Here is a 115,343-nt window from a genome sequence, read left to right as displayed (position 1 = left end):
CCTGGTCCTGGTGGGGCAACGCCGATACGGGCAGCTCCCAGAAACCGGACCAGGTGAGCCTGGGCTTCGGTAATGTCTCCTACGCCCCCGGAGACACGGCGGAGCTGCGGGTCACCCCGCCCCAGGACGGCATGGCCCTGGTGACCGTGGAGAGTTCTGAAAAGGCTCTGTATACCGCCTACGTCCCTGTGAAATCAGAAGGCACGGTGGTGCCCATCCCCACGGATGCCTCCTGGAACCGCCACGATCTCTACGCTTCGGTGATGGTTATCCGTCCGGGGGACATGAAGACCACCCCCGTGCCCTCCCGTGCCTTCGGCATGGTCCACCTGCCCCTAAAGCGCAAGGGGACCCATCTGGATGTCGCCATTGACGCGCCGCAGCGCACCCAGCCCAACAAGACCGTGAAGGCCTCCATTGCCGTTACAGCAGGGGGTGATCCCCTGCCGGCCAACACCCGCGTGGTGGTGGCCCTGGTGGACGTGGGGATCCTGAACATCACCCGTTACGCCACCCCGGATGCGGAAGGCTACTTTTTCGGCGCCCGACGCTACGTTGTGGACCTTTTCGACAACTACGGCGAGATCATCGACAACTTAGGTCCCGTGACGGCCCGTCAGCGGTTCGGCGGCGGCTTTGCCGAGTCCGATGCCGAGCTCTCCCGCGGCGGGAACAAGCCCAAATCCGACGTACGCATGGTCTCGTTCTTTTCCGAGCCCCTGGCCGTGGACGACACCGGCCATGTTACCGCCGAGTTTGATCTGCCCGATTTCAACGGTCAGCTTCGCTGGATGGTCCTGGCCTATGCCGATGAGCAGTTCGGCAAGGCGGAGACGGACACCACCGTGGCCGACAAGATCGTCACCCAGGTGGCCATGCCCCGGTTCCTCGCCATGGGGGACGCCTCCACCCTGGCCCTTGACCTGCGCAACATGAGCGGCGAGCCCCAGGAACTCTCCGTTGCCATGACCATCAGCGGGGCCTTTGCACCGGCCACCGAGACCCTCACCGTCTCCCTGGCGGACAAGGAGAAGACCACCCTTCGCTTTCCCCTCACGGCGGAAAAGAGCACCGGCCAGGGCGTGGTCTCCATGCACCTCACCGGATCCGGCGGTGACTCCCGGGAGGCCATTGATATTGCCCGCACCTGGCGGCTGGGCGTTCGCTCGCCTTATCCTTCGGTCTCCAGGAAAGTCGTGGCCACCATCGAGCCCGACACCCAGTGGGCCCCGGCTCTTAAAACAGACGACCTGGTGCCCGCTTCCGTGCGGTTCCAGATGAACCTGTCCGATCGTCCCCCCATCGATTTTGCGGGGCATTTTGAGTACCTGCTCCACTACCCGTACGGTTGCCTGGAGCAGTCCATCAGCTCCGGGTACCCCTGGGTCCTGGCCACCCCCGAGGGCCTGGCCGAAATGGGGCTGGCCAACCGGGTGGAGGCGCAGTTCAAGCGTCCCTATGATGAAGCGTTCCGAAGGGCCCAGGTGGAAAAGGCCGTGACCCGGGTGCTGGACTGCCAGAAGTCCAACGGGAGCTTCGGCCTGTGGTCTTCGGACAGCCACGAAGACGAGTGGCTGACGGTCTACGCCACCGAGTTTTTGCATGATGCCAAAAAGATGGGGATCCCTGTGGGGTCCAAGGCCCTTCAGAAAGCCGACAAAAGGCTGCGAACCTATTTGAAAGGCAACAACGGCTCCGGCAGCAGGCACTGGAGCGAAGACCCCGACCACTATCGGTTTGCCTACCGAAGCTACGCCGGGTACATCCTTGCCCGTAGCGGGGCGGCTCGCCTGAGCGACCTGCGCCGCCTCTATTCCCACTACGATGGAAAGACCAGTGACGACGGACTCAGCTGGATGTATCTGTCCACCGCCTTTAAATTTACCGGGGATGAACGGCACGGGGAGGCTGCCCATGAAAAGGCCCTGGCCGAGCGTGAACGTTCCGGGTCCAGGTATTACGGTGATTACGGCTCGCCCGTGAGAGATTTGAGCCGGATGACCGAGCTCTCCATGGCCTACGGTTTTGACGGCCTCGGCGATCTGGTGGAGGGCTTGTCCGACGCCGTCAGGGACCGCAGGTGGCTCAGTACCCAGGAGCGTGTCTGCCTGTTTCGCACCGCCACCAAGGTGCTTTCCGGCAATGGTGCCGGTAACGGAAACAACTGGCATGCCGTGCTCATGGGCAAAAACGGCAACCAGACCCTTTCCCGCAGCAGGGATTTTTCCTCCCTGTTTGACCTGGCTCAGTACCAGGGGCTTACGGCCATCAAGGCCGGTAAAAAGACCCTCTACGCCAACATCAGCCTCACCGGCGAGCGGAAAAACGCCCCGGAGTCGGTCTCAAACGAGATGACCATTACCCGGGACTTCTATAACGTGGACGGTGCGGAGATCTCGCCCACCACCCTGAAGTCCGGTTCCCTGATGGTGGTGAAGCTGAGTGTCTCTGCCACCCGACGCACCCCGGACGGGCTGGTGGTGGACCTTCTCCCCGCAGGGGTGGAGATCGAGAACCAGAACCTGGGGCTCTCAAGCATCCGCCTGGATGAAATCCGCATCGAGGGCAAGCCCGTCGGCGAGCTGTGGAGCAAAAGCGCCGTGACCCACGAAGAGTTCCGGGACGACCGCTACGTGGCCGCCGTCTCCGTGGGCGAAGACCGCACCATCACCCTGTTTTATCTGGTGCGCGCCGTCACCCCCGGTGTCTACCGCATGCCCGGCAGCTACGCCGAAGACATGTACCGGCCCTATCGCCATGCCATTGGCGGGACCTTTGAGACCCTGACCGTGACGGAGTAATTTAGCTTCTGTCCCATGAAAAGGGTGCGCAAGTGCACCCTTTTCATGGGAAACGTTTTTTGCGGAGCTTTTTTTCAAAAAAGCGACCCGCCGGAGGCAGCCCGGTTGAAAATGCGTCCGGCGGCCCTGCCAGGGGCCAACCTTTTGAAACGTATGATAAACAGATTTTACCTGGGTATTGCGGAAGCCTTCGCGAATCATCTTACCCCGAGGAACGAGGGGTGAGATGATTCGTATCCTGGGGTCCAGGGGATCATCCCCTGGCCGCCGGAGGCATGCTTTTCCTGCCCACTTTAACCATTTTCATCATAGAAGGCTTGATTGAAACACATGCTTTTCAACCGCAGCGCGGTTGCGCAGAGGATAAAGGCCCTGGGGGCGAGGTTTCCCAAGGCCTTTTTCATTTTGGGCCTTTTTATGGCCTCTTTCTTGTCAGCGGCGCTGGTGCTGGACCACCTCTACCCGGTGGACCTGGCACCCCGAACCCGGACCTGCGTGGTCCTGGCCGGGGACGGCACGCCCTTGCGTGCATTTGCGGACCCAAACGGGGTGTGGCGCTATCCTGTGACCCCGGAGCAGGTCTCCCCTTTGTATGTGGAGGCCCTTCTGGGGTACGAGGACAGGTGGTTTTATGCCCATCCCGGCATCAACCCCGTTGCCATGGTGCGGGCAGCGTGGCAGTGGGCGGCAAGCGGTCGCATTGTCTCCGGGGGCTCCACCCTGACCATGCAGGTGGCCCGTCTCCGCCGACCGGTGCCCAGGACCCTTGTCGGTAAATGCCTCCAGATGGCAACCGCCCTGCAGCTGGAGTGGCACTTTACCAAACCTGAGATTCTCACCTATTATTTGAATCACGCCCCCTTCGGCGGAACCTTTGAAGGGGTGCAGGCGGCCAGCCATGCCTACCTCGGTCACGGGGCGGACGATCTTACCCGGGCCGAGGCCGCCCTTCTGGCGGTGATGCCCCAGGCTCCCAGCCGGTTTCGTCCGGACCGGTATCCCGAGGCCGCGGAAAAGGCCAGGAACAAGTGCCTGGATCGGCTCCGGGGCTTTGGGACCTGGAGCCCCCTGGAGGTGGCCGAGGCCAAGGAGGAGAAGGTCGTGCCCTGGCCCGTGGAGGCCAGCATGGCGGCCCCGCTTCTGGCCCGTCGTCTTCATGCCCGCGCTTCAGGCGGCACGGCGCGGGTGGAGACCCTCATCGATTTTTCGTTGCAGGAGGCCATGGAGCAATTGGTGAGGGATTACGCGGCCGGGCTGCCCCCCCATGTGTCGGTGGCGGTCCTTGCCATGGAAAACGCCACCGGGGCGGTGAAGGCCTATGTGGGATCTTCGGATTTTTTCAACGAGGAGCGGTTCGGTCACGTGGACATGGTGCGGGCCCTTCGGTCCCCGGGCTCCACGGTAAAGCCCTTTGTCTTCGGCATGGCCCTGGATCAGGGGCTGATCTGTTCCCAGAGCCTGCTCATGGATGTCCCCATTCATTTCGGCGATTACCAGCCGGTGAACTTTCACCGCAGTTTCAGCGGACCGGTGAGCAGCGCATCGGCCCTTTTCCACTCCCTGAACCTTCCTGCCGTGCAGCTCATGGATCATGTGGGGCCGCGGTTTTTTTACGCGGGGATGGTCAACAGCGGGTTTCACATCAAGCTGCCGGCAGGTGCCGTGCCCAACCTCTCCATGGCCTTGGGGGGCTTTGCCACGAGTCTGGAGGACCTGGTGCTGGCCTTTTCAAGCCTTGGCCGTGGGGGCAAAACCATCAAGCCCCGCCTGGTCCGAGGCGCTCCCGTGGAGGAGGCCGAGCTTCTCTCCGAAGGGGCCGCTTGGATTATCCAGGATATGCTGATTCCGCCGCGGGCGCGTCAGATTCGGGACACTGGGGCTCTGTTTGCCGTGAAGACCGGTACCAGCTACGGGTTCCGGGATGCCTGGTCCCTGGGTGTGGACCGGGACTACACCGTGGGGGTCTGGGTGGGGCGTCCCGACGGCGCTCCGGTGCCGGGTCATTACGGTGCCCAGACCGCCACCCCGTTGCTGAAACTCGCCTTTCAGCTCCTGCCCCGGCACACCGGCCTGGTATCGCGCCCGGATTCTGTCACCGAAGCCGCCATCTGCTGGCCCGAGGGAAAGGCCGTCGCTTCGGGTGAGAGCTGCGACCAGCCACGCACCGCCTGGCTCCTGGACAGGACCGCCCCGCCCACCCTCACCGCCACCCGGGAGACCCCCGGGCCTGCCGTGACCACCCTGGAACTTCCCGTCACCCCGGACGGGCGGTATCGCATCCCCGCCGGTTGCGTCTCCGGCGAGCCTGTCGTGCGGAAACGGTTCACCCTCTGGCCCGTGGCCCTGGAGAGCTGGCTGGAGCCGTCCAGGCGGCGAAGCGGGATCATTCCTCCCCGGCTGCCCGCATGTGCCGGTATAACAGACAGCGTTATTGACGAGCCTGTTCGCATCAAGGGCATTGAAGACGGGGAAATCATCATGAGAAAAGACACCGAGAGGGGCTACCCCTCCTTTGACCTGAGGGTGGAAGGGGGCAACGGGCCCTGGTACTGGTTTGAAAACTCCGTACCGGCAGGGCAGGGGGCCACATGGTCCTTTCGGCCGACCCATGGCGGTCGGTACCAGGTCCTTGTGGTGGATCAGAGCGGTGCCGTGGACCAGATAGCCGTGGAGGTGTATTGACACCATCGGTGTTCCTTGTCTGCCGGTGCCGCCCCCGCGCATGTCGCGGTCGGGACAATAAAAAAGACCCCATCCTTCATTGCTGAAAGATGGGGCCTTTATGTCTAGGGCTGAAAAAGCCTGAACCGGTACGGTGCGGCGAAGGAGAACTCTCCCCCCCGGATGAGTTCTCACAAGGCCATATCGACAGATTCGATGCTTGCCCTATACACCTGTATCAGGACTCCTGCACCACAGGAACCGTGACAGGCAACAAGGCAGGCTGTCTTCCGGGCGCGATGCGTCAGCGTATGGAAAGCTGGAACGCTCCGGCCGACAGCAGGTCCTCTGGTGTTGCATCGGATCCATGCGTGAGCCCCTGAGTTGGGTACGTCGTTTTATACTGAAAATTACCTGGGATGCTTCTATCAAGGGAGAAGAAAAACAAGACCGCTGTCTGCTGAGGGCCGCCGTGTATGTACGATACAGCCCAATGCGTGTTCAATGTTTTTTTGATAGTTCCCTTGTTTTGCTTGAGGCTGAGTAAAACCTCTGTGGTCACCAAACCAAGGCAACCATATAAAAAGAGGAGTTACATTTCGGTTACGAATCCGGGGGTTGTGCCGTTGTGGTGTGAAAGTGGTAGTGGTATGTGTCTGTATATCAAGTGTTTATGGATGCGTTTTATGTGCGGGTAAATCTGTTGACATGCCATTCTCATGGTCCCACAGCCTGTCGAGTTCCTCATTTACCTCCTCTTCGGTGTATCCGGTCCGGATAAGGGCGTCCCGGTAAGCAAGGGTGAGATCGCGGATTTTACCCGTGTTTCCGGCGGCAGTGTGGAGATCGAACAGGTTTTTCAACATGTCGGCGGTGCCGGCACCTCGGGAGACCGATCGCTCAATAAGCTCCAGGTCTTCACGGGACGGATCGCCGTGTGTGGCGATGAGGGCGCTCCAGCTGGTTGCGGCGTTGCTCAGTGTGTTCAAGAAAAAGCGGTCGTTGAACTCCCCGGCGGCATCGTCGTAGGCGATGCTCTGAAGAAAGGGGCCTTTCCAGAGGGAGAGGGCGTACCGGAAGGAGTTGCAAGCCTGCCAGTGTTGATGGTTCCGGCATTGAGCGGTCCCCCGTGAGGCGGCATCCAGAAAGTCATGGGCGTCAATGCGGCAGTGGGCCAGGAAGAGCTGCCTGTTTTTATGCTGGAGGTAGTCCTGAAAATCAAAGTCGGGGTGGCGGGCCGGGTGAGAGATTTTTTTCCTGAGCCTGAAGAGCATGACTTTCAGGGCTTTCAGTGCTTTTTCCTCGTCGGAGTCCGGCCATATCATATGAAACATGGCGTGGATCCCGATGCTGCGCGAGGGGGAGCAGATGATGGCGGCGAGAAGACGCTGCTCGTTGTGGCTCAGCCGGGTGCCGTCCAGGAGTTCATGGCCTTCCACGTACAGGCCAAAGCGCCCCAGGGTGGTGATCTCAAGCAGGGGCAGGATCCTGCTTTGCGCGTCAAAGGAGATGTTTAACCGGTCCTCGGCCAGGGCCAGTGCAACATCGGGCATGATGCCCCTGGCATGGGCGAATTGCAGCACGGGGAGCATGACCCGGGGCGTCCAGGTATCAAAGTGCACGTACCGCTCTTTTTCCATGAGGGAGAGCAGGTTTCGGGTGTCCTCAAAGGCCTCCGTGGTCCGTTGACGCTTGAGGTTCAGGAGGGCGCGGTGGGCAAGGGCGCCGCATCGGATGAACCGCTCTCCCGAGCCCCTGCTTTTTTCGATGGCCCGGCCCAGGAAGGCTTCGGCCTCTTCCGGCCTGTCGAGCTGAACGTACATGGCCCCCAACACCATGGCCTGGAGGGTGACAAAGTAAGGGACCGTGGCCTGATCCCGAAGGGCAAGGGAGACCGAGGCTGCCTGCAACGCTTTTTCCGGTTCGTTTTTTAATCCGTAGATGTAGGCCTGGTAATGGCGGAGCTGGCTCTGTAAATGGGCGTTGTGTGGGGCTTTGTCCGAGGCAAGGGCGTTATCGATGAGCTGCAGGGCCTGGTCCGGGTCACCCGTCGCAAGGGCCTGGCAGGTCTCCCAGAGGGGCGAGATGCCCTGGAACACCGTGTGCCGAAGCAGGTCATGGCGCGTCTGGCGGTGGAGGATGGGCTTCAAGTGGTTGTAGTTGAAAAAATCGCCTGTGATTTCAAGCTGGTTGAGCTGGGCCAGCCCGGCACGCAGCCTGGCGGATGCCTTTGTCCCCGGGTGGGAGAGATGAACGAACTGCGCGTCGAGTTCTTCTGCGGACTTGAAGAATCTGCCTCGTCCCATGCGGTTGAAGCAGGACGCCGTGTACGCCTCCACAAGAAGGGTCTGCATGCCATGCTCACGGGCCGTTGCCTTGGCAAGGGAGGCGCAGGCCTCCGAGGCGTTGGTGTCTCCGGAAAAAAAGAGGTGGCAGGTCCCTAAGGCCGTGGCGGCCCGTGTCAGGCAGAAGGGGGAGAGGCTGGGGCGAAGGCGGTTGAACAGCTCCGTGGCCCTGTCAAAAAGGGGGATTGCCACGCTGATATGGGCGTCCATGAGGATGTGGCTGATGCAGATCTCTGTGGTGGCCAGGAATTCCCCGGAAAGATTCTCCCCGGTAACAAAGAGGGTGCGGGAGAGGTGGAGGAACCCCAAAGCAGAGGCCGGGTCCGCTTCAAGGGCCAGGAGTCCTGAAAAATAGAGAGTCCAGCCCCTGGTTTCGGACTCGCAGCCGGGGATCCGTCGCAGGAGATCGTAGACCGCATGGGGCTCTTCTGTCCGGTAGATAGAGACCCCGTGTCGTTCCAGAAGGGCTTCAACGGCATCGGCGTTTTGGGTTTGGACATAGCAGGAGAGGGCGTTGAGGAAGGCATGGGACTTTTCGTACCATTTTCCCGCCATGTCCAGAAATTGGGCAATCTCATGGGGCGGGCACTGCTCCCTGCATTTTGTCCCCAGAAAATCCCTGAAGAGGGGGTGAAAGGCGTAGGTGTCGTCGTTGGCTTCTCCCCGGGAGAGAAAAAAGTGGTTGCGGCACAGGTAAGCCAGGGTCTCGCACAGGCTTTTTTCATCTTCTGCCTGCCGGGCAAGGGGCAGAGGGATCTCCTCCAACAGGGCCAGTTTGAGCAGGGCGTTCGAGACATGGGCTGCCATGGCCGGGTAGACCTCTTCGTCAAAATAGCACACATCGAGCGTCGCGTTTCCGTCTAAGGGAACGGACCTGGCGCTGGTCATTCCAAGGCACCTGGATTTAATCCCCATGATCCAGCCGCAGGTGTCCCGATGGAGGCGGTGGAGCTGCTCGCGGGAGAGCGGGATCTCCAGGCATCGGTGCACAAACTCCCGGGTCTCTTCCCGGCTGAAGGCCAGGGTCCGGCTGTCCAGGTACACGCACTGGCCGGACTGGAACAGGGCCCGGACTTGTCGTGGGATGCGGCGCCTTGAGATGAGAATAAAGTAGAGACCTTGGTTGGGTTGCGACAAAAAGCCCGTGAGGAATTTGAGTGCGGCCGGTGAATTTTCAATGTGATGCAGGTCGTCAAAGACAATAAACAGGTCGGTCTTAAGGGCTTTTTTGAGATCGGCACGGAGGACCTTCGCGATTTTTCCCATGCCCTGGTAGGAGATGTCGCCCCTGGCGAGCCTGGTGGCCACCAGGCGGGAGGCAAAGGGCTTGATCGAGCTTTTCAGAAGGCTGTAAAGCCTTGCGATGAGGTGGGCGGCATCGGTGTCCCCGGGTTCAAGGCAGCACCAGAGGCCCCGGGTGGTTACATGGTCCAGGTATTGCCGGGCAAAGGTGGTTTTCCCCTGGCCGGCCTGGGCTTCCATGAGCAGGGACCGTTTTTTGCCAAAGGCGCGCTGAGAGATGGCTTGCAGCACCGAGGTGCGGAGGCAGTGGCGATCCCCTGGCGTTTCAGCATCGGGGGCGTGACCGGGTGTCGGGACCCGAGCGATGTCCCGGCGGGCAAGGGGCTCGGAAGGGGTGCAGTATGCAGGCATGGATGTCGGCCGTTTTGTTTAGTGATGCGTATGTAAATCCTTTGGTACGAAAGGTTCCGCAGGTTCCAGTTCTGTCGCTGCTCCGATGGCCCCCGGCAGGAACGCCGGAGGCTCTGCCGGGCTGAGCGATTTTTTTTACCGTTTGTACAATACTACCACTCCCCGAGGGGAGGTGCAAAGGGGGAAAACCCATGGCTACCGGGGATTGTCTTCCCGGGCTGCCTGGGCCTGGATGGCCGTGATGGCCACGGTGTTGACGATGTCGGCCACGGTGCAGCCCCGGCTGAGGTCGTTCACCGGGTAGCGGAGGCCTTGGAGGATGGGCCCCACAGCCACGGCGTCGGCGGAGCGCTGCACCGCTTTGTAGGTGTTGTTGCCGGTGTTTAAGTCCGGGAAGATAAAGACCGTTGCCTTGCCGGCCACCTCGCTGTCGGGGAGCTTGGTGCGGGCCACAGCCGAATCCACGGCGGCGTCGTACTGGATGGGCCCTTCGATCTTAAGGGTGAGCTTTTGGTTTTCGGCCATCTCTTTGGCAAGGCGCGTGGCCTCGCGGACCTTCTCCACATCGGCGCCGCTGCCGGAGCCGCCGGTGGAGTAGGAGAGGAGGGCCACCGTGGGCTCGATGTGAAAGGTGCGTGCGGTTTCAGCCGAGCTGATGGCGATTTCGGCAAGCTGGGCGGCATCGGGGTCGGGGTTCACCGCGCAGTCTCCGTAGACGAGGACCCGGTCTTCCAGGCACATGAGAAAGACGCTGGAGACCAGGGAGACCCCGGGTTTGGTGCGGATGATCTGCAGGGCGGGCCGGATGGTGTCCGCCGTGCTGTGAACCGCCCCGGAGACCATGGCATCGGCGTCGCCCTGGCGGACCATCATGGTGGCAAAGAAATTCCGCCCCTTGACCACGTCCCAAGCGTTCTCTTCGGTGATGCCCTTGTGCTTGCGAAGCTCGTAATAGGTCCGGGCATAGGACTCAAGGAGGGGGGAGGTGTCGGGATCGATGATCCGGGCTTTGGTCAGCCGCAAACCCAGGCGGGTGATCTTTTCCTGGATGTGCTCGGTGTTGCCCAGCAGGGTGATGTCGGCAACCTCCCGCTGGAGGAGGAGTTCGGCTGCCCGCAGGATTCTCTCCTCGTCCCCTTCGGGCAGAACGATGTGCTGTTTTTTCTTTTTTGCCCGCTGGATGAGGTTGTACTCAAACATCTTCGGGGTGACGATGGCCGCCCGGGTGGTGACAAGGGCCCGCTCCAGTTCGACTGTATCCACATGGTTCTCGAAGAGGGCGAGGAGCTGGGTGATCTTCCGGTCGTCGTCCGGGGAGATTTTGGTGTGGAGGCGGCTGACCCGGCTGGTGACGGGAAAGGTGTCTTCCTGAACGCTGAGGACCGGAAAACTTCGGGGGGAGGTGGTGAGCAGGTCCATGATGGTGTCGTCGGGTCTCAATCCCCCTGTGAGGATCATGCCCGCGATGGTCTGGCGGGAGGTGGAAGCCCCGGCCGCCAGGCAGGCCACGATGACGTCGGTTCGGTCCCCTGCGGTGATGACCAGGGTTCCCCGTTGGACTCGCTTCAAGAGGTTCTGGATCTGCATGGCGCCGATGGTGAAGCTGCTGACATGGAAGCCGAGCCATTTTTCCCCGCAGAGGACCTCGGCCTCCAGGATCCGGGCCACCTCCCCCACGGTGGGGCGCGCCAGGGCCGGATTCTCCGGGATGCCGTAGATGAGCAGGGAGGCCGCCTGGGGGTTGGTTCGGAGGCGATGGACGATCTCTTCGGTCTGCTCCGGCGCCGTGCGGTTGATGACAGCCCCTATGGTCTGGCATTTTTTGTCCTGAAGGGACTCTAAGGCCACCTCCATGGATCGCACGGTTTCCCGGGTGGATTTCCCGTGGCCGTTGGCCACCAGCAGCACCGGGCAGGAGAGGTTTTTGCTGATCTCCGCGTTGATGTCGAACTCGAAGGCGGCCGTGGAAGTTGCGTAGTTGGTGCCGTCGCAGACGATGAAATCGCAGGTCTCCTTGAGTTCGTTGTATTTTTTGATGATGCCCTCAATCACCTCCATGGGCCTGCCGTCGGCGGCCAGGTCCGTGGCCTCCTTGGCCGAGAAACCGTACATTTTTTCGTACGGGGTCTCCAGGCCGAAATGGGTGGCGATGAGGTGGGTGTTGCTGTCCCGCTCTTCAAGGCCTGAAATGATGGGGCGGAAAAAACCCACCCGGCCGATCTTGCGGTGCAACAGCTCCATAACCCCCAGTACAATGGCTGATTTCCCGCTTCTCGCCTCTGTTCCCGCAATGTACAGACTGTCGGACATCTCTTCCTCCCTCGTCACCCGTGGAAAGACCCGGCCCTGTGGCCGTCGTGACCCCTGTGGTGGCGATTCATCGCCGGGCCTGTCGTCATGTATTCGCGTTATGTCAATGGTTGTGGGATCGCTGCCCGCAGGCCTTCGCAGGCTGTAAGTGGTTGTTGATAATACCTCATTTTTGTCTCAGAGATCATCGGTTACGTCAAGCTTCATCTCTCGGAGGGGCGGGCGCTTTTTTTTACGTGTGGCCCGGTGGGTGAGGTCGTGTCGGGTGCCAGCCGAAGGGGGCGGCCCCTGGCGCTCGGAGGGGCGCAGGATGTGGGAAATATATTGTGCTGTAATTAATTTGGTGGGGTTTTAAGGGCTTTTTTTGAAGATATTATGGAGAAAACTCGCCGGGCGCGGATGAAACTTATATTGAGTTCAAAATAATTTCGTGGTAAATCTGGATCATTGTTCTTTATGCGTAAACGAATGGCGAAGGGGAATGTCCCTTTGCTGTTGTGGCAGAAACGACACCTGGGTAGGAGATTATGGACGAGGTAGACAGTCAGCTTGAACACGTGGATTGCACCAAGCTTTTTTTTACGGACCTCAACGGCAGGCTCATGAATCTGTCGGTGAACAAGCACAAAATCGGCGATATTTTTGAAAACGGCGTGGGGTTTGACGGCAGCTCCATTGCCGGATTCGCCAACGTGGAGCACAGCGATCGCATCCTGATGCCGGACGCGGACAGCCTCTGGCAGATTCCCTTTGAAGAGGAGAAGGTGGGGTTTTTCATCGCCAATGTGCTCAACGAGCAGGGGGCACCGGCCGCCGTGGATCCGCGAACCATCCTTCAGGAGGTGGTCCGGGGCGCCGAAGAGGAGTTCGGGTTCCGGTTCCTGGTGGGCCCCGAGCACGAATTTTTCCTTCTTAACGGCGATGAATTCGCCCTGACGGCAAAGCGGGGGTTTCCCTCGGACGTGCACACCGACCGGGCCGGGTACTTTCACTCCACCCCCCACGACAAGGGCCAGGCCATCCGCCAGCAGATCACCGATGTCCTGGAGCGCTGCGGCATCGTTTACGAAAAATCCCACCACGAAGTCACCCCGTCCCAGCATGAGATCAACCTGGAGTGCACCGACCCCGTCAGCGCCGCCGACCGCACCCTCTTATTCACCTACGTGGCCCAGCGGGTGGCCCAGGAGAACGGGTTTTACGCCAGTTTCATGCCCAAGCCCTTTAAAGAACACAACCGCAACGCCTTTCACATGCACCTGTCCATTCAGGACAGCGAGGGGACCAATCTCTTCTACGATGAGGGCGCAGACCAGAACTTAAGCATCGTGGCCCGTCAGTTCATTGCCGGGATTATCAAGTACGCTCGGGAAACCTCCGTGGTCATGGCCTCCACCGTGAATTCCTACAAAGCGTATGTGGTGGAGAAAGAGGCCCCCATCGTCCGTGGCTGGGGCTTTCGAAACCGCAGCTCCATGGTGCGGGTCCCCTACACCACCAGCCCTTCGGCCACCCGCATCGAGCTGCGCAACCCGGATCCGGCCGGCAATGTCTACCTTCAGATGGCAACCCTTATCGCCATGGGGCTTCAGGGCATCCGGGAGAAACTCGCCAACGGCATCCCCGACAAGGGCAGTACCTATGACCGGGATTACAAGATGAAGGTCTGGGACGAACGCTTCTTGCCTCGAACATTCTATGAAGCCCTGGTGGAGGCGGAGCGCAGTGATTTTCTCAAGGGGTTCCTGGGGGACAAACTCTATGACAACTTCATGACTCTGAAAATCCAGGAGTGGGAAGACGACCGGGTGCATATCTCGGGTCGGGAGCAGCGGCAGTATCTCTCCATATAAGTGCACAAAAGCAAGGGGCTGAAGCCCAGCTTCGCCATTGAGGTTTTTTTTTAACCGTTTTCGTCCGTGCCGAAAGGTACGCGTATTACGGTGTATTCAGTGGTGAAGACAGCGCGTGTCTTTTTGGGGTTTATTCGGATTAACTCCGGTGGCCCGGGAGATTTTGAGCCAGGTTTCGCCGGCCTTGGGCCCCTATGGTCCACGCAGCAAGTAATGCGTGTTTATCAAATTTTTTAGTAACTATTCAGCTCAAAAAAAAGTCTCTGGTGGAAAGCAGGTTGCGGATGCGTTTTGCCCCTGGTAGGGCCGCCGGATGCATTTCTTATCCATATTACAAAGAAACCCGACAGACGTCCGTCTGTCGGGTTTCTTTGTTTCTTGTGGGAGAGTGTTTTCTGATTTTAGCCTTCTTTTAACTTTTTTTTCGTTTTGAAATAACAGTATAGTTATTAGTGTGTTGATGAATGTGTATTTGTAAGGGGTTGATTTTATGATTTTTTAATGTGTTTTTGATGGTTTGGAATATCAAAAAAATGGTGGTTGAGGAATACGATTTATGACATCCCCTTCGCGCGTGTTGGTTATCGGATGGGATGCGGCGGACTGGAAGGTCATCACGCCTTTGATGGACAGCGGGAAGATGCCCAACCTGGAAACGTTGGTGAATAGCGGGGTAAGGGGCAACCTGGCCTCTCTCTACCCCGGGCTCTCCCCCATGCTCTGGACCTCCATTGCCACAGGAAAGCGGCCCTTCAAACACGGCATTTTAGGGTTTACCGAACCCGACCCCCACACAGATGGGATTCGACCCATCTCCAACCTCTCCCGAAAGACCAAAGCGATCTGGAACATTCTCGGGCAGCACGGCATGAAGTCCAATGTGATCGGCTGGTGGCCCTCCCACCCGGCCGAGCCCATCAACGGGGTGATGGTCTCCAACCATTACCCCCGGGCCGTCGCTCCTTTTGGCCAGCCCTGGCCCATGGCGCCGGGGACGGTGCACCCCGGGCGGCTGAGTCCGAGTTTCCGTGACCTGCGACTTCACCCCCAGGAGCTCGATGCCTCCGTGATCCGGAATTTTGTCCCGAGCCTCGCCGAGGTGGATCAAGAAAAGGATCGCCGCATCGAGTCCCTGGCCAAAATCATCGGTGACTGCACCAATATCTGCAACGCCGCGGTGGCGTCCATGCGCTACGAGCCCTGGGATTTGACGGCCGTCTATTTCGACGCCATCGATCATTTCTGCCATGGCTTCATGCGTTACCACCCACCCCGCCTTGAGTGGGTGGATGAGGCAGATTTTAACCGCTACCATCGGGTGGTGGAGAGCGGGTACGTCTATCACGACCGAATGCTCGGGCGCCTCCTTGCCGAGGCGGGAGAGGAGACCACGGTGATCCTCATCTCGGATCACGGCTTCCATTCGGACCACCTGCGGCTCCGGGGGATCCCGGACGAACCGGCGGGCCCGGCGGCGGAACATCGCCACTACGGCGTTGTCGCCATGAAGGGGCCAGGCATCAAACAAGACGAGTTGGTCTTCGGGGCCACCCTCCTGGATATCTGTCCCACAATTTTGACCCTTTTTGGCCTGCCTGTCGGCGAGGACATGGATGGGAAACCACTTCTGAACGCCTTTCAAACGGCGCCGGCCCTCGAAACGATCCCAAGCTGGGATCAGGTGCTCGGGGAGGACGGCAGCCATCCTGCGGATCGACGAATGGACTCCGTCGAGGCCGCGGAAGCGATCCGGCAGCTGGTGGACTTAGGCTATATCGCCTCTCCGGACGCGGACCGGGAAAAGGCGGTGGCCGATACCGTGCGCGAGCTAAAATACAACCTCGCCTGCTCGTACATGGACGCCTCCCGGTACGCGGACGCTGTGGCCGTTTTAACTGAGTTGCATGGGGCGGTGCCGGGGGCTTACCGTTACGGGGTTCAGCGGGTGACTTGCCTGCAGATGCTCGGTCAGATCGAGGAGGCCCGTCGGGTGTTGACGGCTCTGGTTGCCCAAAGGAAACAGGGTGCGGAAGAGGCCGCCCGGCAGCTTGAGGGATACCGGGCCCGGCTGGAGGCGTCCGAGCCGTTAAGCGAAAACGACGGGGCACTGCTTCGTAAACGGGTCAACGAAGCCCGTCCCACGCCCTATGCCATGGAGTTTCTCCTGGGCGTTCAGCATGTTGCGGAAGAGAACATGGAGCAGGCCCTGGTTCACCTGAAAAACGCAGAAAAGGCGGACACCGGGCAGCCCAGCCTCTATCTCAAGCTGGGGGATGTGTACCTGAAGATGCGGTGCTGGACCGATGCGGAGACGAATTTTAAGCGGGTGCTCACCCTTGACCCGGACAACGCCGAGGCCTTCCTGGGGTTGAGCCGGTGCGCCATGGTCCTGCGACGGTATCTTGAGGCCGCCGAGGGGGCGCTGACCTCCGTGGGACTTCGGTATTACAACCCCATGGGTCATTTTCTCCTTGGAAAGGCCCTGGTTCATATGGGGCTCTCCGACAAGGCGAAGGACGCCCTGAAGATGGCGGTTTCTCAAAGCCCCGATTTTCCGGCGCCTCACCGGTTGCTGGCCCATGTGTATAAATTCTTTATCAAAGACGATGCCGCGGCCGAGCGCCACCGGGCGTTGGCCCGGGAGGCACGCCGGCGTATCGACGGCCTGAAAACCGGGGATATCGTGCCGATGGCGGAATCCGAGGCGCTCGCATGCCGTCAAATCACGGGGTCACGGGGTACCGAAGGGGACGCCCCGCAAGTGGAGGCGCAGGCCGCGGAGATCGCCGACACGGTGGTCATTGTCTCGGGCCTGCCTCGTTCCGGCACCTCCATGATGATGCAGATGCTCAAAGCTGGCGGTATGTTACCTTATACCGATCATGTGCGCCGTCCGGACGACGACAACCCCAAGGGGTATTTCGAATGCGAAAAGGCAAAAGGACTTGCCTCTGACGCCTCCTGGCTGCCGGAGGCCAAAGGAAAGACGGTCAAGATTGTGGCCCAGCTTCTTGGGCACCTCCCCCGGGGCATGGCTTTGCCGTTTCGGGTGATTTTCATGGAGCGGCACATGGAGGAGGTGATTCGATCACAGGACCGGATGTTGGAGCGTTCGGGAAAACGAGGGGCGGATCTTTCCCCAGGGCAGCTTGGCGCTGTGTATTTGCGGCAGGTGGGGCGGATCAAGGCGATGCTCGGCAATCGCGGGATTCCGATCCTCTTCATCGATTACAACGCCTCCCTGGCCGAAGCGGCTGAGACGGCGAAACGGGTCAATGCCTTTTTGGGCGGCGGTCTTGATGAGGGCCGCATGGCAGGCGCTGTGGACCCGCGACTCTACCGAAAGAGGGCGGCACCGGATGGGGGGCCGGCCTGAGTCGGGCTGGGTGAGGACGAAGCAAACCTGGTACCCGGTGTACGGGTTCCTGGGCGGGGATGGGATGAAACCAATGGGGTGCTTGAAAGAGAGCCATGAAAAATAAAAATCGTTTAGATGAAAACCAAACGCAGGGATTCAACAGGGCATTGTCCGAGTACTCTCAAGGGGTGCGGGCCACCGTTTCTCTTGAAGAGAAGAAAACATGGGGGCTGGCGGGGTTGGCCCTCTCTGTGGGCATGGCCGGGATGGTGGCACCGCCGGTGGCCTTGGCGGAGATTTATACCAAGGCCTTGCCCAACTCGACTGTCAGTGTGGGTGGGGATACCTATTTACGCATGGTTATTTCAGGCTATGGAAACCTTATCGCTACGGCCAGTGGTAGTGTTATGTTGGGATGCTACAAGTCTCCCACTATTGCCTTTCAAGGGGTTGCACGATCGATCAGTAAAAATGAAGTGTGTCTCTTTCAGGAGGACGCCATCATTTCCAATGAGTGCGGTCCTGGTTCTGCAGATTGGTTCGACAGCTACGGGACATTTGTTGACAAACATTCAACCGGCTACCTTGGGCTGAAGTTTAACGGCGGAGACGAAGACACGGCCAACGATCGATACGGCTGGATGCAGGTCGAGGTGTTCAGCAATAAAAAGGTCCAGTTCATCGCCTGGGGCTTTGAGGACTCCGGGGCCAGCATCAAGGCGGGGGACACGGGGGCCCCGTCCGTTGAACAGCATCCCTTGACCGTGGCGGTCCAGCCCGTCGGTGCGGGTACCGTGGCCAGCAGTCCAGACGGCATCACCTGTGGCGGTGACTGCACGGAAGAGCTGGATGAGGGCATCGAGGTGACCTTGACGGCCAGCCCTGCGGAGGGGTACCGGTTTGCGGGGTGGTCCGGCGTGGCGTGCTCGGGCACCGGGCCCTGTACCGTCACCATGGATGCTGCCAGGAATGTCACCGCCCGGTTTGTGGCGGAAGAGGCTCGTTCGGACCTTGGAGTGGCCCTTGGCGTTGATGCGGTCTCCCCGGAGCTGGGGGATCGGGTAACCCTCTCCCTGACGGTTCGGAACAATGGCCCGGACGATGCCACGGGTGTGCGGGTGTTTGCCTTGCTGCCCATGGGGTTGGACCGTGTGGAGGATGACGGCAAAGGGGCGTACGATTCAGACCTGGGTACCTGGAATGCCGGGTCCCTGACCGCCGGCGAGGAGAAAAAACTGCATGTGTCGGCCCGGGTATCCGCCAAAGGCAAGCTTCACCTCGGGGCCAGGATCATGGACGTGGACCAGAAGGATCCGGATGTCTCAGATGATGAGGCACGCTTGAACTTGACCGCCCGTCTTCCGGTGGGGACCTTTCCTTGGATTGTCGGTGCCAATGTCGCAGACGGCGATACGGATATTCCTGCGAACATCGCCCCCAAGGCGTTTTTTGGCGAAGCCATGGACCCCGGCTCCCTCTCCCCGGAAACCGTGACCCTTCTGTGCAAGGGCGAAGCGGTCCCCTTTGGGGTGACCTACAATCCCGATGAGTTCTCTTTAACCCTTGTGCCGACGAAAGCGCTTTCTTCCGGAAGTGCCTGTGTCTGGACGATCTCCAAGGAGGTCATGGCGATTTCGGGAGCTTCCCCGTCTGCCGACCGGGTGATCCGGTTCACCACGGTGGTGGAAGGCGAAGATCAGGACAGCGACGGGGTCCCTGATAATCTGGAGGCGTACCCCGGAGACAGCCGCCGCGTGACGGTTCGGGCCGCCACCAACACAGGGGCCTTTGAGCTGGACGCGAGCTCCCTGGAGGGCAGTGCCTCCTTTGCCGAGGTGAAAACCCTCTCGGACTGCGACCCCACCTGGCCGGAGGAGGGCAAACCCGATGGCCTGGTTTTTCCCGACGGTCTGCTGGCGTACAAAGTGGTGAAGATGACCCCCGGAACGACCCTGGAGGTGCCCGTGCACATCCCGTCGGGCATTCCTTCGGACGCCCGGGTATACAAGGTTCAAAAAGGCAAGGCGTATGTGGATATCACTGACCTGTGTCGGATGGAAGGGGACACCCTGTATCTCCGGATTACCGACGGCGGCCGCGGCGATGAGGATGGCCTGGTCAACGGTGAGGTGAAAGATCCCTTTGGGGTGGCGGTGCTTCCCGCCGCGCCGGATGTGGACAACGACAGCGGAGGCTCGTGTTTTATCGGTGCGACGCAAAACCGTGGGCTGAAAAGTCGGACCGTTTCTTTTGGACTTCTGGTCCTGGCTGTCCTTGGGGGGGGCTGGAGTCGGCTTCGCCGGGGGCTGTTCTTCGGCCTCCTGTTCCTGGCCTGCAGCCTGCCGTTGAAAACGATTGCAGTGGCCGGACCCCTTTCCCTTGCCGTGGGAGGCGGTTTTGCAACCGGTGGCAGTGAGACGAGTGTGTCGTACAAAGCCCAGGAGAGTGAGTTTACCGTTCGGTACGCACTTTACCCGGTGTTGCGTCTGAATTATGCGGTGAGCGACCATTTCTCCCTGGAACTGGGCGCCCGTTACGACAGGTATCGATGGGACGTGAAACCCTCGTTGAACCGAAATGTGGACTCCGACCTCTTCGGGGTCACCGTGGGCCTGGGGCCGGTGTGGTATTTCGACCCCGTCAAACACGGCGACGGCGAAAACGGCCGTTTTTTTGTGCAGGGGGGCGTGATCTGGCGATACCTTGATGCCGACCTGGACTATCCCGTGGGTTCCTACAAGTCCGCCCCGGGGCTGGAATTTGCCGGTGGCTTTCAGACCACCGACCACTGGGAGTGGCGCTTCGGTGCCTCCTGGTCCCGTCATGAGAGCGAAGAGATCCTGCCGGGCACCCTGGGAACAGAGGACCTGGAGCTTATGATTTGTTTTTTCGATCTTGCGTATCGGTTCGGGCTGTAGGCGATTAAAGCATGATTTCATCCACCTGGGGCGGGGTGATGGTGACGACGTCGATGATGGCCTCTTCGGTGATGAGCTGGAAATGGTGCAGGGGGTGCTTCATGGTGGAGGCTGCGTAGGTTTCGGCCCGGACGTAGTCGAGGAAGGGGGAGGCCTTGTAGGTTCTCAGGAGGGTACCGGTGTATGTGCCGGCATCGGCCTCCCGGGAGTAGCTGGCGTTAAGGTTTGAAAGGGCCATGATTTCGCCGGGGAAGGCAATGTGGAAGAGGCGGGGGGGCCTTCTGCGGGATGTGGTGCCGTCGTTTTTTGACTCTTCCGCCCAGATTTGCAGGGTGCCGGCAACCTCCATGCGCATCAGGACAAGGGCTTCGGCGTCGTTGATCTGCTTGTAATCCATGGGACCATCCGTTTTTTTGGTTGACGAGACATACCTTTAGTTTAATTCGGTGCCCGGTGAAGATCAAGGGCTCCTTTGCAGGAGGCCGAGGGGGCAATCTTGTTCTGGTCCTGGGCGGTGTTTCTGGTATAGATTGCCAACAGGCAATGGTTTTTTATCGGCAACATCTCGGGCAGGGCATCCTTTTCATGGCAGATATCCTTCACTCCAAACTTCTTCCGCCTCACCAGCAGGGCCTCCTCGACCGGGGGAGGTTGCATGCCTGCTTCGGTGACTTGTCCCGCACAAAAATCACAACGGTGGTGGCCGGTGCCGGGTACGGCAAGAGCACCCTGGTGGCCCGGGCCCTCCGGCAGCTCGGGGCGAGATCCCTCTGGTACCGGCTGGATGCCTTTGACCAGGACTTTTCGGTGTTCATGGGGTATCTCATCAGCGCTTTTGAGGCCCTGGACCCCGGACTCCCGGGGACGTTTCCGGCGCTACCGGAAAGGGCTTCGGTGTCCCGCCAGGAGCGGGAGGCCTTTCTCCTGGTCTTTGTGAAACGTCTTGAAGCAATTGTCACTTCAGAGACCGTCGTTGTCCTGGACGATTACCACCTGGTCCGGGAGAGTGCAGAGATCAACGAGTCCCTGGATTTCCTCCTGGAGCGCCTGCCACGTCTTTTGCATTTCATCCTCATCAGCCGCACGGCACCCCTTGTGCGCCTTTCGCGGTTGCGCGTCATGGGGGAGACCCGGGAGATCGGGGAGCAGGAGCTTGCCTTTACCAAAGAGGAGATTGGCGCTCTTTTTTCCAAGGTGTTCGGGATTTCCATTTCAAGGGACGCCCTGGGCGATCTCCATGAAAAAAGCGGCGGGTGGGCCGCCAGCCTGATGCTGTTTCGGTGTTCCCTTCAAGGGACGGGGGACCGGGGGGTGGAGAACCGGCTGTGTGAGCTCAAAGGCTCCCGGGGCTATGTGTTTTCGTATTTGGAAGAAAATGTCTTTGAAACACTGAGCCCCCACGAGCAGGACTTTTTGTTGAGGAGTTCCCTGTTGCCGACCCTGGAGTTCGGGCTTTGCGATTCTGTCCTCGGCATGGACGACTCCCTGGAGCGTCTCCGGGACCTGGAAGAGCGGCACCTGCTCACCTTTTCTTTAGATGCGGATCGCCGGTCTTTCCAGTACCACCATTTGCTCCGGGATTTCCTGCGGGAAAAGCTCACCGAGCGGGTGCCCCGTGAAGAGATCCGAGCCCTTCACCTCGCCGTGGGGGCCGCCATGGAGAAGGACAACGCCCTGGAGGCCCTGAACCATTACCTCGACGGGCAGTGGTACGATGACGCCAGGCGTCTCGTGGAGGGCCTTGAAGCCCGGTTTATCATCCAGGGCAAGGTCCGTTCTTTAAGGGCTTGCCTGGACGCTTTTCCCGCTGCATACCGGAACCGGACTCCCCAGCTCCTCACGATAGAGGCCAAGTTGCGGTCCTGCGCGGGCATGCCCCGGGAGGCCATTGACCTGTTGACACGGGCCCTGACCCTGTTTCGCGGGGCCCGGGATGAGGCCAGCGAGATGAAGTGCCTGTCGAACCTGGGGTTTCTCTACTACTATACCGGCAACGTGCGTGAGGCCAGGCTCCTTCTGGAGCAGATCGTCGGCGGCCAGGCCCGGGGCTCCGACACCTACGCCCTCACCATGACCTTTCTTATTTTTTTTGCCGCGGTGCTGGGGGATATGGAGGCCTCGGATGCTTACACCCAGGAGGCCATGGAGGCCGTCTCCCTCCTGACCGGGGCCGACCGGGAGGCAAAACTTACCCTGGTGGAGACCTCTCTTGCCTACCGGCTCTACTACGCCGGGGATTTTGCCGCCTCCATGGACGTGTGCCGCCGGAGCCTTGAAAGGGCCAGGCAGCACGGGTTGGACTTCTGCCTGCCCCTGACCTATTACCAGCTTTCCGTGAACTGTTTTTTTCTGGGCGAGTTTGACGCGGGGTGCGTCTATGCGGAGCAGGGTATCAAAGCTTCCGAGGCCATCGACCTTAAAGACAGCCAGAAAGGGTGGGTGTATGTGGCCTGGGCCCAGAACTGTTTTGGGCTCGGGGACCTGGACAGGGCCGAGGCCTTTGCGCGGAAGGGGCTTGTCATTTTTGAGTGTCCGGGGAACCGGTGGGGCATGGCCTGCACCCACGACCTGTTCCATGACATCAGCCTGGCGCGGGGCGATGCCGCGGCTGCCCGGGTCTGTCTCGACACCGCAACCGGGCTCATCCATGGCTACGGCCTCACCGTTACCGAAGGGATCCTGGGAATCAGCAGGGCAGGCCTGGCCCTAAGGGACGGTGATCCGGAAAAGGCCCTTGGCCTTTTAAAAGAGAGCCGGGACAAGGTACGGCCCGCCGCCCATCATCTTTTGGCCAATTACCTTCTGGAGGTCCGGTGTCACCTCATGGCCTCCCGCCATGAAGAGGCCCAAGCCGTGTTTGAACAGGCCCTGTGCCTGGCCGAGAACACGGGCCTGGCACACCGGGTGGCCGGGGAGCCGGATCAGCTGGTCCCCCTTCTTGCCCGGTGCCATGGGACGGGACATCACCTGTTTTTGGTGGAGCGCATCCTCAAGGCCATGGGGACGCCCGCCATGGATTGCCTCGGCGCCCTTGCAAAATCTGGAAAACCCCTTGCCAAACGCGGCGCGGAAGTACTTTTGTCCCGCATGCCTCCCCTTGCCGTGCCGCCGCTGACCCTTACCCTCCTGGGCCCCTTCACCGCAACCGTGGGGGACCGGGATATTCCCCCCGAGGCCTGGACCAGCTCCAAGGCCCTGACGATTTTTCTTTACCTTGCGGCAAAGCGGCGCACCGGGTTCGTTCACCGGGAGACCCTTATCGAGCTGCTCTGGCCAGAGGAAAACGCGGAAAAGACCGCCAAACGGTTCAACGTGGCCATGAGCGCCCTGCGCGCCACCTTGGAGCCCCATCGCACTGCCAAAGGGGCCTCCTCCTACCTTGTCAGGCAGCAGGATGCCTATCGGCTCGACCTGGGCGACGGCGGTCGCATCGATGTGGAGGTGTTTGCAGACAACCTGGACGCCCTGGGCAAAGAGGAGGACGCCCCCCTTGAACATCTCCTTGCCGCCGAAGCCTGCTGGAAAGGGCCCTTCCTGGAAGAGTACCCCTTTGACGCCTGGTGCCAGCCGGAGCGCGAGGGCTTAACCGCCCGGTACCTCGCCCTGCTCACCCGGATCATGGCCCATTCCGATATGGCGGAGGACCCCGCCAAAGCCCTTGCCTATGCCGAAACCTACCTGAGTCTCGATCCCCATGCCGAACCCGTTTACCGCTCCGTTATGCGCCTGCATGCCCGCATGGGAAACAACGCCGGTGTGGTGACCACCTACACGGCCTGCCGCACCCACATGGAGGCCCTGGGCTGCCCCCTGCACGAAAAAACCACGGCGTTGTACGAACAGCTTATCGGCTGAAACCCAGGGCACAGGAAACGCCTCCGGCGGCAAGGTGGGGGCACCTTGAAACCCTGTGGCGAATGCATGGAGGCTGCCGTTATGCCCGTGCTTTTGGAGGATTCGCGTGATGTGTGACATTCGGCAACCGTCTACGCAAGAGAGACTGGTTTAACAAACAGGTCTTAAAAATTATTCTTAATAATGAATTTTGGTAACTATTCAGCTTGCCTCCGGCGGGTCGCTTTTTTGAAAAAAAGCTCCGCAAAAAACGTTTCTAATGTGAAAAAGTGGAAATTATTTCGGCGGAGCCTGGAAAGGCTTTCTTAAGACCTGTTTGTCAAACTTTTTAAACGTTTGGCCCCCGGCAGGGCCGCCGGAGGCTTGGTTTTTTATTGCCGTTTTATTCCCGCTTAACTTGCGGTCTGTATACTCCGCCCCGATAGGTTTCTGTTGGTTAGGCTTTGGATTTTTTCTATGCGGAGGGCGTATGCTTGAGTTGGCGATAAAAGGCGGAAAAGGTTATTGGGCGTGGATTGGGGGGCTTCTTGCGGTGCTGGTGCTGGGGGCATTGTGTTATGGGCAGCAGTTGGAGCACGGGCTCATGGTTACGGGCCAGAGCCGGGATGTCTCCTGGGGATTTTATACGGCCCAGATGACCTTTCTGGTGGGGGTGGCGGCAGGGGGCGTGATGCTGGTGCTGCCGTATTACCTGCACGACTACAAGGCCTTCGGGCGGATCACGGTGCTGGGGGAGTTCCTGGCCGTGGCCTCCATTGTGATGTGCTTTCTCTACCTGCTCATTCATCTGGGGCAGCCTTTTCGGGCCCTGAACATCTTCCTTAACGCCACGCCTTCGTCCATGCTGTTCTGGGACGGCAACGTGCTCATGGCCTATCTGCTCATGAATATCGTCATCGGCTGGAACGTCCTTGAGGCCGAGCGTAACGGGGTGCCGCCGGCCCCCTGGGTCAAGGGGCTGGTGTACCTGTCCATCCCCATGGCCTTTGCCATTCACACCATGACGGCCTTTATCTACTGCGGCCTTCCCGGCCGGGGCTTCTGGCTGACGGCCATTCTCGCTCCCCGGTTCCTTGCCTCGGCCTTTGCGGCGGGACCGGCCCTTCTGATCCTGCTCTGCTTTATCATTCGAAAGGTCTCGGATTTCGATCCCGGCCAGAAGGCCATCAAGACCCTTGCCGTCATCACCGCCTACGGCATGGTGGCCAATCTCTTTTTTCTGGGGTGTGAGGTGTTCGTGGCGTTTTACTCCCGGATCCCGGAGCACATGGATCATTTGAAGTACCTCTACGTGGGACTCCACGGCCACGGGGTTCTCGTCCCCTGGATGCGGATCTCCCTGCTTCTCATGGGAGCGGCCGCGCTCCTGCTTGTTCCCCCAGTTACCCGCAACAACGAGGCGGTCCTTATGGCCGCCTGCCTCTGCGCTTTTGTCGGCATCTGGATCGACAAGGGCCTTGGCATGATCGCCGGCGGCTTCATTCCGTCTCCCCTCCATCATGTCACGGAGTATGTGCCCTCCTTCATGGAACTGATGATCTCGGCGGGCATAACGGCCATCGGTCTTCTGGTCCTTACCGTGCTCTACAAAATAACCCTGGGTGTGAAACAGGGCGGTTGAACGTCTCACCTGTTCCTCCGACGGCCCTGGCGGGGGCGAAACGTTTGCCAAGTTTCCATGGGCTGGCTTTGACAAACAGCTATCAGCCAAGATTTTCCCAATATACCCTGAATAAAAGGCGAAAGCTCTTTTCCCCGAGGAACGAGGGGAAAAGAGCTTTCGCAACCTGCTTTCAAGGTGGCACACCTTGCCGCCGGAGGCGAGTTTTTTCCCGCCATGTTACACCCCGTCGAGGATGATGTCACCGGCGGGGATTCCCAGGATCAAGGCGAGGGCATCTTGCAGTTCGTGGAGGCTCGTGAAGCGCCGGTCCGGTGCCAGGTGCTGGGCGAGCTCGTTGCCGGACTCATCCGTTGCCGAGACAACCCGGAAGCTGTCGTAATATCCGTCGTATTCTGCGTATTCCCACTCGATGTCGGCGTAGATGACCATGGCTTACCTTGTGAGCATGAAGCCCGCTCCCACTCGGGTGATTTCGCGGTTGTAGTCGATGAGGCTGTCTCCGTACCCGTGAAAGGCCTGGACCATGAAGAAGACGCCCCCGTTGGTGACGGGGATGCTCCAGGTGAGGCTTGCGGCCCCTTTGCCCTCCCGCAGGTTGCCCCGGGCCATGAGGTGGATGAGCTGTTCCCATGCAAATTGGTACTTGATGTTGAACTCGCTGTACCCCATGAAATCGGCGATGTCCGGGTTGTTGCTCCCCTTGGATCCGTCGGGGGAGACGTCCTTGCTGTCCTCGGTGATGTACCAGAGTTTCAGCCAGGCAAGGAGGTTGCCGTCGGCATAGAAGGGGGTGACGTAGGCGCGGTTCCAGCTTCGGGAGTCGGGCATGTCCTGGCCGTTGGATTCGTGTTCAAAACCGATGTCGGCCCCCATCTTGTTGATAAATGCCCCGTTGCCCAGCAGGCGGTGAAGGGCGCTGCCCGGCAGGAACCGGTAGAAGATTTCCGGGTTGTAGTTCGTCTCCCGGAAGGGGGAGGATTCATTTTCGTTGTAGGCCTGCCAGAAGGACTTCTGGGTGTAGGCCACGTGAAACCCGGTGTTCATGATCTGCTTCTTGAGGCTGAACTGAAAGACGAGTTCGGTGTGTTCGCTGTGGTAGGCATCGGACCAGGTGGCGGGCATGATCCAGGTGGCCTTGTGCCGGGAGATGCCCTCGGCCATGTCGTTGATGGTGTAGTCGAAGGCGCGGGCGGGTGTTGAGAACACGAGCCCCGCAAGGAGCAGGAGAAGAGCAAAAGCACGTGGGCGCATGGGAATCACCTTTTCAAAGCACGGATGTGTCGTGGGACCTTCGCGCGGAAGGTCCCGGTGAGAAGCTCGCTGCATGTATATCAGCGCCGTACGTTAGCATGAAGAGGGGGGTGTGAAAAGGTCTCACCTGTTGCGGACAATGTTCGGAGTGGGCCATTCGTTGCGCAGACCCGCTGAAGCCATTGCCGGGGTGTTTACCGGGAGAGCATGATGCCCGCGCCCACGCGGGAGATGGAGCGGTTGTAGTCGATGAGGCTGTCCCCGTACCCGTGGAATCCCTGGACCATGAAGAAGGCTCCGCCGTTGGTGATGGGGATGCTCCAGGTGAGGCTGGCGGCCCCTTTTCCCGTTGCCGGGTTGCACCGGCCCATGAGGTGGAAGAGCTGTTCCCCGTAGGTCTGGTACTTCACGCTGAGTTCTCCGTAGCCCATGTAGTCGGCGATGTCCGGGTTGTTGCTGCCGCTTTGGCCGTCTTCGGGGACATCTTTGCTCTCCTCGGTGATGTACCAGAGCTTCAAGGCCACAAGGAGGTTGTTGTTGGCATAGTACGGGGTGAGGTAGGCCCGATTCCAGCTGCGGGACTCGGGCATGGATCGGCCGTTGGATTCGTGCTCGAAGCCGATGTCCATGCCGAGGTTTTCACTGCCCAGGGACCGGAAGAGGTCGTTGCCCGGTTCAAAGCGGTAGAACACTTCGGGGTTGTAGTTGGTTTCCCGAAAGGGGGAGGATTCGTCCGTGTTGTAAGCCTGCCAGAAGGATTTCTGGGTGTAGGCCACGTAGAGACCGGTGTCCATGATCTGCTTTTTGACGCTGATCTGAAAGACCGCCTCGGTTTTGTCTCCGTTGTACTCATTGGACCAGGTGCCGGGCATGATCCAGGTGGGTTTGTGAAGGGAGATCCCTTTGGCCACATGGGTGATGTGATCCCCTGCGGCACCTGCCGGGTGTGTGATAAGAAGGGTGGCCATGAAAAGAGCCAAAGATACAATATATCTGAACGCCATGAATCTGCCTTGCATGAAATAGGGTTGCCGACCGTCCCGGGACCATGCCACACAGCGTGGCGTGGTTGGGGTTGTTCCCGCAAGGGTGCGGAAAGGATGCTTTATCATATAACGGTCAGTGGGGTGTTTCTCTTGAGGGAATAATGTCAGGGGGCGGTGAGCCCCCGAGATGGTTTGTGGGGTGGCGCGGAAGCATGGCTTTGGCGCCTTATTTATTTAACAGGGGCACCGGTGGTTCGGTTTGCGTCAGATCATCACCTCGATCTCCCGGATCCATTTGGTGAGCCGTTTGGCCGAGACCTTCTCCCGGGTCCCGATCTCCTGGGCGTAGATCGAGATCTTGAACTCTTCGATGGACCAGAAGAGGGCCTCGATGGCCTCTTTTTTTTCTTCGGAGGAGTCCGGGTTGAGGGAGGCCACCAGGCTGTTCATGGCTTTGACGAAGGGGGCCACCTCCCGGGCCTTGGTGCGGTCCTTTTCCGGGGCGTCGAAGGCGCGTTTGGCGCGCAGAGCGATGGCTCTGATGTGGCGTTCAAGCTGGATCAGGCGTTTCGGCTCGTACAGGTCGATGAAGTTTTTGGGTACGAGAAGGTCCAGTTCGTTTCGCATCATGCCGGTTAAGAGCTGGCCTGCCGGGGTCTTGGAGCGCCTGAGCTCTTCGGTGTAGATGAGGCTGCTGGTGGCGTGGTACTCGGTGAGGATTGCCTCCACCGCGGTAAGGAGCTTGGTCCCCGTGGCGTAGAGGCTTTTGGACACTTCCTTGACATGGGCCTTAAAGGCATGGCTGCTTCGAAGCCCGGAGGCAAAGAGCAGCTCCGTGGTCTTGGTGGCCAGGGCGGAGGTGAGGGATGCGTCTCCTCCGAAGTAAGCGGCGCGCTTTTTTGCCTCCCCGGTGAGTTTCAAGTCTTTGGAGAGACCCCTGACCTCCTTGGCGAGGTGCAGGGCCGTGAGGGCGGCCACCCCTTTTTTGTGAAGGCGCAGGGCCTCCTGGTCGTGGCGGTGGAGGATGAGGTCCACAGAGCCTTTTCGCACCGTCAGGGCGGGGTAGGCAAAAAGTCCCCCGGGTGCGGGGACGGATTCGGGGATTTCGTCCATGGGCCACTCGGCAAGGCCGTTGCGCTCCCATTTCCGTCTCAGCTTTTGGAGGGCGTCATCCTTGGGGATCACGGCATCGGCGGCCTCGGTGAGGAGCACGGATTTGTCCCGGGACGCGGCCAGCTCCTTGCCCTTGGCTCCGGTGACGGCGATGCGTACCTTGAGGTGATCGGGGACGGCGCCTGCCTGCCAGGCGTTGGGCGGGATGCGCACCCCGAATCGTTTGGCGATGAACGAGCCCAGGGCGGTGATGAGCGGGCGGGTGGGGAAGGCTCCCTGCTTCAGGGTGTTGAGCTCCTCCATTTCCCCGGTGATGATCGAGACGGTATCGGAGACGGGAACCAGCCGTTTTCGATGCTCCTTGGGAAGGCCTTTGATCATGGCCTCGATTTTTTCGGGCATGAGGCCGGGTACCACCCAGTCCAGGGCCTCTTTGGAGAGGGCTTTGGCCGAGTGGGCGGGGACGGTGAGGGTGACCCCGTCTTTTTCTTTTCCCGGTTCAAAGGCGTAGGAGAGGGAAAAGGTGCCGCCCCCCACGGTGATGCCCTTGGGAAAGGCGGCGAGTTCTTCGTCTTCCGGGGTGTACCGGGCGATGGCTTCAGGGTCCATCATGAGGTGGGCGTCTCCCCCGGCCTCCTTGAGGCGCCGGGAAAAGGTGCGGATGTCCCAGACGTTTTTCACCTTGTCGGCGTAGAAGGCAAAAAGATCCTCCTCGCTGATGAGGATATCCCGCCTTCGGATGCGGTCTTCCACCTCCCGGACGTCGTCCACAAGGGAGCGGTTGTGGGCAAGAAAGGAAAAATGCCGGTTTCCTTTCGGCACCTCCAGGTCCCCTTCCACCAGGGCGCTGCGGATAAAAAGGCGGGTGGCTTCTTCGGGGTCGGTGGGGCCGTAAAGGACTTTCCGGTCCGAGACCACGATGAGCCCAAAGAGGGTGACCTGCTCGTCGGCCACCACCGCCCCCATCTTTTTCTCCCAGCGGGGGTTGGAGTAGGAGCGCCTGACGAGGTCTCCCCCCAACTCTTCGAGCCAGCCCGAGTCGATGCGGGCGACGTTCCGGGCAAAGAGCCGGGAGGTCTCCACCATCTCCGAAGCCACGATCCACTGGCCCCCCTTGTTGAAGAGGCCCGATCCGGGGAAGATCATTACTTCGCGCCCCTTGGTGGCGTTGTAACGGTTTTTCTCCTTGCAGGTGGCGATGCTGGAGAGGTAGCCGGCCAGGATGGACTTGTGGATGGCGGTGTACTCGGCCCCGAAGGTCGTTTTTTTGTTCTCGTTGTCGTCGCGGGTCTCCCGGGGTGTCTCTCCCTTGCCAAGGGCAAATTCCTTGGCAATGCGGGAGAGCTGGCCGTGGATGTCGATCCACTCGCGCATGCGCAGAAAGGAGACGTAGTTCTCCTTGCAGAAGGCCTTCATCGGGCCCATTTTATTGGTGCCCCCCATGTGCTCCTTGAACCGTTTCCAGATGTTGAGCAGGGTCACGAAATCGGAGAAGGGGTCTTTAAACGCGGCGTGTTTCTGGTCGGCCTGGGCCTCTTTGCCGTCGGGGCGCTCCCTGGGGTCCCGGATGGTCAGGGCCGCGATGATGACCAGCACGTCGTCGATGCAGCCGTTGGCCGAGGCCTCGATGAGGATGCGGGAGAGCTTGGGGTCCACGGGGATGGCGGCCATGATGCGGCCGGTTTCGGTGAGGGTGTGGCGCACCTCCCCTTCCCGTCCCTTGGTTTCCCGGATGGCCCCGAGCTCCAGAAGGGTCTGAAAGCCGTCGGAGATGCTCTGGGCGGAGGGCGGGTCCACGAAGGGGAAGGTCTCTACCCGGCCCAGACGCAGGGAGAGCATGCGCAGGATGACCTCAGCGAGGTTGGCTCGCAGGATCTCCGGCAGGGTGAACAGGGGGCGGCTTTCCAGGGACGCTTCGTCGTAAAGCCGGATGCAGACCCCGTTTTCTACACGGCCGCAGCGCCCTTTTCGCTGGTCGGCGCTGGACCGGGAGATCTCCATGACCGGCAGGCTGGTGGTGCGGGTGCGCGGAGAGTAGCGCGGGATCCGGGCCACGCCGGTGTCGATGACGTATTTGATGCCGGGGATGGTGATGGAGGTCTCGGCCACGTTGGTGGAGACAATCACCTTGCGGCCGAAGGCCCCCTGGAAGACTTTTTTCTGATCGTGGGCCGACAGGCGGGCATACAGGGGCAGCACGGTCATGGCCTTGTGGCGCCTGCCTTCGATCATGTCGCAGGCCTCTTTGATGTCGGCCTCCGTGGGCATGAAGATAAGGACATCCCCGTAGGGGCCCCGGCACACCAGCTGGTCCAGGGCGTTGACGGCGGCCTCCACGTAGCTGTCGTCTTTGGTCTCTAAGGGCTGGTGGATGACCTCCACGGGGAAGGTGCGGCCGGATACCTCGATGATGGGGGCGCCGGAAAAGGCTTTCGAGAACTTTTCCGTGTCGATGGTGGCTGACGTCACAATGACTTTTAAGTCCCGGCGTTTTTTCACCAGGGTCCGGAGGATGCCCAGGATAAAGTCAATGTTCAGGCTGCGTTCGTGGGCCTCGTCCACGATGATGGTGTCGTAGGTGGAGAGGAAGGGGTCCCCTTGCGCTTCGGCCAAAAGGATCCCGTCGGTCATGAGGCGGATGGTGCCGTTTTTGTCCCCGGTTTCGTGGAAGCGGATCTTGTAGCCCACGCTGTTGCCGGGCTCTTCGCCCATCTCTTCGGCCAGGCGGTTGGCCACGGAGACGGCGGCAATACGCCGGGGCTGGGTCACGGCGATGAGCCCGCCGGTGCCGCGCCCTGCTTCCACGCAGAATTTGGGGATCTGGGTGGTCTTGCCCGAGCCGGTCTCCCCGGAGATGATGACCACCTGGTTTTTTTTGATGGTCTCAACGATCTCTTCGCGTCGGGCGGTGACGGGAAGAGCCTGGTTGTAGTTGAGGGCAGGCGGGTTCTGGCGGCGACGGTTCCTTTCATCCATGGAGGCTGAAAGCCGGGCCTTGAGGTCCCCCAGTTTTTTTGTTGTCTTTTCATCGGGGGTTTTGGTGCGTTCGAGTTTTTTCAAGTCACGCCGCAAGGGGTGGCGGTCCCTTATCATGGTGCGGCCAAGGCTGCGAAGGGCCCGTTCCACCTCTTTTTTAAACGCCTGTGATTCCATGCGTCTCCTGCTCTCAACTGGTGATAAATCATCCGGGCCCTTTACGTGGGCATCCCGGTTTCGGCAGGGACACTTTAATGACAATGCCATGTAAAATCAAGGCCAAGGGCAGCGCCTCACAGGGCGATCACATTTGGATTTTGCCTCCGGCGGCCCTGCCGGGGGCCAAACTTTTAAAAAGTTTGATAAACAGGTCTTGCGAAGTACTCGGTTATTCCGGGAGGCCGTCGACGATCCGCCTGTTTCAAAGTGAGCGATGCAATAGGAACGTTTTTGCGGAGCTTTTTTCAAAAAGCGACCCGCCGGAGGCAACTCATGGCTCAATGCGTTTGCCCTGATGGACCTTGGGAGACGGTATGTGCAGGGGGGGGGGCTTTGGACGGGGGCTCCTTACAGGTGAAACGTGCTGATCATCTCGCTGAGCCGTTCGTTTCGCCGGCGGGCTTCGCCTAAGGCCTCGGGGTTGTGGGTGGCCTTTTCCAGGCTCTCTGCAAGGGCATGGTTCTCAGCCTGAAGGGCCGCCATGTGGTCTTTCAGGTTGTCCAGTACCTCGTTGATCATGTCGGCCTCGTCTTGAAGGTAGTCCTTCTGCCGAAGCTGGATACGCCGCGATAGATCGCCGTCGGCCATGGACTCGAAGGTGTGGGTGAAATTGACCAGGGGGCCGCAGATGCGGTGGGTCATGATGACCAGGTGGGCGAAAAAAAAGAGGAAGAGGACCAGCACGGCGGGTACGAGGCGCTGGGCCAGCAGGAGAAAGGTCTGGGCCGATTCGTATTGTGCATTGGGGTCTGCGGCGTCGAACATGGTGTGGAGAACGGGCAGCAGGGTAAAGGCCAGGGTAACGGCAAGGATGATGGCCATGTACCCCAGGCTGACAAAGATCAGTCGGAGCTGCAGGGATCGATTGATGACGTAGTTTTTCAGCTTGCGCTCATGATCCTGTGGCATGACGGCCCTACCTTTCTATGATTTTATCGGTTGCAAAACTGTACTCATACACCGTGTCCGCGCCTTTGTGCTTGGCCTGCAAGGTGAACGGGTTGCTCTCATTGTACGGGTCCTCGGGAGAACCGGCAACGATGGTGATGGAAACCCCTTTGGAGAGGGTGTAGTTTGGCATGTCGATGGTGGACGGCAGCCCGTCGTTTCGTATGGACTCCCCCTGCTCTCCGATGCAGATGCCGTTCATGGTGAAGTGGAATTTCTGAAAGTCCGCAAAGAGTTGCAGGTCGTGATGGGTGGAGATGTTGAAGGCGGAGGTGCTGGTGACCTTGAGGAAAATGGCCCCCCCGGCAAAAAGGACGGTGGTGAGGATGGCCACGATGCAAAGCTGTGCGGGGGTGACAACGGGCTTTTTCTCACGCTTGCGTGTCGGTTTGACATAAGGGGTCCGTCGGGGTTTTTTCCGAACGCTCATGGCTTCCCTCGTGCGGGGCAGCGGCTCCGGGTGAAGGCATGGGGTACCGCGCGGCTGCTCGTCAAGGAGTGATGGTCTGAGACACAAAGAGTGATCCGGTCGGTTGGGTTCCCGTATGCTGCGGGGGATGAGCAACGTGATGTCTTTGGGGTTCGGGGGTGAAGCGGTGCGTGTCATCATGTGCATCGGGACATCCGGGGGCAGCAGGCATGGGTATCCTGCTCTAATCCTTGGAGTATGCGGCATATTGTGGCGAATCGCAACAGGTAAATACGCGGAGTTCCGATGCTTGAACGGCAGCGCCCTGGCCTGGATAATGATGTGGTCTGCGGCCAGGGCCCTCAGACATAGACTCACCCCCAAAGGACTTCTGCATGGGGCTGTAAGAGCGTTCGCTGCATAACACCGTGCATCGCCGGGGGGCGGTTGCCCCGGCGATGGATTTCTGGGGCTCTATGCTGAGACCCGTCCACTGGATTTCAGGGCGGAGATGACCACCTTCTGGAGGAGCTTTTCTTTGAACTCCGACGGGGCGTTCAGCCCCATGCGGCTCAGGTAGGGCCCGGCGTCATCGGGGACGGACCGGAAGAACTCTCCGGCCAGGGACACGGCAACACCTATTTTGCTTTTGGTGGCCTTTGCCTTGAAGGCCCTCAGGGCCCCGCCGAGGGCCACTTCCTCGTCGGTGAAGTCGGTGCCGAAGGGGAAGACCTCAAAGAGCCCCTCTTTTTTGTAAGGATCCAGGAAGGCCGACACTTTGTCCGGGGTGTTGTGGCGATAGGCTTCGGGGATGGCGTAGTGGGCCGGCACCTTGCCGGCCTTCTTGGCCCGGGCCAGGAGGTCGTCCTGGAAGCGGGAGTCGGCGATCTTGATGAGCTCTAAGATCACATCCTTGTCGGGCAGGCCCCGGACGTCGGCGATGCCGTATTCGGTGACCACGATGTCCCTGAGGTGCTTGGGCACGGAGCAGTGGCCGTAGTTGAACACGATGTTGGACTGTGGGTTCTCGGCGCTGCCGCGGGTACTCCGGACCATCATGATGAGGCGGCCGTCGGGAAGGGCGTGGGCCATGGAGACGAAATTGTACTGCCCCCCGATGCCGCTCACCACCCGTCCGTCGTCCAGGGCGTCTGAGACAACCGAGCCGAAGATGCTGATCATCATGGCGGTGTTGATGAACCGTCCGTCTTTCCTCTGAAGGGCGCGGAGTTTTTCGCCTCCGTAGAGCTGGTTCACTTTGTCCACCCCGGACATGCCGAAGAGTTTTCTCTCCTCTTCGCCCATGGTGTTCAGGGCCTTATAGAAGCTGCGGGGCCCGATGAAAAAGGCCCCCAGAATCACGCTGCCTCCATTGAGCTTTTCGCCGCGGATCGCTTTGATGGCCTGACGGTTTTCCGGCACGGACAGGTCTGGTTCGTAGGCGGTGTCCCCGTGGCAGAGCTTGCCGTCTTTCCACGTCACGCCCTCTTTGACAAGGCCGAAGGCGGTGAGGAATCGGACATCCTTTTCCCTGAGTTTTTCCTGTACCGCCTCCTTTTCGATGAGAAGATCGAATAGATTCTCAGGAAGGGCCTCGCAGTTGAGGCGTTTTTCGTTGATCAGCTCCATGAGGGGCACGTTTTCAAAGACTTTCCGCTTGAGTATCCCGCTTTTGTAAAGCTCCATAAAGGCATCCACAAACATCTCCGAGGAGCCGTAGAGCCCCTCGGCAAAGGGATCGGTGCCCCCCACCTTGTGGATGAGCTCTCCATAGGTGGCCTTGATTCCGGCTTTTTCGATGATGGCGTTGTATCCGGCGTTGTCGGTGTGGCGGAGCTGAAGGCCGGAGACGATGGCGTCTCCCAAAGAGCCGATGCCCACCTGGATGGTGCCACCGTCCTTGACCAGGGTGCTTACGTGGAGACCGATGAGGTGATCCACATCGGAGACCGATTCCTTTGGGGGACCGAAGAGCTCGTAACAGGTCTTGTCGCTTTGCAGGATGAAGTCGTAGTCCGAGGCCGGGACCACAGCGTCTCCGTACATAAAGGGGAGGTTTTCGTTCACTTCTCCGATGACGGCAACCTTTTTTCCTTCGGCCCGCTGTTTTTTCAGGGCCGCGATGCACTCCAGGCTGATGTCGGTGTTGCAGCCCATGGAGTAAAGGGGGCCTGAGCCGTTGCCGTTTCGAACGGCGAGCATCTGGCCGTAGACGTTGATGCCGAATTCGATGCCGTCCCGGATGACATGGGTGTAGTTGGAGTTGAGGTGGTTCTGCTGGGCTTCGGGGCTGCCCATGTACCCCCCTGCCTTGTTGAAGAATTCGTAGAGCTGGATGTTGCCGGGCATGGTTCCGGCCCGGAAGTCCTTCATGTAGTCAAACTCCGGGCACCCGCCGAAGATGCGGTCCACCAGGGGGCCTAAAAGTCGTTTTTCGAGGTCGCTGGCCCCTTCGGGTTTTTCCAGGGCCAGGGCGGTGAGGATGGTGAGCTTGATGTCCGGGTTTCTCTTGGCGTGCCGGTAGAGTTCGTTGGCAAAGAGCGCAGGCTTTCCCAGGGCCAGCGGCATACCGAAGATAATCTCGTTGCCGACGGTGCGGATCACCTCCTCCACACAGGCGGAGGTGTCATCATGGTACGTTGTGTTGATTGTCATAACCCTATCCCCCCTTGTTGTTACAATGTCCTGACGACAGGGCTTTTTCGGGTGGGTACACCGCTAAATAAATGATGGTGGCAGCCGGGCAATACATCCTGAAAAAGATCTGTCGTCATACGATGGTGATGCGCATGAACAAAGTTGCTTTGCGAGAAGCATTGCTGCATTAGGAAACAACGTGGAAGAAATGATACTAAGAACATTGCTCCGGAATGTCAACACAAAGGGGTGCGGGGGCCTGGGCATGCAGGTGTCATGACATGACTAGGGGGGAAGGGAGGCGGTCAGCCAACGGCGATGGTGAGGTAAAGATCGCCCCGGGGGCCGCTGGGGTGGGGGAGCCCCAGGCCTTTGAGCCGAAGCCTTTTGCCTGGCTGGATCCCCGGGGGGACGGTGACCTTGATAAGGCGGCCTTTTCCGAAGCGAAAGACGTTGACCCGCTTGACGGCCCCCCGGCGTGCCTCTTTATCTGTGATGGCAAGGCGCCCGGAGAGGTTAAAGCCCCCTTTGTCCACACGGACATGGATGATCTGGAGGCGCGGGGTTCGGGAGCGCAGGGCCTGGAAGCGCGGAGGAGTGACAGGTGCCCTGCGTGCGCCGGTGGCCAAGATAAAGCCCATGCCGAAGAGGAACCCCCCGATGTGGGCCCACCAGGCAATGGGGCTCATGCTGGCACCGGTGGCGTTGAGAAACTGCATGAGAAACCAGAGGCCGAGAAAGACAAAGGCCGGGATTTCAAAAAAGAGGGGGATGAAAAACAGGGGCACCAGAGTCAGGACCTTCGCCCGGGGATAGAGGAGAAAATAGGCACCCATGACGGCGGCCACGGCGCCGCTGGCCCCGATGGTGGGGACCGTGGAGCCGGGATTGAGCAGCAGGTGGGAGAGTCCGGAGACCATTCCCCCTCCGAGGTAGAAGAGCAGGTAGCGCACATGGCCCAGGCGGTCTTCTACGTTGTCCCCGAAGATGTAGAGACTGAGCATGTTGCCGATAAGGTGCATCCAGCCCCCGTGGAGAAACATGAAAGAGACCAGGGCCGTGAGCTGGCTGACCGCACCGAAATAGTTCCAGGCGGCAAGGGAGGTGTACCGTGCCGGCACCAGTCCGTAGAGCTGGTAGAAATGGGCCGGCTGCGACAGGGTCTGCAGGAAGACCAGGAGGTTGATGGCGATAAGGGTGGTATTCACCACCGGCAGGGTCCGGGAGGTGAGGGTGTCTCGTAAAGGGATCATCGGCGGTCCGTTGGGTTGTCTGGTTTTTCTGTTGAGGCCGTCATGACTTCTATCCTGCCCATTTTGTCGGATGCTTGCAAGGGGAAGGAGGCAGGTCATAGGTCATAGGGGATAGAAGGAGGTGCGGTTGAAAGGAAAAGGAAGAACGTCTTCGCCGCCGGAGTTATTCCGAACAAAGCCCGTCAGCGAATGTGATCAGCCCGAGGAACGAGGGGTGGGAGCATTCGCGAAGCTGGGGTGCAGGGGCTTTATCCCCTGCCCGCCGGAGGCCTTTTATTAAAGCAGCAGAAAGTTTCGGATGCCGGTGAAGATGATCTGGGCGGAGATGGCTGAGATCATGAGGCCCGTGACCTTGGAGAGGATGACGACACCCTGCTTGCCCACGGCTTTCACCACCAGGGGGGCGAAGAAGAGCATGGCACCCACGAAGCTTGAGGCCGTGAGGATGGCCGCCCCGATCTCCAGCTTGGCCGGGAGGGTGGTGGCTTCGGCGCCGAAGAGGAGCAGGACCCCGATGCCCCCGGGGCCCACGGTGATGGGCAGTGCCAAAGGCACGATGGCGATGTCGTTGCCTTCCCCTGCGCTCTTGATGTTGGAGCTTCCCCCCACCATGGAGACCCCCGAGAGAAACAGGATGCTGCCCGCCCCGATGCGGAAGGCATCCAAGGTAATGCCGAAAAGTGCGAAGAGGTATTTTCCGAAGAGAAAGACGCAGAAAGAGATGACGATGATGCCGAAGGTGACGCGCACGGCCAGGCATTTTTTTTCTCTCTCTTCCATCTCCTGGGTCATGGAAATAAAGGCGGAGAGGACGAAAAAGGGGGTGAAGATGAAAAAGATCTTCAGGGCGTCGTTGATGAATAAAGAGAGGTCCACGGGGCTTGCTTCCTTGATTCAAAATAATTCGCATGCACACGCCGTCATCACGGCCCCTGAAGGGGTTTTGGTGTCGGCATGCCGGGCAAAAGGTCCCGTCCTTGGAAAACGGAACATGTTCCATGGACGGGCAGCTTTCTATACACCAAATCAGGGAGGGTTAAAACAGGAATTTGAAAGGATTTTATAAAATCTTGGGAGGGGGCGAAAACAGGGAATAGTGGCCTTCGTCATCGTTTCGGCCACCAGGGTGCTATTGGTGACACCGTCCCAAAAGGCCGACGGCCCGTAGGGTGCACTCTGTGCACCGTGTCCGGGGCACCCAAGATTTCCATTTTACCGAGCCGCTCGGGGCATGACGGGCTTTGATCTTGGTGCACGGAGTGCACCCTGCGAATCGGTTCTTTGCAGGTCGCGGCCCAAACGATGATCAAGGCCGGAATAGGGAATAGGGAATAGGGGACAGGAGACAGGGGCGTTAAAACCGATACCGGTCGGATAACCCCAGCGTATCCGAATTTTTTCGAGGCTCGTGGCACCGCATGTGCCAACCACCAGGCAGCCCGCGGCGAACGCCATAGCATTTTGCCCTGAGGAACGAAGGGCAAAATGCTATGGCAACCTGCTTTCGAGGTGGCTCACCTCGCCGCCGGAGGTTTTTCGCTTGGTTACTTCCCCCGGATGCTGTCCCAGGGGTTGGAGGGGCCGGAAGGTCCTTTGGGGGTACCGCCCGTGGTGCGGGGACGCGTACCCCGGAGCTTGGCCACCCGCTCTTCGATGGGGGGATGGGTGGAGAAGAGGCTGGCTAGAGTGCGGCCCGACAGGGGGTTGGTGATGAACATGTGGGCCGTTGCCGGTTCCGCGTCCATGGGGATGCGGCTGGAGGCGGCCCCCAGTTTTTCCAGGGCACCGGCAAGGCCCTCGGGGTTGCCGGTGAGCTGGGCGGCCGTGGCGTCGGCGAGGTACTCCCGAGACCTGGAGATGGCCATCTGGACGAGCATGGCGGCCATGGGGGCGATGATGCTCATGGCGATGAGGCCGAAGATGCCGGAGCCGCCCTCTTCATCACTGCGCCCGCCGCCGAAGATGGCGGCCCAGCGGGCCATGGACGCAAGGGTCATGATGGCACCGGCCAGGGTGGCGGCCACGGTGCCCACGAGGATGTCGCGGTTCTTGATGTGGCCCAGCTCATGGGCCAGGACGCCTTTGACCTCTTCGGGCCCCATGAGGTCCAGAAGCCCCTGGGTGACGGCCACCACCCCGTGCTCCGGGTTGCGTCCGGTGGCAAAGGCGTTGGGGGCCTGCTGGGGGATGATGCATACCTTGGGCATGGGAAGCCCGGCACGGCCCGCGAGCTCTTCTACCATGGCGTAGAGCTGGGGCGCTTCGGTTCGGCTCACCTCCCTGGCCTTGTACATCTTGAGAACCATTTTGTCCGAGTAGAAGTAGGAGAAGAAGTTCATGCCCCCTGCCAGGACCAGGGCGATGATCATGCCTGCCTGGCCGCCGATGACACGTCCTGCCGTGACAATAAGAAGGGTTAAGACCGTTAAGAGCATGGTGGTTTTGATCTGGTTGCCCATGAAACACTCCTTGATGCGAATGAGGGGTAAGGGGCTCGGAAACAGCGTCGCTTCACCCGCAACGCCAGCCGCGGTGTGGGCTGTGGGGGCGAAAGGCGTTTTTTTTAAATATGGCCCTTGGGCGCTGAAGCGGAGCCTCGAATCGTATGCTTACCAAAATAGTAACTATTCAGCTAAAAAAAGCCTCCGGCGGCAAGGTGTGCCACCTTGAAAGCTGGTTACGAATGCGCTTTGTCCCTCGTTCCTCGGGTCAAACCACATCCGTATTTGTGTCGACGTAAATTTAAAAAAAAGCCTTAAAATCTGTTTGCTCAACTTTTCAAAAGTTTAGCCCCCGGCAGGGTCGCCGGAGGCATAAGCTGGCCTGTTACCCAAAATATAAAGATACATTTTGGTTTGGCAAGGGCCAGGGGGCCCTGAAACATGAAATTCGGAGCCTGCAGGGGCGGTGCTGGATCTGTTTGACGGCGGGCGGGAGCGGGGTGGCGATTTGGGCTATGTTGTCATTGTAGGTCGGTTTGGGTTATTCTTGGTTCGTTTCTTCAAAATGGGTTGACAAGAAATGGATGGGATGGGTAACTCTGAAACGCTGAAATGCATTGTTTCAAGGGGGATGGATGAAAAACAGGGGCAGCGGAAAAGATCTTCTCACCACCAGAGAGGTGGCCGATTTTCTCGGTGTCAACGAGAAGATGGTGTACCAGCTGATTTCAGACAAAGGGCTGCCTGCCTCCAAGGTCACGGGAAAGTGGTTGTTCCCCCGATACCTGGTGGAACAGTGGGTGGAGAACAGCACCATCAACTACCCGGACGCCGCCCATATCAACACCGGCGGCAGCGGACCCCTTGTGGTGGCCGGGAGCAACGACCTGCTTTTGGACCGGGTCCTTTCGCAGTACAACAAGAGCCACCGCGGCGAGCTGGCGGTTTTCGGCAACGTGGGCAGCATGGGCGGCATTCAGGCCCTTAAGAGCGGCATGTGCCATATCGCCTCCAGCCACCTCGTCTCCGCCGACGACCAGGAGTACAACTTTGAGTTTGCTGGCCGGGAGCTGGAGCGGCAGCCGGTGGTGATCAACTTCTGCCATCGGGAGCAGGGCATCGTGTATCGACCCGGGTGGCACGGATTTTCTGGCATTGCCGACCTGGCGGAGCCCGGGGTTCGCGTTGTGAATCGCCCCCTGGGAACGGGCACGCGGCTCCTGTTCGATCGGGAACTCAAGGCGTGTGGCATCGAGGGCGGAAGCCTTGCCGGGTACGGCGACGAGGTGTCCCGTCACATGGATGTGGGGCTGGCGGTCTTGTCCGGCCGAGCCGATGCGGGGCCTGGCATCCGTACCGTGGCGGACCTTCTGGGCCTTGGCTTTTTCCCCCTGCGCCGGGAGCGCTTCGACCTGCTTGTGCTGCGTGAGTTCTATTTTGACCGCCGCGTTCAGGGCGTCCTGGGGTTGCTCCGGGAGAGTTCCCTCAAGGAGCTTTTGAAGGGGCTGGCCGGGTACGATATCGAGGGGAGCGGGTTGATGCGGTTTCCGGACAACCCGTGACATGATCAATCAGAACGTAATTTAGGGATGGGATTTTTTCATGATGAAGAGACGATTTATGACCACGCTGATGGCCCTTGTGGCGGCCATTGCCGTGGCGGGAAGTGTGCAGGCCAAGGCGCTGATGATGGCCACCACCACCAGCACCGACAACACCGGGCTTCTGGATTATCTGGCCCCTGAGTTTACCAAAGACACGGGCATTGAGCTCAAGTGGACCTCCGTGGGAACGGGCAAGGCCCTGAAGCTGGGGATGAACTGTGACGTGGACGTGCTCCTTGTCCATGCGCCCCCTGCCGAGAAGAAGTACATCAAAGACGGTTACGCCGAGTCCCGCAAAGAGATCATGTTCAACGATTTTGTCATCGTCGGCCCCGAAGCCGACCCTGCAAAGGTCAAGGGCATGGCCGTGGAAGAGGCCCTTGCCGCCATCCGCACCAAAGGCAAGACCTTTGTGAGCCGCGGTGACAACTCCGGCACCAACAAGAAAGAGAAGCTGCTCTGGAAAGCGGCGGGCGGCCCCCTGCCTGAAAAGGAAGCCTGGTACGTCCAGACCGGCCAGGGCATGCTTGCCTCCCTTACCATCACCGCCGAGCGCGGCGGCTACACCATGACCGACCGCGGCACCTACATCAAGTACAGCCACAAGAACGGCGGCAACCCGCCCTTGAAGGTTCTTGTGGAAGGCGGCGCGATTTTGAAGAACCAGTACAGCGTGCTGATCTTGAACAGCAGCAACTGCCCCGACGCGCAAAAAGAGCTGGCCGAAGCCTTCTCCGCGTGGATGGCCGGCGACAAGGCCCAGAAGCTCATCGCGGACTTCCGCCTGCTGGGCATGGCACTTTTTACCCCCAACGCCCGATAAGGCCCGAACCAAGGAGGGGCGGTGGATTTTCTCGTTGACGGTTTTTATCGGGCCCTGGTGCTCCTGATCCAGGGAGACCCCCAGACCCTGTCTGCGGTGACCACCACCCTCAAGGCGGCCTTTCTCTCCATGGGCATGTCCCTTTTCATCGGGGTGCCTGCCGGTTTTTTTCTCGGATACTGTGAGTTCCGGGGTAAAAAAACGGCACGCACCATCGTGGATACAATGTTGGCCCTTCCGACAGTCTTCATCGGTCTGCTGGTTTATGCGTTCCTCTCCAATCGGGGACCGTTGGGCGGGTTGGGCCTTCTTTTCACGATTCCCGCCATTTCCGTGGGCCAGACCATTCTGGCCCTTCCCGTCATCACCGCCCTGACCGCAGCCACCCTGGACAACCTGGACAGTGGCTTGCGGCTCACCCTGGTCTCCCTGGGGGCCGACAAGCGCCAGCTTTTTTTCACCACCCTGTGGGAGGTGCGCTACGGCATCGTGGCCGCGGCCATGACGGCCATGGGTCGGGTGATGACCGAGGTGGGGATCTCCATGATGGTGGGGGGAAACATCAAGTGGCACACCCGCACCATCACCACAGCCATTGCCCTGGAAACGGGCAAGGGGATGTTTGCCGAAGGCATTGCCCTGGGGCTGGTGCTTTTAAGCATCGCTTTGGTGGTTAATGTGGGCGTGTCGGTTTTCAGGAGGTAGGCATGCAAGCGCCTTTGTATCAGTTGGAGGGGGTGTCCCGGTGCTATGGAGCCACCCGGGCCCTGGACCGGTGTTCCCTTTCTGTTCCTTCCGGCCGGGTCACGGGCATTGCCGGGCCCAACGGCAGCGGCAAGAGCACCTTGCTGAGCCTCCTGGCCTTTGTGGAGCGGCCCGATGAAGGACGGGTCCTTTTCCAAGGGCAGGAAGAACATCCGTTTTCTCCTGCCGTTCGCCATCGCGTTACCCTCATGCCCCAGACCCCTTTCTTGCTGGACCGCAGCGTTTTCGACAACGTCAGCTACGGCCTTGCCGTGAAAAAAGACCGGACGGACGTGGCCGGAAGGGTGCGCCGGGCCCTTACCCGGGTGGGGCTTGATTTTGACGCCTTTTCCGGGCGCAGGCGAAACGAACTCTCCGGCGGCGAAGCCCAGAGGGTGGCCCTTGCCGCCCGCTTAATTCTGGACCCTGAAGTGCTTATCCTGGATGAGCCCACGGCCAGCGTGGATGCCGCCAGCTCCTTTCTCATTCACCAGGCCATCTTAGCCTTTGCCGCCCTGCCCGGAAAAACCGTGATCTTGACCAGCCACGATGCCGCCTGGCTCGACAGCGTCAGCGACGAGGTCCTCTTCTTCTTCCGGGGCCGACGCGTCACCGAAAAGATGGGGCTCATGCTCTTCGGCCCCTTTGCCAAAGACCCCGCGTCCGGCATGTGGGCCGCAGGCACAGGGCAAGGGACCATTGTCGTCCCTGAACCCCCTTCGGCCGATGCCGTGGCCGCCGTTCCCGAGCGATGCCTTCGCATGGGCCGTGAAGAAGGGGCCCACGAGGCCGGGTTCGACGCCGAGGTGCGCGAAACCGCTCTGCAAAAAGGCCGCACAGGCGCCCGGGTCATCCTCACAGGCGCCGGGTTTCCCCTCACCCTCTCCTGCCCTGCCAACCAACTTCCGGAACCGGGCCGCACCGTCCGGGTCTCCTACCCCCTTGATTCCGTTCAGTGGCTGTAAAAGGTTGCCGGAAAAGTAAAATCACATTCGCTTTTGGTTTTGATTGGTTTTTAAAGCCTGTTTATTAAACTTTTTACAAGTTTAGCTCCCGGCAGGGCCGTCGGAGGCTGTTTTAACTTGGCTGCCTCCGGCGCTGGGGTTTGGCCCTCGTTCCTCGGGTTAAATCCCAGCGGTGTTCTGGCAAGCCATTGTATGATTATCGGGGCCTTGATCCTCGTTAAGGCCACCTTCACGTTAATCGCACCACCCGCATCAGGAAGCCCGGCAGTATCCCATAACCAACATGGGTTCCCGCCTTCGCGGGAAAGACGGTACAGAGTGTGATGCCCTTCGCACCTCCTCGTCTTCCCCGGCTGCCCGGGAAAAAGGGCCGGTTGTACCGTTTTGCTGTCCGGCACCTGCCACCTTTCGTATCGTCAAGTGACCGGGGACCCATGCCCGAAATTACATGTTCCGTCTGTAGTATGGCGGCCAAAGGTAATTCGCGGTTTTTATGGTCCTGGCCGAAACGATGACTACGGCCATTATTTGTTTTTATTATCTGTCGCCACAGATTGCTCCAAAAGGCCAAAAGCCTTCCTCCGGCTGTGAAGCGGCGGTAGCGAAAACATATAGCCCGGATATTTCACGAGTCGAGTGCACCCATATTCAAGGCTCTGATAACGCAGAAAATGGGTGCACTCGGCTCGCCCGAAGGGTGAGAAAATCGAGCAGAAAACCGTGAATTACATTTTGTATTTTTGAAATGCCTAAATTTTTCACGATAACCATCTGTAATAATGTTCTATTATTTCAGGCGGTCCGTTTTCTCATGAAATATCCGGGATAGAAAGCAGGTTACAGGGCTGCGGAGGCATGTCTTAGTCTTTGGGGTGGCGTTTTTTGAGGGCGTTGGCGGTGAAGGAGTCTTCGGTCTTGAGGATCTTGGAGCCCCGGGTGATCTTGCAGAGGCTGATGTTGTGGCGTTTGGCGATGCTTCGCTGGGTCTGTCCCTGATGGAGTTCCACCATGAGTTGCCAGCGCATGGCCAGGTCCGAGCGCTCCTTGGGTGTGAGGATGTCATCAAGGAAGGCGCGCACCTTTTCCAGGTCGGTGGTCTCCGCGAGCACGCTTAAAAATTCGTCGTAGGCCTCTTTCATCATGCAACTCCAAGGGTAAAGTCAAAGGTTCGATTGAGATGGGGTTATATCACAGGGAGGGTGTTTCTGTAAAAAGAAACGTGTTGGGTCGGGGAGAAGGACTGCGGGTGTCCCGCGGCGCACCCTGCGGCGGTATCGTGGATCGGCAGGGTGCGGCGTCGACACAAAGGGTCCCCTGGCGGGGTGGGCTGATGAAAAAAATACATGATACAGCAGCCCTTCGGCACGGTGCCGAAAAGGGGCTGTCCATGTTTTTTCAGCCGGTGCCTTATTTGTAATCGTGGGTCCCGAGGATCACGGGGATCCCGGTTTTTTCCTCGATGATTTTCGCTTTTTCTTCCGGGGTGGAGTAGGGGCAGTCGGGCTTGGCGCCCGCCATACAGCTGCTCAAGAAGATGGCGTCGGGCTTGACACCGGAGAGCTTGATGGTCATGCCGACGTTGGGTGCGGCAGCCCGGCCCGGGCATTCGCATTTGACAAAACCGATGATCTGGGTGGGTTCGTCGAATTTGCCTTCACCCATGGCCCCTGCCTTGAGGCATCGCCACTCACCGGGACATCCGTATCCTGCATCCATATACGAGCCGCATCCTACGACAATTGCTTTTTTCATCGTTTACTCCTTTTAAGATGTTGTAGTTATTGGGCCGAATCATAGGACAGGGTATCAGGGCTGTCAAGGACCCTGGGCGGGGTCATGGCAGAGGGCCATTTTTGAAACGCCCCGGCGTCCCTTATGCATGATTTCGGGACGAGCCGGGGAGAATTCAGTCATCATGCCCGTTGTGATGCGCAGGGGGGTGTCTCCATCAGTGCCAGGCATCTCTCCAGGCGCTGTTCCTTCTGGTAGATGCTCATAAAGGCTGAGGCCACCTCTTCGATGGCCGTGGGTGCGCCGCAGGCCACCTCGCAGATCTTCTGGATCAGTTCCGCGCCGATCTCCCGGCTTGTGGCCTCCCCCCGCATGATGGGGGTGGCGTCGATGTCCTGGTCTTCGGTGATGAGCTCGGGGTTGCCGCTGACGCGAATAACCGGAACCATGGGGTTGTTGAAGCCCGCCCCCCCGCTGGTCCAGAGGATGAGCTGGCAGCCCATGGCGGCAAAATTGACGGCGGAAGCCCCGCAGAGATGGGTGGCCTCGCTGATGTAAAGGCCGGGTTTGCCGGGGTCGGGGCGTTCGATGCCTGCGGGACCGGCCTTAAGGACTCCCACCACTTGGCGGCTGCCGAACTTGGAGATGGCCCCCAGGGTTTTTTCTTCGATGGTGGTGAGCCCGCCCGTGCTGTTGCCCACACTCATGATTTCCACCTCGGCACCGGGGATGTTCCACCGCCTCTCTTCGGCGGCGACCAGTTTCAGGAATTTTTCTTTCACCGCCGGGTCGGCCATGCGCTCGGTGAGGTAGGATTCCCCCCCGATGAGCTCGATGAGCTCGCCTCCGATGACCGTGGCACCCTGATCCACCATGTGGTCCACGGCCACCCCCACCGTGGGGTTGGAAGCCAGGCCCGAAGAGGTGTCCGAACCGCCGCACTTGACGCCAACGACAAGCTGCGAAAGGTCGGCCTCGACCCTCGGGGTGCTTGCAAGGGCCGCTTCAAGGTTTTTTGCCTTTGTTGTGACTGCGGCGATGGCTTTTTTCGAGCCTCCGCAGGCCATGATCTTCAAAGTGTCCGCGGGCTTTCCTGTGGCGCGCACAGGGCCGGCCACCACCTCGGGGTCAATGCTGCCGCAACCCATGGCCACCACGAGCACGGCGCCCACGTTGGGGTTGTTGCCGCAGCCGATGATGTTGGCCAGGAGCTCTTCGTTGCCCGCCATCATGCAGGTGACCACGTTGGTGATGACCACCGCCTCGGGAATGCTTTTGGCGATGGCGCGGCACACGCCGTCGGCGCACTCGTCCACCGCCGCGATGAGCAGCTTGTTTCGGATGCCCACGGACCCGTCGGCTCGTTGGTACCCGTTGAATGTCTCTGTCATGGGTTGCCCCTTTGTTTGAGTCCCATTTGATTCAAGATTTCATCGATGATGCCGTCGGGGATGTCGATGCGATGGCTGCGCACGTTGTGCACATGGACCAGGGTGCCTTCCGCGATGTCGCAGGAAGCATAGCCCACCGCCACCCCGTATTTGATGATGTCCTTTCCCTTGGGGATCGCTTCAAGGGCGATCTTGTTTCCCGCCGGGATTCCCTCGCCAGCCTCCATGGGGGCACGCCTGCCCCCTGTCTTTTCTATCAGTTCCACCCGGCTCCCGGCCGTGACGCTCGAAAGCACCGTGGCCACGTTGTCGGGGTCGGCCATGATCATCGCGTTGGCCATATACCCTCCTGCTGTCCATCTGTTTTTTAAGGGGAAAAAGCGTGCCTCCGGCGGCCCTGCCGGGGGCCAAACTTTTAAAAAGTTTGATAAACAGGTCTTAAAAAAAACGTTTGGATGAATGTCGTTTTAAAGGCGGATGTGATTTGACCCGAGGAACGAGGGGCAAAACGCATCAGCAACCTGCTTTCAAGGTGGCACACCTTGCCGCCGGAGGCTGTTTTTGGAGCTTAATAGTTACGGTTTTTTTTGATCAACCACGGGCTCTGATTTCCTTTTCGGTGAGGTCTGCAAAGTCTTCCCGCAGCCAGGAGATGAAGCCGTAGACCATGTAGCAGATGATAAAGGTCAGGGGCACGGCCGTGACGATGGCGCAGGTTTTGATGGTGTTCAAGGGGGCGTTGATGAACATCATGGCCAGGGGCACGGCGGCCAGCATCACGCACCAGAAGAGGCGGTGCATGGGGGAGGGATCTTCACCGGTCTTGAGCCCGGGCGTGACGGTAGCGGCCATGGTGTAGGCAGCCGAATCCAGGGTGGTGGCGAGAAACAGCACGGAGATCAGGGCGAACATGATGATAAACAGGCTGCTTGCAGGCAGGGTGTTCATGATCTCCACGATGGCGGAATTGCCCTTGCCTGAGGCCACCATCCCGGCCACGTCCACGGCCTTGGTGAGCTGGGTCTTCATGGAGAAGTTGCCGATGATGCCGAAGAAGAACCAGCAGCCCATGCTGCCGCTCACCAGCATGTTGAGGATGACCCCGCGGATGGTGCGCCCCTTGGAGATCTTGGTGATGAACAGGCCCACAAAGGGGGTGTAGGTGATCCAGTAGAGCCAGTAGAAGATGGTCCAGCCTTCGGGAAAGCCGGACTCACCGATGGGATCGGTCCAGAGGCTCATCTTCACAAAGTCCTGGAGCATGGTGCCGATGGCGTTGGTGGTGGACTTGACGATGAACAGGGTGGGCCCGATGAGGAAGATGAGCAGGCAGAACCCGATGGCAAAGTAGGTGTTCATGCTGGAGATGCGCTGCATGCCCTTGGAGATACCCACGTAGGAACTCAGGGAGAAGATCGCGGAGATGCCGAGGATCACGGCCAGGTTGAAGCCGAAGCTTGGCGTCATGCCCAGGATGGAACAGAGGATCTCCGAGACCATGGGAACCGAAACCCCCAGGGTGATGCTGAGGCCGCCGAAGCAGGTGAAGATGAAGATGATGTCGATGATCCGGCAGGTGAGGGCCCAGGCCGGGCCGGTCTCTTTTTTGTTCAGGATGGCCGTGCACACGGCCGAAAGGCTGAGGCCTGCATTTTTCCGCACGTGGAAGTGATATGCCACGGGCAGTGCCGCGATGCAGTACGTGGCCCAGGCGCTGATGCCCCAGTGAAAGAGGTTGTAGGTGGTGGCCACCTCGTAGGCGCCGTCGGTGTGGGCGGCAATGCCCATGGGCGGCGCGTTGAAGTAGTAGGCCCATTCGCAGAAGGCCCAGTAGACGGTGGCAGAGCCCAGGCCCGCGCAGACCATCATGGCCACCCAGTTGAAGGTGGAGTACTCCGGTGTGCCGTCGCCCAGCTTGATGGCGCCGTACTTGCTGAACCCAAGGCCCACCAGAAAGACCACGGCGCCGAAAACGGTGAGGAGAACCGGGGTGCCGAAGAGTTTGGTGAAGAGGCCGAAAATATGGTTTGCGCCTGCCTTGCCCGCCTCCGGAAAGAGGGTGAGCCCTGCCACGATGGCGGTGACGATGGTGATGCTGGTGATCAGAAGGGGCATGTCGAGCCGTTTGGTTTGCATGGTGTTGCTCCTTATTGCTGCGGGACTAAAAGTCCACCCGGTATCTGTTGATGATCTCGTCATTCAAGGTGATTCCAAGGCCCGGTGTGTCCGGGACGGTGACATAGCCATCCTCAAAGGTGATGGGGTTTTCCACCAGGTCGGTGGCCAGGGCGGAGTCGCTCAGGGAGTATTCCATGAGGTCGCCGTGGGGACATGCGGCGAGGAACTGGACCGTGGCCGACAGCAGGATCCCCGTACTGAACCCGTGGGGCACCAGCTGCACGCCGTTGAGGTCGGCCAAGTCGGCGATTTTTTTCATCTCGGAGATGCCGCCGCACCGGGTGATGTCGGGCTGGACGATGTCGGGCTTGCCCTGTTCGATGAAGTCCCGGAATTCATAGCGGGTGGTGAGGATCTCGCCCCCGGAGACCTTCTGGCTGGTGGCCGAGGTAAGGCGGGCGTAGGCGTCTAAGTGGTCGGAGGGCACCGGTTCTTCGATCCAGGAGAGGTTGAAGGGCTCAAGGCGCCTGCTCATGGCCAGGGCGTGGCCGTAGGTGCGCCAGCGGGAGACCATGTCGATCATGAGTTCGATCTCAGGGCCCACGGCCTCGCGGACGGATCGGACCACGGCCACGTCGCCTTCCGGGTTGAGGCCGAAGGAGCCGCCTCCGAATTTTAAGGCGCGAAACCCTTTGCCCACCAGGTCAAGGGCCAGCCGGGCGCACTCTTCGGGGCTGTCGTCGGGGATGAAGGTGCCGTAGGCTTTGATTTTTTTGCGGTACTTGCCGCCGAGGAGGGTGTGGACGGGCACCCCGTAATGCTGGGAGGCGATGTCCCAGAGGGCGATGTCCACGGCGCTCATGGCATGGATGCCCCCGCCCCGCCTGCCCATGTAGGACGAGGCCTCGTACATCTTGTCCCAGAGCCTGCCGATCTCAAGGGGGTTCTCCCCCACGAGGATATCGCGCAGGCCGAAACAGGCCAGGTTGCTGTTGGGGGTCTCGATAAAGGCCTTCACCGCCATGGGCGAGGTGTCGGATTCCCCGATTCCTGTGATGCCCAGGTCGGTGTGAACCCGGACAATGACGGCATCTTCACCCCAGACGCAGGTCGCTTCCCGCGCAGGAATGCGTAGACAAATGACGTCTACATCGGTAATGATCATTCTAATCCTCCTTCTTCAGTCTGGCTTTCGCCGTGTTGATACAAGCACCGCTCTTAGGAGCAAGCGGCGTGCCAGCTGGAAGGAGGATTTTTTTTTGTGGGGAATGCACCGGCCCGTGGTGGTTTGGGGCTTTGTTATGCCGGGGCGGGAACCCTCGGAACAACCCGTGAGCGAGGCGCAAACGACTCGCCTCCGGTCTGAATGGTTTGATATTTCGAGGAATATAGAACCTTGAGTTGATTTTGACTCAAGGGGAGTTGGTTTGAACTCACCTTGTCAGCCCAGGTATTTCCGAATCAGTCGGGAGGCCCGGGTTTGGCTTATTCCCAAGGCCTGGGCCACTTTGCGTGAGCTTTTTTCTTTTTTGAAGGCATCGGAGACAATGCGTTTTTCCAGGGCTTCCACGGCCTCATCCAGGGTGCCCCAGCTTTGGCCGGGGGAAGTGGCCGGGACGAGGCGATAGAGATGTTTGGGCAGGTGGGCCGTGTCGATGATTCCCTCTTCCACGGTGACCACGAGGCGTTCGATGGTGTGGGCCAGCTCCCGGACATTACCCCGCCAGGGGCAGGACTTCATGACCCGAAGGGCCGCCTCGGAGATGCGCTTTTCCCGGTTGTGGCGTTTCCCGAATTCGTTGAGGAAGTGGTAGGCAAGGGGGGCGATGTCCTCGGGCCGGGTCCGCAACGGGGGCAACACCATCTCAAAGACGTTGAGGCGGTAGTAGAGGTCTTCCCGGAACGCCTTGTTTTTGACCATCTCGGGGAGGTTGCGGTTGGTGGCGGTGAGGATGCGCACATCGGCTTTCTGGGGGTGGGGGGAGCCCACTTTCCGGTACTCCCGCTCCTGGACCACATGCAGCAGCTTGGCCTGCAGGGGGAAGGGAAGCTCCGAGATCTCGTCTAAGAAAAGGGTGCCCCCTTCGGCCTTGGCGATGAGCCCCTCTTTGTCTGCATCGGCCCCGGTGAAGGCCCCTTTTTTGTGGCCGAAGAGCTCGCTTTCAAACAGGGAGGCCTGGATGCTGGCGCAGTTGATGTTGACAAAGGGCGCGTCCCTGCGATCCCCGTGGTTGTGGATGTACTGGGCAATGAGGCTTTTGCCGCACCCGGATTCCCCCAAAATGAGACAGGGGGCATCAAGGCTCGCCACCTGCTGGGCCAGCTGGACCACCGACCGCATGGCCTCGCTGCGGTAGATGAGGCCTTTTTCATAGCGCTCCGGCGGGTTTTCCACAATGTTGAGTACATCCACCAGCCGGTTGATGTCGCTCTGCTCGATGTCGTCCCGGACACTCATCACCACATAATCAATGGCACCGGTATCGTCGTGGAGGGGAATGGCGATGGTGTGAATATCCGAGCCGATGTAGGTTTTCTGCTTCTGCCTCAAGGGCTGGTCAAGCTCGCAGACATAGGGAAGGGTGGAGAGGTTCCAGCAGGTGTCCCCGTCATCGATGAAGTCCCAGATGGTCTGGCCGATCATCTCCTCCTGGGTGTAGCCGTAGTGTCGGATACAGGCCTTGTTGATGTAGACAATACGGAAACTGCGATCGTAGATGATGATCTCATCGTGCAGGTTGTCAATGAGACGAGCGAAGGTCGAAAAACTCAACCCGAAATGATCAGATTTCTCCATGATGCTGCGTGTTGCCTCCTTGAATGTTTCGAATAAGGGGAACTTATCACATTATTTTGGAGATTTACAAGGGAGGGGCGGTGGGAGGGAGGCAAGAACAATGTTTCCTGTGTCGTGGGGATACCTTGCAGGGCGGGCGTGCCCCGGCAGGTCGGCCGGGGGCACTCAGGATTCTGCAGGTGCCTGGGCCTATGCGCCCAGGGCGCGGAGCACCCCGCCCATGATGCGGTTGATGGCGTCGAACCGATGGGGGTGGTCCAGCATTTCGGCCTCTTTCTGGACAAAGGGCAGCTCCTCCAGCTCGTGGCGTCCGTTTTCGATGAGCTGGGTCGCGGAGTCCGGTGTGGTCTCTAAGTGGAACTGCAGGGCAAGGATCCGGTCGTCCATGAAAAACCCCTGGTTTTTGCAGGCCTCGCTGGAGCCAACGGGAATGGCCCCTTCAGGTATCCCGAAGGTGTCCCCATGCCAGTGGAAGACCTCGGCTTGCTGGGGAAAGACCTCACCAAGGCGCGTATCGGAAAGAGCCGGGTCCCGGGTGACGGGAAACCAGCCGATCTCCCGGTGGGGGTTGCGCGTCACCTCTGCCCCCAGGGCCTCGGCCAGGAGCTGGGCCCCCAGGCAGATGCCGAGGATTTTTTTCTCCCGGGCAACGGCGGCCTTGATGAAGCGCTTTTCCGGGGCAAGCCAGGGATAGGCGTTTTCATCGGCGACGCCCATGGGACCGCCCATGACGATGAGAAGATCAAAGACCGAAGGGTCCGGCAGGACCTCGCCCCGGTACAGGTGCGTGGCGGTGAGGCTGTGGCCGTCCTCTGTGAGAACGGCTTCCATGCTGCCCAGGCCTTCAAAGGTGACGTGCTGCAGGTGATGCACTCTCATGGTGGCTCCATGTTTTTATCGTCAGGTGAAAAAAAAGAAATGCATAAAAAAAGCAATGCCTCCGGCGGCCAGGGGATGATCCCCTGGATCCCAGGTTGCGAATGGCCTCACCCCTCGTTCCTCGGTGTGAGGCCATTCGCGAGGTTATCTAAAGCACGACTGAAAACCTGCTTGGCAAACCGGAATACTAAAAAATCAGGTAAAGTTTGCCCCCAAGCCCCACGCCAAAATAAATGCACACATCCTGTAACATGCCGCTGTGATTTGTGACGACGTAAACTTAAAATGTAGCCTTAAAGTCTGTTTGTTAAACTTTTCAAAAGTTTAGCCCCCGGCAGGGCCGCCGGAGGCATTTTTTTTCTGTTGCCTTTACAGGAAGAGTTCGGGTTCCCTCCGCTTTCGGCAGTTTTCGTGAAGGACGTCGGCAATGTGATAGATCTTGGGCTGGTTAAAGGCCAGGGCCCCTTTGGGGCAGGATTTGACGCAGGCGCAGCACACCGTGCAGCGTGAGGGGTCGATGGTGACCTCCTTTTCCACGGTGATGGCTCCTGTGGGGCAGCCCTGGGCACAGAGGCCGCACAGGGCACAGGCCGAGGCCTTCCAGTCCGGGGCGATGTTGCCAGGGCCGCCGTAGGGGCCTTCGGGGAGGGTCCCGGGGACGGCAACGGGGGCCATGGTCGACAGGTCCGAAAGGGATTTCAGCTTGTCTGCGACCTCGGCACCGAATGCGCGGGCTGCTTTTTTGTCGTTTTCATCGGGACGGTTCTGCCCAATGGGTTTTTCCGGCGAGGAAAAGGAGTGCTCGCCCACCAGGGCGGCGGCGGCGATGACCGTAAACCCGGAGGCTTCCACCAGGGCTTTCAGCTCGCAGAGGGCATTGTCGTAGTGGCGATTGCCGTAGACGGCCACGATGACGGCCGGGGTGTTGTTTCCGCGGACGGCCGAAAGGCGTTCTGCGGCCACCGGGGCCACGCGGCCTGCGTACACGGGGGCACCGATGATTGCGACCCCTTCCTTGATGGAGAGTTCCGGGGCAGCCGGTTCCGGCGGATGCGTCAGGTCCAGGCTTTTTGTATCGGGCACACCCAGCCCCGTTGCGATGTGCTCAAGGGTGGTGAAGGTGGTGCGGGTGGGGGAGTAGCAGATGAGGTGTGCGTTCTTGATGTTCATTGGGTATCTCCATTTTTTCAAGGCAGGTATTGCGCGTTATTACTCTGACCACTGGGTGTATCATGTTCAGATGGTGATGTCATGGAGATAGGTACCCTGTGAACTGTTGGGCCATGAGACGTTGCTTGTGAATCTTTTCTGAGGAGGGGCTTTGTGTCTGGCTTTATCCGTTGATTCTGTATTTTTTAGGGGATTTTCCGCAGTATTTATTGAAGCAGTTGTAAAAATTGCTCAGGGATCCAAACCCTGATTCCATAGCGATGTCTATAATTTTCATGTCGGTGGTGGTCAGCAATCGTTGTGCTTCATAAATACGCAACATGGCGATATACTGCCCAATACTTTGTCCGCAGCTTTTTTTGAAAACAGTCATGAGGTAGTTGGGGTGCACGCCGGCATTCTCGGCGATGTCTGCAATGCTGATGTCGTCATGGAATTTTTTTGAAATATATTCATAGACCTTAACAAACAGGCTCCTGTTTTCAAACTTGATGGAAGAGTTGATTTCTTTGTCGACCTTGGACTCTATCCCAAAGCGGCGAATTCTCGACTCAATGCCCAACGAGATGATATCCCTGTAGTTTTCATCCCCATTGCAAAAGTCCTCCTTCCAAGTCCGCAAGCTTAAGATATCCAAATCCCGTAGTTTTGTATGGTCTGACTTAAGCATTTTTCCGTTTAAAATTTCGTGGGTAAATGCTTCAGGCAATCCCCAGCCGATGAAAATGTTCAGAGGAATCGTTACCCAATATCTGATGTTGTCCGGGGGGGACGTTACCAACAGATGTGGAATGGCAGACCAAAATAGAACGCACTCATTTTGACGAATCCGGTAGACCTGTCCCCCGAGTTGATATTCGACGGGTCCTTTCTCATAAAAACCAAATTGGATTTCATCGTGCCTGTGGAAGCTATTCCACTTCTTTATGGCTCCGATGACGCATCCATATCCGAAGAACATGTTTTGGACTAAATTTTTATCCATAATCTTATTATCCTGGAAGAAATGTTGGATTTGGAGATGACTCTTTTGATGATTAACCATACTGTAGAATAAAAGTCAAACTTGAAATCACTGAAAAACCGTTGTGTGTAGTGAGCTTTAAGGTCTCATGAACTTGGGGTGTTATCACTGTGGGTGGTGTGTTGTGTTCTGCGGTTTTGTTTTGTGAGTACAATGATTATAGCTAAATTTAAGGGGATATGAGTTATGGTGAAGGTAAGAGTCGAGGTTGATTCGTTAGGGAACATTTCGCTTCCGGATGATGTGTATTACGGCATTCAGACCCAGCGAGCCATAGATAATTTTGATGTTTCCGGAAAGGCAATGGATGAATTTTCCATATTCATTGCTTCTATTGCAGGCATTAAGAAGGCTGCGGCACTGGCGAACAAGGATATTGGCAGGTTGTCGGAAAAGCAGTGTCGCGCGATTTGCAAAGCCGCCGATGAGGTGATTGCCGGAAAGATGGGCCGCCAGTTTCCCGTCGATATCTTTCAGGGTGGCGGAGGAACATCGACGAACATGAATGTGAATGAGGTCATCGCCAACCGAGCCACCGAACTTCTTACCGGACAAAAAGGGTACGACCCGATACACCCCAACACCCATGTAAACATGGGTCAATCCACCAACGATGTCATTCCTGCAGCCATGAAAATGGCCACCTATAAAGAATTGGAGCGTGTCGAAACCAGCCTTGGTTATGCCTTGACGATTTTACAAGAGAAAGAAGCGGCATTTGTTGACGTGATCAAGCTGGGGCGCACCTGCTTGCAAGATGCCCTGCCCATGACCCTTGGCCAGATGTTCAGCGGGTATCGTGCCTCTGTCGAACGCCAGATTGAGACGATTCGTAAGGCCCGGGAATTGATGCTGGAGCTGCCCTTGCCGGCAACCGCCATCGGCACTTGCTTCGGGACGTTTCCCGGCTTTGAGCCTGCACTCTACAAACACCTTGGCGATGTGACAGGGGTCCCTTTTCAGAGAGAGACGAATCTGTGGGATGGGCTTCAAAATGCGGATGTTTGGATTCAGGTGTCTGCGTGTTTGAAATCGGTTGCATCTGTTTTCAATAAGTTGAGCTCTGACTTGCGCCTCATGTCTTCCGGGCCCCGTGCCGGTTTCAATGAAATAAATTTACCCGCCGTACAGCCGGGTTCCTCCATCATGCCGGGAAAAATCAATCCGGTTATGCCCGAAATGATGATGCAGGTGGCGTTTAAGGTGTTCGGCAACGACCTTTCAGTGAGCCTTGCCGCGGATCGAGGTGAGCTGGATCTGAACGTATGGGAAAGCCTGATCCTGAATTGTGTGTCCGAGTCAATCACTTTGCTTGAGAAGGGGATCGTCCTTTTAACGGACAGGTGTCTTAGGGGCATTACGGCCAACAGAGAAAAGTGTGCCGAAGATGCGGGGTCCAGCCTGGCTCTGTCCACGGTACTCGCGACCCTGTTCGATTATCCGGTGGCCAGCGGTATCGCGAAGATGGCGTGCAAAGAGAACACCACCATTAAAGAGATCGTCATACGAGAAGGACTGCTCAGCCAAGAGAGAGCAGAGTTGCTGCTCAATCCGGCGAACCTGATTGATATCAACGTATTTGACCACGTGGTGAAAGGGATGGGAGCAGACAATGGTTGATTCTGTTTTACAGGATGCTGCCGAATTTCTGGCGGATACTCGCTTTGTTGACATCCCCCCAGACGTGGTGGCGCTCTCCAAGCGAGCTCTTATTGATTATTTTGGGTGTGGTATCGCCGGCTGCGGTGAAGCGGTTGTGGATAACACGTATCGGTGGGCGAAGGCTCGCAGCGTGGCAACTGTCTCTTCTGTCATTGGGAAAAAGGGGTGTCTTGATGCCGAGCATGCGGCCATGTGTAATGCCGTTGCCGGCCATGCCCTTGATTTTGACGATACGAGCTGGACGACCATTGGTCACCCCACCGTTGTGGCAGCCCCGGTGGCCCTGGCCCTTGCCGAACAGCACGGTGCCACCGGCAGGGAGGTCTTGAGGGCCTATGCCGCAGGGGTTGAGGTGGGGCACAAAATTGCACAACTCACCATGCCGGAAACCTCTCAGAATGGCTGGCACACCACGGCTGTTTACGGGGTAATTATCGCCGCGGCAACACATGCCTGCCTACTGAAATTGGACAAAGAGACCATCGTCAATGGCCTGGCCATTGCCATGACCCGTGCCGGAGGTCTCCGGAGCAACTTCGGCACCATGACCAAACCCCTTCATGCCGGGCTTGCGGTACTCTCCGGGATGGAGGCCGTGGGGTTGGTCCAAGAGGGCATCACGGCCTCGCACCTGGCCTTTGAAGGAGCCGATGGCTTTTCGTACTGCTTTATGGGCAAAGCAACGGGGGCCAGGGCTCGGTTCGGCCAAGACTGGGACCTGGCAGACAATGGGCTGGCTTTTAAGCTTTATCCCTGTTGCAGCGGTACTCATCCTGCCGTGGACCTCATGTTGAGGTTGATCCATGGGGGGGCTATTTCGGCGAAAACGGTTAAGTCCATCCATGTTGGCAGCAGCTTGCTGGGGCCACTCGAACTGGTGAATCATCGTCCCCAGACCCCTGTTGAAGCACGCTTTTCCATGGAATTTGCACTGGCTTCTGTCCTTATCAAGGGGCAGCTTACCCTGGATGAGTTTACAGAAGCGTTTGTGGCGGGCCGGGATGTTCAAGAGATGATGGGGCGGATTTCCATGGATGTGGATGATGCGTTGGCAAGGCTGGGCTTTATTGGCACCGCACCGGTGAAACTGAAAATCACGTTGACCGATGGGGAGGTGCTCTGTGTGGAAAACAATCTTGCACGGGGCAATCCTGAGAAACCTCTTCAAGACGCGGATATTACCACTAAATTTTTAAACAATGCGCGTCGTGTTGTCCCTGAGGAGAGAGCAGAGGCCCTGCTTGCGTCATTGGTCAACTTGGAAGCGGCGCCGGATATCAGGGCGATTATGGCTGCAACCAGGTAAGCGGGGACGTTCAACGTTTGCGGTCGGTGCTGCAGGAAGAAACCATTAATAGATGAAACAGTAGTTGGTTAGGCGGGTTATCGAAGGAAGAGTGGCTGTACAATTTTATGTAGTGATGATCAGTAAGGCAAAAGGGGAATAAAAATGAATTCTGCATCCAAAAGTCATTTCGAAGACAATGAAAACGGCTTAGAGCAACATCCGTTTTTCATGCTTGCAATGCTCCTTGCCCTCATATGTGTGGCGGCAAACTTTATCCCGAGCGGAGTCTATGAGCGCGTAGCGTTCGAAGGGAGGACCGTTGTGGATCCCTCCTCTTATCAAATTGTCGCAAAGAAATATGTTCAGTTCCAAGACTTCTTTTTGTCCTTTTATTTTGGCTTTAAGAAGGCAAGCGGCTTGATCGCCATGGTGTTGTTTGTCGGGGGTGCGTTTGGGGTTGTCAAAGGCATCGGGCTGATGGAAGCAACCGTCAAAGCCATGGCCATCAAGTTACGGAATGTGTCTTTTATTCCCATGTCACTGGCAATTATGGTGTTGTTTGGTCTGTTCGTCTCTTTTACGGGGGTGTGGGAGCTCAGTTTGGTCATTTTACCGCTGATGATCCCATTGTTCCTCAGGTTGGGCTATGATGTCATGACCGGTGCCGCCGTGATACTCGTGGGGGCTGCAACAGGCTTGGCAGGTGCTGCGGCGAACCCGTTTTTTACGGCCATTGCCCAGAATATCGCCGAGTTGCCGCTGTACTCTGCTCTGAGTTATCGCTTGTTGACCCATGCCATTTTAATGACCGTGGGTTTGGTTTATGTTGCTCTCTACGCAAGAAAAGTGAAATCGGACCCGAGTAAATCTCTTATGGTCGGCATTGCGTCCAAACATGCGGAACTTAGCGACGATGAGTATGCATTCACCCCGAAGCTCATTCGAGCCGGTGTTGTCTTTTTGTCCATTTTGGCTTTTTTGATCTACGGCGCGGTCTGCATGAATTTTTCCTTTGCCGCCATGTCCGGAACGTTCGTCTCAATGGGCATTTTAGTGGGCCTTGCATACGGATTAAGACCCAATGAAATTTGCCACATGTTTTCACGGGGCATGGGCGATTTGATGATCGCTGCGATGGTTATCTTCTTTGCCCGTTCCATCTTGTTTATCATGGAAGAGACCCTGGTAATTGATACCGTGATTCGGTTCCTTGCGAGTATCACGGAAGGGTCCTCTTCGTATCTGGCAGCCTGCCTCATGTATTGGGTTCAGACTGTGATCAACTTTTTTATCCCCTCCGGCAGCGGTCAAGCCGCCATTACAATGCCCATCTTGATTCCTTTGGCCGATTTGAGTGAGATCAATCGCCAGATTGCCTGCTACGCCTCCCAAATGGGGGATGCGTTGTCGAATTTTATCTACCCGACCAATGGTGCCCTCGTCGCGATTCTTTCGATTGCCGGCATTCCTTACAGAAAGTGGGTGCAATTTTTCGGGCCTCTTTTTTTGATCCTCGCCAGTGTGGCCTGTTGTCTTGTCCTGCTTGCTCAATATGTAAACCTTGGGCCGTTTTAAATAACCCGCTGGTTTTTGGCTGAGCGCGCTGCGTGATGTCCCGGGAAATGAGGGCAAAGCGCAGCGTCAAGCCCGCCTTTTGGGGCCGATACAGGCGCACTTCCCTGAATTTTTATGCGAGAAGCTGCCAAGGCCCCCTCCATTTTATTAATCAAGGAATACCGCAATGAATAACAGTTATCGTGATGCTCTTGAGTACCACGGCAGAGGACGTAAAGGGAAAATTGAGGTTGTCACAACAAAACCCTGTACAACAAGTGAAGACCTCGCCCTGGCCTACAGTCCCGGTGTCGCAGGGCCTTGTTTAGAGATCGCTAAAAATTCCGAAGAGGCCTACAAATACACAGCCAAAGGGAATCTGGTGGCGGTGATCTCCAACGGAACCGCCGTGCTGGGGCTTGGTCCCATCGGGGCGCTGGCCGGAAAACCGGTTATGGAGGGAAAGGGGGTCCTCTTCAAGAGATTTGCTGATATTGATGTGTTTGACCTTGAGGTCGACACCGTCGACAGTGATGAATTCATTCGAACGGTCAAGCTTCTTGAACCGACCTTTGGGGGCATCAACTTAGAGGATATCAAGGGACCTGAGTGTTTCTATATCGAAGAGACCCTCAAAGAGATCATGGACATTCCTGTGTTCCACGATGACCAGCATGGCACAGCCATCATTGCTGCTGCCGGAATGCTTAACGCCCTAGAGATTGTGGGTAAAAAAATCGAGGAAGCCCGGGTGGTGGTTTGCGGAGCCGGTGCCGCCGGTATTTCATGCGCAAAGCTTGCGGTTGAGCTTGGCATTCGTAAAGAGAATCTGATCCTTTGTGACCTAAAGGGTGTCATTTACAAAGGCCGTACAGAAGAGATGGACCCCTACAAGGCGTTATTTGCTTCTGACACGACCGCGCGAACCCTGGCAGACGCTGTGGAGGGGGCGGATATTTTTTTCGGGCTTTCTGCCAAAGGTGCCTTGACGGGAGCGATGCTTGAAACCATGGGTAAGGATCCCATTGTCTTTGCCATGGCGAATCCTGATCCGGAAATTTTACCTGAAGAGGCCATGGCGGTGAGGGATGACGTCATTATAGGGACCGGACGCTCAGACTATGACAACCAGATCAACAACGTGCTTTGTTTTCCCTCCCTGTTCCGTGGTGTCCTGGACACCCGGGCCAGTGTCATCAACGATGAAATAAAAATGGCCGCTGTAAAGGCCCTGGCTCACCTTGCCAGGCTGAACGTCCCGGAATCGGTGAGACAGGCATACTCTGGCAAGTCCATAACGTTTGGCCGCTCTTACCTTATTCCCAAGCCATTTGATTCGCGCGTCCTGTTCCATGTTGCCCCGGCGGTTGCTCAGGCGGCGATGGATTCTGGCGTTGCCTGCCGTCCCATTGAGGATATGGCGCTTTACCGTGAGCAACTTAAAACGATTCAGGCCTGATCCCGGAGGGAACACACAGAGGTTGCACAGAAGCTCTTGACGATAACGGGCAGAGCCTTCGGTGGCCCTGCCTGTGGCAGCGAAACGTTTTTGCTGCGCTTTTTTCAAAAAACGACCCGCCGGAAGCGGCATGAATCGTGACGATAAAGTTAGACCATCAGTGATTTTGATCATCCCAAAAGGACCGACTTGCAGGAGTTTCATCCATGCCATCATTTTTTTATCAGACCCCCTTCCCCCTTGGACCAGACGCCCTGCCTTACCGGAAGCTCAGTGATAGCGGCATCGAACGGGGGGAGGCTTTTGGAGAACCGGTCCTTCGTGTAAAGGCATCGGCACTGACGCTTTTGGCCCGTGAAGCGTTTTCCGACGTCTCATTTTTATGCCGGCCAAAACATCTCGAGCAGCTTCGCAGGATTATAGATGATCCTGAGGCATCTCAAAACGATGCCTTTGTGGCTTTGGAGATGCTGAAAAATGCCGTCATCGCCTCTGATAAAATATTTCCCATGTGTCAGGATACCGGAACGGCAACGGTGGTGGGTAAAAAAGGGCATCGTATTTTATCCGGTTTTGGGCTCACCGACGAAGAAGCCCTTTCCAAGGGCATTTTTGAAACCTATACCCAAAAGAATTTGCGCTACTCCCAACTGGCGCCTCTTTCTTTGTTTGAAGAGAAGAACACAGGCTGCAACCTTCCAGCTCAGATCGATATCCAAAATGGCTCAGGCGCAAGCTACGACTTCCTTTTTATCGCCAAAGGCGGGGGATCCGCGAACAAAAGTTTTCTCTTTCAAGAGACCAAGGCGATCCTGAACCGATCTCGGCTTCTTCCCTTTTTGAAAGAGAAAATAACGGGTATCGGGACCTCAGCCTGCCCTCCCTACCACCTGGCCATTGTCATTGGAGGAAGCTCAGCCGAGGCCACACTTAAAACCGTGAAGATGGCATCTGCCGGTTATCTGGACACCTTGCCGAGTCAGGGCAATGCCCATGGCCATGCATTTCGTGATCGGGGATTGGAAGAGGACGTTCTTCAGGTGACCTCAACGATAGGACTCGGGGCACAGTTCGGCGGAAAATATTTCTGCCATGACGTCCGCGTAGTTCGGCTCCCGAGGCATGGGGCGTCCTGTCCTGTGGGGATTGGTGTAAGCTGTAGTGCAGATCGAAACATCAAAGGCAAAATCACCGCAGACGGCGTTTTTTTAGAACAGCTTGAAGAAAATCCGGCGCGGTTTTTACCTCAACCTTCTTTATTCAACAACGACAGCGTTGCCATCGATTTGAACCGCCCCATGGATGAGGTTCTGGCAGAGCTCACAAAGTACCCGGTGGGTACCCGTCTCTCCCTCTCCGGAGATCTCATCGTCGCTCGTGACATTGCCCATGCAAAGCTTGCGGAAGAGGTGGACAAAGGAGGGGATCTACCCGCCTATTTTAAAAACCACATCATCTATTATGCCGGCCCCGCGAAAACACCTGAAGGGTACCCCTCGGGTTCCTTCGGCCCTACAACGGCCGGCCGCATGGATCTTTATGTGGATGCTTTTCAGCAGCTTGGAGGGTCTCGAATCATGCTTGCCAAAGGCAACCGTTCTGCTCAGGTCAAGGCTGCATGTTGTAAAAATGGGGGGTTTTATCTCGGCTCCATGGGCGGACCCGCCGCACGGATCGGGCGTGACTGCATCACCCGCGTGGAGACATTGGCCTACCCGGAACTGGGCATGGAAGCCGTCTATACAATCACCGTCAACGAGTTTCCCGCCTTTATCATTATCGATGACAAGGGACATGACTTCTATCAGGAGGTCATCCAGATGTGATGATCATGGTCAGTATGTTCCGAAGACGCCGCGGTTAGGGTCGCGGGTCGTGCTCGCTTATCCCCCGATGGACGACATCATGTCGTGGACGGCATGGCCGGTGAGGTCGTGGCGTTTTCCCTTGATGCCGGCGGCATGGCGGAAGAGGGTGGCAAGGGTTGCATCGTCGGCGGACCCCCTGACGGCGTCCATGAGGTTGACCTTGGCATCGGAGAGAAGACAGGGGCGCAGGTGGCCGTCGGCGGTTAAGCGCAGGCGGTTGCAGGTGGCGCAGAAGTGGTTGGTCATGGGGCTGATGAGGCCGATTTCCCCCTTGGCGCCTTTGATTTTAAACCGCTGTGCAGGGCCGTCGTGGGCGCTTCTGTGGACAGGGGTGAGGGGGCCCAGGGCTTCCAGGCGCCGGGTGATGGCCGGGGCAAGGAGCTCGCTGTGGGCAGGCCCGGAGCCTTCGCCGATGGGCATGTACTCGATGAACCGGATATGCACAGGGTGGTCAAAGGTGAGGCGGGCGAAGTCTTCCAGCTCGTCGCCGTTGATTCCGTCCAGGAGCACGGTGTTGATCTTGACCGGGTTCAGACCGGTTTTAAGGGCACCTTCGATGGTACGTTTGACCTCGGCAAAGAGATCTTTGCCGGTGATTTTGGCAAAGCGTTCGGGCCTCAGGCTGTCCAGGCTGATGTTGATGCGTGTGAGCCCGGCCTCCTTTAAGTTTTTCATTTCATCTGCAATGAGTGTCCCGTTGGTGGTGACCGCCAGGTCCTCAAGCCCCTCCAGGGCGGACAGCTCCCGGATAAACCCGATGAGCCCTTTGCGGGCAAAGGGTTCCCCTCCCGTCAGCCGCACCTTTCGAATGCCTAAAGAGATCCCCACCCGCACAAGCCGAATCAGCTCTTCATAGGAGAGGATGTCCGTGTGGTTCATGTGGGCAAAGGGGGTGGGGGGGACACAGTAACTGCACCGCAGGTTACACCGGTCCGTGACGGAAATCCGCAGGTAGTCGATGGTTCGGTTATAGCTGTCGGTGAGTGTTTGTGTCATGGCAATGGGCCTTTATGGGGTCATGGCCGAAGGCTGCACATAGAGGCGGCCACGGCGTTGTGTATGGCAAATCCAGAAATTGATTGTAGCAGGAATAATTCAGGTGGCAAGGGGGTGGGAGGTCTTAAAAAAACTTTGTAACTATTCAGATCATACTAACGAAAGCGCCTCCGGCGGCCCTGCCGGGGGCTAAGCTTTTGAAAAGTTTAACAAACAGGTCTTAAAGCCATATTTTAAGTTTTTGCCGGCACAAATACGGATGTGATTTGGCCCGAGGTACGAGGGGCAAAGTGCATCCGTAACCAGCTTTCAAGGTGGCACACCTTGCCGCCGGAGGCACGTTTTTTGGCGCTGCGCCCCGGGGAACGGGGGCGCAGCGCCGCTGTAATCAGCTTTCGAGGTGGCTCACCTCGCCGCCGGAGGCTTTCTTTTATTCGGCAGCTCCGACGATGGTGTCCACGAGGCCGTCGATGGTGAAGGTGTCGGCCACGAGGTGGGGGGTGAGGCCCAGCTCTTTGGCGGTCTCTTCGGTGACGGGGCCGATGCAGGCCACGGTGACGTTTTCCATGAGGGAGAGGTCGCCGTTCGGGATCATGGAGACGAAGTTCTTCACCGTGGAGGAGCTGGTGAAGGTCACCATGTCCACCTCTTTGTTGGTGAGGGCTTCGGCCACTTTTTCGGTGGAGGTGGTATCCATGGTGGTGCGGTAGACGGCCACTTCGTTGACCGTGGCGCCCATCTTGGTGAGCTCCACGGGGATCACGGGCCGGGCTTCTTCGGCCCTGGGGAGCAGGATCTTTGCGCCCTGGATCTCCTGGTCTTTGAAGGCGTCCACCACGGACTCGGCCACGTAGCTGTCCGGAAGGACATCGGTGCCGATGCCGTATTTTTTGAGCTCGGCAGCAGTGGAGGGGCCGATGCAGGCGGTCTTGAGGCCGCCCAGGGCACGGGCGTCCAGGCCTTTGTTGAAGAGCTCGTCAAAAAAGGTAATGACCCCGTTGACGCTGGTGAAGACGATCCAGTCGTAGGCCGTGAGGGTGGTCAGGGCATCGTCCACGGCTGCCGAGTCCGTGATGGGCTGGATTTCAATGGCCGGGGCCTCCAGGCATTCGGCACCCAGCGCCATGAGGCGGCTGGTGAGGCCGCTGGCCTGTTTGCGGGCACGGGTGACCACCACGCGCTTGCCGAAGAGGGGGCGGTTTTCGAACCACTTCATGGTGTCTCGAAGGGAGACCACCTCGCCCACCACGATGATGCTGGGGGATTTGAGGTTGGCTTTCCTGACCTCTTCCACGATGGTGGACAGGGTACCGGCAACGGTCTCCTGGCGGGTGGTGGTGCCCCACCGAACCAGGGCCACGGGGGTATCGGCGGGTTTTCCGCAGGCGCTGAGCTTTTCCACGATGTTGGGCAGGTTGCGCACGCCCATGAAAAAGACAATGGTGCCCGATTTGGAGATGGCGTCCCAGTCGATGTTGGAGTTCTCTTTTTCCGGGTCTTCATGGCCGGTGACCAGGGAGAGGGTGGCGGTGAACTTTCGGTGGGTCAGGGGAATGCCCGCGTAGGCCGGGGCCGCAATGGCGGAGGTGACGCCGGGGATCACTTCCCAGTCGATGCCCTCTGCGATGAGGACTTCGGCCTCTTCGCCGCCGCGCCCGAAGATAAAGGGGTCGCCCCCTTTGAGTCGGGTGACCGTGGCCCCTGTTTTGGCTTTTTCCACCAGAAGGGCGTTGATGCCGTCCTGGCTCAGGGTGTGGTCCCCGCCCTTTTTACCCACGTAGATGATCTCGGCCCCTTTTTTTGCGTGGGCCAGGTGGGAGGGGGCGGCCAGGTAGTCGTAGACCAGGACGTCGGCTTTTTCGATGCACTCCCTGCCCTTGACCGTGATCAGGCCGGGGTCTCCGGGACCGGCGCCCACCAGATAGACTGTTCCGTATGTGTTGCTCATGCTTGATTCTCCAGGAGTCTTGCAAGGATCTCTGCTGCACCGGCCTCTTTGAGGCGTTCTGCCACGGTGATGCCCAGGGCTTCGTTCTGGCCGTTTTCGCCGGTCTCTTTTTCCATGAGGATGCGGGAGCCGTCCACTTCGGCCACGAGGCCGCGGATGGTGATGGCCTTGCCGTCGGTTTCGGCAAAGGCGCCCACGGGGATCTGGCAGCTTCCTTCAAGGGTGTTTAAAAAGGCTCGCTCGGCAAGGACCGTGACCCGGGTGGGAAGGTGGTTCAAGGGGGCAAGGGCCGCGTCGATGCGGTCGTCCTTTTCACGGGACTCGATGCACAGGGCGCCCTGGCCCACGGCGGGGAGCATGAGCTCCGGTGCCAGGCACTCGGTGATGTGCTCGCCGAGCCCTAATCGCTTGAGGCCGGCGGCCGCCAGAATGATGGCGTCCAGGTCCCCTTCCGTGACTTTTTTCAGGCGGGTGTCGATGTTGCCGCGCAGGGTTTCGATCTGAAGGTCGGGGCGTTTGGCCAGGAGCTGGGCCGAACGCCGCAGGCTGCTGGTGCCCACGCGGGCGCCCTTGGGCAGCGCCTCAAAGGTGAGGCCGTTTTTGGAGATGAGGGCATCCCTGGGGTCTTGGCGTTCGGGAATGGCACCGATCTTGAGTCCTTCGGGGAGGTCTGCGGGCATGTCCTTCATGCTGTGAACGGCCAGGTCGATGCGGCCGTCCAACAGGGCCTCTTCGATCTCTTTGACAAAAAGACCCTTGCCCCCCACCTTGGCCAGGGGCACGTCCAGGATCTTGTCTCCTTTGGTCTTGATGACGAGGAGCTCACAGGTGACCCCGGCGTGGAGTCTTTCCAGTTCAGATTTTACCCAGTTGGCCTGCCAGAGGGCCAGCTGGCTCCCCCGGGTACCGATGACGATTTTATTTTCCATCAGGAGCCGCACCCCGCACAACTTGTGGCTGAGCAGCCGGTACAGGACGAGCCGGAAGCCGATGAGGAGGAGATTTCACCTCCGGCTCCCTTGCTGACGAATCCGCAGCGGGACATCTGTTTGGAGACGTTTTTGTCTCCGCATTTGGGGCAGCTCTCCGGATCTTTCCCTCCCATGACGAGGTACTCGAACTCGTGGCTGCACGCACCGCATTTGTATTCAAAAATGGGCATGGTATCACCTCATGGTTTTTCGGGTTCTTTCGGGTTATGGCCCCTCGGGCAGGGCGTTCCGATGCATCGGAGGGCCTGTCTTTCATGTTCAGGGCTTTTCGGGTACGACACACAATAAGCACCCTGGGGCAGGATGGCAAACGCTGTCGTTAAAAATTCTCGGGAAAGAGAATCCGGTCCACCAGGTCACAGAGGATGTGACCCATGAGGATATGACTCTCCTGGATGCGCGCGGTGACTCCCACGGGGACAGTGAGGGCGATCTCCGCCATGTCGGCGGCCTGGCCCCCCTTGCCGGTAAAGGCCACGGTGTGCATACCCACCTTTTCGGCGGCCTTCAGGGCCTTGACCACGTTGGGGGAGTTGCCGCTGGTGCTGATGCCTACGGCCACGTCGTTTTTCCGGCCCAGGGCCGTCACCTGCTTGGAGAAGATCTCTTCAAAGCTGTAATCGTTGCCGATGCTGGTGATGATGGAAGAATCCGTGGTCAGGGCGATGGAGGCCAGGGGCACCCGCTCGGTCTGGAACCGGTTGACGAACTCGGCGGCGATGTGCTGGGCATCGGCGGCGCTCCCTCCGTTGCCGAAGAGAAGGATTTTTCCCCCGGCGGTGAGGCTTTCGGCCATGAGGCGGGCGGACTTGACCAGGCGCTGGTCGTTTTCGGCGATGGCCGACTTTTTGGTGTCGATACTCGCTTGAAGGGTGTCGTTGATGATGTCGATCATGGGCGGGCCTCCACAAGGGTCTCAAGGGCGTCGGCAATCAGGGAGATGTCTCCCTCCTGCAGGGTTCGTGGGTCGAGGATATAGGTCTCGTTTTCGATGCGGCCGATGACGGGCGGATCGTTTGCTCGCAAGGTCTTTTCAAGGGCGCTGGCCCCCATGCCGGGGACGGTGATCCCCACGCAGCAGGAGGGAAGCTCCAGAAGGGGCAGGGAGCCTCCGCCGGGGCGGGACGAAAGGGCCAGGGCTTCGGTGGTGACGGGAAGCGTTGCCAGGGCATCCATGAGGGCGGTGGCCCGTGCCACCGTCTCTTCCCGGTCCATGGTAATCATGCGCAGGGTGGGGATCTTGGCCACGGCCTCGGCTTCGTCCCGGTAGAGGCGCAAGGTGGCCTCCAGGGCGGCCAGGGTGAGCTTGTCGATGCGCAGGGCCCGGGTCAGCGGGTTTTTCCGGATGGCGTCGATGTGTGTTTTGCTGCCCACGATGACCCCGGCCTGGGGGCCTCCCAGGAGTTTGTCCCCGCTGAAGGTGACGATGTCGGCCCCGGCCTTCACCGATTGCTGGACCGTGGGCTCGCTGGGCAGGCCGTAGTCACCGAAGTCAACGAAGGTGCCGCTGCCCAGGTCGTCCATGACGGGGATGCCCCGCTCTTTGCCCAGGGTGACCAGTTCGGCCACGGAGACCGCCGAGGTAAAGCCCACGATGCTGTAGTTGCTGGTGTGGACCTTGAGAAAGAGGCCGGTCTCATCGGTTACGGCCTGTTCGTAGTCCCTCAGGTGGGTCCGGTTGGTGGTGCCCACCTCTTTTAATATGCCCCCGCTTTTGGCCATGACGTCGGGGATGCGGAAGGCCCCCCCGATCTCCACCAGCTCCCCCCGGGAGACCACGGCCTCTTTGCCGTTGACCAAGGTGTCCAGGCAGAGAAGCACCGCCCCTGCGTTGTTGTTCACCACCATGGCCGCCTCTGCCCCGCTGATCTCGCAGATCAGCTCCTCCACGGCAGAATAGCGCAGGCCCCGTTTGCCGGTGGCCAAGTTGAATTCGAGGTTGGAGTAGCGGTCTCCCACGGCCCGGATGCGGTCAAGGGCCTCCTCGGCCAGAAGGGATCGGCCGAGGTTGGTGTGGACCACCACGCCGGTGCCGTTGATGACCCGGGTGAGGTTGGGGCGCATTTTGCGGTGGATGAGGTCGTGGGCCAGGGTGAGTACCGAGGCCAGGTCCACGGTGGGATGTGTCCCGGTGAAGATGGCTCGGCGCGTGGCCTCCAGGGCTTCCCGGGCCGAGGCCGTGAGGACGCTTCGGGGGACCGTCTCTTCAGGAATCTCTGCCGTGAGGGCGTCAAGGAGGGTATCCACACCCGGCAGGGCGCGAAGCAGCTGTTTCTGAGTGTCCCGTAATTCCATTTTTCGCTACCTAAAAAATATATAAGGGGTGCGGCATGTTGCGGCTGCCCGAACCCTGCTTACGGGGACGGGGCTAAAAAGAGCCCGCAAGGGCCGGGGCTGGTTCCACAGTCTTTTGTCAAACCCCTTCTTTGTATCTCAAAAGGTCTGCCTCGGCAAATGCTTTTCCCCGGTGGGACGGTGCCCCGGAGGGCGGCTCAGGTGATGGCCAGTTCCGGGCTTCCGGAGAGCACCTGGTGGGGGATGGCGTCCACAATGGCGGGGAAGTCCGAAATGGACATGCCCAGGACCTCGAGCCTTCGCGACAGGGAGTTCATGTCGACCTTGTGCAGGCTGGGGCTGGCGCTGAACATGTGGAACAGGGAGTTGGACACGGAGATGATGGTCACCAGCTCGCGGTGGGACTCGGCATCGTCCGGGGTGTGGTGGTAGCGGATGGTGTTGGTGATGGAGGCGGGCAGGTCCCACTTCTGGGCCAGCTTGAGCCCGGCCTTGGTGTGGTTGGTTTTCAGGAGCCGGTTTTCCGTCTCCACCAGGTCGTTTTCCCCCATGATCTCCCGGTAGAAGAAGGGGCGCGCTCCGGAGACAAACTGGTCCAGCACCACCTTGCCCAGGTCGTGGATAAGGCCTGCCGAGTAGGCGGCAAAGGGGGAGGCCTTGCCGCTTAAGGCGGCGATTTTCTCCGCCACCAGGGCCACGCCGATGGCGTGGTGATACAGGCCCCCCTTGGCAAGGGAGTAGCCCGTGTAGCTGTTGTTGAGCAGCTTTTTCACCGCCATGGCCGTGACGATCTTGGCCAGGGAGGTCTGGCCGATGATGAGCAGGGCATCGTCGATGGAGTCGATGCCTCCCTGCCCCCCGAAGACGGCTGAGTTGCAATACTTAAGGACCTGGGCGCTGATCACCTGGTCCTTTCTCACCTCCTGGGAGAGGTTGTGGATGTCGTAGGCATCCTCGTCGATCATACGCAGGATTTTCAAGGCCACCTGGGGAATGGGCTGGATATCGTCCAGCTTGGAGATGCGCCCGTGGGTGGTGTCGTCCACCTCCTGCTCGTCGGACAAGAGAGCGGGGATCACTTCGTAGTCAAAGGTCTCCAGGTTGAAGTTGAGGCAGCAGGTAAAAAAGCCGCCGGTCTCCGACAGGGCCACCTGGATTCCGTGCTTGCCCAGCACCTCCTTGACAACCTCGGCGGTGCGCCCGCCGATGTCGAGGCGGATGTCTTGGTTGCTGACCTTTCCCGCAAGGGCCCCGCCGGCGATGACCGCCTGGAGCCGTGAGATGTCCGCCCCTTCACGGACAAGGTGCCCAAGAAAAAGGGGCAGCCCGGTGGCGGCGTATTTTTCCCGGTTGTACTCGGATTTGTGGGAGACGGGCTCGGGCAGGAGGATATGGTAGAGGCCACCGATGCCGGCTTCGGCATCGAAGAGGGCGACACCGACACAGGAGTTGAGGTACGCTTGAAGAATGAGGGGTTTTCGGGCGTTTACCTGGAACGTTCCTGCCGGAACATGATATTTCTGGTAATAGGTCATACGGAGAGACTCTCTTGCAAGGGGTCGTTCCCATGTGTGGCGAACAAGGGCCCTTGACACGTCGGGTGCCTGTTCAACCGGAATGCGCTTTGACAAAGGACCGGGTCGGGGATCAGAGAGGGGGGACACCGCAACGGTGTTACGCAAGGTGAGTGGTTGCTCACCGTGGAGCGTGGAGAACACCCTTCCCCGGCTTTTCAAGCGCTGTTAAGTGAAAAGAGGTAGCACTTTGCTTGGGGTATTGCAACCCAAAAGGCGTTAAACTAACTGTTTTTTCATTGTTTTCGAAGGGCTATGGTGCAGCGCGTCAAGCCCGACACCGGCAGGGGAACCTGGGGGGGGTGATGCAGAACAATTTTGATGCTTTATCCCATGGGAGAAATGGGGTATACCCCCTGTGACCATGAATATCCCCAGGGTCTGTTCCGTTCCTAATGACCGCAATCAAAAAACATGTAAGGAGGCGCCTTTGGGTTCCTACGATCGTATTATCTTTCCTCTGGATCTTCCCACAGAGAAGGAGGCGTTGGCGTACGCCACCCTGCTTTCCGGCAAGGTAGGTCTGTTTAAAATCGGGCTGGAGCTATTCCTTGAGTGCGGGCCGTCCATCGTTGACAAGGTGCGCAGGGCAGGCAACGCAGACATCTTCCTTGACCTGAAACTCCATGATATCCCCGTGACGGTGGAACGGGCCGTGGCCCGTGTGGCCGACCTCGGCGTGCGTTTTCTCACGGTTCACTGCGGGGAGTCCGAGGCCATGCTCAAAGGGGCGGTGGCCGGAGGCGCAGGCAAGGTGGGGATCTTAGGGGTGACGGTGCTCACCAGCGTCGGGGCCGATGACATCCGCAAATCCGGGTTTCTCCCCCAGTATGCCGAGGACATGAAGCAGCTGGTGATCAAGCGGGCGGTGATGGCCCACACCTGCGGGTGCGCCGGTGTGGTCTGTTCCGGCCATGAGGCCTCCGTGATCCGCGATGCGGCAGGGGACGGCTTTTACGCCGTGACCCCGGGAATCCGCCCGGCCTGGGAGGGCATGGGCGCAGATGACCAGAAGCGCGTGATGACCCCTGCTGAAGCCATTGCCGGCGGGTCGGATTACCTCGTCATCGGACGCCCCATCCGGGACGCCGCCGACCCCGTGGCCGCCGCCGCAAAGGTGGCCGAAGAGATCGATGCGGGGCTCGCCGCAAGAAGATGACCCCGGAAGCTCTGCTTAGCTGACCGGTTGCCGCCAAAAAAAAGCCCGATCCACGCGTATGTGTGGATCGGGCTTTTTTGTTTTTTTGGGGAGAGGGATCAGGGGGTGTTGAGGTCCATCTTCTGGTACCGGCTCAAGCTGACGGTTTCTGACTTGATGAGAGAGCCCTTCTCTCCGTAATAGAAGAGTTCCACCTTGCCCAGGTTCCGGCCTGTGAGGTGGTACTCCATGAGGGTGTAAGTCCCTTGGGCGTTGAAGTGGGTGATGGTTTTGTTCCGGTTGTTTTTTGCACTGAACAGGGCGTGATGGAAGGTGTCGCTTCGCCTCAGGGTCCCGGCGTCGTTGTAGTGGTTGAGCTGCTTGAAGATGCCCTCCGGGCCGTCGTAGAGGCGGTCGCCCTTGGAGAAGACGGTGGTGGTGGTTTTTCCCCCATAGGCGTTGTGTGTCAAAGTGGTCCGGGTGGTCCGTGCCATTCCGTCCCCAGAGCCATCGTCGGCAAGGCTCTGGATGGCTTTGTCTTTTTTTGCTGCTTTACCGGCTTTTCCTTTGAGTTCTCCATCCTTCAGGTGTTCTTTGGCCAGCCGGTTGTTCTTGGCCGCTGCGCGTTTGATGTCGGCAAGGGCAAGGCCGAACTGGCCGGTTTTTTCGTAGGCGAGTCCGCGGAAATAGAGAATATCCGGATCGTTGGGACGAAGCTCCAGGGCACGGTCGAAGTCCACGATGGCCTTGTAGAAGAGCTTCAGGTTGTGCCAGGTGAGCCCGCGGTTGTAATACGCCTCAAAATAATCGGGGGAGGCTTTGATGGCTTTGGTGTAACTGGCGATGGCCTCCATGTACTGCCCCGCCTCGAAGTGGCGGTTTCCCGTATCTTTTTGGGCCACCGCCTCACCGGACGGTCGGGGGGAAACGGCGCTTTTGGCCCGGGCCGGTGCCGGAGCGACGAGGAGCGCGACGGTAAGAAGGGTGAGGAACAAATGCTTCATGATAACGTCTCGGATTGGTGACGGCTTCCCACGGGGCCCGGGGAGCCAATCGGGCGGTATGGTCGGGTTTTCCAGGTATCGGGCACTCCCCATAGCTTGCATGGGGGCCGAACCTTTCCAGTGCCTTGGGTCCTGCTGCCTGTTTTTGTTGTGATGCTCTTCTATAGATCGCGGGTGCGAATTCTGTCAAGGGTGGTCCGGGAAAAGGCCGGGACCGGTGTTCGGTGGCCCGTGGTGCAGGAAATAGTCTGCTGGTCTTTTGTATAAATCATTGACATTATAACTGTTTTCGATGTAAGGTAAAGCGATTTACAGCGGTTTTTTATTGACGGTGTGATGATGGCATTCGTCCCATGGCTCTTGAGCATGACAAACCGCGCCTACCCTGATCTCTTGTTACCTGTTCGAGTTTCTCACACCAATACGAAAAATACCACCCGCCTTATGCAATGGGCTGTGTTCACAGGTCCGGACCGGACCACACATCCCCATGAACAAGCGTGCAGCCACTGGCATTCATCGGACGATGCAGAGCAGAAATCCAGGACCGACTCCATGGGTACGGGCTTCTGCAAGGCCCTGGGGGATGCCCCTGCACCCATTAAGGACGAACGGGCTTGCCATGAAAAGAGCGTATCAACGAGACATACTGAAAGAAAAATCGCTGGAATGCCACCGGTTGGCCGGTGCCTTGAGGATGAAGGAGCACGCCCTTGCGAATTCCATCAACGCGGTGTTTTTCGCCGACGCCAAGGGCATGGTGTTTGAGGTCAACCCTGCGTTTCTGAAGCTCTGGGGGTACGACGACAGGCACGAGGTGCTGGGGTGTGGCGTGGAACGGTTTTTTCTCCTTAAAGGAGGGTTTGCCCAGTGGCGCGGCAGGGTGGGCGAGAAGGGGGGGGACCGGGAGATGACGGCGGTAAAGAAAAACGGCACGGTGTTTCCCGTGAAGGCGGCCATCAGTCTTTTTGAGCCGGCGGGTCGGCGGGGGCTGGGGGTGATGGGGGCCTGCGTGGCCCTCACCGAAAAAAGCCGGAGCGAAGAGTTCAAGCGACAGTCCCTGAAGCTTCTGGCCCTGGGCCACCTTTCGGCGGGACTGGCCCACGAACTTCGAAACCCCCTGGCGGTCATCAGCTCCTGTGCCCAGTTCAGCATCGAGAACCTCACCATCGAGCGTCCCCTGGCGGAGAACCTCCAAGTGATTTATCGCAACAGCCAGAAGGCGAGCCGGCTCATCGAGGAGCTGCTCTCCTTTGCCAAGCCGTCCAATCTGGACTGGAAGCGCTTGAGCCTCAACGCGATCCTGGGCCATGTGGTGAAGATGGCCCGGCTGGAGGCGAGCCAGGGGAGTATCCAGACCTGCCTCAAGGCAGACCCCAACCTGCCGAGGATCGTCGGGGACCGTGAAAAGCTGGAACAGGTTTTTTTAAACATCACCTTAAATGCTTTCCAGGCCGTCTCAACGCATGGGCGGGTGACCCTGACCACGCGGCACGTGAAAAAGGCCGAGATGGTGGAGGTCAACATCATCGACAACGGGCCGGGGATCCCCGAAGAGTACCGGGAGCAGGTGTTTGATCCGTTTTTTACCACCAAAGACAACGGCACGGGGCTGGGGCTGAGCATCTCCCATGCCATCATCAAACAGCATGGCGGGCAGATACGCATCACCGGAGGCAGACGAAACGGCACCGACATGTCCATTTTGCTGCCCATTGCAAGCCGCAACGGGGATGGGCCGGACGGGGATTGGGAGGCTGGATGAACAACTCGACAGAGGCGATGCAGAAAAAGATCATGGTGGTGGACGATGACCAGGATTTTCGCTGGGCCATCTCCAATGTGCTCTCCCTGGCTCGCTACGACGTGAGGCAGGCCCCCAACGGGGATGATGCCCTCAAGCTTTTAAACGACGACATGGCGGACCTGGTGCTCCTGGACCAGCGGATGCCCGGTCGGGACGGCATCGCCGTGGCCGAGTGCCTCTATCGGCAGTACCCTTCCCTTCCCATCATCATGGTGACGGCCTACTCCGAGGTGAAAACTGCGGTCCGGGCCATGAAGATCGGGGTGTGCGACTACGTGACCAAGCCGGTCAACAACAACGACCTGCTTTTTCTGATTGAGGAGGCCCTTCAGAATTCGGATTTCCTGGACAGGGGGCTGCCCGGTGACGGGCCCTGCGCGGGGGAGAACCCCTTGTTTGAAAAAATGGGCCGGAGCCATGCCGTGCAGATCCTGGCGTGGAAGGTGGAGAAGGTGGCGGCCAGCGATTTGACGGTGCTCATCGAAGGGGAGAGCGGGGTGGGCAAGGAGCTGGTGGCCCAGACCATCCATGCCCTGAGCCCGGTGAAAAAGGGCCCTTTTGTGGCGGTCAACTGCGGGGCCATCCCCGAGACCCTCATCGAAAGCGAGCTCTTCGGGTACATGAAGGGGGCCTTTACCGGAGCCCAGGAGAACAAACCGGGGTTTTTCGAGTTGGCCCAGGACGGCACCCTGTTCTTAGATGAGGTGGGCTGCCTTCCTTACGGGGCCCAGCAGAAACTCCTGCGAACGGTCCAGGAACGCTGCGTCCAGCGGCTTGGGGCGAAACGGGCCCTGCCCGTGCGGATACGGATCGTCGCGGCCACGAACCAGGCCCTGGATCAGGACCGCCACACCGAGAGGTTTCGCTCGGACCTGTATTACCGGCTGAAGGAGTTTTACATCCGGGTCCCCGCCCTGCGTGAGCGCAAAGAGGACATCCCCTACCTTGCGAAACGGTTTTTCAACAGGAATCGCAAACGACCCTACGGGCAAAACGTCATGGGGTTTTCCGATGGGGCCATGGAGGCCCTGCTTTCCCATGACTGGCCCGGAAACGTTCGCGAATTGAAAAACATTGTGCGCCAGGCCTCGTTGATATGCGAAGGGCAGTTCATTGAACCGGGATGCCTGGCCCTCCATGCCGAACACGAGGTGATGGCCCCGGCCTCCTTTCCCGCTCCTGCGGCGGATTTGGGGGGGCGGTCCCTCACCGAAGCCATCAAGCATGTCTCGGGCCTGTGGGAGAGGCAGATTATCCGGGAAACCCTGAAGCAGAGCCGGGGCAACAAGCGGGAAGCTGCCCGGCGGTTAAAGATTGATTACAAGACCCTGTACCGCAAGCTGAAGGCCTATGGCCTCGGGCGAACGCATTAACCTGCACCCCAGGCGGGTGCGCCCGATACGGGCCTGAAACCATGCCGGTATCCGTTTTACCGGGGCAGGGCTTCCCGCCGGCGTTTCTGTTTTCACCGTATTCTGATCTCAATGCATCACCCTTTCATCAGCTTTCCTTAACTCCCTTTCAACAAATTCTCACCGGCATCCATGGTCCCCTTGGAGATTATGGCACCAATGCCCCAGTAGAGACACCGATGCCACGGTTGTGCCCGGGATTTCCCCGGGCTGCGGGGGGCCCGGAAACAGTGGGTCTGGCCCCGTGGTCTTTCCGAAACCCCGGGAGACCCTGCGGCCTGGCGGGAAACAGACGGGGCCGGGGTGGGGTACGGGTGCCCTGCCGCCTGTGGGATGCGATTGACTTATCATCCTGTATTTGTTTGTTTTTTAATGTTTGCGGCGAGTGGTACGTAAGTTGCATTATTTCTATCAATAAATCCCAAAATTTGAACAAAAATTTATTAAAAATAAAATGACAGCCATGAAAAATGAATGAAAAATCTCCCATGATATTGCTTGTTGAAGACTCAGATGAGTTGCTCTGGGTGGTCGCCAACATCCTCGATGCCGCAGGGTTTCATGTGGAAGCGGCCCTGAGCGGCGGCGAGGCCCTTGAGGAGTGGGGCCGTCATCCCGAGACCGAGCTGGTCATTTTGAATTATCGCCTTCCGGACATGAGCGGGTTGAGCGTGTTCCGGCGCCTCCGGGAGAGGGGCTACACCCGGCCCGTGATTGCCATCTCCGGGTTTGGGACCCGGGAGGTCAAAGAGGGGTTCATGGACAAAGGCGCCTTTGCTTTCCTTGAAAAACCCTTTGACATGCATGTGCTCATCGGCAAGTGCCGCATGGCCCTCAAGGGCCAGCGGGGCATGAACACCGAAGCGGTAAACCAGGCATGAGACCCCATGTGTTCCATGCCCTGTAGCATACCACGACGAATAATGGATTTCAGGGTCCGGCCCGCCACGGGGTTGGGGCCTGGATAGCGGGGCGGTAAGGGAGGCCGAAAGACGGCTCCTGCTGCCCCAAGGCAGGTCAGGCGGTTTGGTGGAGTTGAGACCGCATCATTTATTACCCTTAGGACAAAGGAGTGTAACCATGGCAGTCGAAAAAACCAATGCATCTTCAAGCCTTGTGGAAGTTGTGGACCGGATCCTTGACAAGGGTGTGGTCGTGGATGCCTGGGCCAGGGTTTCCCTGGTGGGCATCGAACTGTTGGCGGTGGAGGCCCGGGTGGTTCTTGCCGGTGTGGACACCTATCTTAAGTATGCCGAAGCCGTTGGTCTGACGGCTACGGCAACCACAACAGCCTAACATCAACGCGGAAGTGAGATTGGCAGGTATCCTTAGGGTCACCAACGGTGCGGTTGCCGCCCCTTTGGTCATGACGCGCACTTTAAGCATATCTGAAATCTCGGGGTGTGGATGGAGATGATGGGGCCGTATCGAGTCCATGGGAGATCGCGAAGGTGACATCGCCATGTCACAGACCATGACCGAACCGCTCGGCAGCGCCCCCGGCGCTTACCGGGACCATCAAAAAAACCGTCAATCAATCCGACAATACCCCGCGGACTGGCTTCTCCACCTCGGCTATTGTCCGATTTGTTGACGGTTTTTGAATACGAGAACATTGGGTGAAAAAGGGTGGGCGCATGGGCACCGGTGAGGAGTTAAGGCGACTGGCTGAGAGCATCATCGATTCCTATGAAGGGCGTGTCAACACCGTGTGTGCCTTGATGTCCCAGGCCCACGAGGTGCTGGTGACGTATCGCTCGGATTTGTCCGAGATGGTGGGTGAGGTCCGTTCCAACCTGGCGGTCTCCCAGAGCCTGAGGCGCAAGGACTTTGACGCCATGGTCGAAGAGGTCCTGGAGCGTCACCATTGCATTGAGGCAGAGGCCGCAGGCCACCTGACCCAGTTCCGCCTGGAAGAGGAGGCGGTGATCAGCCGCCTTCGCCATATCATCTGCAACGGATGCGCCACCCCCCTTGAAGAGGTTGAGTTCATCCGCGAAGAGATCCTGACCCGCCAGAAAGAGCGGGAGTTGAAAGTTATTGGCATTTTGAAGCGGTTTCAGGTGGAGCAGGTGGAGCTGAAGATGGGCCTGCGAACGCTCCTGGACAAGGGGGAGGCGGTGAAGGTGAAGGACTTGAAGACCATGCTCAAGGCGATCAGTGCCCAGCAGAGCGAGACAAACCAGACCCTTTTTGCCTTTCTGGATGATTTTGACCGGATGCGAAGCCGGGTCCAGGGCCAGTGGCAGCAGGTGGCCCGCTTGAGCAGTTGATGGGAGGAGCCCCGCGTTGAGCCGGGGGCGGGTGCCGGCTCGGCCGGATGTATTTAACAAAACACGAAAAGGGTGCCCTTTGCGGCAGCCTTTGTACCGGTAGCAAATGGAGAGTGCACCATGTCAACAACCCAGGACTTCAACCGGTTGGGGGAGGAGATCGCACAGGCGTATGAACACCGGCGTCTCCTTAAAGAGAAAATGCAGCGGGATTTTTCCGAGATCAAAAAGGGAACGGCCGAGCTCATCGGGTCCCTGTCGGAAAACCGCGCCGAAATGGGCCATACCTTGCGGGTGGGGCTGCAGCAGTTTACCACGGATCTCGGGTCACAGGGCGACAAGCGGCGGGAAGGAGCCATGGAGGAGACCCGGCAGCGCATGGCAGAGATCGAGGCGCTCCGGGCAGACATGAGGCAGATGGAGGCGGAGACCCGCAGCTTTCTCGAAGGGCTGGAGAGTGCCCACCGTGCCATGGGCGAGAGCCTGAAGTCCGAGTTGGCTGAGTTTTCAGCGACCTTTGGCTCCCAGGCCCGGGAGGCCATGGATAATCGCGTCGAAGAGGTGGAGACCCGGCGGGGCGATGTCGCCGTCATGCGCGGGGAGATCCGGTCCTTTATAGGCGGGCTCAACAAAACCCGCGCGGCCATGGAGAGTGCCCGCAAGTCCGGCATGAGGGCCTTTGAAGAGGATCGAAAGGCAGGGGTGCAGGATTTTTTGGACACGGTGCGGACAGAGCATCAGGAGATGGCCGCCGCCTGGCAGGGGGTGCTGGCGAAAATCACCTCCGTCCTTGAGCGCCATTCGACGCCCCCCTCCCAGGGGGGAACCGCCCGGCAGGAGACAGGCACCCAGGCAGACGGGGCGGGCGCTTCCCCTGCCGCCGCCCAGGGCGATTCGGGGGACGTGTCCAGGCTCAAGGCCGAGATCGCAGGGACCTTGAAGGGGCACCCGGATGGCCTGAAGATGACCCAGGTGGCTGAGATCCTGGGGATCGCGCAGTGGCGGATGCTCATACCCATCATGCGTGACCTTCAGGACACCGGCATGATCTGCAAGAAAGGTGCCCTCTATTTTTCCGAATAACCATCCCGGCATGTGTTTTGGCGGCGAGCCCCGAGAACCCACTTTATACGCCATCGTCATCCCCATGAGATGGTGCCTGTGCAAAGGAGAGTCCCATGTCCATAGCCCACCCCACCACCGTCCTTGAACCCCGCTCCATGTCCGATTTTGTGGAGACAGAGTACGTCAAAGATGTTGCGGCCCGGGCCATGGGCTACATCAACGCGGGGTTTCCCGTGCACCTGAGGGGCATCTCCGGCACCGGGAAGACCACCCTGGCCATCCACATCGCCGCCAAGCTGGGACGCCCCCTGATCCTCATCCACGGGGACGAGGAGTTCTCCACCTCAAACCTCATCGGCAGTGAAAACGGGTACAGCATCAGCAAGGTCCGAGACAATTTTATCCATTCGGTGCTGAAAACCGAGGAGAACATGAGCAAGCAGTGGGTGGACAACCGCCTCACCGTGGCCTGCAAGTACGGGTTCACCCTGATCTACGACGAGTTCACCCGCTCCCGCCCCGAAGCCAACAATGTGCTGCTCTCCGTACTCCAGGAGCGGATGCTCGATATCCCCACCACGGGCAACGGGGACAGCAACTACGTCAAGGTGCACCCGGATTTTACGGCAATTTTTACCAGCAACCCCGAAGAGTACGCCGGGGTCCATCGCAGCCAGGATGCCTTGAGGGATCGCATGGTGACCCTGGACCTCGACTATTTTGATGAGGAGACCGAGGTGGGGATCGTGCACTCCCGCTCGGGGGTCTCCTACGAGGACTCGAAGAAAATCGTGGGGATCGTGCGGGGCCTGAGGGATTCGGAGGTGTTTGAGTTTGCCCCCACCATCAGGGGGTGCCAGATGATCGCCAAGACCGCCAGGGTCCTGGGGGCCTCGGTGGACAAGAACGACTCGGCATTTCGCCAGATCTGCGTGGACATTCTCTCCTCGGAGACCACCCGCATCGGAAGCCGGGCCACCAAAGAGAAAGTGACCAAAGAGCTCTTTAAACTCATCGACCATCACTGCAACGGCAAGGCCAAAGGCAAACCCAAGGCCAAGGGCAACGGGAGACGATGATGGCTAAACATCGGCATGGAAAGGACATCTACCGGCGCGGCTACGGAAACATGCGGACCCCCATCAAACACAACATCGCAGCAAAGTTCCGGCCGGTTCAATCGAGTTACCTGGAGATGTTTATCCTGGACAAACACCGGAGCCGGTTGCGCCAGGAGCGGGCCAACCTGCTGCGGCGCATCCATGAAATCGAGGCCGAATTGTCCTGCCTGGATGCCAAGATCCTTGAGATGAGGGACGGGGTGGAAGAGGAGATGGACCAGATGTCCGACGAACCGGCCGCTCCGGGGGGCGAGACAGGAATTCGGACCATACCCTTGGGGTACTGAAGGCGCGGGCGACACGGAGGGCAACCGGCGATGGAGACGGGGTGAGGCATGAGACAGGAAGGAAAGTATGTGTACTGCATCATCGGAGAGAACGACGGACGGAATTTCGGGGCCACGGGCATCGGAGGCCGGGAGGACATCGTTTCGACCATCGGGTTCAAGGACATCAGCGCGGTGATCAGCAACACCCCCATGACCCGCTATGTGATCAGCCGGGAGAACCTGACCCACCATGAGACGGTGATCGAAACGGTGATGACAGAGTACACCATCCTGCCGGTTCGTTTCTGCACCATTGCCGAAAGCACCGAAGAGATCCGGACCCTTTTGCGGAAGCGCTACGCAGAGTTCAAAGGGCTGCTCAGGGACATGGACAACAAAATCGAGATGGGGGTCAAGGCGTACTGGAAAGAGATGCCGGAGGTGTTCCAGGAGATCGACCGGAGCGATGCGGACGTAATGGCCTTAAAAAAAAAGCTGGGGGAGGCAAGGGGCGACACGCAGGTCAAAGGGGCGCTGGGCAAGGCCGTGGAAAAGGCGCTGGCAGTCAAGAAAGCCGATGAGGGCTGGTCTCTTTTAAACCGGCTGCGGCGCATATCCGTGGAGGTGAAAGCCAAGGAGCCCCAGACAGATCCCATGGTGTGCAACCTGGCCTGCCTCATCGATCGGACCCGGGAACGGGAGTTTGACTATGTGGTGGAGGAGCTGGCCGACAAGTATGAGGGGCGCTATGCGTTTGCCTATGTGGGGCCGGCGCCCCCCTTTCATTTCGTCACGATTGAAATCAAAGCGTGATGGCCGTCCGGGCTGTGCCGGACACCGTGGCCATCAGGCATTATCAGCAAGGCACGGGGGTAGGCAATGAGCGACAAGAACAGATCCGACAGGGAGATGCATGGCCACGGGGATTTTGGTTTCGGAGGGCTCTTGAAAGGCCTGGGGAACCTCATCGACGCCGCCGCCAAGCTGGCCGAGACCGGCGAGGGGCTGAAACGATCGGGGGAATTTGACCTGAGCAGCCTGGATAAGATCAAGGGGCTCAAGGACATTCGAGGGGTTTACGGCATCAACGTGCGGACCCTGCAGGACGGCAGTCCCGTTGTTCAGTCCTTCGGCAACATCAAGAAAAGCCCCAAGGGCCCCGTTGTGGAGGAAGTCCGGGAGCCCATTGCGGATCTTTTTGAGGAGGAGGATAAGGTCCGGGTGGTGGTGGAGATGCCCGGGGTGGGGTCCGAGGAGATCACGGTGTCCTTGAGCGACGACATCCTGACGATCCATGCGGAGAGCAAGAACCGGGAGTACCACAAGGAAGTCCTGCTGTCGAAACCGGCTGAGGAAGGGCAGATGAGCTGGACGTACAAAAACGGGATTCTGGAAATTACCCTAACCATGACCTAAGAGGTCCTATGGACAAGACAAGCCTGACCCTGAAGGTAAAGGAGGCGGAATCCAAAGACGTGGGCCGCGGCATTGTGCGGTTTGACCCTGCGGATTTCACCGGCATCGGCGTGGAGGTGGGCGATATTGTTGAGATCAAGGGGAAACGCAAGACCGTGGCCAAGGTGATGCCGGCCTTTATGGAGGACCGCGGCCAGGGATGGGTGTGCCTGGACGGCATCGCGCGGGACAACGCCCAGGTGGGTCTGGATGAGAAGGTCAGCATCTTGCCCTGCGCGTGCAAGCCCGCACAAAAGCTCACGGTGAGTCCCCTGACCCCCTTGCGTTCCTACGACTCCACGTACATCGGCAGCCTGCTGGAAGGCATCCCCCTGGTGACGGGGGACACGGTGCGGGCCAAGCTGTTCGGCGCCCAGACCCGGGATTTCCAGGTGACGGGCACCAAACCCGACGGGGTGGTGATCATCCGCCCCGAGACGGCGGTGGTCATCCAGGAACCCCGGGAGAAAGGGGAGGTCAAATCGGCCCGGATCTCCTACGAAGATGTGGGCGGTTTAGGCAAGGAGATCCGCAGGATTCGGGAGATGATCGAGCTACCCTTGAAATACCCCCAGGTCTTTGACCGGTTGGGCATCGACCCTCCCAAGGGGGTGCTCCTGCACGGCCCCCCCGGCTGCGGGAAGACCATGATTGCCCGGGCCGTGGCCAATGAGACGGACGCTTTTTTCAGCCACCTGAGCGGGCCGGAGATCATGAACAAACTCTACGGGGAGAGCGAGGCCAACCTGAGGCGCATTTTTGACGAAGCCTCGGCCCATGCCCCCAGCATCATCTTTCTGGATGAGATCGACGCCATTGCCCCCAAGCGCGAGGAGATGGGCGGGGAAAAGCAGGTGGAGAAAAGGGTGGTGGCCCAGCTGCTGACCCTCATGGACGGCCTCTCTTCCCGGGGCCAGGTGATGGTCATCGGGGCCACCAACATTCCCAATGTCATCGACCCGGCCCTGCGGCGTCCCGGCCGGTTCGACCGGGAGATCGAGATCAGCATTCCGGACCGCAACGGCCGCCTGGAGATCCTCACCATCTACACCCAGGGGATGCCCCTGGCTGGCGACGTGGACCTGAAAAAGGTGTCGGAAATAACCCACGGCTACGTGGGCGCCGACCTGGAGGCTTTGTGCCGGGAGGCGGCCATGGCCTCCCTGCGCAACATTTTTCCCCGCATCGATTTTGAGCTGGAGGAGATTCCCATGGACACCCTGCTCAACCTGCAGGTGACCATGGATGATTTTACGGAAGCCATGAAAGGCATCGAGCCCTCGGCGATCCGTGAGGTGTTCACCGAGGTGCCCAACGTGACCTGGGGGGATGTGGGGGGCCTGGACGCGGTAAAATCCCTTCTCAAAGAGACCATTGAGTGGCCCCTGACCTACGCCTCGCTGTTCGAAAAGGCAAACACCTCCCCTGCCCGGGGCATCCTGCTCTACGGGCCTCCGGGAACGGGCAAGACCCTTCTGGCCAAGGCCGTGGCCTCGGAGTCCGGGGTCAATTTCATCTCGGTCAAGGGGCCGGAGCTCCTCTCCAAATGGGTGGGGGACAGCGAAAAGGGGGTGCGGGAGATCTTTCGCAAGGCCCGGCTCGCCTCCCCGTGCATTGTGTTTGTGGATGAAATTGACAGCCTGGTCCCGCGGCGGGGCATGCAAGGGGCCTCGGCGGTGACCGATCGCGTGATCAGCCAGTTTTTAACGGAGATGGACGGTATCGAAGAGCTCAAGGGCATCGTGGTACTGGCGGCCACCAACCGCCTGGACCTCATCGATGCGGCCCTGCTGCGCTCCGGCCGGTTTGATTTTCATCTGGAGCTGCCCCCGCCGGACGAGGCGGCCCGGCGGGCGATTTTTGGGGTGCACACCAAAGGAAAGCCCCTTGCCGAAGGCATCGACTTCGACATGCTGGTGTCGGCCACCGAAGGGATGGTGGGGGCGGACATCGAGTTTATCTGCAACGCCGCGGCCATGGATGCCATCAGGGCGTTTATCAAGGCGGGGGACAACCCGCCGGACCGGTTTGTGATTACCAGGGCGCATTTCGAACAGGCCGTTGAAACACGGCGGAGGGATCAGGGGGATGGACGGTAACGGACTCTACCTTTACGGGTTTATGCGGCCTTCGGTCCCCCTCCGGGTGGGGCCCTTCGGGCTGGACAATCGGGAGATCATCCTGAAGAGCGTCCGGGGCCTGTCCGTTGCGGTGAGTGAGGTGGGGGCCCAGGATTTTACCCGGATGCCCCAGCAGACCCTTTTGAGGTACGTGGCCCAGCATCAGAGGGCCCTGGAGGGGATGATGGCCCTGGGGCCTGTGGTCCCGGTGAAGTTCGGCACCCTGGTCGGGCATGCCGGGGCGGCTGAGGCCCTTCTGGCACGAGGAGAGGCCCGGATCCTTGAGGCCTTTGAAAAAACCCGCGGCAAAACGGAGCTGGATGTGGTGGCCCGGTTCAGCGATTTTGAACGGGAGCTAAGGGAGATCGGTACGGAAGAGGCCATCTCCCATTTCCGGCGCGAGGTGGTGCTGGCGTCCCAGGCAGCCCGGCAGAAGGCACGGATCACCCTGGGCAAGATGGTGAAGGCGGGGCTGGAACAGAAACGAAAGGGCCTTGCCGAGGCCATCGTCGAGGGCCTTCAAGGTGTCTCGGTGGCGTTGAAATCCCTTGAAATCCGGGATGAAGCCGTCATCGTGAGCCTTGCCGCCCTTCTGGAAGAGGGGGAGACGACCCGGTTTGAAGGAGCCCTTGAGGCCCTGGACCGGCGGTTCGAAGACCGGGTGACCTTCCGGCTCATCGGGCCCCTGCCCTGCAACAGCTTTTATACCCTCTCGGTGCAACAGATCGATTTTGACGAGGTGGACTGCGCCCGGAAATGCCTGGACCTTCCGGAACAAGCCACCGTCTCGGATATCCGGGAGGCCTATCGGCTTATGGTCCGGGGGTGTCACCCGGACAGCCGTCCCGGGGGCGAAGGGGACAGGAGCCGGTTTGAGTCCATCAGCAAATCCTACCGGCTGCTCCTCACCCTGTGCGGGGACGATCCGGTCTCCTTTGTCAAAGGGGACGGCAGCCAGTGGGTGACGATTCAGAGCCTGGAGAGTGCAGGCAGGGGGGGGCCATGAGAACCCTGATGCTGATTCCCATGATTCATTCCGACCCCGACCTGGGGGCTGCGGCAGAAAAGATCCGGCTCATGCGTGAAAAGCTTTACGGCCCGGCGCGGCTCGCCCGGCATGAAGAGGTGGTGGCGGCCTTCTGGCAGGGGGTGGGACACCGCCTGGGGGCCATGGATGCCACCAGCCTGAAGATATATCAGGATGGCATGGTGGAGGCCGGTGCCATCGGCGACGCCGTTGTCCGGGAGCTGGCCGCAAAGGGGAGCCCCAACTTTCAGTGCATCGCCCGCCTTATGGCTGGCGGTGCGGAGATACGCAAAACCGAGGACCTCGTGTTGATCCGGCGGGAGTACGAACTCACCATGGGCCTGGTGCGCGCCCGGTCCCTCTGGCAGAAGCTTTACCGCCTGGGGGTCTCCCGGCTCCAGAAGGGGCGGTTGCTGAAAAAGCGGGACCGGTTCATGGCGCACCAGATCAACACGACCCTTGAAGAAGGGGAGGCCGGGGTGCTGTTCGTGGGGGCGGCCCATCAGGTTCAGCCGTACCTGGATGCAGACATCCAGGTGGACCCGTTTAAAACGCCGGGGCTGGTCCGGGCGTACATGAAGGCGGTGAAGCGTCGCGGGGGAGAGGAAGAGCTTCTTCGCCTGGGAGAGGAACTGATCGCGTAAAAAAAAGGTGACCATGGGCCAATACATCTATGCCGTGGCCGATACAGGCGACGAACGGACCTTGGAGATCGGCGGCATCGCCGAGGCCGGGGGCAATGTGTCCATCATCTGCCACCGGGACATCGGGGCCGTGGTGAGCCCCTCCCCGGTGACCGACTATGCCGTGAGCCGGAAAAACACCATGGCTCATCAGACGGTGATGGAGACCGTCATGGCGACGGCGCCCATTCTGCCGGTGAAGTTCGGCACCGTGGGCGAAGACTCCGAGGTCATTCGGGAAAAGCTCCTTGCGGACCGCTACGACGAGCTGAAAGCCCACCTGGCCTACGTGGCCGACAAGGTGGAGCTGGGGCTCAAGGTGCTGTGGACCGATCCCGCCCAGGCGTATCGGGAAATTGTTGCAGAGGACAGGCAGATCCAGAAGCTCAGGGATCGCCTCAATGCCCAGAAAGGGGGCGCGCGAAAAGATCAGATTCGTTTGGGAGAGATGGTGGCAGGGGCCCTGGCCCGAAAGCGGGATGCCTTAGATACGCGCATCGGTTCTTTTTTCGACGGGCTCTGGGTGGAGCACAAGAAGAACCCGCCCATGGGGGACCGGATGATCACCCACAGCGTGTTCCTGGTGGCCCGGGACAGGGAGGGGGATTTTGATGCGGCGGTAAACCGGCTGGGCGAGAGCACCGACGGGCAGATGAAGATCAAGTACGTGGGGCCGGTGCCTCCGAACCATTTTATCGAACTGGTTGTCAGGTGGTAGACCCATGGCGTTTATCTTGGATGACATCTTGCTGGCCCCCGTGAAAATGACCGTGTGGGTGGCCGAAAAATTACGGGACTCGGCGTTGCAGGAGATGACCGACGAGGCGGGCATCTACGAAGAGCTGCTCCACCTGCAGATGCAGTTTGAGATGGATGAGATCGATGAGGCAGAGTTTGAGCGCAGGGAACAGGATGTGATGGAGCGGCTGGATCGCGCACGGCAGTTAAAAAAAGAGATGGACGGGCCCTGACGGTGCCGTCCCCTTCGTCAACCTTTGACAACAAGGGACACAACCCATGGCGATTTCATTTACAGATGCAATTCAAAAAGCCCGTGAGGAGCTCAACATGCTCATCGGTCTCGAGATCGAATCCACGGTGAGCGCCGAGCCCAACGCCGACGGATGGCGCGTAACGCTTGAGGCGATCGAGAAGAAGGCGATCCCCGACAGCCTGGACATCCTGGCGGTGTACGAGACCATGCTCGACGACAAGGGCAAGGTGTCGGAGTTCAAACGGGTGCGGATGCGCAAGCGCATCGACACCGACGACCCGGAGGAATAACTCCATGGCCCTTGAACCGTCGAGAGAAAGCAGCGGAAGTCTGGCCGATGTGGTGGACAGGATCCTGGACAAGGGGCTGGTGATCAACGCGGACATTGCCGTGTCCGTGGCCGGGGTGGAGCTCTTGGGCATCAGGATCCGGGCGGCTTTGGCCTCCTTTGAGACCGCGGCAAAATACGGCCTGGAGTTCCCGTCGGGCACGGAGCTCCAGACCCCCGCCTGGGACGAGGCACTCTCCGCCAAAGAGCACTGTCCCCAGTGTGAAAAGGTGCTCCCCGCCGAAGAGCTCATCACCACAGGGTGTCCCTGGTGCGGCTGGATCAGCGCCAAGGCGAGGCAGTCCAACCCCGGCCTCACCACCTCGGTGTAACCCGTGTGGACAACCCTTATGGAAAAGGTCCGCCGGGGCCGGCAGGAGAAGCGGGCGCACCGGCAGGGGAGCGGCTACTGGACCCGTTGCCCCTCCTGCGGCAAGGACGTGGTGAAAAAGGAGCTTTTGAAAAAAGGCTGCTATGTCTGCGGCGCAGGCCCTGAAACGGATCGGGCCCCGGTACCCTACAAAATCCCGTGCCCCCGGTGCGGACGTCCCGTGGTGCGTGAGGCCATGGAGCGCACCGGGTGCTATCTTTGCGGGTTTCGTCCCGAAGGGACGGGCAAAGGCAGGACCCATGGCCATTGATATCGATGAAAACAACCTGAAGCACGGGGTGCTGGGCCTGGTGGTGGCCCTGGTGGAGGTGATCCAGGACGCCTTGAGGCTCCAGGCCATGAAGCGGGTGGAAGGGGGAAGCCTCACGGAGGAGGAGGTGGACCGTCTGGGCCAGGCCTTGATGGATCTTGACGAGGCCCTGGCCGAGATCAAGGCCCAGCAGGGGATCTCCGAGGCGGTGAAAAACGTGCGGGACGGGCTGGATGAGATGGTGGACGACGTTTTGGAGCAGATGATCAACCCGAGCCGGTGGAGTAAGGCAGAGTAGCCCATGGACCCAATGATCAGAGAGCGTGTCTTAAAAGAGCTCCGGTGTGTCCTCGATGCGCACCGGCAGGAGATCCGGCAGCTTGTGCGGGAGGCCGTTGCCCCCGAACTGCAGCGGATCATCCGGGAAGAGATTCACCGGGAGCTGGGTGCGGTCCCTGCAGCCGAGGTCGTGCCTGCGCCTGTGGAGGAGGCCCCCCGGGTGACACCGCCTTCGGAGCCATCCCCGGTGGCTGTGGCCCCGGAGGAGCCGGCAGCGGAGGAGGCGGCAGCGGAGGAGGCGCCGTCTTCCCCCCCGGCTATCGATGAGGGGCGGTATGTCTACGGGGTGGTCCGGGGGGAGAAAGACCTGGTGTTCGGCCCCATGGGCATCGACGGGGAGGAGGTCCGCATCATCTGGGAGGAGGGGCTCGGGGCCGTGGTCCATGACTGCGCGGCAACCCCCTACGAGTCGGCCGACGAGGAGGTCGTGAAGCAGTGGCTCCTTGCTCACCAGGGCGTCATTGAGCGGGCCTTGCGGGAGTTCAGCGTGGTGATCCCCACCTCCTTTGACACCATCCTTGCCGGTGAAAAGGGCCGGGGAGCCGATGAGACCGTGGCGGCCTGGCTCCGGGACGGCCGGGAGGATTTTACGGCCATGCTGGAACGCTTTTCCGGCCAGGCGGAATACGGGGTGCAGGTGTTCTGGGACGCCCCGGCCATGATGGAGACCCTTGCCCGGGAGAGCGAAAGCGTCCGGGAGATGACCGCCAGTCTGGAGGACAAGCCCAAAGGGGCGGCCTACCTGCATCGTCAGAAGATTGAGTCGGTGCTGAAAAAAGAGCTCGAAACCAAAGCCGATCACTACTTTCGTGAGTTTTTCAACGACATCAAAGAGTGCGTGACCGAGGTCAAGGTCGAGAAGACCAAAAAGGCCGAAGACCCTGCCCGGCAGATGATCATGAACCTGTCCTGCCTGCTTCCCCGGGAGGAGAGCGGCTCCCTGGGCCGGGAGCTGGAACGGATCAATGAGATGGCCTGGTTTTTCGTGAAATTCACAGGGCCCTGGCCGCCCTACAGCTTTACGTGAGCCCATGGAGCCGGAAAACCATACCAAAGCCACCCTGGTGGATCTTCTGGACCGCATCCTGGACAAAGGGCTGGTGATCCATGCCGACCTTATTGTTTCGGTGGCCGGTATTCCCCTCATCGGCCTGAACCTGAAGGCGGCCCTGGCCGGCATGGAGACCATGGTCAAGTACGGGATGATGAAGGCCTGGGATGAGCGCATGCGGGCCCAGGAGAGCGAGGCCCGGAGCCAGAAGGGCACCTTTCTTTCCAACGGCGAGGAGGTGCTCCTGACGGCCCACGGGGGATGGTACTGCCGTCACGGGCTGCATCCGGCCTGGCGGTACGGCCACCTCTACCTGACCCCCGAAAGGCTGTGCGTGTACCAGCATCCCTTTGAGCGCATGCTCTTTGAGGTGCCCCTGACGGGCATCGTTCGGTTCCTGATGCCGGAAGACACCCCTTCCGAGGATGGCAAGGTCCGTGAGCTTCACCTGGTGATGGCTGACGGGCACATCGAAAAGCTCAGGTGCACAGAGGCCTCACAGCTCCTGGCCTGCCTTGACGAGTTGCAGGTCGGGGAAGGCGTCACCCTCGACAACACCGTCTGGAAAACCCTCTGGCGAGATTCCCGGGGCGAGGGCCCCCTGCCTTCCATGGATACCGTCTGTAAGTCATCATAACGAAAGAGGCTTCCATTGTTAATGAAACTATTCAGATCCAAAAAGCGGCCTCCGGCGGCAAGGTGTGCCACCTTGAAAGCAGGTTGCGGATGCGCTTTGCCCCTCGTTCCTCGGGTCAAATCACATCCGCCTTTAAAGTAGAATTCATTCAAGAAGAATTTTTAAAACCTGTTTGTTAAACTTTTTAAAAGTGTAGCCCCCGGCAGGGCCGCCGGAGGCTTTTCTTTCCGGTTTTTAACCATCGAAGGATCCCCATGAACCGAGCCATCGGCATTGATCTGGGAACGTCCAACACGGTGGCCGCCGTGGTGGAAAACGGTCGGGCCCGTATCCTGCCCAACGGGGAGGGGGAGCGGCTGACACCGTCGGTGTATGCGGAGACAGGTGACGGCAGGCGGCTTGTGGGGATGCCGGCTAAGCAGCGGCTGGCCACCGGCTCCGGCGATGCCGTTGCCAGTGTCAAGCGGCTCATGGGAAGCGGCAGGTCCGTGATGGTCCGGGGGGCACCCCGGTCTCCCCGGGAGATCTCGGCGGCCATTTTAAGGCAGGTCAAGGCCGATGCCGAACGGGAGCTGGGCGGCCCCGTGGCCCGGGCGGTGATTACGGTTCCAGCGTACTTTCATCACGCAGCCCGGGAGGCGACCCGGGAGGCGGGGCGCATGGCGGGCTTTGAGGTGCTCAGGATCATAAGCGAGCCCACGGCCGCGGCCCTGGCCTACGGCCTTCATCGTCAGGACCTCTCCACGGTGCTGGTGTGGGATTTAGGGGGAGGGACCTTTGATGTTTCGATCCTGGAGCTCTCCGAAGGCTTTTTTGAAGTGAGGGCGGTCTGCGGGGACAACCGACTCGGAGGAGACGATTGGGACCGGCGCTTTGCCGACCATGTGGCATCCCGGGTCAAGGCAGAATGCGGCGTTGATATTCTTGGCAATGCCCAGGCGCTGGCCCAGGTGGGGATGGTCTGCGAGGGGGTGAAAAAGCAGCTCTCGGAAAAGCCGGTAGCCAGGCTTTCCCTTTCTGCCCTGGAGATTCCGTTGGGTGAGGGGGCGTCCTTTGAAGAGGTCATGGCGCGCTCCGTCTTTGAAGAGGCCACGGCAGACCTTGCCGGGCGCTTGCTTCCCCCCACCCGCCAGGCCCTTTCCGATGCCGGGCTCTCGGTTGGCGGCATTGACCGGGTGCTTTTGGTGGGCGGAGCCACCCGGATGCCGGGTATCCGGGCCCTTGCAGAATCCTTTTTTCAGCAGCAACCTTATCTCAAGTTAAACCCCGACGAGGTGGTGGCCATCGGCGCCGCGGTGCAGGCCGGGATCCTGACTGGTCAGATCAAGGATGTGGTGCTGGTGGATGTCACCCCCCTCTCGTTGGGGATCGAGTCCCAGGGCGGGCTCTTTGCACGGATCATCCCCCGGAACACCACCATTCCCACCTCGGCGCAGGAGCTGTTCACCACGGCCCGGGACGACCAGGCCAGCATGGATCTCCATGTGCTGCAGGGGGAGCGGGAGATGGCGTCGGACAACATCAGCTTGGGGTCCTTTCAACTCTCCGGGATCCCGCCCCTGCCCAGGGGGCAGGCCCACGTGGAGGTCAGTTTTTCCATTGACGCGGACGGCATCGTCACGGTGTCCGCCGAAAGTCTCCAGACGGAAGAAAAGGCCGCCATTTCCATTGATGCCATGCATGCCTTAAAGGCCGAGGAGGTGAGCCAGGCCCTTGCCGATGCCGACACCTGTGCCCAAGGGGACCTGGAGAGGCGCGAGCAGATCGAGGCGTCCACCCGGGCAGAGACCCTGATCCGGTCCGTGGAGGCGCTGGTCGACGACCCCGCGGCCTCCCTGCCCGAGGACCTGGGCAGGGCGCTTGCCGCCCATGTCGCCTTGTGCCGGGAGGTCCTGGCCCAGGGAAGTGCCCTTGAGATCAGGAGCCGATGCGCGGCGCTTAAGGCCTTTCTTACCACCTTAACCCCCGATGCAAAGGGAGCCCTCCATGAGACCCCGGTTGAGCACCATGCCCCGTTTGGCCAAAGCGGCCCCGGCCCTCGGCCCCGATGAGACCCTGATCCTCAAGGACCAGGGGGGCTACAGGGCTCATCCCGGTGCGGGATGGAAGGTGGTGGAGTGCCTGCTCACCGACAAGCGGCTGATCCTCTGGCAGCTCCGGAAGATTGTCCTTGAGGTCCCCCTATCATCCATTTCGGACCTTCGCACGGGGACCTTTTACTATGTGCTGCGCAAGCGCCCTGCCCTGGGGGTGTGGTTTCACCCTGCGGGAGCTCAGCGTCCCCGGGTTGCCTGGATCATTGTCAACGGAGCCCGGATCTGGAAGGCCCGGCTGTTTCAGATGTCTCTGCTCAAGGTGGATGAGGCCCTTGTTGCAAGTCTTGCCGAGAAGCTCGACGACAGCTGCAGGGCCATTCTCATGCATCTCTGGGAGAGGGGGCACGCCAGGATCGTCGAGCTGGCCGAGGTGTGCGGTACGGACAACCACATGGACGTGCTGATGCACGTCAAGGATGCCATCAACCCCATGGCCGTCAAGACCATGGGCTGCCCGATCCTCTCCTTTGAGCGCAAGCGGGTGGACCCCGGCACCGGAGAGACGGTCCTTTTCAGCTGGTGGCTTGCCGGCAGCCCGCAAAGGGGTACCGCCCAGAGGGAGCGCCTGCTGGATCTTTTTGATGAGGGGGGACATTATCAGGTGATTTTAGATGTCAAAGGGGTGGAACGACGCGACCTCCACGTGGGGGTTGCGGGCAGGGAGCTGACCGTCGAATCCAGGCATGCCTCCTCCCGGTGGGTGGAGCGGTTTGAGCTGCCCGAAAAGGTCGTGTTCGACGCCCACCGGGTGAGCCTTAAAAACACCCTGCTTGAGATCTGCCTCCGGAAAGCCGGGGACGGCTCCTGATCCCTTGTTGGCCCGGCCGCCCATGGCCGGGGTCGTCATGAACCTGAGCAGAGGATGCCTTTTTCAATCAAACCCGAATACCTTCATAATTTCGATCTGAAGCTTCTTTTCTTCGGCGGAAAAGGCGGTGTGGGCAAGACCACCTTGTCTGCGGCTGCCGCCATCTCCCTTGCCGAAGCCCGCCCAACCTCCAGGGTCCTTCTGCTCTCCACGGATCCTGCCCACTCCCTCTCCGATTCCCTGGACATGGATGTCACCCATGACATGACCCCGGTGCCCTTGAACGGGCAGGGGAACCTGTTTGCTCGCCAGCTTTGTGCGGAGACACTGGCAAACCGATTCAGGGAGCGCCACGGAGAGATCCTGGAGACCATCGCCGAGAGGGGAACCTATTTTGACCGGGAGGACATCTCCGGGTTTTTCGCCCTGTCCATGCCCGGCCTGGACGAGGTGATGGCCGTCCTAGAGGTGGCAACTCTCCTGGCTGAGGGTGCATGTGACCTCCTTATTCTGGACACGGCCCCCACGGGACATACCTTGCGCCTTCTGGCCCTTCCGGAGCACATGCGAACGTGGATCCGGGTGATGGACCTGATGCTGCACAAGCATCGCTACATGGCATCGGCCTTTTCCGGGAAAAAGTACGCCAAGGACCGGTGTGACCGTTTCCTTGAGACCCTGGGCCGGGATATCGATGCGGTGGGGGCGCTTTTCAGGGATGGCCGGCGTACCCGCTTTGTGCCGGTGATGACCCCGGAGCTGATGAGCTTTCGTGAGACCGAGCGGTTGGTGCAACGCCTTGAAGTCGCCCATATCCCGCTTCGGGAGATCCTCGTGAACCGGGTGGATCCGCCAGGCAAAGGGGGGAGCCGACCCGGAATCTTTGGAGAGATCAAGGCGCGGTTCCGTCGGTATGGCCTGGTCCTGGTGGCAAAAGAAGGGGCAGAGGTGAAGGGGATCCCCGCCCTGAAAGCCGTGGGGACCCGTGTGGGAGGTGAGGTGTGTGAACCTTGGCCTGAGGCACCTGTCCCCTGGGATAAAAACAAGGCCCCGGGCGGTGCCACGGGGCCGATCCTTTCGGGGCTCTGTGACTCTGCGGTGTGTCGGTTTCTCCGTTACGGTGTGGCCGCCGATCTGGAGGTCATTGTGGTGGGGGGCAAGGGAGGCGTGGGGAAAACCACGGTGGCGGCGTCCCTTGCCGTTCAGCTGGCCGATTGCTTCAAGGGAAAACGTGTTTTGATTGTCTCAACGGACCCGGCCCACTCTTTGTCCGATGCCTATCACACACCCATCGGTGATCGGGTCACTCGGATAACGGAAAACCTCTCGGCGTATGAGATCAATGCCGATGGGTTGTTTGAGCGTTTCAAGGAGGGGTACCGCAAGGAGATCCAGGCGCTTTTCAAGCGGTTTGCTGGACGCGGCATGGATATCGCCTTTGACCGGGAGGTGATGGCAGAGCTTTTATCCCTGGCCCCTTCGGGACTCGATGAGATCATGGCCCTGGATGCGGTGATGGATGCCAGGGGGGACGGGGCCCATGACATCCTGGTCCTGGACGGCTCGCCCACCGGTCACCTGTTGCGATTCCTGGAGATGCCCGGCCTGGTGAGGGCATGGCTCAAGGCCTTTTTTGCGGTGTTGAGGAAATACCACGGGGCGGTGAAGCTGACGGCTACCATCGAACGGGTCCTTGACCTGTCCCGGCGTGTCCGGAGGATGCAGGGGGTGCTTCAGGACAGGGACAAGACCGCCTTTGTCTGCGTGACCCTGCCTGAGAGCATGGTCCTTGCCGAGACGGATCGCCTGGTGGCATCCGTGGCCCAGGCGGGGATCTCCTGTCGGCATCTCGTGGTCAACCGGGTGACTCGACAAGGGGAGCTGGAGGCCGCCTGCGCCCGGTTTCCCCGGCTGGAGGTCACCGAAATTTCCGAGGCGCAAAATGACCGGTAGCTTGTGACGTCTCCGGGTTAAAGGGCTTGCCCCGCCGCATCCGCTATTCCAGGACTTTGTCGGGAAAGGGGGTCTCATCCTTCGGAGTCTCGTCGGACGTGGGATACCAGGCTCTTTTCAACCACAAAGCGGCATTCACCAGACCGATAAGGACGGGCACTTCCACCAGGGGGCCGATAACAGCGGCGAAGGCCTGTCCTGAATCGAGTCCGAAGACAGCAACGGCAACGGCGATGGCCAGCTCGAAGTTATTGGAGGCGGCCGTAAAGGATAAGGTGGTCGCCTGCCCGTACGTGGCTTTTGCTTTCACAGAGAGCCAGAACGATACGAAGAACATGATCACGAAATAGATGCACAGGGGAATAGCCACGCGTACCACGTCCATGGGGAGCTGGACGATATACTCACCCTTGAGGGAGAACATGACGAAGATTGTGAAGAGCAGCGCCACAAGGGTCAGGGGGCTGATCCTGGGGATGAACTCGTTCTCGTAGCGGTCCGCCCCGATGATTTTGAGGCCAATGAACCGGGAGAGCATTCCGGCGATGAAGGGGATGCCCAGGTAGATGAAGACGCTTTCGGCGATCTGGCCCATGGAGATGTTGACGGCCATGCCTTCATACCCCAGGACGCCTGGGAGGACAGTGATGAAGAGCCAGGCATATACCGGGAAGAAGAGCACCTGAAAAACCGAATTAAAGGCCACGAGACCCGCACAGTACTCGGTGTCTCCCCCGGCCAGGTCATTCCATACAATGACCATGGCGATGCAGCGGGCCAGCCCGATAAGGATGAGCCCCACCATGTACTCCTGGTGCCCGGACAAGAAGGCCATGGCGAGGAGAAACATGAGAATGGGGCCAATGACCCAGTTCTGGACAAGGGAGAGGGCAAGGACCCTGGTGTTTCTGAATACCAGGCCCAGCTTTTCGTATTTCACCTTGGCCAGGGGCGGGTACATCATGAGAATGAGGCCTACGGCAATGGGGATGTTGGTGGTTCCGACGGAAAATCGGGTGATGATGTTTTGAACCTCGGGGACAAGGTATCCCCCTCCGATCCCCACGGCCATGGCCAGGAAGATCCAAAAGGTGAGGTATCGGTCAAGAAAAGAGAGTCGTTTGATGGTGGACTCAGACATGGGACATACTCCATATGTTTCAAACAAGGGTTTTGAGAAGCTCGGGGACAACGCCCGAGTTTTGGTCCGGGAAGCCTTTCCTTATCTTCCGGCTACGGCCTCCGTAAGCCAGGCCGTCAGGGTGGCCTTGGACGGCACCTTGCCCACGGCTTTGACCTCCCGGTTGATGATGAGGGCAGGGGTTCCCATGACCCCGTAGGATGCAATTTCCTTCAGGTCCCGGACATGGTCGAGGTCGGCCTCGATACCGGTCTCGGTCATCACGGTGATGACCCATCGTTCCAGGCGTTCGCATCGGGGGCATCCCGGGCCCAGGACCTTGATCTCAACCAGCCCTGCGGGCAGGGCGTCGTCTTCCGGTGCGCCGATGTGCCGGAGGTAGGCCCGGTGAAAGGCTTTCTCATAGGTGGAGGCGGCAGACGGGGCGATGTAGTTTTTGGCGGAAAGTTCCTTAAGGAGGATTTTTCCCGCGGTCGTGTCGGGTTTGCCGTCAAATAGTTCCGCTGCCTCGGCAAGGGCCTCTTTGAGGCCCCGGATGCCGATGGTGTTTTTGCCGACGCGTAGTTTCGTGATGTGATCCATTCTGGTTACCCGTGTTCTGTTATTCATTTTGTGTAGGGTGACGTTCCTGGGGGCCGAAGGGACGGAGCCTGTGCTATGGGATGACGAGGTTGAAGAGGTACCCCACCAAGAGAATGCCGGTGCCCACCACCCCGATGAAGGTGGCGATCAATCGCGGTTTCAGAACCTTCCTGAGGATGATGATCTCGGGAAGGGAGAGGGCGATGACCGACATCATGAAGGCCAGAACGGTTCCCAGGGCCGCGCCTTTGCCGAGGAGGGCCTGGACAATGGGGATGATGCCGGCGGCGTTGGAGTACATGGGAATGCCGAGAAGAACCGACAGGGGCACGGACCACCAGGCCGACTTGCCCATGAACCCGGCCATGACCCCTTCGGGGACGTAGCCGTGGATGCCGGCCCCCACGGCGATGCCCAGGATGACATAGAGCCAGACTTTTCCAAGGATCTCTCCCACGGCCTCAACGCCGGAGCGGATCCGGTCTGCCCAGGTCATGTCGGCTTCGACAACCGGTCCAGACCCTGCCTGGATGTCATGGACCCAGGACTCCAGGTGGCCTTCCATGTTGAGTTTGCCGATGACCCACCCGGCGGTCATGGCGATGGCCAGGCCGGTGCCAAGGTAAAGGGCCGCCACCTTCCATCCGAAGAGGCCGTACAGGAGAACCAGGGCGATTTCGTTGATCATGGGAGCGGCAATGAGAAAGGAGAAGGTGGCCCCCAGGGGGACGCCGGTGGTGACGAAGCCCAGGAAAAGGGGGACGGCCGAGCAGGAGCAGAAAGGGGTGACGATGCCCAGTAGGGCGGCCAGGATGTTTCCGGTGAAGGCCCCTTTTCCTGCCAGCATGGCCCGGGTTTTTTCCGGGGTAAAAAACGATCGGACAATGCCCACGGCAAAGACCACCAGGGTGAGGAGCATAAGCACCTTGGGCACTTCGTAGATGAAGAAGGCAAGGGCGCTTCCCAGGTGGCTTTCCCCGTCAAAGCCCGTGAGGGCGGAGAGAAACGTCGTGGCGGCCTCGGCCAGGGGGGCCAGGTTGAGGTAAACCACAAACCAGAGGGCGATGCCCAGGGCGCTGGCCGTGATCATGGAACGTGTTTTTGATTTTTCTTCCCCGGGGGCGGAAGCGGTGTCACGGCCGGTTGCCTCTTTTTTGCATGGGCACGGCGTGCCTGTCAGGAGTTGGTGGGTCATGGCTGATCTCCTTCTTGTTTCTTGAAACTATATATCGCCATTTAGCGATTTATTTAGGTGGATGTTTGCCGGTGGGGAGAAAGGCACAGGCCAGTCACCCGTCATGTGGCTATGTTTTTGTATAAATCGTTATTTGTGAATATAGCTATTTGGTTGAGGCTGTCAAGGTGTTTGAATCTGTGTGAGGGCTTTTTTTGGCGTCGTCTTCTGGGGTTGACCCGATGACACAAACAAAAAAACCCCGAAGGCATTTGCCTTCGGGGTTTTCATATATCGGGTCTGTCCGAACGGACAGTTGTTTTTGGCTCCCCAGCACGGATTTGAACCGCGGACCCAGTGGTTAACAGCCACTTGCTCTGCCGACTGAGCTACTGGGGATCAGTCATAGGACTCGGACTATTTAGTGTGATTTACCGGTGGTGTCAATAGAAAAAATGCACTCTGCTCTTCTTTAGCTGTTCAGGACCTTTCGCACCTTGGCTGCAAGGGCCTCAGACGTAAAGGGTTTCTGGATGAAAAAGGTGCCGTGGTCCAGGACGCCGCGGCGGCTGATGGCGTTGTCCGTGTACCCGGAGACGTAGAGTACTTTCAAGTCGGGTGCGGCGGCCACCAGCCGGTCGGCCACCTCTTTGCCGCTCATGCCGGGCATGATGACATCGGTGACGAGGATGTGGATGGGCCCTTTGTGGGCATGGTAGCGCTTGATGGCCTCCTCCCCGCTTTCCGCCTCCAGGACGGTATACCCCTTGCCGGCCAGGATACGCCGCTCGGTTCGACGGACGCTTGCCTCGTCTTCCACCAGCAGGATGGTCTCGGTCCCCCGGGTGGGGACGGGGGGCTCCGGCGGAGGGACACGGCAGCTCACCGACTCTTCGTCCACCCGCGGCAGGTAGACCTTGAAGCATGTCCCTTTGCCCGGTTCGCTGTGGACCCAGATGTTTCCCCGGCTCTGCTTGACGATGCCGTAGACGGTGGAGAGCCCCAGGCCCGTGCCTTTGCCGTTTTCCTTTGTGGTGAAAAAGGGGTCGAAGATATGGGACCGGGTCTCTTCGTCCATGCCTTCTCCGGTGTCGCTCAAGGCAAGCATCACCAGGGGACCTGTCTTGCCGGCAAGACCCGTTGTGGCGTCGTCGCCAACGGTAACGTTGCGGGTCTCAATGGTGAGCCTGCCTCCGTTGGGCATGGCATCCCGGGCGTTGACGGCCAGGTTGGCGATGATCTGCTCGATTTTTCCCTCATCGGCCCGGGTGTTTCCAAGGGCGGGGTCGAGGCACTTCACAAGCTCGATGTCTTCCCCGATGACCCGGGAGAGCATTTTTTCCATGCGGGTGACCACCGTGTTCAGGTTCAGGCAGGTGAGCCTCATGGGCTGCCTGCGGCCGAAGGCCAGGAGTTGGCGGGTCAGGCGGGCGCATCGCTCCGCCGCCTCCTGAATTTCACGGATGTCTTCGTGCATGGGCTCGTGGGGGGAGAGGTCGCTGAGCAACAGGCCGCTCACGGCCAGGATGGGGGTCAGGGCGTTGTTGAAGTCGTGTGCCACCCCGCCGGCCAGGCGGCCGATGGCTTCCATTTTCATGGCCTGGTGGAGCTGCTCTTCGAGTTTTTTGTGCTTGGTGATGTCCTGGAAGGTGCCCGTCAGTTTCTCCACGGTGCCCGCAGGGCTGACGGCGCGGCCTGTGACGCGGACCTGGAGGGGCCTGCCCCCGGTGCTGGTGACGTGGAGTTCGAGGTCAAAGGGGGTGGCGTTTTCCCGGCAGGAGGCAAGGGCCTTTTCCAGGGTGGGCCTGGAGGCGTTGTCGTAAAAGGACAGGGCCTCGGACAGAGTAACGGGTTTTCCTTCGGGGAGCTCGTGGATGCGGTAGGTCTCCCGGGTCCAGCGCATGGTCCGGGTGGACAGGTCCAGTTCCCAGCCGCCGACCTTGGCCATGGCCCCCACCTCGTTGAGCAGGGTTTCACTCTCCCGCAGGGCCTCTTCCACGCGGTTTTTGGCAAGGGCGATGCCGATGCTGGTTCCCAGCCCTTCGAAAAAATGGATCATCTCCCGGTTGAAACAGCGGGGCCGCGAGTCCCCCAGGTGGAGAAGGCCCAGGATCTGCTGGTCCGCCTTGAGGGGAATAAGGGCCACCGATTGAAATCCCAGGGTGCTGCAGAGGTTTCGGGGGCAGGCTTCAGCCATGGCCGATGGGACGGATTGTCCCCAGGTTTCGGTGCTGTTGGTCCAGAAACTTCCCCCCCGGGTGAACCATGGGGCGGCGGGGTCTATGCGGCCGGAGAGAACCCGGCCGCACATGCCGTCCAGGAGGGCAACCCCCTTGTCGTCGCGCATGGGGTTTCCCCTGGCGTCCCGTCGGCACAGAAGGGTCTCGGCCTGCACGAAATTGGAGGGAAACCCTGTGGTGTGGCCATAGGGGCCTTCATCACCGTCCCTCAACCGGATGCCCATGGCCTCCAGGTTCGTGCCGTGCCGGATGATGGAGAGGATGTCGCCCAACAGCTCCGGTGAACGCTCCTTGCGGTTGAGGAGTTCCAGCACATCCCTGGCCAGCCGGTCCCGGCTCCTGGCCCGCCTGGCTTCGAGCATGGTGCCCACCCGTCGGGCCAGGTTGTCGATGAGTTCTCTCTCCTCTTTCAGGAAGGGGCCTTCGTCTCGCACTGGGCAGGCCTTGAGGAGGAAGACCTCCACCCGTCCCACCCGTTCTCCGGAGATGAGGATATCGGCGGCAAGGGTCCAGGGGGTTTCCCGGAAGCCCTTGCTGGTGAACCGTTGCCGGTGGCAGGTGATGCGGGCGCAGGTGAGTTCCGGGTAGAACCAGCCCGTGGGGATGAGGGATGCCACCTCCTGAAGCACCTCGGTGACCGGTGCGGTGGAGTCTGCCACGAGGCGGGAGACCTCATAGAGGCAGTGGAGCTCTTTGACCCGCTCGGTGAGGGCCCGGGTCTTCATCATCAGGGCCGTTTCCGACTCTTTGAGTTTGCCGATGTCGTGGCTCGAACCCACGATGCCGATGGGGGTGCCCCCGTCGGACCGTACCACGGCAAAGGTGGCCGACGCCCAGGTCGCGGAACCGTCTTTTCTGGTGAATTCAATCTCCATGGTGATGGCGAGTTTCCTGTGGGGGTCGGCGAGGTTCTGGGGGGTGATGGTGGTGTTGTACGCCTCCATGACCCGGCGGTAGGAGTCCGGGGTCATCTGTTTTGACAGGGGCAGGCCCTTGACCTCCTCCCCGGTGTACCCCCGGGTGTGCCTGGTGCTGATCCAGATGGGGGTCAGGTTCATGTCCATGAGCCAGATCACGTCCCGCATGTTGTCCAGGACCATACGGAGGCGGAGCTCTTTTTCGATGGTGTGGAGGGCAAAGGCGATGTCTCCGCCGGCTTCCTCCAGAAGGCTCAACTCCTCCAGGTCACTTGCCAGTTGGCGGGGCATGGCAAGGGTCATGAGGCCGTACACCCTGCCGGCGTGCTCCAGTCGGATGGTGATGGCCGCGTGGTTGTGGTTTTTTTTCGCCAGGGGGCAATCGGAGCAGTCGGCGTGGGGGAGCCGGGTGAGGATGGGGGCGGGTTGCGACAGGGCTTTTTCATAGCATCGGGCCAGCGATCCGCTCTTGAGTTGGTCCAGAAACGGTGAAAAAGCGTTTCCAAGGCCTGTTTCCGCGGCGGTTTCCAATTTCCCGGACGCATCCAAAAGGGTGATAAAGGCAAAATGAAACCCGCGGGTCTGGATGAATTTCTGGCAGGCGTTGCGGATGAGGCGGGCGGGTTTTTTTTCCCGTACGATGAGCTGGTTGACGTGGCGGATGCCCTGGAGCACCGAGTTCAGGTGGCTGAGCTGGAGGGTGCGGGCCTCCACCATCTCCTCCAGTTGCCTGCGGTGGGTGTCAAGTTCCAAAAGGATTCGCACTTTTCCGATGAGGATGGCCGGGGCAAAGGGTTTGACAATGTAATCGATGCAGCCGGCCTCATAGCCCTTGAAGGCCTGGTGCTCATCGGCGGTGGAGGCTGTGTTGAAGATGATGGGCAGCACCCGTGTGCGCTCCTCGCCCCTGAGTATTTCCGCCAGCTCGTATCCGTCCATGCCGGGCATCTTCACATCGAGGATGGCCACGGCAAAGTCGTTGTCGAGGGTGGCCACAAGGGCCTTGTTTCCGCTGGTGGCCTCGATGATCTCCACATCCAGGCAGGCCAGGGTTTTCCGCAGGGCATACAGGTTCTCCTGCCTGTCATCGACGATGAGGATTTTCTGCTTGTGCGCGGAGGCGCGGAGTCCTGAAAGGGTTGCGTCGTGGGTGTCCGTGATGTGTGTCATCGAGAGTCCCTTAAAACATTGCCCGTGAGTTTAGAGTGTTTGTAGATCTGAGTCTTATCGCTGACGGGGACGTAGGCCCCGTGTGCCTCGGTAAAGGTGAGGTTCTCCCGGGTGCCGAGGCAGAGGAACCCCCCGTGCACCAGGCTTTCGGAAAAAAGGTTCAGGGCCCTATTTTGAAGGGCCCGGTTGAAGTAGATGAGGACGTTGCGGCAGAAGACCAGGTGGACCTCACCGAAGGAGGTGTCCGTGGCCAGGTTGTGGTTGGCAAAGGTGATGTGGCGGGCAAGGTCCGGGGCCATGGTGGCGTGGCCGCGGTGGGTGCGGCAGTACTCGGTCAGGGGGCGTTTTCCCCCGGCCTGTCGGTGCCTGTGGTCGGCCTCCTTTATCCTGGCGGCGTCGTAGGTCCCTTCCCTGGCCCGCGCCAGGTTGGCTTCATTGAAGTCTGTGGCGTAGATGGTGGTCCTTTTGAGGATACCTGTCTCTTTGAGCACGATGGCCAGGGAGTAGACCTCTTCCCCGGTGGCGCAGCCCGCATGCCATACCTTGATGTGGGGCCAGGTTCGGAGCAGGGGAGCCACCTGTTCCCGGACGGCCCGGTAGACAAAGGGGTCTCGAAACATCTCGGTGACCGGGATGGAGACGTACTGCACCAGCCTTGAAAAGAGGCCTTCGTCTCGCAGGACCCGTTCGGTCATCTGGGAGACCGAGCAGAGGCCTGAGGATGAGAGGAACTGACGGACCCTGCGGCTGATGGACGCCGGGGCAAAGGAGCGGAAGTCGTATCCGTACCGTTGGTAGATGGCCTCAAGGAGCAGGGTGATCTCGATTCGTTCCACACCGTCAGGGGTCATCCGGTTCCTCCTATCTGTGGAGCCACACGCGCATCATGGAGATGAGGCGGTGCGGGTCCACCGGTTTGGGCATGTAGTCACTGGCACCGCAGGCAAGGCATTTTCTCCGGTCCTCTTTCATGGCCTTGGCCGTGAGGGCGATGATGGGCAGGTTTCTGAAGGCATCCCGGGCCCGGATCTCTTTGATGGTCTCGAATCCGTCCATGACCGGCATCATGACGTCCATGAGCACCAGGTGAATGTCCGGCTCCCCGTCAAGGACATGCAAGGCCCGTTCGCCGTTGTCCGCCTTGAGGGGGACCATGCCGCGTTCATGCAGGAGCCTGGAAAGGGCAAAGGTTGTTCGCATGTCGTCATCGACGATGAGCACCTTCTTGCCCTTCAGGAGGGCGTCGGTGTCGTGGAGGCTCGTGATGATCTGTTTCTGTTTTTCCGGCAGGCGGCTCACCACCTGGTGGAGGAAGAGGGAGACCTCGTCCAGGAGCCTCTCCTGGGAGCGGACGTCTTTTAAGATGATGGCGTCGGCGTGCTCCCGGATGCCCATCTCCTGCTCGGCGGTGAGGTCCCGGGCGGTGTAGATGATCACCGGTGAGAGGGGCACCCCCTCGCCGTGGAGGGTCCGAAGGAGATCCAGGCCGTCCATGTCCGGCAGGCCGAGGTCCAGGATGATGCAGTCAAACCGGTCGGATCGCAGGGCCGCCATGGCCTCGGTGGCCGATGTGGCTTCGGTGATGCGCACGTCCTCGCTTCCGATGAGGCCCACGACACTTTGGCGGGTCTCCCGGTTGTCGTCCACCACCAGCACATGTTTGGGCCGCTGGACCGCGATCTCTTCGAGGGTGGAAAAGGCGCTCTCCAGGACCTCTCGACTCATGGGTTTGGTGGCGTGGCCCACGGCCCCTAAACGGAAGGACTCCGTGGAGGCCTCTTCGGCGGAGATGATGTGCACCGGGATGTGCCGGGTGCGAAGGTCCTCTTTCAGGGCGGTGAGCACCGCCCACCCGTCCATGCCCGGCAGGGTGAGGTCCAGGAGCACCGCGCTGGGCAGGTGGGTGCTCAGCAGGTCGAGCCCCGCCTCCCCGGAAGGGGCGGCCAGGCACTTGAACCCCTTTTCCCGGCATGTGGTGCAGAGGTGGCGGGCAAAAACAGGGTCGTCTTCGATGATCAGGATGGTTTTGTCCTCCGGTGCCAGGGCGTCCCGGTCATCCCGGACCGGGGCCGTATCCATGGCTGGAGCGGTGGACGGGGTCTTCGTGGGGCTTGGGTGGTGAGCCGGGGTCGTCGGCGGGACAAAGGGAATATAGAGGGTGAAGGTGGAGCCCTTTCCCGGCTGGCTGGTCAGTTGGATTTCGCCCCCCAGCAGGGTGGCCAGCTCCCGGGAGATGGAGAGGCCGAGTCCCGTGCCCCCGTAACGGCGTGTGGTGGTGCCGTCGGCCTGCTGAAAGGCCTCGAAGATGATCCGCTGCCTGTCCCCTTCGATGCCGATGCCGGTGTCGGTAACGGACACGGCAAGGGTGGTCTCGGCAGAGAGCCCGCGGCGAAGGAGGCGCACATCGGGCGGGCAGGGCCCCACCGTGAGGGAGACCCCCCCGGACGCCGTGAACTTCACGGCATTGGCCACGAGGTTCTTGATGATCTGATCAAGGCGCTTCCGGTCCGTGACGATGCTTGCGGGAGCGTCCTTCTGGACGGTTGTTACGAGGTCCAGGCCCTTTTCCTCGGCCATGTGCCGGAATCCCGCCTGGATGGTCGCCGTGAACTCTTTGAGGGGCACGGTGACGGGGGCGAGCTCCATGCGACCTGCTTCGATTTTCGACAGGTCGAGGATCTCGTTGATGAGGTTCAGAAGATCCGTTCCGCTGGCGTGGATTACCGTTGCCGACTCCACCTGTTCGGGGGTCAGGGTGTTCTCTTTGTTTTCGGCAAGGGAGCGGGCCAGGAGCAGGAGGCTGTTCAGGGGTGTGCGGAGTTCATGGGACATGTTGGCCAGAAACTCCGATTTGTAGGTGCTGGCCTGGGCGAGCTCTTCGGCTTTTTCTTCGGTCTCCTGTTTCACGGCGAGCATCTCCCGGGTCTGGCCCTGGAGGAGCTCGTTTTTTCCTTCCAGCTCTTCGTTGATGGCCCGAAGTTCCTCCTGCTGTTCCTTGAGCTTTTCCTCGGAACGCATCAGGGTGGTCGCCTGCTCTTCAAGCTCTTCGTTGGACTGCCGCAGTTCCTCCTGCTGGGCCCTTAGCTCCTCCGAGAGTTTTTTCGATTCCTCCAGGGAGAGGGCCAGCCGCGTCCGGCCCTGGGTGTTTTCCACGGCCAGGGCAATGCTCCCGGACACCAGGTCCAGGAATTGTGACTGGGAATCCGAAAAGGCGGTGAGTGTTCCCAGCTCCAGCACCGCCTTGACCTCGTTGTTGTGGACCACGGGCTTGATGCAGACAGTGGTGGGGGCGGTGGCGCCGAGGCCCGATTCGATGGTGATGTAATCCGCCGGAACGCAGGTGAGGATGATCTCCTCTTTTTCCAGGGCGGCCTGGCCGATGAGTCCTTCGCCCGGGCGGTACGAGGAGGCCAGGTGCTTTCGCCGTTTGTGGGCGTAGCTGGCCACCAGTTGAAGGGTGCCTGACTCGTCGGCCAGGTAGATGAGGCCGGTGACCGCGCCCAGGTATTTGCAGAGATAGGTGATGATCTGGCGGCAGAGGGCCTCGGGTTCGAGTTCCCCCTGCATGAGGTGGGAGAGCTGGGCCTGACCGGTTTTCAATGTGTTTTGGTCCTCTAAGGCCTGTTCCGCTTTTTTCCGGTCGGTGATGTCCCAGAAGCTCTCGATGATGCCCCCGAAAGAGCCGTCCGGTTTCTCTAAACGAAGGGCATTGAGGATGTAACAGGCTTCGGTGCCGTCGGGGCGCTTTTTGATCACCTCGTTGTGGATGTGGGTGGCCGCTCCGGCTTTCATCTGGATGAGGGGGCACGCGTCGGTGTGGCACAAAGGCCCGCCGAATGATTCGTAGCATTTCACCGGGCCGGGTCCCCCTGCGGAGGCGTCGGTGAGGGCCATGAGGGTGTCGTTGGTACGCAACTGGTTGAAGTCGGAGTCCACGAGACGCTTGCCGTCGACCCCCACATGGAAGAGGGTGTCCAGTTCGGCGTGGGTGCGCAGCATCTCATGTTCGGTTTTTCGGTAGGCGCCAAGGGCCAGGGAAAAGGCGATGAGGTATCCCGCAAACCGCAGGAGGTGCCAGAACCACCAGCCCGCATTCCAGGCGGAGGTGACGTAGAACAGCATGCCGGAGATGCCGAACAGCAGGGCAAGCAGGAGGAAGAGGAGCTCCTCGCGTTGCCTGGTGCGGCTGTAGTCAAGCGCGAAGTTGAGGGCAGCCAGGAGGGTGAGAAGGCCCCCTGCAAGGCTCATGATGTCCACAAGGGGGATGATCCCTTCGGCCCTTTCCGGGGAGGGCAGGCTCTGGGGCCAGGTGGTTGCCATGGCGCTGATGGCCACCGCGGCCATCAGGGTGGCGTTTGCCGCCACCAGGGCGGTGCTTCGGGAGATGTCCCGGGCGGGAAACCAGACCAGGGAGAAGAAGAGGCCCCCGGTGAAGACGGAGAGGCTGCGGAACCAGGCGAAGGCAAGGCTCTCCGGCACACAGCTGTGGAAGAGATCGAACACGGCCATGGCGATAAGGGCCAGGGAGATCCACAGCCTTCGCGTGGTGGTGGCGCTCCTCTGGCTGAAGAGGATCAGGGCCACCAGGACCAGGCCTAGGGTGGCCCCGGCCACTTCCAGGGTGGAGTGAAGGGGCAGGGAGACAAGGCGCCAGTCCGGGTAGCGGATGCCGATGAGCAGAGTGCCGAACAGGGGGATCGCGCCACCGAGGCCCAGGGCCGTGGCCAGTCCCGGGGCGTGGGGCTGGTGTTGTGTGATGGGCAGTTCCCGTGTGGAACGGGCCATGGGATACCTCCTGGAGGCGACGATGGGCACCCGCCGGACCGGGGTGTGGGTGGGATGGTGCAACGGGACCCGGCGCAGCATACGGGCTGGTGCTGGTTTTGAAAACCCACGCGACATGGCAGGTGTCGGGCCATGCAAGGGTGTTTTGGCGGTGTGGTGTTCGGGTGAGTCTCTGCAGAGGGGGGGGGCGTGAAAGGCGTTTCACCCTTTATACCATATCGGGTCCCTTCAAGAAATAATCATTGCGGGGTATCCGGATGTTTTTTCAAGGTGTTATCTTTTTGGGGAGGCTGCGGGGCATTGCTGCGCCCGGGCGGGCACACAAAAAAACCCCGAAGGCATGGCCTTCGAGGCTTTTTATATCGGCTCTGTCCGAAAGGACAGTTTCTTTTTGGCTCCCCAGCACGGATTTGAACCGCGGACCCAGTGGTTAACAGCCACTTGCTCTGCCGACTGAGCTACTGGGGATCAGTCAAAAGACTCGGACTATTTAGCCCGATTCCCGGGCGGTGTCAATTAAAAAAGGGCGCTCGGACCCTGTTTTTTTTGACCCTGCCGACGGCTGCAAGCCGGCGGCAGGGGTATCTGCCCAGATTTGTACTACGATTCGATCTTCTTGATCCGAAGGGCCAACTCGTTCAGCTGGGCCGTGCCCGCCTCGGACGGAGCGTCGGTGAGCATGCAGGAGGCCTTCTGGGTCTTGGGAAAAGCGATGACGTCCCGGATGGAAGGCATGCCGCACAGAATCATCACCAGTCGGTCCAGGCCGAAGGCGATGCCGCCGTGGGGAGGCGCACCGGATTCCAGGGCGTCGAGGAGGAACCCGAATTTCTCTTCGTACTCTTCCTTGTCCATGCCAAGGGCCGAGAACATGCGCTCCTGGATGGCCCGGTCGTGGATACGGATGCTGCCTCCGCCGATCTCGGAACCGTTGAGAACAAGGTCGTAGGCCCTGGAGCGCAGCTTCAAGGGGTCGGTCTCGATGTGCTGGTAGTCTTCCTCCAGGGGCGCGGTGAAGGGGTGGTGCAGGGACTGGTAGCGCTTTTCGGTCTCGTCGTATTCGAAGAGGGGGAAGTGGGTGACCCACACAAAGCGGAACTCGTCCTTGTTGATGAGGCCCAGTTTTTCGGCCAGGTGGTTTCGCAGGTTGCCGAGGGACTCGTTGACCACCTTGGGCTGGTCGGCCACAAAGAAGATCAGGTCGCCGGGCTCCATACCAATGCGTTCGGCAAGGGCTTTCTTCTCGTCGTCGGTGAAAAATTTTGCGATGGGGGACTGCCACTCGTTTTCCTTTACCTTGATCCAGGCCAGGCCCTTGGCTCGGTAGATGGAGACGAATTTGGTCAGGTCGTCGATCTCTTTTCGGGAGAAGTCGATGCAGCCTTTGGCATTCAACGCTTTGACCATGCCGCCTTTTTTGACCACGTCGGCAAAGACCTTGAAGCCGGAGGTCTCGACGATGGAGGAGACATCCTTGAGCTCCATGTCGAAGCGGAGGTCGGGCTTGTCCAGGCCGTAGCGGTCCATGGCATCTGCATAGAGCAGGTGCTCAAAGGGGGCCTTGACGTCCACGCCGAGGACATCTTTGAAGACCTTTGAGACCATGCCTTCGGCAATGGCCATGATCTCCTCTTCCCCCACAAAGCTCAGCTCCATATCGATCTGGGTGAACTCGGGCTGGCGGTCGGCGCGCAGGTCCTCGTCACGGAAGCACTTGACGATCTGGTAGTAGCGGTCAAAGCCGCTCATCATCAGGAGCTGCTTGAAGAGCTGGGGCGACTGGGGCAGGGCGTAGAAGAGGCCCTGGTTGACGCGGCTGGGCACCAGGTAATCCCTGGCGCCTTCCGGGGTGCTCTTGGTGAGAAAGGGGGTCTCGATGTCCAGGAACCCCTTGCTGTTGAGGTAGCCTCGAACCGCCTGGGTCGCCTGGTGTCTGGCGATGATGTTTTTCTGGTACCTGGGGCGCCTCAAGTCGATGTGACGGTTTTTAAGGCGGATGTTTTCTCCCACCTCGATGTCGTCTTCAACGGCAAAGGGCGGAGTGACGGCGCGGTTCAGAATACGCAGCTCGTCCACGTTCACCTCAATGGCGCCGGTGACCATCTTGTCGTTGATCATGTCGTCGGGACGCGCGGCCACGGTGCCCCGGATGCCGAGGACGAATTCGCTCCTGACGGCGTGGGCTTTTTCATGGACCTCGGTGTTCACCTCGGGGCTGAAGACCACCTGGGCGATGCCGGTTCGGTCTCTCAAGTCCACGAAAATGACGCCGCCATGGTCCCTTCGGGTCTGTACCCAGCCCATAAGGACCACTTCCTGTCCCACTTGGGCGGTGGTTAAGTCGCAGCAGTTGTGGGTTCGTCTCATATCACCAAGTAGATCTGTCAATGCCCTGACTCCTTTGTTCTTTCTGATATCGTTAGTTGAATCGTTCGACCAGTGTCTCCACCAGCCCATCCAGGGGAAGATCCCACTGCTCTTTGGTGGCCATGTTCCTCAGGGCGGCCACGCCCCTGTCCAGCTCATCGTCGCCCAGCATGAGGACATGGGCGGCTTTCAGTTTATCGGCCCGTTTCATGTGGCTTTTGAGGCTGCGCCCTGCAAAATCGGTCTCGCAGAAGACGCCCCTGGCAGCCAGCTGCATGGCCCAGGACGCGGCTTTTTCCGTGGCCTTTTCGCCCAGGGGGGCGATGTAGAGGGTTGGTCCGTCCGCTTCGATGGTCTGCTGCATGGCAACGATCTCCGCCAGGCGGTCAAAGCCGATGGCAAAACCGATGGCGGGCATCTCAGGCCCGCCCAGGGCCTTGACCAGTCCGTCGTAGCGTCCGCCGCCGGCCACGGCGTTCTGGGCGCCCAGGGAGGTGGTGAGCACCTCAAAGGCCGTGCGGGTGTAGTAGTCGAGGCCGCGCACGAGGCGGGTGTCCACCTCGAACTCCACCCCGTTTTCCGTGAGAACGCTTTTGACGGTCTCAAAGTGGTCGCGGCAGTCGTCGCAGAGGTGGTCGAGGATGGAGGGCGCTCCTGCCACGGCTTCCCGGCAGGAGGGGACCTTGCAGTCCAGGACCCTCAACGGGTTTTTTTCGCTTCGCCTGAGGCAGTTCTCGCAGAGGCTGTCCTTCTTGGCATCGAGGAGTTCCTTTAACGCCTTCTGGAAATTCGGTCGGCAGCAGGGGCAGCCCAGGGAGTTGATGTGGGCTTTGACGTCCCTGGCCTTGAGCTTTTCCAGGAGGGTGGCCAGCATGAAGATGAGCTGGGCATCCAGATACGGGGAGTCGATCCCGAACACCTCGGCGTCGATCTGGTAAAACTGGCGATAGCGACCTTTCTGGGGACGCTCCCTGCGGAACATCGGGCCGATGGTGTAGAATTTCCGGATGGGGTCCTTGGCGTACATCTTATGCTGAATGTAGGACCGGACCACCGATGCGGTGGCTTCGGGGCGCAGGGTCACGTGGCCCCGTTTGCCGTCCTCGAAGGTGTACATCTCTTTTTCCACAATATCGGTGGTGTCGCCGATGCTTCGGGAGAAGAGCTCCGATTTTTCCACGATGGGGAGGCGGAGTTCCTGAAATCCGAAGTTTTCAAACGTCTCTTTGGCTGCGCGCTCAATGGTCTGCCAGACCTCGATTTCGCCGGGCAGAACATCCTTGAATCCTTTGATAAGCTGTATCATGTGCTGTGCTTAAACCGCCTTCGTACCTGCATCTTGAAGTTCAAAAGAAAAGGCCGTGCCCTGTTGTGGCTCTTCAGGGTGGGGCCGGTGCCCCCTCCTGTGTGCACAAGAGGCCGCCTTTTTAAAGATCATGGAAGTCACGGAACAGGCAGGTAAGGCGCCCGGGGGCAGCGATCAGGCCGTGGGGCGGTGTCCGGATGATTCCCAATGATTTTTCAAGTGGTTGCGCCGTCCCGTGTGCATGGTGGGGTGCAAATCAACCCCTACTTGTAGCGCAACAGGTAATTGTCGGTCAATACTTAATGTTTTTCAATAGATGGCGTTCCCGGGAAATGAATTGAGTTTTTCACAGAGCTGCAGTATGCATGAACATTGTTGGTTCAGCCGGAAGTTCTGTGGTTGGACAGGTTTGGGCCTCGCATCCGGGATGCGAAAAAAGGCGCCGCGGGCAAACGCCCTGTGCGCCCCAAAGGAAAGAAGGGGGAGTTGACGTGAAAGCAAGATGCGCTGTCGTAGGGTGCGGACGAGTTGGAACCAGCCTGGTGATCCACCTGAATCGTGTGGGATACCCCCTGTGCGGGGTGGCGAGCCGAAGCCTGAAATCGGCGGCCAAGGCGGCCGAAATGCTCCCCGGAACCCCGTACTCAACGGATCCGGCCGAGGTGACCCGGGGCGCCGACCTGGTGTTTCTCACCACGCCGGACGACACCATTGCCGAGGTGGCCGAAGCCATCGCCGAAGCAGGCGGTTTCAAGGAAGGGGCCACGGTCCTTCACTGCAGCGGCTCATTGCCGTCCACCATCATGGCCACAGTCCGGGAAGCCGGGGCCTTCATCGGTTCCATGCATCCCCTGCAGAGCTTTGCCGGGGCCGACCTTACGACCAACCCCTTTGAGGGCATCATCATGTCCGTTGAAGGGGACGAGCCGTGTGTGGCGCTTGCCCTTGCCCTGGCCGCCGACTTGGGGGCCAGGGGCCTTACCATCGAGACCCACGCCAAGACCATGTACCACGCCGCCGCCGTGGTGGCCTCCAACTGCTTTGTCACCGTCCAGGACATGGCCTGGCAGTTCATCAGCGATGCCGGGGTCTCCGAAGAGGATGCCTGGAGCGTGCTGGGGCCCCTCATCGAAGGGACCATGGCCAACATCAAGAAGGTCGGTCCCGTGGCCGCCCTCACCGGCCCCATCGCCCGGGGCGACGTGGACACCATCGGCACCCACCTTGAGAAAATTGCCGAGATGAAGCCGGGCCTTGCCGCCCTCTACAAGGCCCTTTGCCTCCACACCGTAGATATCGCATCGCGCAAGAACACCCTGAGCGCCGAGGCCGAAGAGGCCCTGGTGCAACGGTTGACCTCCTGAATAAAGGGAGAGTGCATGCCGTTTAATGGGTGACGCCGGGGGCGGCGCAAAAGCAGCCTCCGGCAGCAAGGTGGGCCACCTTGAGGGCGGATTGCGCATATGCTTTTCGTTTAGGGGGGAGTGAGGTGGTTGTTTGTTCGGCTTTTCAAGGGGCTGGCTTTCGGCGGTGACGCGGAAGACGGCGTGACCCCTCAGGTTGGCCCGGGAAGGCATGGCTGAAGGGGTGCAACTCAGGAAAACGGGCAGGTGGGCAGGGATGGTGCGGCGCCCGGGGGCGCCGTTACAGTTTGCTCAGGTATCTGTATATCGTTGGCTCCGAACACCCAAGCTGCTTGGCCACCGTTCGTACCGCTCCTTTTAATTTGAAGATCCCCTTCTGGTTTAAGATATCCACAATGTCAATACGGTCATCCTGCACCAACCGGTCTATGGATGTGTTGTGCTGGGTGAGGTAATTCTTGATGACGGTGTCCGCCTCTTCGATGGCAGAGCCGTAAAATGTCTCACCGGCATTGCTGACAAGGGAATCCACGGACTCGTAGGCGTTGTTGCTTTCAATCAGCATGTCCGGGTGGCAGAGCTTCAGGATCTGATCGCTGATGTTTTTGTAGCGCCGGTCATCAAAGTTGATGCAGAGCATGCCCACGATGTTTTTGTCGTCATCTTTGATGAACATGGTGGAGGACCTCAGGATCCGATGATCCTTCGACACCCCGTTGTAGTTGAGCTTGAAGTTTTTGTCCTTGTAGTTCTCGTTGGAGATCACCTCAAGGCCGAAATTGGTCAGGGGCCCTCCGACGGCCCGCTGGCTGATGTGCCCGTTGGCGATGGCTACGATGGAGTTGATGTGATCCTCCGCGTCGTGGAGGACCACTTCGAAATCGGGCCCCAGGGCTTTTCCGAGAAATTCCACGATGAGGCTGTACTGGCTTTTTAAGGCATCGTTCATGGTTGTGTGTCTTTCAATATATTTGGGGCGCGTATCCGGTCACTGCGGCAGGGGGTCTGGAGAATAAAATAACGTGTTGCGGCAACCGTTTCAGTTGTCTGGGTGATGCGGCATGGCAACGGCGCGAGACGCCGGGCCCACGGGGAGCCTCAATCCGCCATGCTGTATCCCTTATGTTTCCTGTGCGCCGGGCAGGACCTTGATATGGCCTGTCTCCGGCAGGGCCCCCCCGCCCTCAGGTTTTGTCGGAATCGCACGTAGTAAGAGTCTATGTCACTCTTTTGTTATTATACCACCGTCGGTAAGGATGCAATGCGTAACTGGGCAAAAAGCCGGGGAAGACACCGGAAAATATAGGCACTTTGGCGTTAACAGTGTTAACCGGATACCCCGGCAAAGGTGAAAGACGGATGTGCCCTGCCCGCGGTGAGGCAACCCGGAAAGCAGGCGGGCGCTGCTGCGGGCAAAGGCCGGGTGTGTGTTGCAGGCAAGGGGTGCCTTCATTTCCAGCTTAAAAAAAATCCCGTAATTCACACAAAGGAATTACGGGATTTGATTTTTACTGCTCTGGCTGGGCTTGGGGCTTATCCGATGCCTCCGTAAGCGATGCCCAGGATATAAACGATGATGGTGGACCCGCAGAAACCGTATTTTGTCATGGGTTCGAACCAGCCGCCGATGGTTTTATCCCGTCCGGTCTGGGCCTGCTCCCGGGCAAAGCCGGGGCCGCATACCCAGAAGAACATGATGCCGGCCAGCAGAGCCCCCAGGGGGATCAGGTAGATGGAGACAATGTCCATCCAGGTGCTGAGGGTGTCGCCGTTTTCGAGGATCAGGCCCACGCTGCCGCTGATCAGGGCGATGATGGCGATGGCGGTGATCCGCGAAACGTGCAGCCGCTGCTGCAGGGCTTCCACCGGTGTTTCAAACAGGTTCATCAGTGAGCTGACCCCTGCAAACAACACCGCCACAAAAAAGACAATGGAGAAGAGGTAGCCGAAGGGCATCATCTTAAACACGTTGGGCATGGTGATGAACATGAGGGGGGGACCGGCGGTGACATCGAGCTTAAAGGCAAACACAGCCGGGATGATCACCACGGCGGAAAGAAGGGCCGCAATGGTCCCGAACACGGCCACGTATTTTGCGCAGCTGATGACATCTTCGCTTTTTTTCAGGTAACTGCCGTAGACCACCGTGCCCGAGCCTGCCAGGGACAGGGAGAAAAAGGCCTGTCCAAGGGCGTATACCCAGGTTTTGGGGTTGCCGAGGAGCTCCCATTTGGGCAGGAAGAGGTATTTGTATCCCTCCCGTGAGCCGGGGAGGGTAAACACCTTGACGGCAAGGATAATAAAGAGAATGTAAAAGGCGGGCATCATCACCTTGTTGCATTTTTCAATGCCGTTTGAGATGCCCATGAGCATGACGGCAAAGGTGATGGCAAGGCCCAGGAAGTGCCAGCTGATGCTGCCCATGGGGCCGGCGATTTCTCCGAAGTACGCCCCGCTGTTCGAGGCATGGATGACATCCCCCGTGAAAGCGCCGTAGGTAAACCGCAGGATCCATCCCACCACAACGGCGTAGCCGGTGGCAATTCCGAGGGATCCCAGGACGGGGATTATCCCGACCATTTCACCGTTTTTCAGGCCTTTGCGCTCAAATGCTTTTTTAAAGGCGCCCATGGGGCCTGTTCCCATGGCGCGGCCAAAGGACATCTCGCCGATTATGCCGAAAAGTCCGATGAGGAAAATAAAAAGACAGTAGGGGATGAGGAAGGCGGCTCCGCCAAATTGCCCGAGCCGATAGGGAAACAACCATATGTTTGCCATCCCGACTGCAGAACCGATGCAGGCGAGGATGAATCCAACTCTCGAATCAAAGTTATCCCTGTCATCGGGATTCGTATTGACCTTGTTTTGTTCAGACACAGCTTCACTCCTTAACAAATTCACCAAAAAATTCAGAGAGAGAGCTTCCTTAAAACAGCAACGCCGCTGTTTGTCAGGAAAAAAATCTGCGTTAGACATGCGCGTGCAAAAAAAAATTACTGCACTGATGTTTCTTTCATAAACAATGGGTAGGGTTGGTGCACGTTCGTATGTGAAATCCTCAGGGCGACGGGCTGACTTTTGCCTGGGACCATCAAAAATACCTGCAGCCGGGATGGCTGCAGGTATGTGGAGGCGGGGCTATTTTACAGGTTCAAGGTGAGCCTGGAAGTGACGCAGTACGGGGGGCTCCCAGGTGATGCGGAAGCCTTTGACCTGCTCGGCTCGTTTTTTAATGGCGATGAGGGCGTCGGCCATGATGTCGATGTGGGCCTGGGTGTAGACGCGTCGGGCGATGGCGAAGCGGGTGAATTCGAAGTTGGCTTCGAGCTGCTTGCCGGTGTCGGGGTCGTTGCCCAGCATGTAGGACCCGATATCGCAGGTACGGATGCCGGCTTCAATGTAGAGCTCAATGGCAAGGGCCTGGCCCGGGAACTCGTTGTAGGGGATGTGGGGGAACATCGCCTTGGCGTCCACGAAGACGCCGTGGCCACCCACGGGAGACTGGTAAGCGATGCCGGCATCGTCGAGGCGGGAAGCGAGGTACTCCATCTGACCGATGCGGTATTTCAGGTAGTCTTCGTCG

84 protein-coding genes and 2 tRNA genes (2 of these 86 running past the window's edge) are annotated in these 115,343 nt (G+C 59.4%); 42 read left to right on the top strand and 44 right to left on the bottom strand.

Annotated features, from left to right (window positions below):
- Nucleotides 1–2,801 carry the 3' portion of an alpha-2-macroglobulin family protein gene (locus tag BLQ12_RS06225; RefSeq protein ID WP_092209359.1) on the top strand. The gene continues 2,065 nt to the left of window position 1, outside the view, so the window shows 2,801 of its 4,866 coding nt (coding positions 2,066–4,866); its start codon lies off the left edge, out of view; its stop codon occupies nt 2,799–2,801.
- A gap of 330 nt (nt 2,802–3,131) precedes the next feature.
- On the top strand, nt 3,132–5,483 hold the full coding sequence (pbpC, locus tag BLQ12_RS06215) for a penicillin-binding protein 1C (protein WP_092209355.1): 2,352 nt from the start codon (nt 3,132–3,134) through the stop codon (nt 5,481–5,483).
- Nucleotides 5,484–6,133: 650 nt separating this feature from the next.
- Here pbpC and BLQ12_RS06210 read toward each other — a convergent pair.
- Together BLQ12_RS06210 and pta are read right to left on the bottom strand one after the other, a co-directional pair.
- The gene (locus tag BLQ12_RS06210; RefSeq protein WP_092209353.1) at nt 6,134–9,460 is read right to left on the bottom strand and encodes an AfsR/SARP family transcriptional regulator; all 3,327 of its coding nucleotides are present in this window, start codon (nt 9,458–9,460) and stop codon (nt 6,134–6,136) included.
- 195 nt (nt 9,461–9,655) lie between these two features.
- The gene (gene pta / locus BLQ12_RS06205) at nt 9,656–11,770 is read right to left on the bottom strand and encodes a phosphate acetyltransferase (RefSeq protein WP_092209351.1); all 2,115 of its coding nucleotides are present in this window, start codon (nt 11,768–11,770) and stop codon (nt 9,656–9,658) included.
- Nucleotides 11,771–12,297: 527 nt separating this feature from the next.
- Between pta and BLQ12_RS06200 the strand changes: the two genes are divergently transcribed.
- The 3 genes from BLQ12_RS06200 (at nt 12,298) to BLQ12_RS06190 (ending at nt 19,899) form a co-directional block, all read left to right on the top strand.
- Entirely contained in the window at nt 12,298–13,623 is a 1,326-nt protein-coding gene (locus BLQ12_RS06200) for a glutamine synthetase family protein (protein WP_092209349.1), read from the top strand.
- A 556-nt stretch (nt 13,624–14,179) separates the two neighbouring features.
- A complete protein-coding gene (locus tag BLQ12_RS06195; RefSeq protein WP_092209347.1) occupies nt 14,180–16,999 on the top strand; it encodes an alkaline phosphatase family protein in 2,820 nt (939 codons plus the stop codon).
- A gap of 95 nt (nt 17,000–17,094) precedes the next feature.
- Nucleotides 17,095–19,899, top strand: a complete 2,805-nt coding sequence (locus tag BLQ12_RS06190) for a choice-of-anchor U domain-containing protein (protein ID WP_092209345.1) — start codon at nt 17,095–17,097, stop codon at nt 19,897–19,899.
- Nucleotides 19,900–19,903: 4 nt separating this feature from the next.
- Here BLQ12_RS06190 and BLQ12_RS06185 read toward each other — a convergent pair whose 3' ends face one another.
- Nucleotides 19,904–20,296 (bottom strand): hypothetical protein, encoded by a 393-nt coding sequence (locus BLQ12_RS06185; protein ID WP_092209343.1) that lies wholly within the window; start codon nt 20,294–20,296, stop codon nt 19,904–19,906.
- Nucleotides 20,297–20,484: 188 nt separating this feature from the next.
- Between BLQ12_RS06185 and BLQ12_RS06180 the strand changes: the two genes are divergently transcribed.
- Nucleotides 20,485–23,754 (top strand): AfsR/SARP family transcriptional regulator, encoded by a 3,270-nt coding sequence (locus BLQ12_RS06180; protein WP_139163875.1) that lies wholly within the window; start codon nt 20,485–20,487, stop codon nt 23,752–23,754.
- Nucleotides 23,755–24,223: 469 nt separating this feature from the next.
- Nucleotides 24,224–25,375 carry a sulfate reduction electron transfer complex DsrMKJOP subunit DsrP gene (dsrP, locus tag BLQ12_RS06175; RefSeq protein WP_092209339.1) on the top strand — a complete coding sequence of 384 codons (1,152 nt, stop codon included), beginning with the start codon at nt 24,224–24,226 and terminating at the stop codon, nt 25,373–25,375.
- 219 nt (nt 25,376–25,594) lie between these two features.
- On the opposite strand, the gene BLQ12_RS06170 is transcribed toward dsrP, so the two are convergent.
- From BLQ12_RS06170 to htpX, 10 genes are all read right to left on the bottom strand, one after another.
- Nucleotides 25,595–25,807 carry a hypothetical protein gene (locus BLQ12_RS06170; protein ID WP_092209337.1) on the bottom strand — a complete coding sequence of 71 codons (213 nt, stop codon included), beginning with the start codon at nt 25,805–25,807 and terminating at the stop codon, nt 25,595–25,597.
- 3 nt (nt 25,808–25,810) lie between these two features.
- Nucleotides 25,811–26,629: a phospholipase A gene (locus BLQ12_RS06165; protein ID WP_175469537.1), complete on the bottom strand. Its 819-nt coding sequence runs from the start codon at nt 26,627–26,629 to the stop codon at nt 25,811–25,813.
- A 194-nt stretch (nt 26,630–26,823) separates the two neighbouring features.
- Entirely contained in the window at nt 26,824–27,633 is an 810-nt protein-coding gene (locus BLQ12_RS06160) for a phospholipase A (protein ID WP_175469536.1), read from the bottom strand.
- A gap of 246 nt (nt 27,634–27,879) precedes the next feature.
- Nucleotides 27,880–31,881, bottom strand: coding sequence for an ATP-dependent RNA helicase HrpA (gene hrpA / locus BLQ12_RS06155; RefSeq protein WP_092209331.1), 4,002 nt, complete (start codon nt 31,879–31,881; stop codon nt 27,880–27,882).
- Nucleotides 31,882–32,271: 390 nt separating this feature from the next.
- Nucleotides 32,272–32,832 carry a methyl-accepting chemotaxis protein gene (locus BLQ12_RS06150; protein WP_092209329.1) on the bottom strand — a complete coding sequence of 187 codons (561 nt, stop codon included), beginning with the start codon at nt 32,830–32,832 and terminating at the stop codon, nt 32,272–32,274.
- Between the two features lie 7 nt (nt 32,833–32,839).
- The gene (locus BLQ12_RS06145; RefSeq protein WP_092209327.1) at nt 32,840–33,301 is read right to left on the bottom strand and encodes a hypothetical protein; all 462 of its coding nucleotides are present in this window, start codon (nt 33,299–33,301) and stop codon (nt 32,840–32,842) included.
- Between the two features lie 453 nt (nt 33,302–33,754).
- On the bottom strand, nt 33,755–35,935 hold the full coding sequence (locus BLQ12_RS06135; RefSeq protein WP_092209323.1) for an acetyl-CoA hydrolase/transferase C-terminal domain-containing protein: 2,181 nt from the start codon (nt 35,933–35,935) through the stop codon (nt 33,755–33,757).
- A 287-nt stretch (nt 35,936–36,222) separates the two neighbouring features.
- Nucleotides 36,223–37,170 (bottom strand): rhomboid family intramembrane serine protease, encoded by a 948-nt coding sequence (locus BLQ12_RS06130; protein WP_092209321.1) that lies wholly within the window; start codon nt 37,168–37,170, stop codon nt 36,223–36,225.
- Between the two features lie 276 nt (nt 37,171–37,446).
- Nucleotides 37,447–38,046 carry a MarC family protein gene (locus tag BLQ12_RS06125; protein ID WP_092209319.1) on the bottom strand — a complete coding sequence of 200 codons (600 nt, stop codon included), beginning with the start codon at nt 38,044–38,046 and terminating at the stop codon, nt 37,447–37,449.
- Between the two features lie 668 nt (nt 38,047–38,714).
- A complete protein-coding gene (gene htpX, locus BLQ12_RS06120) occupies nt 38,715–39,629 on the bottom strand; it encodes a zinc metalloprotease HtpX (RefSeq protein ID WP_092209317.1) in 915 nt (304 codons plus the stop codon).
- Between the two features lie 617 nt (nt 39,630–40,246).
- Here htpX and BLQ12_RS06115 point away from each other — a divergent pair.
- From BLQ12_RS06115 to BLQ12_RS06100, 4 genes are read left to right on the top strand one after another with little or no spacing between them, the layout of a single operon-like run.
- A complete protein-coding gene (locus BLQ12_RS06115; RefSeq protein WP_092209315.1) occupies nt 40,247–41,173 on the top strand; it encodes a substrate-binding domain-containing protein in 927 nt (308 codons plus the stop codon).
- A 40-nt stretch (nt 41,174–41,213) separates the two neighbouring features.
- Nucleotides 41,214–42,038 carry an ABC transporter substrate-binding protein gene (locus BLQ12_RS06110; protein ID WP_092209313.1) on the top strand — a complete coding sequence of 275 codons (825 nt, stop codon included), beginning with the start codon at nt 41,214–41,216 and terminating at the stop codon, nt 42,036–42,038.
- A gap of 21 nt (nt 42,039–42,059) precedes the next feature.
- Nucleotides 42,060–42,743: an ABC transporter permease gene (locus BLQ12_RS06105; protein ID WP_092209311.1), complete on the top strand. Its 684-nt coding sequence runs from the start codon at nt 42,060–42,062 to the stop codon at nt 42,741–42,743.
- Between the two features lie 2 nt (nt 42,744–42,745).
- Nucleotides 42,746–43,747 (top strand): ATP-binding cassette domain-containing protein, encoded by a 1,002-nt coding sequence (locus BLQ12_RS06100; RefSeq protein WP_092209309.1) that lies wholly within the window; start codon nt 42,746–42,748, stop codon nt 43,745–43,747.
- Nucleotides 43,748–44,607: 860 nt separating this feature from the next.
- On the opposite strand, the gene BLQ12_RS06090 is transcribed toward BLQ12_RS06100, so the two are convergent.
- The 10 genes from BLQ12_RS06090 to BLQ12_RS06040 form a co-directional block, all read right to left on the bottom strand.
- The gene (locus BLQ12_RS06090) at nt 44,608–44,889 is read right to left on the bottom strand and encodes a Trp family transcriptional regulator (RefSeq protein WP_226860038.1); all 282 of its coding nucleotides are present in this window, start codon (nt 44,887–44,889) and stop codon (nt 44,608–44,610) included.
- 265 nt (nt 44,890–45,154) lie between these two features.
- A complete protein-coding gene (locus BLQ12_RS06085) occupies nt 45,155–45,499 on the bottom strand; it encodes a CGGC domain-containing protein (protein WP_092209304.1) in 345 nt (114 codons plus the stop codon).
- Nucleotides 45,500–45,660: 161 nt separating this feature from the next.
- Nucleotides 45,661–46,869: a UxaA family hydrolase gene (locus tag BLQ12_RS06080; RefSeq protein ID WP_092209302.1), complete on the bottom strand. Its 1,209-nt coding sequence runs from the start codon at nt 46,867–46,869 to the stop codon at nt 45,661–45,663.
- Nucleotides 46,866–47,210 (bottom strand): UxaA family hydrolase, encoded by a 345-nt coding sequence (locus tag BLQ12_RS06075; protein ID WP_139163874.1) that lies wholly within the window; start codon nt 47,208–47,210, stop codon nt 46,866–46,868. The genes BLQ12_RS06080 and BLQ12_RS06075 overlap by 4 nt, the downstream gene beginning before the upstream one ends.
- 250 nt (nt 47,211–47,460) lie before the next feature.
- Entirely contained in the window at nt 47,461–49,005 is a 1,545-nt protein-coding gene (locus tag BLQ12_RS06070) for a BCCT family transporter (RefSeq protein WP_092209300.1), read from the bottom strand.
- Nucleotides 49,006–49,030: 25 nt separating this feature from the next.
- Entirely contained in the window at nt 49,031–50,152 is a 1,122-nt protein-coding gene (locus BLQ12_RS06065; protein ID WP_092209297.1) for a mandelate racemase/muconate lactonizing enzyme family protein, read from the bottom strand.
- Between the two features lie 276 nt (nt 50,153–50,428).
- Nucleotides 50,429–51,784, bottom strand: coding sequence for a sigma-54 interaction domain-containing protein (locus tag BLQ12_RS06055; protein ID WP_092209293.1), 1,356 nt, complete (start codon nt 51,782–51,784; stop codon nt 50,429–50,431).
- A gap of 189 nt (nt 51,785–51,973) precedes the next feature.
- Complete coding sequence (locus tag BLQ12_RS06050; RefSeq protein WP_092209291.1) at nt 51,974–52,663, bottom strand: type 1 glutamine amidotransferase; 690 nt, start codon at nt 52,661–52,663, stop codon at nt 51,974–51,976.
- Nucleotides 52,664–53,032: 369 nt separating this feature from the next.
- Nucleotides 53,033–53,833, bottom strand: a complete 801-nt coding sequence (locus tag BLQ12_RS06045) for a 4Fe-4S binding protein (RefSeq protein ID WP_092209289.1) — start codon at nt 53,831–53,833, stop codon at nt 53,033–53,035.
- 163 nt (nt 53,834–53,996) lie between these two features.
- Entirely contained in the window at nt 53,997–54,818 is an 822-nt protein-coding gene (locus BLQ12_RS06040) for an AraC family transcriptional regulator (protein WP_175469535.1), read from the bottom strand.
- 225 nt (nt 54,819–55,043) lie between these two features.
- Between BLQ12_RS06040 and BLQ12_RS06035 the strand changes: the two genes are divergently transcribed.
- From BLQ12_RS06035 to BLQ12_RS06015, 5 genes are all read left to right on the top strand, one after another.
- Nucleotides 55,044–56,477, top strand: a complete 1,434-nt coding sequence (locus tag BLQ12_RS06035; protein ID WP_092209285.1) for an aspartate ammonia-lyase — start codon at nt 55,044–55,046, stop codon at nt 56,475–56,477.
- Nucleotides 56,470–57,825, top strand: a complete 1,356-nt coding sequence (locus tag BLQ12_RS06030; RefSeq protein WP_092209283.1) for an MmgE/PrpD family protein — start codon at nt 56,470–56,472, stop codon at nt 57,823–57,825. Before BLQ12_RS06035 ends, BLQ12_RS06030 begins: the two co-directional genes overlap by 8 nt.
- Before the next feature lie 144 nt (nt 57,826–57,969).
- Nucleotides 57,970–59,382, top strand: a complete 1,413-nt coding sequence (locus BLQ12_RS06025; RefSeq protein ID WP_092209280.1) for a YfcC family protein — start codon at nt 57,970–57,972, stop codon at nt 59,380–59,382.
- A 166-nt stretch (nt 59,383–59,548) separates the two neighbouring features.
- Complete coding sequence (locus BLQ12_RS06020; protein WP_092209278.1) at nt 59,549–60,820, top strand: malic enzyme-like NAD(P)-binding protein; 1,272 nt, start codon at nt 59,549–59,551, stop codon at nt 60,818–60,820.
- Between the two features lie 206 nt (nt 60,821–61,026).
- On the top strand, nt 61,027–62,646 hold the full coding sequence (locus BLQ12_RS06015; protein ID WP_092209276.1) for a FumA C-terminus/TtdB family hydratase beta subunit: 1,620 nt from the start codon (nt 61,027–61,029) through the stop codon (nt 62,644–62,646).
- Nucleotides 62,647–62,703: 57 nt separating this feature from the next.
- Here BLQ12_RS06015 and moaA read toward each other — a convergent pair whose 3' ends face one another.
- From moaA to BLQ12_RS05980, 7 genes are all read right to left on the bottom strand, one after another.
- Nucleotides 62,704–63,684, bottom strand: coding sequence for a GTP 3',8-cyclase MoaA (moaA, locus tag BLQ12_RS06010; RefSeq protein ID WP_092209274.1), 981 nt, complete (start codon nt 63,682–63,684; stop codon nt 62,704–62,706).
- A gap of 430 nt (nt 63,685–64,114) precedes the next feature.
- Entirely contained in the window at nt 64,115–65,632 is a 1,518-nt protein-coding gene (gene cobA, locus BLQ12_RS06005) for a uroporphyrinogen-III C-methyltransferase (protein ID WP_092209272.1), read from the bottom strand.
- Entirely contained in the window at nt 65,629–66,561 is a 933-nt protein-coding gene (hemC, locus tag BLQ12_RS06000; RefSeq protein ID WP_139163873.1) for a hydroxymethylbilane synthase, read from the bottom strand. The genes cobA and hemC overlap by 4 nt, the downstream gene beginning before the upstream one ends.
- Entirely contained in the window at nt 66,561–66,794 is a 234-nt protein-coding gene (locus BLQ12_RS05995; RefSeq protein WP_092209270.1) for an FmdB family zinc ribbon protein, read from the bottom strand. The genes hemC and BLQ12_RS05995 overlap by 1 nt, the downstream gene beginning before the upstream one ends.
- 149 nt (nt 66,795–66,943) lie before the next feature.
- Nucleotides 66,944–67,519, bottom strand: coding sequence for a D-sedoheptulose-7-phosphate isomerase (locus BLQ12_RS05990; RefSeq protein ID WP_092209268.1), 576 nt, complete (start codon nt 67,517–67,519; stop codon nt 66,944–66,946).
- On the bottom strand, nt 67,516–68,919 hold the full coding sequence (gene selA, locus BLQ12_RS05985) for an L-seryl-tRNA(Sec) selenium transferase (RefSeq protein ID WP_092209266.1): 1,404 nt from the start codon (nt 68,917–68,919) through the stop codon (nt 67,516–67,518). Before selA ends, BLQ12_RS05990 begins: the two co-directional genes overlap by 4 nt.
- 197 nt (nt 68,920–69,116) lie before the next feature.
- Complete coding sequence (locus BLQ12_RS05980) at nt 69,117–70,454, bottom strand: HDOD domain-containing protein (protein WP_092209264.1); 1,338 nt, start codon at nt 70,452–70,454, stop codon at nt 69,117–69,119.
- A gap of 469 nt (nt 70,455–70,923) precedes the next feature.
- On the opposite strand from BLQ12_RS05980, the gene pyrF reads away from it, so the two are divergent.
- Nucleotides 70,924–71,652 (top strand): orotidine-5'-phosphate decarboxylase, encoded by a 729-nt coding sequence (gene pyrF, locus BLQ12_RS05975; protein ID WP_226860037.1) that lies wholly within the window; start codon nt 70,924–70,926, stop codon nt 71,650–71,652.
- Between the two features lie 98 nt (nt 71,653–71,750).
- On the opposite strand, the gene BLQ12_RS05970 is transcribed toward pyrF, so the two are convergent.
- The gene (locus tag BLQ12_RS05970; protein ID WP_175469534.1) at nt 71,751–72,635 is read right to left on the bottom strand and encodes a tetratricopeptide repeat protein; all 885 of its coding nucleotides are present in this window, start codon (nt 72,633–72,635) and stop codon (nt 71,751–71,753) included.
- Nucleotides 72,636–73,257: 622 nt separating this feature from the next.
- Here BLQ12_RS05970 and BLQ12_RS05965 point away from each other — a divergent pair.
- The 24 genes from BLQ12_RS05965 to BLQ12_RS05850 all read left to right on the top strand — a co-directional run bounded on the left by BLQ12_RS05965 (nt 73,258) and on the right by BLQ12_RS05850 (nt 94,714).
- Nucleotides 73,258–74,400 (top strand): two-component system sensor histidine kinase NtrB, encoded by a 1,143-nt coding sequence (locus tag BLQ12_RS05965; RefSeq protein WP_175469533.1) that lies wholly within the window; start codon nt 73,258–73,260, stop codon nt 74,398–74,400.
- Nucleotides 74,397–75,815 (top strand): sigma-54-dependent transcriptional regulator, encoded by a 1,419-nt coding sequence (locus tag BLQ12_RS05960; RefSeq protein ID WP_092209258.1) that lies wholly within the window; start codon nt 74,397–74,399, stop codon nt 75,813–75,815. Before BLQ12_RS05965 ends, BLQ12_RS05960 begins: the two co-directional genes overlap by 4 nt.
- A 527-nt stretch (nt 75,816–76,342) precedes the next feature.
- Nucleotides 76,343–76,735: a response regulator gene (locus BLQ12_RS05955; protein ID WP_175469532.1), complete on the top strand. Its 393-nt coding sequence runs from the start codon at nt 76,343–76,345 to the stop codon at nt 76,733–76,735.
- 199 nt (nt 76,736–76,934) lie between these two features.
- A complete protein-coding gene (gene gvpA, locus BLQ12_RS05950) occupies nt 76,935–77,150 on the top strand; it encodes a gas vesicle structural protein GvpA (RefSeq protein WP_092209254.1) in 216 nt (71 codons plus the stop codon).
- Nucleotides 77,151–77,491: 341 nt separating this feature from the next.
- The gene (locus BLQ12_RS05945; RefSeq protein ID WP_092209252.1) at nt 77,492–78,127 is read left to right on the top strand and encodes a hypothetical protein; all 636 of its coding nucleotides are present in this window, start codon (nt 77,492–77,494) and stop codon (nt 78,125–78,127) included.
- A gap of 120 nt (nt 78,128–78,247) precedes the next feature.
- On the top strand, nt 78,248–79,210 hold the full coding sequence (locus tag BLQ12_RS05940) for a hypothetical protein (protein WP_092209250.1): 963 nt from the start codon (nt 78,248–78,250) through the stop codon (nt 79,208–79,210).
- Between the two features lie 95 nt (nt 79,211–79,305).
- Nucleotides 79,306–80,271 carry a gas vesicle protein GvpN gene (gene gvpN / locus BLQ12_RS05935; RefSeq protein WP_092209248.1) on the top strand — a complete coding sequence of 322 codons (966 nt, stop codon included), beginning with the start codon at nt 79,306–79,308 and terminating at the stop codon, nt 80,269–80,271.
- On the top strand, nt 80,268–80,600 hold the full coding sequence (locus tag BLQ12_RS05930; protein WP_139163872.1) for a hypothetical protein: 333 nt from the start codon (nt 80,268–80,270) through the stop codon (nt 80,598–80,600). The genes gvpN and BLQ12_RS05930 overlap by 4 nt, the downstream gene beginning before the upstream one ends.
- A 48-nt stretch (nt 80,601–80,648) precedes the next feature.
- On the top strand, nt 80,649–81,395 hold the full coding sequence (locus tag BLQ12_RS05925) for a GvpL/GvpF family gas vesicle protein (RefSeq protein ID WP_092209244.1): 747 nt from the start codon (nt 80,649–80,651) through the stop codon (nt 81,393–81,395).
- Nucleotides 81,396–81,461: 66 nt separating this feature from the next.
- Nucleotides 81,462–81,998, top strand: coding sequence for an Hsp20/alpha crystallin family protein (locus BLQ12_RS05920; RefSeq protein ID WP_092209242.1), 537 nt, complete (start codon nt 81,462–81,464; stop codon nt 81,996–81,998).
- An 8-nt stretch (nt 81,999–82,006) separates the two neighbouring features.
- A complete protein-coding gene (locus BLQ12_RS05915; protein ID WP_092209240.1) occupies nt 82,007–84,136 on the top strand; it encodes a CDC48 family AAA ATPase in 2,130 nt (709 codons plus the stop codon).
- Nucleotides 84,126–85,163: a GvpL/GvpF family gas vesicle protein gene (locus BLQ12_RS05910; RefSeq protein WP_092209238.1), complete on the top strand. Its 1,038-nt coding sequence runs from the start codon at nt 84,126–84,128 to the stop codon at nt 85,161–85,163. The genes BLQ12_RS05915 and BLQ12_RS05910 overlap by 11 nt, the downstream gene beginning before the upstream one ends.
- A complete protein-coding gene (locus BLQ12_RS05905; RefSeq protein WP_092209236.1) occupies nt 85,160–85,828 on the top strand; it encodes a hypothetical protein in 669 nt (222 codons plus the stop codon). The genes BLQ12_RS05910 and BLQ12_RS05905 overlap by 4 nt, the downstream gene beginning before the upstream one ends.
- A 13-nt stretch (nt 85,829–85,841) precedes the next feature.
- Complete coding sequence (locus tag BLQ12_RS05900) at nt 85,842–86,585, top strand: GvpL/GvpF family gas vesicle protein (protein ID WP_092209234.1); 744 nt, start codon at nt 85,842–85,844, stop codon at nt 86,583–86,585.
- Nucleotides 86,586–86,589: 4 nt separating this feature from the next.
- A complete protein-coding gene (locus BLQ12_RS05895; protein ID WP_092209232.1) occupies nt 86,590–86,838 on the top strand; it encodes a gas vesicle protein GvpG in 249 nt (82 codons plus the stop codon).
- A 46-nt stretch (nt 86,839–86,884) separates the two neighbouring features.
- Complete coding sequence (gene gvpO, locus BLQ12_RS05890; protein ID WP_092209230.1) at nt 86,885–87,151, top strand: gas vesicle protein GvpO; 267 nt, start codon at nt 86,885–86,887, stop codon at nt 87,149–87,151.
- Between the two features lie 4 nt (nt 87,152–87,155).
- The gene (locus BLQ12_RS28475; RefSeq protein WP_092209228.1) at nt 87,156–87,521 is read left to right on the top strand and encodes a gas vesicle protein; all 366 of its coding nucleotides are present in this window, start codon (nt 87,156–87,158) and stop codon (nt 87,519–87,521) included.
- Nucleotides 87,522–87,539: 18 nt separating this feature from the next.
- On the top strand, nt 87,540–87,830 hold the full coding sequence (locus BLQ12_RS05880; RefSeq protein ID WP_092209226.1) for a hypothetical protein: 291 nt from the start codon (nt 87,540–87,542) through the stop codon (nt 87,828–87,830).
- Entirely contained in the window at nt 87,820–88,128 is a 309-nt protein-coding gene (locus tag BLQ12_RS05875) for a gas vesicle protein K (protein WP_092209224.1), read from the top strand. Before BLQ12_RS05880 ends, BLQ12_RS05875 begins: the two co-directional genes overlap by 11 nt.
- A 3-nt stretch (nt 88,129–88,131) precedes the next feature.
- Entirely contained in the window at nt 88,132–89,196 is a 1,065-nt protein-coding gene (locus BLQ12_RS05870; protein ID WP_092209222.1) for a GvpL/GvpF family gas vesicle protein, read from the top strand.
- A gap of 4 nt (nt 89,197–89,200) precedes the next feature.
- The gene (gene gvpJ, locus BLQ12_RS05865; RefSeq protein ID WP_092209220.1) at nt 89,201–89,857 is read left to right on the top strand and encodes a gas vesicle protein GvpJ; all 657 of its coding nucleotides are present in this window, start codon (nt 89,201–89,203) and stop codon (nt 89,855–89,857) included.
- Between the two features lie 254 nt (nt 89,858–90,111).
- On the top strand, nt 90,112–91,908 hold the full coding sequence (locus tag BLQ12_RS05860) for an Hsp70 family protein (protein ID WP_092209218.1): 1,797 nt from the start codon (nt 90,112–90,114) through the stop codon (nt 91,906–91,908).
- Nucleotides 91,844–92,761 carry an Hsp20/alpha crystallin family protein gene (locus BLQ12_RS05855; RefSeq protein WP_139163871.1) on the top strand — a complete coding sequence of 306 codons (918 nt, stop codon included), beginning with the start codon at nt 91,844–91,846 and terminating at the stop codon, nt 92,759–92,761. Before BLQ12_RS05860 ends, BLQ12_RS05855 begins: the two co-directional genes overlap by 65 nt.
- Before the next feature lie 54 nt (nt 92,762–92,815).
- Nucleotides 92,816–94,714 (top strand): ArsA family ATPase, encoded by a 1,899-nt coding sequence (locus BLQ12_RS05850; RefSeq protein WP_092209214.1) that lies wholly within the window; start codon nt 92,816–92,818, stop codon nt 94,712–94,714.
- 43 nt (nt 94,715–94,757) lie between these two features.
- Here the strand turns inward: BLQ12_RS05850 and arsB are convergent, their stop codons facing one another.
- From arsB to hisS, 10 genes are all read right to left on the bottom strand, one after another.
- On the bottom strand, nt 94,758–95,855 hold the full coding sequence (gene arsB, locus BLQ12_RS05845; RefSeq protein ID WP_092209212.1) for an ACR3 family arsenite efflux transporter: 1,098 nt from the start codon (nt 95,853–95,855) through the stop codon (nt 94,758–94,760).
- 81 nt (nt 95,856–95,936) lie between these two features.
- Nucleotides 95,937–96,437: a thioredoxin family protein gene (locus tag BLQ12_RS05840; RefSeq protein WP_092209210.1), complete on the bottom strand. Its 501-nt coding sequence runs from the start codon at nt 96,435–96,437 to the stop codon at nt 95,937–95,939.
- A 73-nt stretch (nt 96,438–96,510) separates the two neighbouring features.
- Nucleotides 96,511–97,632, bottom strand: a complete 1,122-nt coding sequence (locus BLQ12_RS05835) for a permease (RefSeq protein ID WP_302846761.1) — start codon at nt 97,630–97,632, stop codon at nt 96,511–96,513.
- Nucleotides 97,633–97,934: 302 nt separating this feature from the next.
- A tRNA-Asn gene (locus BLQ12_RS05830) sits at nt 97,935–98,010 on the bottom strand.
- Nucleotides 98,011–98,083: 73 nt separating this feature from the next.
- Nucleotides 98,084–101,938 carry a response regulator gene (locus BLQ12_RS05825; RefSeq protein WP_092209208.1) on the bottom strand — a complete coding sequence of 1,285 codons (3,855 nt, stop codon included), beginning with the start codon at nt 101,936–101,938 and terminating at the stop codon, nt 98,084–98,086.
- Nucleotides 101,935–102,789 carry a CheR family methyltransferase gene (locus BLQ12_RS05820; protein ID WP_092209206.1) on the bottom strand — a complete coding sequence of 285 codons (855 nt, stop codon included), beginning with the start codon at nt 102,787–102,789 and terminating at the stop codon, nt 101,935–101,937. Before BLQ12_RS05820 ends, BLQ12_RS05825 begins: the two co-directional genes overlap by 4 nt.
- 10 nt (nt 102,790–102,799) lie before the next feature.
- The gene (locus tag BLQ12_RS05815; protein ID WP_175469531.1) at nt 102,800–106,723 is read right to left on the bottom strand and encodes a response regulator; all 3,924 of its coding nucleotides are present in this window, start codon (nt 106,721–106,723) and stop codon (nt 102,800–102,802) included.
- A gap of 392 nt (nt 106,724–107,115) precedes the next feature.
- Nucleotides 107,116–107,191 (bottom strand) — tRNA-Asn (locus tag BLQ12_RS05810).
- Nucleotides 107,192–107,323: 132 nt separating this feature from the next.
- Nucleotides 107,324–109,111 carry an aspartate--tRNA ligase gene (gene aspS / locus BLQ12_RS05805; RefSeq protein ID WP_092209203.1) on the bottom strand — a complete coding sequence of 596 codons (1,788 nt, stop codon included), beginning with the start codon at nt 109,109–109,111 and terminating at the stop codon, nt 107,324–107,326.
- A 31-nt stretch (nt 109,112–109,142) separates the two neighbouring features.
- Entirely contained in the window at nt 109,143–110,396 is a 1,254-nt protein-coding gene (hisS, locus tag BLQ12_RS05800) for a histidine--tRNA ligase (RefSeq protein ID WP_092209201.1), read from the bottom strand.
- A gap of 491 nt (nt 110,397–110,887) precedes the next feature.
- Between hisS and BLQ12_RS05795 the strand changes: the two genes are divergently transcribed.
- A complete protein-coding gene (locus BLQ12_RS05795) occupies nt 110,888–111,760 on the top strand; it encodes a Rossmann-like and DUF2520 domain-containing protein (RefSeq protein ID WP_175469530.1) in 873 nt (290 codons plus the stop codon).
- A 280-nt stretch (nt 111,761–112,040) separates the two neighbouring features.
- Here the strand turns inward: BLQ12_RS05795 and BLQ12_RS05790 are convergent, their stop codons facing one another.
- From BLQ12_RS05790 to BLQ12_RS05780, 3 genes are all read right to left on the bottom strand, one after another.
- On the bottom strand, nt 112,041–112,709 hold the full coding sequence (locus BLQ12_RS05790) for a helix-turn-helix transcriptional regulator (protein WP_092209197.1): 669 nt from the start codon (nt 112,707–112,709) through the stop codon (nt 112,041–112,043).
- A gap of 584 nt (nt 112,710–113,293) precedes the next feature.
- The gene (locus tag BLQ12_RS05785) at nt 113,294–114,736 is read right to left on the bottom strand and encodes a sodium-dependent transporter (protein ID WP_092209195.1); all 1,443 of its coding nucleotides are present in this window, start codon (nt 114,734–114,736) and stop codon (nt 113,294–113,296) included.
- Between the two features lie 162 nt (nt 114,737–114,898).
- Nucleotides 114,899–115,343, bottom strand: the end of a protein-coding gene (locus tag BLQ12_RS05780) for a tryptophanase (protein ID WP_092209193.1). The gene runs 938 nt beyond the window's last position; only the last 445 of its 1,383 coding nucleotides appear in the window; its start codon lies off the right edge, out of view; its stop codon occupies nt 114,899–114,901.

The organism is Desulfoluna spongiiphila (assembly GCF_900101345.1).
Classification (GTDB): Bacteria; Desulfobacterota; Desulfobacteria; order Desulfobacterales; family Desulfolunaceae; genus Desulfoluna; species Desulfoluna spongiiphila.
This window is presented reverse-complemented; position numbering and strand designations above follow the sequence as displayed.

What these genes read in the sequence shown, in the direction of transcription:
- pbpC (WP_092209355.1), top strand. Translation starts at nt 3,132, where the DNA reads ATGCTTTTCAACCGCAGCGCGGTTGCGCAGAGGATAAAGGCCCTGGGG.
- BLQ12_RS06210 (WP_092209353.1), bottom strand. Translation starts at nt 9,460, where the DNA reads ATGCCTGCATACTGCACCCCTTCCGAGCCCCTTGCCCGCCGGGACATC.
- pta (WP_092209351.1), bottom strand. Translation starts at nt 11,770, where the DNA reads ATGTCCGACAGTCTGTACATTGCGGGAACAGAGGCGAGAAGCGGGAAA.
- BLQ12_RS06200 (WP_092209349.1), top strand. Translation starts at nt 12,298, where the DNA reads ATGGACGAGGTAGACAGTCAGCTTGAACACGTGGATTGCACCAAGCTT.
- BLQ12_RS06195 (WP_092209347.1), top strand. Translation starts at nt 14,180, where the DNA reads ATGACATCCCCTTCGCGCGTGTTGGTTATCGGATGGGATGCGGCGGAC.
- BLQ12_RS06190 (WP_092209345.1), top strand. Translation starts at nt 17,095, where the DNA reads ATGAAAAATAAAAATCGTTTAGATGAAAACCAAACGCAGGGATTCAAC.
- BLQ12_RS06185 (WP_092209343.1), bottom strand. Translation starts at nt 20,296, where the DNA reads ATGGATTACAAGCAGATCAACGACGCCGAAGCCCTTGTCCTGATGCGC.
- BLQ12_RS06180 (WP_139163875.1), top strand. Translation starts at nt 20,485, where the DNA reads ATGGCAGATATCCTTCACTCCAAACTTCTTCCGCCTCACCAGCAGGGC.
- dsrP (WP_092209339.1), top strand. Translation starts at nt 24,224, where the DNA reads ATGCTTGAGTTGGCGATAAAAGGCGGAAAAGGTTATTGGGCGTGGATT.
- BLQ12_RS06170 (WP_092209337.1), bottom strand. Translation starts at nt 25,807, where the DNA reads ATGGTCATCTACGCCGACATCGAGTGGGAATACGCAGAATACGACGGA.
- BLQ12_RS06165 (WP_175469537.1), bottom strand. Translation starts at nt 26,629, where the DNA reads ATGCGCCCACGTGCTTTTGCTCTTCTCCTGCTCCTTGCGGGGCTCGTG.
- BLQ12_RS06160 (WP_175469536.1), bottom strand. Translation starts at nt 27,633, where the DNA reads ATGGCGTTCAGATATATTGTATCTTTGGCTCTTTTCATGGCCACCCTT.
- hrpA (WP_092209331.1), bottom strand. Translation starts at nt 31,881, where the DNA reads ATGGAATCACAGGCGTTTAAAAAAGAGGTGGAACGGGCCCTTCGCAGC.
- BLQ12_RS06150 (WP_092209329.1), bottom strand. Translation starts at nt 32,832, where the DNA reads ATGCCACAGGATCATGAGCGCAAGCTGAAAAACTACGTCATCAATCGA.
- BLQ12_RS06145 (WP_092209327.1), bottom strand. Translation starts at nt 33,301, where the DNA reads ATGAGCGTTCGGAAAAAACCCCGACGGACCCCTTATGTCAAACCGACA.
- BLQ12_RS06135 (WP_092209323.1), bottom strand. Translation starts at nt 35,935, where the DNA reads ATGACAATCAACACAACGTACCATGATGACACCTCCGCCTGTGTGGAG.
- BLQ12_RS06130 (WP_092209321.1), bottom strand. Translation starts at nt 37,170, where the DNA reads ATGATCCCTTTACGAGACACCCTCACCTCCCGGACCCTGCCGGTGGTG.
- htpX (WP_092209317.1), bottom strand. Translation starts at nt 39,629, where the DNA reads ATGGGCAACCAGATCAAAACCACCATGCTCTTAACGGTCTTAACCCTT.
- BLQ12_RS06115 (WP_092209315.1), top strand. Translation starts at nt 40,247, where the DNA reads ATGAAAAACAGGGGCAGCGGAAAAGATCTTCTCACCACCAGAGAGGTG.
- BLQ12_RS06110 (WP_092209313.1), top strand. Translation starts at nt 41,214, where the DNA reads ATGATGAAGAGACGATTTATGACCACGCTGATGGCCCTTGTGGCGGCC.
- BLQ12_RS06100 (WP_092209309.1), top strand. Translation starts at nt 42,746, where the DNA reads ATGCAAGCGCCTTTGTATCAGTTGGAGGGGGTGTCCCGGTGCTATGGA.
- BLQ12_RS06090 (WP_226860038.1), bottom strand. Translation starts at nt 44,889, where the DNA reads ATGATGAAAGAGGCCTACGACGAATTTTTAAGCGTGCTCGCGGAGACC.
- BLQ12_RS06085 (WP_092209304.1), bottom strand. Translation starts at nt 45,499, where the DNA reads ATGAAAAAAGCAATTGTCGTAGGATGCGGCTCGTATATGGATGCAGGA.
- BLQ12_RS06080 (WP_092209302.1), bottom strand. Translation starts at nt 46,869, where the DNA reads ATGACAGAGACATTCAACGGGTACCAACGAGCCGACGGGTCCGTGGGC.
- BLQ12_RS06075 (WP_139163874.1), bottom strand. Translation starts at nt 47,210, where the DNA reads ATGGCCAACGCGATGATCATGGCCGACCCCGACAACGTGGCCACGGTG.
- BLQ12_RS06070 (WP_092209300.1), bottom strand. Translation starts at nt 49,005, where the DNA reads ATGCAAACCAAACGGCTCGACATGCCCCTTCTGATCACCAGCATCACC.
- BLQ12_RS06065 (WP_092209297.1), bottom strand. Translation starts at nt 50,152, where the DNA reads ATGATCATTACCGATGTAGACGTCATTTGTCTACGCATTCCTGCGCGG.
- BLQ12_RS06055 (WP_092209293.1), bottom strand. Translation starts at nt 51,784, where the DNA reads ATGGAGAAATCTGATCATTTCGGGTTGAGTTTTTCGACCTTCGCTCGT.
- BLQ12_RS06050 (WP_092209291.1), bottom strand. Translation starts at nt 52,663, where the DNA reads ATGAGAGTGCATCACCTGCAGCACGTCACCTTTGAAGGCCTGGGCAGC.
- BLQ12_RS06045 (WP_092209289.1), bottom strand. Translation starts at nt 53,833, where the DNA reads ATGAACATCAAGAACGCACACCTCATCTGCTACTCCCCCACCCGCACC.
- BLQ12_RS06040 (WP_175469535.1), bottom strand. Translation starts at nt 54,818, where the DNA reads ATGGATAAAAATTTAGTCCAAAACATGTTCTTCGGATATGGATGCGTC.
- BLQ12_RS06035 (WP_092209285.1), top strand. Translation starts at nt 55,044, where the DNA reads ATGGTGAAGGTAAGAGTCGAGGTTGATTCGTTAGGGAACATTTCGCTT.
- BLQ12_RS06030 (WP_092209283.1), top strand. Translation starts at nt 56,470, where the DNA reads ATGGTTGATTCTGTTTTACAGGATGCTGCCGAATTTCTGGCGGATACT.
- BLQ12_RS06025 (WP_092209280.1), top strand. Translation starts at nt 57,970, where the DNA reads ATGAATTCTGCATCCAAAAGTCATTTCGAAGACAATGAAAACGGCTTA.
- BLQ12_RS06020 (WP_092209278.1), top strand. Translation starts at nt 59,549, where the DNA reads ATGAATAACAGTTATCGTGATGCTCTTGAGTACCACGGCAGAGGACGT.
- BLQ12_RS06015 (WP_092209276.1), top strand. Translation starts at nt 61,027, where the DNA reads ATGCCATCATTTTTTTATCAGACCCCCTTCCCCCTTGGACCAGACGCC.
- moaA (WP_092209274.1), bottom strand. Translation starts at nt 63,684, where the DNA reads ATGACACAAACACTCACCGACAGCTATAACCGAACCATCGACTACCTG.
- cobA (WP_092209272.1), bottom strand. Translation starts at nt 65,632, where the DNA reads ATGAGCAACACATACGGAACAGTCTATCTGGTGGGCGCCGGTCCCGGA.
- hemC (WP_139163873.1), bottom strand. Translation starts at nt 66,561, where the DNA reads ATGGAAAATAAAATCGTCATCGGTACCCGGGGGAGCCAGCTGGCCCTC.
- BLQ12_RS05995 (WP_092209270.1), bottom strand. Translation starts at nt 66,794, where the DNA reads ATGCCCATTTTTGAATACAAATGCGGTGCGTGCAGCCACGAGTTCGAG.
- BLQ12_RS05990 (WP_092209268.1), bottom strand. Translation starts at nt 67,519, where the DNA reads ATGATCGACATCATCAACGACACCCTTCAAGCGAGTATCGACACCAAA.
- selA (WP_092209266.1), bottom strand. Translation starts at nt 68,919, where the DNA reads ATGGAATTACGGGACACTCAGAAACAGCTGCTTCGCGCCCTGCCGGGT.
- BLQ12_RS05980 (WP_092209264.1), bottom strand. Translation starts at nt 70,454, where the DNA reads ATGACCTATTACCAGAAATATCATGTTCCGGCAGGAACGTTCCAGGTA.
- BLQ12_RS05970 (WP_175469534.1), bottom strand. Translation starts at nt 72,635, where the DNA reads ATGAAGCATTTGTTCCTCACCCTTCTTACCGTCGCGCTCCTCGTCGCT.
- BLQ12_RS05965 (WP_175469533.1), top strand. Translation starts at nt 73,258, where the DNA reads ATGAAAAGAGCGTATCAACGAGACATACTGAAAGAAAAATCGCTGGAA.
- BLQ12_RS05960 (WP_092209258.1), top strand. Translation starts at nt 74,397, where the DNA reads ATGAACAACTCGACAGAGGCGATGCAGAAAAAGATCATGGTGGTGGAC.
- BLQ12_RS05955 (WP_175469532.1), top strand. Translation starts at nt 76,343, where the DNA reads ATGATATTGCTTGTTGAAGACTCAGATGAGTTGCTCTGGGTGGTCGCC.
- gvpA (WP_092209254.1), top strand. Translation starts at nt 76,935, where the DNA reads ATGGCAGTCGAAAAAACCAATGCATCTTCAAGCCTTGTGGAAGTTGTG.
- BLQ12_RS05945 (WP_092209252.1), top strand. Translation starts at nt 77,492, where the DNA reads ATGGGCACCGGTGAGGAGTTAAGGCGACTGGCTGAGAGCATCATCGAT.
- BLQ12_RS05940 (WP_092209250.1), top strand. Translation starts at nt 78,248, where the DNA reads ATGTCAACAACCCAGGACTTCAACCGGTTGGGGGAGGAGATCGCACAG.
- gvpN (WP_092209248.1), top strand. Translation starts at nt 79,306, where the DNA reads ATGTCCATAGCCCACCCCACCACCGTCCTTGAACCCCGCTCCATGTCC.
- BLQ12_RS05930 (WP_139163872.1), top strand. Translation starts at nt 80,268, where the DNA reads ATGATGGCTAAACATCGGCATGGAAAGGACATCTACCGGCGCGGCTAC.
- BLQ12_RS05925 (WP_092209244.1), top strand. Translation starts at nt 80,649, where the DNA reads ATGAGACAGGAAGGAAAGTATGTGTACTGCATCATCGGAGAGAACGAC.
- BLQ12_RS05920 (WP_092209242.1), top strand. Translation starts at nt 81,462, where the DNA reads ATGAGCGACAAGAACAGATCCGACAGGGAGATGCATGGCCACGGGGAT.
- BLQ12_RS05915 (WP_092209240.1), top strand. Translation starts at nt 82,007, where the DNA reads ATGGACAAGACAAGCCTGACCCTGAAGGTAAAGGAGGCGGAATCCAAA.
- BLQ12_RS05910 (WP_092209238.1), top strand. Translation starts at nt 84,126, where the DNA reads ATGGACGGTAACGGACTCTACCTTTACGGGTTTATGCGGCCTTCGGTC.
- BLQ12_RS05905 (WP_092209236.1), top strand. Translation starts at nt 85,160, where the DNA reads ATGAGAACCCTGATGCTGATTCCCATGATTCATTCCGACCCCGACCTG.
- BLQ12_RS05900 (WP_092209234.1), top strand. Translation starts at nt 85,842, where the DNA reads ATGGGCCAATACATCTATGCCGTGGCCGATACAGGCGACGAACGGACC.
- BLQ12_RS05895 (WP_092209232.1), top strand. Translation starts at nt 86,590, where the DNA reads ATGGCGTTTATCTTGGATGACATCTTGCTGGCCCCCGTGAAAATGACC.
- gvpO (WP_092209230.1), top strand. Translation starts at nt 86,885, where the DNA reads ATGGCGATTTCATTTACAGATGCAATTCAAAAAGCCCGTGAGGAGCTC.
- BLQ12_RS28475 (WP_092209228.1), top strand. Translation starts at nt 87,156, where the DNA reads ATGGCCCTTGAACCGTCGAGAGAAAGCAGCGGAAGTCTGGCCGATGTG.
- BLQ12_RS05880 (WP_092209226.1), top strand. Translation starts at nt 87,540, where the DNA reads ATGGAAAAGGTCCGCCGGGGCCGGCAGGAGAAGCGGGCGCACCGGCAG.
- BLQ12_RS05875 (WP_092209224.1), top strand. Translation starts at nt 87,820, where the DNA reads ATGGCCATTGATATCGATGAAAACAACCTGAAGCACGGGGTGCTGGGC.
- BLQ12_RS05870 (WP_092209222.1), top strand. Translation starts at nt 88,132, where the DNA reads ATGGACCCAATGATCAGAGAGCGTGTCTTAAAAGAGCTCCGGTGTGTC.
- gvpJ (WP_092209220.1), top strand. Translation starts at nt 89,201, where the DNA reads ATGGAGCCGGAAAACCATACCAAAGCCACCCTGGTGGATCTTCTGGAC.
- BLQ12_RS05860 (WP_092209218.1), top strand. Translation starts at nt 90,112, where the DNA reads ATGAACCGAGCCATCGGCATTGATCTGGGAACGTCCAACACGGTGGCC.
- BLQ12_RS05855 (WP_139163871.1), top strand. Translation starts at nt 91,844, where the DNA reads ATGAGACCCCGGTTGAGCACCATGCCCCGTTTGGCCAAAGCGGCCCCG.
- BLQ12_RS05850 (WP_092209214.1), top strand. Translation starts at nt 92,816, where the DNA reads ATGCCTTTTTCAATCAAACCCGAATACCTTCATAATTTCGATCTGAAG.
- arsB (WP_092209212.1), bottom strand. Translation starts at nt 95,855, where the DNA reads ATGTCTGAGTCCACCATCAAACGACTCTCTTTTCTTGACCGATACCTC.
- BLQ12_RS05840 (WP_092209210.1), bottom strand. Translation starts at nt 96,437, where the DNA reads ATGGATCACATCACGAAACTACGCGTCGGCAAAAACACCATCGGCATC.
- BLQ12_RS05835 (WP_302846761.1), bottom strand. Translation starts at nt 97,632, where the DNA reads ATGACCCACCAACTCCTGACAGGCACGCCGTGCCCATGCAAAAAAGAG.
- BLQ12_RS05825 (WP_092209208.1), bottom strand. Translation starts at nt 101,938, where the DNA reads ATGACACACATCACGGACACCCACGACGCAACCCTTTCAGGACTCCGC.
- BLQ12_RS05820 (WP_092209206.1), bottom strand. Translation starts at nt 102,789, where the DNA reads ATGACCCCTGACGGTGTGGAACGAATCGAGATCACCCTGCTCCTTGAG.
- BLQ12_RS05815 (WP_175469531.1), bottom strand. Translation starts at nt 106,723, where the DNA reads ATGGCCCGTTCCACACGGGAACTGCCCATCACACAACACCAGCCCCAC.
- hisS (WP_092209201.1), bottom strand. Translation starts at nt 110,396, where the DNA reads ATGATACAGCTTATCAAAGGATTCAAGGATGTTCTGCCCGGCGAAATC.
- BLQ12_RS05790 (WP_092209197.1), bottom strand. Translation starts at nt 112,709, where the DNA reads ATGAACGATGCCTTAAAAAGCCAGTACAGCCTCATCGTGGAATTTCTC.
- BLQ12_RS05785 (WP_092209195.1), bottom strand. Translation starts at nt 114,736, where the DNA reads ATGTCTAACGCAGATTTTTTTCCTGACAAACAGCGGCGTTGCTGTTTT.